We start from the raw sequence: 114,347 nt of genomic DNA, 5'->3' as shown, positions 1-114,347 counted from the left end.
TGACTTGATCGCCTTCACCGCCGAGGACGACGTCTGGCTCGCCCCACTCGACGGCGGCCGGGCGTGGCGGGTCAGCGCAGACAACCGTCCCGTCACCCAGCCGCGCATATCTCCCGACGGCACCCTCGTCGCCTGGACGTCCACCCGCGACGGCGCGCCCGAGGTGCACCTCGCCCCCGCCGACGGCGGGCCCTCCCGGCGGCTCACCCACTGGGGCGACGCCCGCACCACCGTGCGCGGCTGGACCCCCGAAGGCGACGTACTGGTCACCAGCACCCAGGGCCAGGTCTCGCTGCGCCGCAGCTGGGCCCGGGCCGTCCCGGTCGACGGCGGTCCCGCGCGGACCCTCCCGTACGGCCCCGTCGGCTCCCTCGCGTACGGGCCGGGCGGACGCGTCCTGCTGCTCTCGGCCACCATGGGCCGCGAGGCCGCCAGCTGGAAGCGCTACCGGGGCGGCACGGCCGGGAAGCTCTGGATCGCGGCGGAGGACGATCCGCTGGAGTTCGCCCGGATCCACGAGGACCTGGACGGCAACATCGAGTGCCCGATGTGGGTGGGGGAGCGCATCGCGTTCCTCTCCGACCACGAGGGCACCGGCGCCCTCTACTCCTCGCTGCCCGACGGCACCGACCTGCGGCGGCACACCCCCGTCGACGGCTTCTACGCCCGGCAGGCCACCACCGACGGCACCCGGGTCGCCTACGCCTCCGCCGGTGAACTCTGGCTCCTGGACGGCCTGGAGAGCGGCGAGCCCCGCCGCGTCGAGCTCCGGCTCGGCGGCCAGCGCGCCGACCTCCAGCCCTACCCGCTGCACGCCGACAGCCACCTGACCAGCGCCTCGCCCGACCGCACCGGCCGGGGCAGCGCCGTCCTGTCGCGGGGCGCCGTGCACTGGGTCACCCACCGTGAGGGCCCGGCCCGCGCGCTCGCCGCCGAGCCCGGCGTACGGGCCAGGCTGCCGCGCACCTTCCAGGCCGACGGCGACCAGCACGTCGTCTGGGTCACCGACGCCGAGGGTGACGACGCGCTGGAGATCGCCCCCGCCGCCGGCACCGCCCCCGGCGCCACGCCCCGCCGCCTCGCGGCCGGCCGGCTGGGCCGCGTCCTGGACCTCGCCCCCGCCCCCGACGGCAGCCGGTTCGCGGTCGCCGCGCACGACGGGCGCGTCCTGATCGTCGAACGGGAGAGCGGCGAGATCCACGAGGTGGACCGCAGCGAGAACGGCGACGCCTCCGGCCTCGCCTGGTCGCCCGACTCCGCCTGGCTCGCCTGGTCGCACCCCGGCCCCGAGCCGCTCAGCCAGCTCAAGCTGGCCCACATCGCCGACCTGTCGGTCTCCGAGGCGACGCCCCTGCGGTTCCGGGACTTCGCACCCGCCTTCACCGCCGACGGAAAGCACCTGGCCTTCCTCTCCGAGCGCGCCTTCGACCCGATCTACGACGCCCACGTCTTCGACATGGCGTTCATCGGCTCCTGCCGGCCGCACCTGCTCACCCTCGCGGCGACCACGCCCTCCCCGTTCGGACCGCAGCTGCACGGACGGCCCACGGAGAAGGAGAAGGGCGGCGACGGCGAGGACAACCCCACCGCGCTCCCCATCACCCGCATCGACCTGGACGGCCTCGCCGACCGGATCGTGCCCCTTCCCGTCGAGGCCGCCGTCTACTCCTCGCTCCGCACCGCGCGGGACGGGCTGCTCTGGCTGCGCCACCCGCTCACCGGGGTCCTCGGCACCAGCGGGGCCGGTCCGGACGCCCGCCGTCCGGACACCGTCCTGGAGCGCTACGACCTGGAGAAGCTGCGCTGCGAGGAGCTGTCCTCGGACGTCAGCCGTTTCGCGGTCAGCGGTGACGGGAAGCGGCTGGCGATCGTCCACCACGGCAAGCTGTCCGTGGTCCCCTCCGACACCCGGGTGCCCGCGGGCGACGACGACCACGACGACGCCGTGACCGTCGACCTCTCCCGCGTCCGCCGCACCCTCGACCCGGCCGCCGAGTGGCGCCAGATGTACGACGAGGCCGGGCGTGTCATGCGGGACAACTTCTGGCGCCCCGACATGGGCGGCGTCGACTGGGCCGGGGTCCTCGACCGCTACCGCCCGGTCCTGGAGCGCGTCGCGACCCACGACGACCTCATGGACCTGCTCTGGGAGGTCCAGGGCGAGCTGGGCACCTCGCACGCCTACGTCACCCCGCCCGGCGGGTGGCGCGACGACGCGGCCCGGCAGGGGCTGCTCGGGGCGGACCTCTCCAGGGCGGAGGACGGCAGCTGGCGCATCGACCGCGTGCTGCCCTCCGAGACCTCGGACCCGGCCGCCCGCTCGCCGCTCGCCGCGCCGGGCGTCGCGGTCCGGGCCGGGGACGCGATCGTGGCCGTCGACGGACACCCGGTCGATCCGCTGACCGGGCCCGCGCCGCTGCTCACCGGCTCGGCCGGCAAGCCCGTCGAGCTGACGGTCTCCCCGGCCGACGGGGGCGACCGGCGCCACGTCGTCGTCGTGCCCGTCGGCGACGAGGAGGCCCTGCGCTACCACGCGTGGGTCGCCGACCGGAGGGCGTACGTGCACGAGCGGTCCGGGGGGCGCCTCGGCTACCTGCACGTCCCGGACATGGTCGGCGGCGGCTGGGCCCAGATCCACCGCGACCTGCGCACCGAGATGGCGCGCGAGGGGCTGGTCGTGGACGTCCGGGAGAACCGGGGCGGCCACACCTCGCAGCTCGTGGTCGAGAAGCTCGCCCGCCGCATCGTCGGCTGGGACCTGCCGCGCGGCATGCGCCCCGCGAGCTACCCGGGCGACGCGCCGCGCGGGCCGGTGGTCGCCGTCGCGAACGAGTTCTCCGGGTCGGACGGCGACATCGTGAACGCGGCGATCAAGGCGCTGAAGATCGGGCCCGTGGTCGGGGTGCGCACCTGGGGCGGCGTGGTCGGCATCGACAGCCGGTACCGGCTGGTCGACGGGACACTGGTCACGCAGCCGAAGTACGCGTTCTGGCTGGAGGGGTACGGGTGGGGCGTCGAGAACCACGGCGTGGACCCGGACGTGGAGGTCGTGATGACGCCCCGGGACCACGCGGAGGGGCGTGACCCTCAGCTGGACGAGGCGATCCGGATCGGGCTGGAGTCGCTGGAGCGGGAGCCGGCGAAGGTGGCACCGGAGCTGCCGGGTCTCGCGGAGTGACCTCGGCGGGGTGGGGGGGCGGGTGCGCCTGCGGCGGGCCAGTTCCCCACCCCGCCCCTTCCCGAACCCGGGGCTCCGCCCCGGACCCCGCGCCTCAAACGCCGGCGAGGCTGGAAGTGGCCGCGCGGCCAGAATCAAGCCCCTCCGGCGATTGAGGAGCGGGGGTACGGGGGCAGAGCCCCCGATAGGCTGGCCGCAACGGATCACCCAGACCAAGGAGCGCGTAAGCGAATGGCAGGAGAACCGCAGCCCGACTGCCTGTTCTGCAAGATCGTCTCGGGGGAGATCCCGGCCACCATCGTCCGCGAGACCGACACCACCGTCGCGTTCCGCGACATCAACCCCCAGGCGCCCACGCACGTACTCGTCATCCCGCGCCTGCACTACCCGGACGCCGCATCCCTCGGCGCCGCCGAACCGCAGGTGCTCGCCGACGTGCTGTGCGAGGCGGGCAACGTCGCCGCCGACGACAAGATCGACGCGACCGGTTACCGGGTCGTGTTCAACACCGGCGCCGGCGCCGGCCAGACCGTGTTCCACGCCCACGCGCACGTCCTGGGCGGCCGGGGTCTGGAATGGCCGCCCGGATAATGTCCGCCCGTGAACTCGTCGTGCTCGGGACCGCCAGCCAGGTCCCGACACGGCACCGGAACCACAACGGCTATCTGCTGCGCTGGGACGGCGAGGGCATCCTCTTCGACCCCGGCGAGGGCACCCAGCGCCAGATGCTGCGGGCCGGGGTCGCCGCGCACGACATCAACCGGATCTGCGTCACGCACTTCCACGGCGACCACTCGCTCGGCCTGGCCGGGGTGATCCAGCGGATCAACCTCGACCAGGTCCCGCACCCGGTGACCGCCCACTACCCGGTGAGCGGGCAGCGCTTCTTCGACCGGCTGCGGTACGCCACCGCCTACCGCGAGACCGTGCAGCTGACCGAGGCCCCCGTCGCCGCCGACGGACCGCTGGCCACCACCGCCGCGTACACGCTTGACAGCCACCGGCTCTCGCACCCCGTCGAGTCGTACGGCTACCGGCTCATCGAGCCCGACGGGCGGCGGATGCTACCCGCGAAGCTCGCCGAGCACGGCATCGGGGGGCCGGACGTCGGGCGCCTCCAGCGCGAGGGCACCCTCGGCGGGATCACGCTCGCCGACGTGTCCGAGCACAGGCGCGGACAGCGATTCGCGTTCATCATGGACACCAGGCTCTGCGACGGGGTGTACGCCCTCGCCCAGGGCTGCGACCTGCTGGTCATCGAGTCGACGTTCCTCGACGCGGACCGGCAGCTGGCCGCCGACCACGGCCACTTGACCGCCGCCCAGGCGGCCCGGGTCGCCCGCGATTCGGACGTACGGCACCTCGTCCTGACGCACTTCTCCCAGCGCTATCCGGAACCGGAGGCGTTCGAGGCCGAGGCCCGAGCGGCCGGTTACGAGGGCGAGCTCACCGTCGCCCAGGACCTCATGCGCGTACCGGTTCCCAGCCGGCACGCGTAGCACCACCCCAGAAACGATTGAGATCACCGTGCACCTCCCCAAAGCAGAACTCCACCTCCACATCGAGGGAACCCTCGAACCGGAACTGGCCTTCGCGCTCGCCGCGCGCAACGGCGTGACCCTGCCGTACGCGGACACCGAAGCCCTGCGCACCGCGTACCTCTTCGAGGACCTCCAGAGCTTCCTGGACCTCTACTACGCCCTGATGGCCGTGCTGCGGACCGAGGACGACTTCGCCGAACTCGCCGACGCCTACCTCGCCCGCGCCGCCGCCCAGGGCGTCCGCCACGCCGAGATCTTCTTCGACCCGCAGGCCCACACCGCGCGCGGCGTGCCCCTCGGCACCGTCGTGGAGGGCCTGGGCCGGGCGCTGGAGCGCAGCGAGGAGAAGCACGGCATCTCCACCCAGCTGATCATGTGCTTCCTGCGCGACCAGTCCGCCGAATCGGCCCTGGAGACCCTGGAGGCGGCCCGGCCGCACCTGCACCGGATCAGCGCCGTCGGCCTGGACTCCGCCGAGGTCGGCCACCCGCCCGTGAAGTTCCGCGAGGTGTACGAACGGGCCGGGGAGCTCGGCCTGCGCAAGGTCGCCCACGCGGGCGAGGAGGGACCGCCCGCGTACATCCGCGAGGCACTCGACGTCCTGGGCGTGGAGCGCATCGACCACGGACTGCGCTGCATGGAGGACCCGGACCTGGTGAAGCGGCTCGTCGCGGAGCGCGTCCCGCTCACGCTCTGCCCGCTGTCCAACGTACGGCTGCGCGCGGTCGACACCCTGGAGCAGCACCCGCTGCCCGCGATGCTGGAGGCCGGGCTGCTCTGCACGGTGAACTCCGACGACCCCGCCTACTTCGGCGGGTACGTCGGAGACACCTTCCACGCCGTCCACGAGGCGCTCGGCCTGGACCGCGAGCAGCTGCGCACGCTGGCCCGCAACTCCTTCGAGGCGGCCTTCCTCGACCACGACGAGGAGCGCAGGGCGCGCTACCTGTCCGAGGTCGAGGCGTACGCGTTCGACTGACCGCCCTCCGGGCCGGCCGTCCGGAACGCGTTCCTGCCGAGGCGCCTGCGGGACAGGGCCGGGATGCTGATCTCCGTGACGGCCTGCTCGGGCGCGCCCAGCTTGGGCACCGCGCCGGGCACCGCACCCGTGGTGACGGCGAGCAGGGCCGCGGGCGCGCCGCCCCGGCGGCGTACCGAACCGGGCACCAGCGGACGGCCGCCGATGTGCAGGGCCACCGCGGTCACCGGGAGCGCTATCAGCAGGGTCGTCGCGCCCAGCACCAGGCCCATGCCCGGGTAGCCGGCCTCCTCCGACAGCACACTGCCGAGCACCGGCCCGCAGGCGACGCCCACGGACGAGGCGGACCCCGCGAGGACCGCCCAGCGGCCGCGTACGTCGAGCGACGCGGCCAGACCGATCAGGTAGGACAGCACCACCGGGTAGACGGTGTTCCACAGGATCTCGCCCGTCGCGAAGGAGCCGAGGCTCCCGGCGGACGAGCTGAGCACGATGCTCCCCGCGATGACGGCGGTGCCCACCCCGATCGGGACGGCGCGCCCCAGCTTCGAGCCCAGCACCCCGGCGCCCATCACGCCGAGCAGCCCGGCGCCGAGCGCGGCGGCGAAGACGGCGCCGATCGTCACCTCGGACAGCCCGACCTGGTCCACGCCGATCCGGCTGCTGACGCCCCACAGCGCGTTCTGCGCCATCGACCAGATCAGCATGCCGCCCGCGAGCACCAGTCCGGAGCGGCGGTGCGGCAGCCGGCCCTGCGCGGGGACGGCCGGACCGGCCGCGGCCGAGCCGCCGAGCCGGGAGGTGGCCGGCCAGACCAGGAGCGCGACCAGGGCGATCGAGGCGAACGGCAGCCGGTGGCCGCCGCCCAGGTGCGGGACCGTCAGATACAGGGCGCCCGCGGTCGCCGAGACGCTCAACAGGCCCAGGGACGAGGTGCGGTGCGGGTCGCTCTGGGCGGCGATGCCCGCCGCCGCGACGGCGGTCGCCGTACCGGAGCCGAAGCCGCCGACCACCGCGCCCGCGACCACCAGCGGCACGGTGCCGGCCAGCGCCGCACAGCCGTACCCCACCACGCACAGGACCAGCCCCACACGCGCAGGTCTGCACGGCCCGTACGTCTCCACGCGTCCCGCCAGGGAGAAGCCGGCGGAGGCCGAGCTCAGCAGCAGCGCGCTGCCGACGAGCCCGGCCTGAGCCGTGCTCAGGCCCAGATAGACGGAGAGCCGTCCCACGATGGTGGGGAGGAGATAGGCGGCGAGGTAACCGGCGGTGAACACGGCGACCAGGGGCCACGCGGCGCGAGGGCGCGAGGACATGGGCGTTCCTGAAGACATGCCGGGATACGGCAGAAGGCAGAGGGGGGTAAGGCAGAGGGTGAAGCAGAGGGGGAAATAGGAGAAGTACGAGAAATCAGGGAAATCGGCGCTTCCGTCGGGTACGTCTCCAACGGTGCTCGCGGGCCAATTTGTATCAAGTGCTCCCGGCCCACCGAAAGCCGGTGTTCTGTGATCTGGGCCACTTTTGTGTTTATGCAGTTCGTGGATGGGTAGCCGCGCATGTTTATGCAGGTCAGCGCCCGTGAACACACGCGCGGCGCGCACTCGTCCATCAGCGCCGCGTTTCGGGCACACTGGCCGCAACCGCCACGACCGGGGAGTGCAAGGTGAGCGCTGACATTCCGCAGATCGACCCGCTGGACGGGCTGCGCGCCCCGCAGGACCCCGACTGCGACGTCTTCCTCACCGGCACGGTCTTCCTGGACATCATCTTCACCGGCCTGGACAGCGCCCCCGTGCGGGGCACCGAGTCCTGGGCGCGCGGCATGGGCTCCAGCCCGGGCGGCGTCGCCAACATGGCCACCGCGCTGGCCCGCCTCGGTCTCCACACCTCCCTGGCCGCCGCGTTCGGGGACGACCACTACGGCGAGTACTGCTGGGACGCGCTCGAACAGGGCGAGGGCATCGACCTCTCCCGCTCGCACACGGTCCGCGGCTGGCACTCCCCGGTGACCGTCTCCATGGCGTACGAGGGCGAGCGGACGATGGTCTCGCATGGCCACGAGGCCCCGGCGCTCCCCACCACCGCCTCGCCCGAGGCCCCCGCCTTCCCCCGCTGCCCGCCCAGGGCCCGGGCCGCCGTCACCTCACTGGTACCCGGCCGCACCGAACCCTGGGTCGCCGAGGCCGCCCGCCGGGGGGCCCTGATCTTCGGGGACGTCGGCTGGGACGAGACCGGGCGCTGGGACCTGGACGCCCTCAGCGGCCTGGAGCACTGCCACGCCTTCCTGCCCAACGCCGAGGAGGCGATGCGCTACACCCGCACCGACTGCCCCCGGTCCGCCGCGCACGCCCTCGCCGAGCGCGTACCGCTCGCCGTCGTCACCCTGGGCTCCGAGGGCGCCTACGCGGTCGACGCCGCCACCGGTACCGCCGCCGAGGTCCCGGCCATCGAGGTCGAGGCGCTGGACCCGACCGGCGCCGGCGACGTCTTCGTGGCCGGCTTCGTCACCGGGACCCTGGCCGGCTGGCCCCTCGCCGACCGCCTCGCCTTCGCCGGGCTCACCGCGGCCCTCTCCGTCCAGGAGTTCGGCGGCTCGCTCTCGGCCCCCGGCTGGGCGGAGATCGCCGCCTGGTGGCAGCAGGTGCGCACCTGCGCGGGGCAGGACCCGGCCGCGCTCAGGCGCTACGCCTTCCTGGACGACCTGCTGCCGGCCGCCGCCCGGCCCTGGCCGCTGCGCCGGGCCGTGCCGACGATCGGTTTCCGCGCCTGACCCCACTGCCCCGTAAAACCTCTGGTGTTGTCAGTACGGAGTCGTAGGCTTGAGGCACACGAGGTTTTCGAGCAGCGAGAACCCTGCAACAGGAGGTATGCGCAGGCCCGAGGGCCGGCCCATGACTCAGTCACCCACACAGCCGCAGGCGCGTGCCCACATCAGCATCCCGGCCGCTCACCCGATGGTGATGCTCCTGGGAGCGGGCGACTCGCTGCTGCGCGTGATCGAAGCGGCGTTCCCGGCGGCCGACATCCACGTCCGGGGAAATGACATAAGCGCGACGGGCGATGCGGCGGACATCGCCCTGATCCAGCGCCTGTTCGACGAGATGGTGCTGGTGCTCCGCACCGGGCAGCCGATGACGGAGGACGCCGTGGAACGGTCGATCGCGATGCTCAAGGCCACCGACAACGGCCAGGCGGACGGCACGGAGACCCCGGCCGAGGTGCTGACGCAGAACATCCTCTCCAGCCGCGGCCGCACGATCCGCCCCAAGACGCTCAACCAGAAGCGGTACGTCGACGCGATCGACAAGCACACGATCGTCTTCGGCATCGGCCCCGCCGGTACCGGCAAGACCTATCTGGCCATGGCCAAGGCGGTCCAGGCCCTCCAGTCCAAGCAGGTCAGCCGGATCATCCTGACCCGTCCGGCGGTCGAGGCGGGCGAGCGCCTGGGCTTCCTCCCCGGCACGCTGTTCGACAAGATCGACCCGTATCTGCGCCCGCTCTACGACGCCCTGCACGACATGCTCGACCCCGACTCGATCCCGCGCCTGATGGCGGCGGGCACGATCGAGGTCGCGCCCTTGGCGTACATGAGGGGCCGGACCCTGAACGACGCCTTCATCATCCTGGACGAGGCGCAGAACACCAGCGCCGAGCAGATGAAGATGTTCCTGACCCGGCTCGGCTTCGATTCCAAGATCGTCGTCACCGGTGACATCACCCAGGTCGACCTGCCGACGGGGACCAAGAGCGGTCTGCGCCAGGTGCAGGACATCCTGGAGGGCATCGACGACGTGCACTTCTCCCGCCTCACCTCCCAGGATGTCGTCCGGCACAAGCTGGTCGGCCGTATTGTCGACGCGTACGAGAAGTACGACAGCAGCAAGGGCGAGCAGGACGGTGGGGGCCATCGGGGCCGCGGCCGTCACAACGGGAAGCAGTAGCAGCGCACCATGTCGATCGACGTCAACAACGAGTCCGGAACCGAGGTCGACGAGCAGGCGATCCTCGACATCGCCCGCTACGCGCTCGCGCGCATGCGGATCCACCCGCTCTCCGAGCTCTCGGTGATCGTGGTGGACGCCGCGGCCATGGAGCAGCTGCACATTCAGTGGATGGACCTCCCGGGCCCGACCGATGTCATGTCCTTCCCGATGGACGAGCTGCGTCCGCCGGCCAAGGACGACGAGGAGCCCCCGCAGGGGCTCCTCGGTGACATCGTGCTCTGCCCCGAGGTCGCCAAGCGGCAGGGCGAGGAGGCCGAGACCCAGCACTCCATGGACGAGGAGCTCCAGCTGCTCACCGTCCACGGGGTGCTGCACCTGCTGGGCTACGACCACGAGGAGCCGGACGAGAAGGCCGAGATGTTCGGCCTCCAGGCGGCCATCGTGGACGGCTGGCGCGGTGAGCGCGGGCTGACCGGGCCGTCCCCCGCCCCGACCGTCTCGTGAGCCTGCCCCTGATCTCCGGCGTCGTCCTGCTGGTCGTCGTCGGCTGGCTGGCCGCCTGCGCCGAGGCGGGCATCGCCCGTACGTCGAGCTTCCGGGCCGCCGAGGCGGTCCGCTCGGGCCGCCGCGGCAGCGCCAAGCTGGAACAGGTCGCGGCCGACCCGACGCGCTATCTCAACGTCGCCCTGCTGGTGCGGGTCGCCTGCGAGATGGCCGCCGGGGTGCTCGTCACGTACGCCTGCCTGAAGGAGTTCCCGGAGACCTGGGAGGCGCTGGCCGTCGCCATCGGCGTGATGGTCCTCGTCTCCTACGTCGCGATCGGCGTCTCCCCGCGCACCATCGGCCGCCAGCACCCGCTGAACACGGCGACCGCTTCGGCGTACGTGCTGCTGCCGCTGGCCCGGATCATGGGACCGATCCCGCAGCTGCTGATCCTCCTCGGCAACGCGCTGACCCCCGGCAAGGGATTCCGCAAGGGCCCGTTCGCCAGCGAGGCCGAGTTGCGGGCCATGGTGGACCTCGCCGAGCAGGAGTCGCTGATCGAGGACGAGGAGCGCCGCATGGTGCACTCCGTCTTCGAGCTCGGCGACACACTCGTGCGCGAGGTGATGGTCCCGCGCACCGACCTCGTCTGCATCGAGCGCTACAAGACGATCCGTCAGGCGCTCACCCTCGCCCTGCGCTCCGGCTTCTCCCGGATCCCGGTCACCGGCGAGAACGAGGACGACATCGTCGGGATCGTCTACCTCAAGGACCTGGTCCGCAAGACGCACATCAACCGGGAATCGGAGGCCGACCCGGTCTCCACCGCGATGCGCCCGGCGTCCTTCGTGCCCGACACGAAGAACGCCGGCGACCTGCTGCGCGAGATGCAGCAGGAACGCAGCCACGTCGCCGTCGTCATCGACGAGTACGGCGGCACGGCGGGCATCGTCACCATCGAGGACATCCTGGAAGAGATCGTCGGCGAGATCACCGACGAGTACGACCGCGAGCTGCCGCCCGTCCAGGAGCTGGAGAACGGCTGCTTCCGGGTCACCGCCCGGCTCGACATCGGCGACCTCGGCGAGCTGTTCGGCCTCGACGAGTACGACGACGAGGACGTGGAGACGGTCGGCGGGCTCCTCGCGAAGGCGCTGGGACGGGTCCCGATCGCCGGCGCGTCCTCGGAGGTCGGACTGCCCGACGGGCGGCGGCTGCGGTTGACCGCGGAGTCCCCGGCGGGCCGGCGCAACAAGATCGTCACGGTGCTGGTGGAGCCGGTGGCTCCCGAGGAGGAGGAGACGCCGGAATGACCCCGCAGCAGCTGAGGGCCTTCTGCCTGAGCTTCAACGCGAGTGCCGAGGAGTTCCCGTTCGGGCCCGAGGCGTCCGTCTTCAAGGTGCTCGGCAAGATGTTCGCCCTCAGCGCGCTGGACGGCCGGCCGCTCACGGTGAACCTCAAGTGCGACCCCGACGAGGCGGTGCGGCTGCGCGAGGAGTACGAGGCGGTGGTCCCCGGCTGGCACATGAACAAGCGCCACTGGAACACCGTCACCGTCGCCGGACTGCCCGACGCGAAGCTGCGCGAGCTCATCGAGGACAGCTACGACCTGGTGGTGGCCGGGCTGCCGAAGGCGGAGCGGCTGCGGCTCGACCGGCCCTGAGGCGCACCGGGCCGGGCTCCCGCGTGCCCGGCCCAGCGCCGGGCTTCGTATGCTCGGCACATGACTGAGAGCACCGGCACCACCGACCTCGGCGCCGAGGACCGCAAGATCGTCACCCTGGCGCGCAGCGCCCGCGCCCGCAACGGCGTCCCCGAGGGCGCGGCCGTCCGGGACGAGACCGGGCGCACCTATGTGGCCGGGACCGTGGAGCTGGAGTCGCTGAAGCTCAGCGCGCTGCGGACGGCCGTCGCGATGGCGGTGGCCAGCGGGGCGAAGTCCCTGGAGGCCGCCGCGATCGTCTCCGAGGCGGACGCCCCCTCCGACGAGGACCGGGCCGCCGTACGGGACCTGGGCGGGGCCGGCACGCCGGTACTGCTCGCCGGGCCGGACGGACAGCTGCGGCTCAGCGTCACCGCCGGCTGACCCCCGTACGGAGCGGGCCCGGGGCCGTCCGGACCGGGCCCGGAGGCCGTGGCGGGCGCCTCGGTGCCCCGCAGCCCCCGGGATCGGGGACAATGGGCGCCATGAGCGTTCGACCTAACCCTGAAGCCGCCGCGCGGCAGGCCGAGAATCCCGCCCCCCACCGGGCCGGCTTCGCCTGCTTCGTGGGCCGCCCCAACGCGGGCAAGTCCACCCTGACGAACGCTCTGGTCGGGCGGAAGGTGGCCATCACCTCCAACCGGCCGCAGACGACCCGGCACACCGTGCGCGGCATCGTGCACCGGCCGGACGCCCAGCTGATCCTGGTCGACACCCCCGGGCTCCACAAGCCGCGCACCCTGCTGGGCGAGCGGCTGAACGACATCGTGCGCACCACCTGGGCCGAGGTCGACGTGATCGGTTTCTGCCTGCCCGCCGACCAGAAGCTCGGCCCCGGCGACAAGTACATCGTCAAGGAGCTCGCGGGCATCCGGAAGACGCCCAAGATCGCGATCATCACCAAGACCGACCTGGTCGACTCCAAGCAGCTCGCCGAACAGCTGCTGGCCGTCTCGCAGCTCGGCGAGGAGCTGGGCTTCGAGTGGGCGGAGATCATCCCGGTCTCGGCCGTCAAGGACCAGCAGGTCGACCTGCTCTCCGACCTGATCGCCCCGCTCCTGCCCGAGAGCCCGCCGCTCTACCCCGAGGGCGACCTCACGGACGAGCCGGAGATGGTGATGGTCGCGGAGCTGATCCGCGAGGCCGCGCTCGAAGGCGTCCGCGACGAGCTGCCGCACTCCATCGCGGTCGTCGTGGAGGAGATGCTGCCGCGTGAGGACCGGCCGGCGGACAAGCCGCTGCTGGACATCCACGCCAACGTCTACATCGAGCGCCCCAGCCAGAAGGGCATCATCATCGGCCCGAAGGGCAAGCGCCTGAAGGACGTCGGCACCAAGTCCCGCAAGCACATCGAGGCCCTGCTCGGCACGCCCGTCTTCCTCGACCTGCACGTCAAGGTCGCCAAGGACTGGCAGCGCGACCCGAAGCAGCTGCGCAAGCTCGGGTTCTGAGCCGCGCCGCCCTTCTCTTGTCACCCTGATCTCACGCGCCCTCCTTCAGGACGCGTGAGATCAGGGCGCGCTGGGACGCGGTCAGGCGGGGGTCCGCGCAGTGCACGGTTTCGCCGTCGATCGTTATCCGGTAGCTGAAGCCGTCCGGGACGCCCCGGGGCGCGGTGGCCTCGCCGTCGGCGAGCGCCGAGCCGGCCAGGGTCTCCCACTCCCCGGCGTCGGCCCGTCCGGAGGTGTCGATCTCGCCCTGGCGCGCGATGCCGGCGAAGCCGCCGGTCCTGCTCACCTGGATCCGCATGCGGTGGTCCCTTCCTAATCGGTCGGAACGCCCACCTCCGACCACGCCTTGAGGACGGCCTCCACCTCGTCGCCCTCGCCGAAGCGGCTGCGCGCCGCCGCCACGGTCAGCCGGGCGAAGTCCGCGAAGTCCGCGTCCACCGCCAGTTCACCACCTGTGAGCACATCGAACCAGAGCTGGCCCGCCCGCTCCCAGGAGCTGCCGCCCAGCGCGGTCGCCAGCAGGTAGAACGCGCGGTTGGGGATACCGGAGTTGAGGTGGACCCCGCCGTTGTCGTCGCCGGTGTGGATGTAGTCGTCCATGGACGCCGGCTGCGGGTCCTTGCCGAGCACGTCGTCGTCGTACGCCGTGCCGGGCGCCTTCATCGAGCGCAGCGCCACGCCCTGGACCCGGGGCGCGAGCAGCCCCTCGCCGATCAGCCAGTCCGCCTGGTCGGCGGTCTGGCCCAGCGAGTACTGCTTCACGAGGGAGCCGAAGACGTCCGAGACCGACTCGTTGAGCGCGCCGGACTGGCCGTAGTAGCTCAGATTGGCCGTGTACTGCGTGAGCCCGTGGGCCAGCTCGTGGGCGATCACGTCGATGGCGACGGTGAAGTCGAGGAAGATCTCGCCGTCCCCGTCGCCGAAGACCATCTGCTCGCCGTCGAAGAAGGCGTTGTTGTACTTCTCGTCGTAGTGGACGGACCCGATGAGCGGCAGTCCGTTGCCGTCGATGGAGCGACGGCCGTAGGCGGTGAGCAGCAGGTCGAAGGTGGCGCCCAGGCCCGCGTACGCGCGGTTGACGCTGGCGTCCTTCGTGGGCTTCTCGCCCTCGCCGCGGACCTTGGTGCCGGGCAGGTCCGTGCCGTGGCGGCAGTCGTAGAGCGTGCGGTGGGGCTTGGCGGCGCCCTCGTCGTCCGGCTCGGCGGGGGTGGTGGGCCGGGCGACGGTCGTCACCTGGCGGCGGGTGCGGCGGGCCGCGTCGGACTCCAGGGTGCGGCGGGCCGGATCGGCGAGGGCGGGATCGTCGGACTGGGACAGCCTGTCGAGGACGTGGGGCGGGACGATGGTGCAGAAGACGGGGTGGAACCCCTGCTGTGAACTGGGCTGCATACACACGACTGTGGCACTCCGTAAGTGCAATGTCACTGGTTGCAATCGGGGTTGATGAAATGGAGTGATTGGTCACGGTTGGGCGTTTAGGTCGTCCCGTACGGGTAAGGGCGGCCGCCGATCCCGCATACTGGAACAGCACCCACGTCTCGGGCGCCCCTCGGCTAGTCTCGACGCATCATGCGTTTCGGGCTGCTTCTTCTTAGCTGCCGCGGCGAGGGCCTGTAGTCGAGGCCGACCCCCTCCCCGCGGAGTCTGGTGTTGCAGAAACACAGTCGGCCGTCCCGGAGAAGGACACCCGAGGAGCCCTGCGCCATGACCGAAGTGAACCCCGCCCAGACCCCCGCCTCGCACGCCGTCGGCCGCCCCACGCCGATCACCAACGCCACGGTGCTGCAGAAGCCGTCCGGGATGCCGGTCCACAAGTACGGCGGCTACGAGGCCGTCGGCATCCCCGACCGCACCTGGCCCGAGAAGCGGATCACCAAGGCGCCCCGCTGGCTCTCCACCGACCTGCGCGACGGCAACCAGGCCCTGATCGACCCGATGTCGCCGGCCCGCAAGCGCGAGATGTTCGACCTGCTCGTACGCATGGGCTACAAGGAGATCGAGGTCGGCTTCCCGTCCTCCGGCGAGACCGACTTCGCCTTCGTCCGCTCCATCATCGAAGAGGGCGCGATCCCCGAGGACGTGACGATCTCCGTCCTGACGCAGGCCCGCGAGGAACTGATCGAGCGGACCGTCGAATCCCTGCGCGGCGCGCACCGCGCCACCGTCCACCTGTACAACGCGACCGCCCCCACCTTCCGCCGCGTGGTCTTCCGCGGCTCCCGTGAGGAGGTCAAGCAGATCGCGGTGGACGGCACCCGGCTGGTCATGGAGTACGCCGACAAGATCCTGGGCGACGAGACGATCTTCGGCTACCAGTACAGCCCCGAGATCTTCACGGACACCGAGCTGGACTTCGCCCTGGAGGTCTGCGAGGCGGTCTGTGACGTCTGGCAGCCCGAGGAGGGCCGCGAGATCATCCTCAACCTGCCCGCCACCGTGGAGCGTTCGACTCCGTCCACGCACGCGGACCGGTTCGAGTGGATGTCGCGCAACCTGTCGCGCCGCGCGTTCGTCTGCCTGTCCGTCCACCCGCACAACGACCGCGGCACCGCCGTCGCCGCCGCCGAACTGGCTCTGATGGCCGGGGCGGACCGGATCGAGGGCTGCCTGTTCGGCCAGGGCGAGCGCACCGGCAACGTCGACCTGGTGACGCTGGGCATGAACCTGTTCTCGCAGGGCGTCGACCCGCAGATCGACTTCTCGCAGATCGACGAGATCCGCCGCACCAGCGAGTACTGCAACCAGATGGAGGTCCACCCGCGCCACCCCTACGCGGGCGACCTGGTCTACACCGCCTTCTCCGGCTCCCACCAGGACGCCATCAAGAAGGGCTTCGACGCCATGGAGGCCGACGCGGCCGCCCAGGGCAAGACGGTGGACGACATCGAGTGGGCCGTGCCGTACCTGCCGATCGACCCGAAGGACGTCGGCCGGTCCTACGAGGCGGTCATCCGCGTCAACTCGCAGTCCGGCAAGGGCGGCATCGCGTACGTCCTGAAGAACGACCACAAGCTGGACCTGCCCCGCCGGATGCAGATCGAGTTCTCCCGGATCATTCAGGCCAAGACCGACGCCGAGGGCGGCGAGGTCACGCCGACGCAGATCTGGAGCGTCTTCCAGGACGAGTACCTGCCCAACCCGGACAACGCCTGGGGCCGCGTCCAGATCCGCTCCGGCCAGAGCACGACCGGCACGGACGGCCGCGACACGATCACCGTCGAGGCGACCGTGGACGGCGTCGACACCGTGCTGACCGGTTCCGGCAACGGCCCGATCTCCGCGTTCTTCGAAGCGCTGCAGGCCATCGGCATCGACGCGCGGCTGCTGGACTACACCGAGCACACCATGAGCGAGGGCGCGAGCGCGCAGGCCGCCTCGTACATCGAGTGCGCCATCGAAGGAAAGGTGCTGTGGGGCATCGGCATCGACGCCAACACCACCCGCGCCTCCCTGAAGGCGGTCGTCTCGGCCGTCAACCGCGCCACCCGCTGACCCGGCGCCGAAAAGGCCCGGAGTCGTACGGTCCGCGAACCCCGCCCACCCGCTTCCGGGGGGCGGGGTTCGGCCATTCTCCGGGGGGTTGTGACGGGCAGGGTGCTGACGGCGCAACGGGGATGTGGTTAACATCACGTCGACACGGCAGTGTTGCCGGAGTGTTACGGAGGTGTGCGACGTGCGGTCAGCCCTGGGACAACGCGCCATGAAGCTGCGTATCTGCGGCATCCGTACGCTGTGGGACACCACCGGTGACGGGGAGTTCTTCTGCCCCGGCTGCGGCGGTGACCGCAACTACCGCCGCCTCACCGGCCGACGCCGCTTCGCCGTGCTGGGCGTGCCCCTGCTGCGGCGCGGCACCACGGGCCCGGTGGTCGAATGCGCCGCCTGCCACCAGCACTTCGACCCGGAAACGCTCGACCACCCCACCACCACCCGCTTCTCCGCGATGCTCAGGGACGCCGTACACACCGTGGCCCTCGGCGTCCTCGCGGCGGGCGGCAGCACCTCCCGTACGGTCCTGGAGAGCGCCGCCGAGACCGTGCGCGGCGCCGGGTTCGAGGACTGCACGCCCGAACAGCTCGCCACCGTGGTCGAGGTGCTGTCCGCCGACATCGGCCACGGCTCCGCGTTCGACCCGGCGGCCGAGGCGTGCGGCGCGGCCCTCGCCATCGAGCTGCACGAGGCGCTGGAACCGCTCGCCCCGCACCTCGCCCCCACCGGGCGCGAATCGATTCTGCTCCAGGGCGCCCGGATCGCCCTCGCCGACGGCGCCTACAGCATCGCCGAGCGCGAGGTGCTGACCACCGTCGGCGGGGCGCTGAGGCTGCGCGCCGAGGACACCGCCCGGCTGCTCGCCGAGGCGGCGCGTACGCCCTCCTGATCCCCCCCGCCCGGTACTCCCCAGGGAGTAACGGGCCCGCCGCGCCCACCCCGGCAGTAGCCGGGAAGTCGGCCCCTGGCGCGACGAAGTTCCCCCGCCCCGACGGGAGTCTGGACACGACCGGACACCCGTACGGAAGGGGGACCTCCCATGAGGACCGCGGAACAGGACAGCGGTACACGCACACGAACGGTGAGCCGATGGCGGCTGCTGCCCTGGGCGGTCCTCGCCCTCTGGGCCGCCGTCATGGCCGTCGCCGGTCCGTTCGCCGGGAAGCTCGGGGACGTGGAGGTCAACCGGGCGGTCGACTACCTCCCGGCGAGCGCCGACTCCACGCAGGCCGCCAAGATCCAGGACGCGCTGCCCGGCGGCGAGTCCACCGACCTCGTCCTCGTCTACCACCGCGACGGCGGCCTCACCGCTGCCGACCGGGCGCTCGCGGCCCGGCAGACCGCCGAGGTGGCGAGCGGCCACACCCTCACCGCGCCCCCGCGCGCCGTGCCCTCCGAGGACGGCACCACGCTGATGTACCCCGTCTCCACGACCGAGCCCGGCCAGGACGACGAGGCCCGCACCGCGTTCGTGGACGAGGTCCGCGAGACCGCGCGCGGCGGCGGGGGACTGGGCGTCGAGGTCGGCGGGCCCGGGGCGATGGACGTGGACGCGAAGAAGGTCTACGGCTCGCTCGGCGGACCGCTGCTCTACACGACCGTCGGCGTCGTCGCGGTCCTGCTGATCCTCATCTACCGCAGCCCGCTGCTCTGGCTGGTGCCGCTCGTCGTCGCGGGCGTCGCCGACGCCCTGTCCATGGGCGTCGTCTACGGACTCCACCGCGGCCTCGACGTCACCGTCACCGGCCAGAGCTCCGCCGTGACGACCATCCTCGTCTTCGGCGCCGGTACCGACTACGCCCTGCTGCTCGTCTCCCGCTACCGCGAGGAGCTGACCCGCGCCGAACGCCCCCGTGACGCCATGGCGGCGGCGCTGCGCGGCTGCGGACCGGCCGTCCTCGCTTCCTCCGGGACCGTCGCGGCGGGCCTCCTGTGCCTTCTGGCGGCCGACCTCACCAGCAGCCGGGGCATGGGCCCGATCGCCGCCGTGGGCGTCCTGTGCGCCCTCCTGGCCATGCTGACGCTGCTGCCGGCCGTCCTGGTCCTGCTGGGCCGCCGGGTCTTCTGGCCGCTCGTCCCCGTGTACGGCTCCGAGCCGCGCCGCCGCCGTTCCCTCTTCGCGGCCATGGGCGGCTCCGCCGGGCGCAGGCCCGTCGCGGTCCTCGTCACTGGCGGGGTGCTGCTGGGCGCGCTGTCGCTCGGGGTGTTCAGCCTGCCCGGCCACCTCAAGCTGGAGGACTCCTTCACCACGAAGCCGGACTCGGTCACCGCGATGAAGACCCTCGCCGACGCCTACCCCGGCCGCTCCAGCCAGGCCGTCATCGTGACCACGCCCACCGACGGGGCCCCCGGCGCGCTGGCTCGGGCCCGTACCACCGAGGGCGTCGCGGCCGCCGAGCGCGGCCGCAGCGGCGGCGGCTGGACCGAGCTGTCCGTCACCCCGGAGGCCGCCCCCGAGTCGGCCGGCGAGCGGGCCACCATCCTCGCCCTGCGCGATCGCCTCCCCGGCAGCCACGTCGGCGGGCCCAGCGCCCAGCAGATGGACCTGGAGAAGGCCGGTACCCGGGACCTGAGGACCGTCGTCCCGCTCGTCCTGCTCTCCGTCCTCCTCATCCTGATCGCCCTCCTGCGCAGCCTCGTCGCACCCCTGCTGCTCGTCGCCGCCGTCGTAGCGGTCTGGGGCGCGGCCCTCGGCATCGGCGGACTGCTCTTCGAACCGCTCCTCGGCCTCAAGGGCACCGACCCCGGGCTGCCCCTGCTCACCTTCGTCTTCCTGGTGGCCCTGGGCGTCGACTACGGCATCTTCCTGATGCACCGGGTCCGCGAGGAGGCCCGGGGCGGTGCGGAGCCCACCGAGGCGGCGCTCACCGCCCTGCGCACCACCGGCGGGGTCATCGCCTCGGCCGGGCTCGTGCTCGCCGCCACCTTCGCCGTGCTGACGAACATGCCCATGACGGGCCTGGTGGAGATGGGCTTCGTGATCGCCGTCGGCGTCCTCCTCGACACCTTCCTGGTCCGCACCTACCTGGTGACTTCGGCGAGCGTGGCCCTCCAGCGCAGGATCTGGTGGCCGGGCGGGCTCAGCCGCCCGGAGCCCGCCGCCGGGACCCGCGAACCGGAACTCGTCGGGACCCCGTGACGGCGCTGACAGCACCCCGCCCCGTACCGGAGGATGGCGGCGTGCCCCCAGCCAACGCCCCAGCCAACGCCCCCGCCGCCCCGGCCACGAGCCGCCGTGACCGCATCCTGGCCGTCGTCAACCGCGACCCGATGCGGGCGCCGCACCGGACGCGCAACGACGCCCTGATCGCCGTGGCCGCCGCGGTGCTCTCCACGGCCCTCGCGCTGGCCGCCGGGGGCGCCGGGAGGATGGGCGCGACGGGCTGGGCCCTGCTCCTGGGCAGCGCCGTACCGCTCGTCTGGCGGCGGCGCGCCCCGGTGCTGGTCCTGCTCGCCATGGTGCCGCTGCTGGCGGCCTACCACGGCGCCGACAACCTCCACACGGCGCCGATGCCGCAGACCTGGATCGCGCTCTACACGGTGGCCGTCACCGGCCGCCCGCTGCGCACCCTGGCCGTCGGCATCGGCGTCACCTCCGTGATGGTGACGGTGGTGCTCGCCCTCAGCACCCACGACGGGCTCGAACTGCTGCGGATCTCCGGGTGGATCGTCGCGGTGCTGTTCTGCGGGGTCGACGTGCGCATCTACCGCCAGTACGTCGCCTCGGTGCTGGAGCGTGCCGAACGCGCCGAGCGGACCCGGGAGGAGGAGGCCGCCCGCCGGGTCGCGGAGGAGCGGCTGCGGATCGCCCGCGATCTGCACGACCTCCTCGCGCACAGCATCACCGTCATCGGGGTGCGGACCTCGGTCGCCTCGCACATCCTGACCGTCGACCCGGAACGGCTCGACCGGCGGGCCGTCGCCGCCGCGCTGGACGACATCGCCGACACCTGCCGGGAGGCCAGGGCGGAGCTCCGGACCACCCTCCAGGTGCTGCGCGGCACCGGGCAGGACGGCGGGGGAGCGGACGCCGAGGGCCCGCTGCCCGGCCTGGCCGCGCTGCCCGGCCTCGTACGGGCCGCCGAGGCGGCCGGGGCGCGGGTCGAGCTCGACACCGGCGTCCCGGCCGGACGCCTCGCCCCGGCCATCGGGGCGGCCGCCTACCGGATCGTCCAGGAGTCCCTGACGAACGCGGTACGCCACGCGGGCGCCGGGGTCCGGGTGCGCGTCGTCGTCGCCCCGGCGGGCGGGGCGCTGCGGGTCACGGTCACCGACGACGGCACCGGTCCGGTGGAGGACGGCGCCGGGTCCGGGTTCGGCATCGTCGGGATGCGGGAACGCGCCCGGTCCACGGGCGGCACCCTCACGGCGGGCCCGCGCCCCGGAGGCGGCTTCGAGGTGTCGGCCCTGCTGCCTCTCCCGCCGGCGCCCCCGGGAAACCAGCCGGACGAGCCACGCACGGACGCGCGTGCACACATGTCGGAACGGGAAGCGGAGACGACCTCATGATCCGGGTACTGCTCGCGGACGACCAGACGCTCGTCCGGGCGGCCTTCGCGATGCTCGTCGGCTCCGACCCGGAGATGGAGGTGGTCGGCGAGGCCGCCACCGGCCTGGAAGCGGTCGCGCTCGCCCGCTCGGCCCGCGCCGACCTCGTCGTCATGGACATCCGGATGCCGGAGCTCGACGGCATCGAGGCCACCCGCCGGATCGCCGCCGACGAGGACCTGGCCGGGGTGAAGGTGCTGGTCCTCACCACCTACGACACCGACGACCACATCGTCGAGGCGCTGCGCGCGGGCGCCTCCGGCTTCCTGGTCAAGGACACCCGGCCCGCCGACCTGCTGGCCGCGATCAGGACCGTCGCGGCCGGGGACTCCCTGCTCTCGCCCGGCCCGACCGCCCGGCTCATCGCCCGGGTGCTCAGCGCCCCGAGCGCCCCCGCCGGGCCCGGCCCCGAGGGCCTCGGCGTGCTCTCCGAGCGGGAGTGCCAGGTCCTGTCCCTGGTCGCACGCGGCCTCAACAACACGGGGATCGCCGAGAGCCTGGGCCTCAGCCCGCTCACCGCCAAGACCCACGTCAGCCGGATCATGGGCAAGCTGGGCGCCCGCGACCGCGCCCAGCTGGTCATCGCCGCCTACGAGTCGGGGCTCGTGGTGCCCGCCGGGGGAGGCTGACCGGGCCGCCTCACGGGGGCGTGCCCCGGGTGTCGGTGGCGTACCGGACAATGGGACGCATGAGCTTGTTCCGGGACGACGGCGTGGTGCTGCGCACGCAGAAGCTGGGCGAGGCCGACCGGATCATCACGCTGCTGACCCGGGGCCACGGCCGGGTGCGCGCCGTCGCGCGCGGGGTGCGCCGCACCAAGTCGAAGTTCGGGGCCCGCCTGGAGCCGTTCTCCCATGTGGACGTGCAGTTCTTCGCACGGGGCAGCGAGCTGGTCGGGCGCGGTCTTCCGCTGTGCACCCAGAGCGAGACGATCGCCCCGTACGGCGGCGGGATCGTCACGGACTACGGGCGCTACACCGCCGGGACCGCGATGCTGGAGACCGCCGAGCGCTTCACCGACCACGAGGGCGAACCGGCGGTCCAGCAGTACCTGCTGCTGGTGGGCGGGCTGCGCACACTGGCCCGGGGCGAGCACGAGCCGCATCTGATCCTGGACGCCTTCCTGCTGCGCTCCCTCGCGGTCAACGGCTACGCCCCCAGCTTCGACGACTGCGCCCGCTGCGGTCTGCCCGGACCGAACCGTTTTTTCTCCGTGGCGGCGGGCGGCATCGTATGCGGCGACTGCCGGGTGCCCGGCAGCGTCGTACCCTCGGCTGAGGCCGTCGCCCTGCTGAGCGCGCTGCTCACCGGCGACTGGGAGACGGCGGACGCGTGCGAGGCGCGTCATGTCAGGGAGGGGAGCGGGCTGGTGTCCGCGTATCTGCACTGGCATCTGGAGCGCGGGCTGCGTTCACTGCGGTACGTAGAGAAGTGACACAGGGAGACTGAGAAGCTCATGGCAGTACGCGGGATGCTCGGCGGCCGTAACCGGCGCGACCACAAGACCCCGGAGCCGCACCCGTCCGGTGCCGTGCCCCCGAAGATCCCCGGTGAGCTGGTGCCCAAGCACGTCGCCATCGTGATGGACGGCAACGGCCGCTGGGCGAAGGAGCGCGGTCTGCCGCGCACCGAGGGGCACAAGGTCGGCGAGGCCGTCGTCATGGACGTGCTCAAGGGCTGCATCGAGATGGGCGTCAAGAACCTCTCGCTGTACGCCTTCTCGACGGAGAACTGGAAGCGGTCCCCGGAGGAGGTGAAGTTCCTGATGAACTTCAACCGGGACGTCATCCGCCGCCGCCGTGACGAGATGGACGAGCTGGGCATCCGGATCCGCTGGGTGGGCCGCATGCCCAAGCTGTGGAAGTCCGTCGTCCAGGAGCTCCAGGTCGCCCAGGAGCAGACCAAGGACAACGACAAGATGACGCTGTACTTCTGCGTCAACTACGGCGGCCGGGCGGAGATCGCGGACGCCGCGCAGCGGATCGCGCAGGACGTCGCCGCCGGGCGGCTCGACCCGTCGAAGGTCAACGAGAAGACGTTCGCGAAGTACATCTACTACCCGGACATGCCGGACGTGGACCTGTTCGTGCGCCCCAGCGGCGAGCAGCGCACCTCGAACTACCTGATCTGGCAGAGCGCGTACGCCGAGATGGTCTTCCAGGACGTGCTGTGGCCCGACTTCGACCGCCGTGACCTGTGGCGCGCCTGTCTGGAATTCGCCCAGCGCGACCGCCGCTTCGGCGGCGCCGAGGAGGTCGCGGCCTCGGGGAGCTGAGCGGAAGGGCCGGCAGGGGGTTCCCCGCCGGCCCTTCTCCTAGTTCTCGCCGCTCGCGCAGTCCGCGCAGGTGCCGAAGACCTCGACCGTGTGTGCCACGTTGACGAAGCCGTGCTGGCTGGCGATGGTCTCCGCCCACTGCTCGACCACGGGGCCCTCGACCTCGACCGCCTTGCCGCACATGCGGCAGACCAGGTGGTGGTGGTGCTCGCCGGTCGAGCAGCGCCGGTAGACGGACTCGCCCTCTGTGGTGCGCAGGACGTCCACCTCACCGGCGTCCGCGAGGGACTGGAGGGTGCGGTAGACCGTCGTCAGGCCGACCGAGTCCCCCCGGTGTTTGAGGACGTCGTGCAGCTCCTGGGCGCTGCGGAACTCGTCCACCTCGTCGAGCGCCGCCGCAACGGCTGCCCGCTGCCGGGTCGAGCGGCCGCGTACCGGAGCCGCGTTCGTACCACTGATCGGCGCCGTCGCCACAGGAGCCTCCTCGTGTCGCCCGTACATCTGTCGGGCCATTGTGCCAGCCCGCCCCATCCGGGGAGTCAGACTCGGACGTCGTCCGGTGCCGGGCGGGCCCCCGGTACTTCCAGGGTGCACCGCTCCGCCTCGGTCTCGCCGCGCCGGGCCCGGCGGCGGGCGAGCGGGGCGGCGAGCAGCGTCAGGACGACGAAGACGCCGATGGCCAGCAGCACGATCGTCGCGCCGGGCGGGACATCCTGGTAGTACGAGGTGATGGTGCCGGAAAGAGTGACACCGACGCCGATGACGACGGCGAGCACGAACGTCACCTTGAAGGACCGGGTGATCTGCTGCGCGGCGGCGACCGGGACCACCATCAGGGCGCTGACCAGCAGCAGCCCCACGACCCGCATGGCGACCGTGACGGTCACGGCGGCGGTGACCGCGATGAGCAGGTTCAGCATCCGCACCGGCAGGCCGGTCACCCGGGCGAACTCCTCGTCCTGGCTGACCGCGAACAGCTGCCGCCGCAGCCCCACCGTCACCAGCAGCACGAACGCGGCGAGCAGCGAGATCGCGGTGATGTCCTCGGAGGAGACCGTGGACAGCGAGCCGAAGAGGTACGAGGTCAGGTTGGCGTTCGAGCCGGTGTCGGAGAGGTTGATCAGCAGGACACCGCCCGCCATGCCCCCGTAGAAGAGCATGGCCAGCGCGATGTCGCCGCGGGTGCGGCCGTACCAGCGGATCAGCTCCATGACGACCGCGCCCACGACGGCGACGGCGGTGGCCATCCAGACCGGGCTGGTGGAGAGCAGGAAGCCGAGGCCGACACCGGTCATCGCGATGTGGCCGATGCCGTCGCCCATCAGGGCCTGCCGGCGCTGCACGAGGTAGATGCCGACGGCGGGCGCGATGACGCCGACCAGCACGGCGGCGAGCAGGGCCCGCTGCATGAAGGGAGGGTCGAGGAATTCCATGATCAGCTCAGCAGTCCCGTCCGGACGGGCTCGGAAGCCGCGTGGGGGTGTACGTGGTCGTGGCCGGGCAGGGCGTGCTGCCCGACGGCCTTCGGGGGCGGTCCGTCGTGCAGCACGCAGCCGTCGCGCAGGACGACCGCCCGGTCGATCAGGGGCTCCAGCGGGCCCAGCTCGTGCAGGACGAGGAGCACGGTGGTGCCCGCGGCGACCTGCTCGCGCAGGGTGGCGGCCAGGATCTCCTGGCTGGCCAGGTCCACGCCCGCCATCGGCTCGTCCATGATCAGGAGCTCCGGTTCGGCGGCGAGCGCGCGGGCGATCAGCACGCGCTGGTGCTGGCCGCCGGAGAGGGCGTTCACCGAGTCCTTCGCGCGGTCGGTGAGGCCGACGAGCTCGATGGCCCGGTCGACGGCGGCGCGGTCGGCCTTGCGGAGGAGGCCGAGCCGGGTGCGGGAGAGCCGCCCGGCGGAGACGACCTCGCGGATCGTGGCGGGCACGCCGCCGGCCGCGGTGGTGCGCTGCGGTACGTAGCCGACCCGGGCCCAGTCGCGGAAGCGGCGCAGCGGGGTGCCGAAGAGCTCGACGGTGCCGCCGGTCAGGGGGACCTGTCCGATGACGGAGCGGACGGCGGTGGACTTGCCGGAGCCGTTGGCGCCGAGCAGGGCGACGACCTCGCCCCGGCCCACGGTCAGGTCGACGCCGCGCAGCACGGGGCGCGCGCCCAGCGTGGCGGTCGCGTCGCGTACGGCGATCACGGGTTCGCGGGTGGGGTGCTGGGGCTCGGGCATGAGCGCCTCCGGTGCTGCTGCGCGGTTCGGGCCGACGGGTGCGGTGAGGTCGTCGGATGCGGTGGGGTCGTCGCTCACTTCGCGCCGAGCGCCGAGCGCAGGGCGGTGAGGTTGGACTTCATGACCTCGATGTAGTCATCGCCCTTGGACTTGTCCGTGATTCCCTCCAGCGGATCCAGGACGTCGGTCTTCAGTCCGGTGTCCCGGGCGACGGTCTTCGCGGTCTTGTCGCTGGCGAGCGTCTCGAAGAAGACGGTGGTGACCTTCTTCTTCTCGGCGATGGAGTGCAGGGCGCTGATGCGGGCGGGGCTGGGCTCGGCCTCGGGGTCGATGCCGGCGATGCCCTCCTGGGTCAGCCCGTAGCGCTCGGCGAGGTAGCCGAAGGCGGAGTGCGTGGTGATGAACGTCTTCGTCGCGGTGTTCTTCAGCCCGGTCCGGTACGCGGTGTCGAGCGCGCCCAGCTCCTTGACCAGCGCGTCGGTGTTCTTGCGGTAGTCCGCCGCGTGGTCCGGGTCGGTCTTCTCCAGGGACTTCCCGACGCCCTTGGCGACCTCGGTGTACTTCACCGGGTCCAGCCAGATGTGCGGGTCGGCACCGGCCTCGTCGCCCTCGTGCTCGTGGCCGTGCTCCTCGCCGCCGGTCTCGGTGCCGTGGTCCTCCAGCGAGGTCAGCGTCGCGGCGTCGAGGGTGTGGGAGGCGCCGGACTGCTTGATCGCCTCGTCGACGGCGGGCTGGAGGCCCTTGAGGTAGAGGATGAAGTCCGCGTCGCTGAGCCTGCCGGTCTGCCGGGGACTGAGCTCCAGGTCGTGGGGCTCCACGCCGGGCTTGGTGAGGCTGGTGACCGAGACGTGGTCGCCGCCTATGCGCTCGGCCAGGAACTGCATCGGATAGAAGGACGCCACCACGTCCAGCCGGCCGTCGCCCTTGTGGTCGGAGGTGTCGGACGACGAGCAGGCGGTGACGGCGGTGAGACCGAGCGCGACCGCGCCGGTGACGGCGGCGGCCGGTATGAGGCGGCGTATGTTCATGACACTCATTTTCAACAAAAGTGGAAACGATTGTCAACAAGCGAGGTTCGCGAACGGGACCGGTACCGATTTGATCGAAGGGCAGGCGCCGCCGGTAATCTGGGCTCTTCGCCCGCCCGTTCCGTCGTAATGAAGAGAGCACCGTGGCCGCCGACAAGATCGACACCATCGTCAGCCTGAGCAAGCGCCGTGGCTTCGTCTACCCCTGCAGCGAGATCTACGGTGGTCAGAAGGCCGCCTGGGACTACGGGCCGCTGGGCGTCGAGCTCAAGGAGAACCTGAAGCGCCAGTGGTGGCGCTACATGGTCACCTCCCGCGAGGACGTCGTCGGCATCGACTCGTCGGTCATCCTGGCCCCCGAGGTGTGGGTGGCGTCCGGCCACGTCGCCACGTTCTCGGACCCGCTGACCGAGTGCACCTCCTGCCACAAGCGCTACCGCGCGGACCACCTGGAGGAGGCGTACGAGGAGAAGCACGGCAAGGCGCCCGCCAACGGCCTCGCCGACCTCAACTGCCCCAACTGCGGCAACAAGGGCACCTTCACCGAGCCCAAGCAGTTCTCCGGCCTGCTCTCCACGCACCTCGGCCCGACCCAGGACTCCGGCTCGGTCGCCTACCTGCGCCCCGAGACCGCCCAGGGCATCTTCACCAACTTCTCCCAGGTGCTGACCACCGCGCGCAAGAAGCCCCCGTTCGGCATCGCGCAGATGGGCAAGTCCTTCCGCAACGAGATCACTCCGGGCAACTTCATCTTCCGCACGCGCGAGTTCGAGCAGATGGAGATGGAGTTCTTCGTCAAGCCGGGCGAGGACGAGCAGTGGCAGGAGTACTGGATGGAGCAGCGCTGGAACTGGTACACCGGTCTCGGCATGCGCGAGGAGAACATGCGGTGGTTCGAGCACCCGCAGGAGAAGCTCTCCCACTACTCCAAGCGCACCGCTGACATCGAGTACCGCTTCCGCTTCGGCGGCAGCGAGTGGGGCGAGCTGGAGGGCGTCGCCAACCGCACCGACTACGACCTCAACGCCCACTCCAAGGCGTCGGGCACGGACCTCTCCTTCTTCGACCAGGAGAAGAGCGAGCGCTACACCCCGTTCGTCATCGAGCCCGCAGCCGGTGTCGGCCGCGCGATGCTGGCCTTCCTCCTCGACGCGTACAGCGAGGACGAGGCGCCGAACGCCAAGGGCGTCATGGAGAAGCGCGCCGTGATGCGCCTCGACCCGCGCCTGGCGCCGGTCAAGGTCGCGGTCCTCCCGCTCTCCCGCAACCCGCAGCTCTCGCCGAAGGCCAAGGGCCTCGCCGCCGGCCTCCGGCAGAACTGGAACATCGAGTTCGACGACGCCGGTGCCATCGGCCGCCGCTACCGCCGCCAGGACGAGATCGGTACGCCGTTCTGCGTCACCGTCGACTTCGACACCCTGGACGACAACGCGGTCACCGTCCGCGAGCGCGACACGATGAAGCAGGAGCGCGTCTCCCTGGACCAGATCCAGGGCTACCTCGCCTCCCGCCTGCTCGGCTGCTGACGCCCGCACCCGCTGAACGAGACCCCCGCTTCCGCGCCCGCCGCGGAACCGGGGGCCTCGTGCGTCCGGCCGCGGAAAACCGGGTGAGGAGGGCGCCCGGTATGGGTACCGTCCTGCCCATGTACACGTTCTTCCAGATCTACGAGTGAGAGCGCGGCGGGCCCGACCACCCGCCGCCCCCCGGATCGATCCGAGGTCGTGAGAGACCTCACCGAGACCACACATTGGGAGAACCCCATGGCCAAGAGCCGCAACAACCTCCTCGGCGTCGGCGGACAGCGCAAGAAGCTGTCCCGCACCGGGGCGCAGGGGGCCGGCCCCGCCGGAGAGGCCGCCGACCGCAGGTCGGCCGCCGACCAGAAGCAGGAGCTGCTCCGCAAGATGCGGGAGCGGGCCGCAGGCACCGAGCAGCCGGAGGCCGCGGAGGCCGAGGCCGAGGCCCCGGAGGCCCCGGCGCAGAGCTGACCGCCCGCGCACACACCGAGGCCCCGGCGGGCGGACCACCAGGTCCGCCCGCCGGGGCCGTGCCGTGTCCGCCCCGTCCGGAGCCCGCCCCTCACCCCACCGTGCGCGGCAGCCGCAGGCTCAGCGCGGTCGTCAGGGCGACCGCCGCCAGCTGGACGAGCAGCGTCACGATCAGGGCGTCCCGCATCCCCCACCCCGGCACCAGGGCCAGGAACAGCGAGCCGAGCGTCGCCACGCCCAGGGTCAGCGTCGCCTGCTGGGTCGTCGTCATCACCCCGCCGCCCACCCCGGCCCGCTCCGGCGGTACGTCGGACAGGATGATGCGGAAGATGACCGGCAGCTGGAGGCCCTGGCCGAAACCGGCGACCGCCATCCCGGGCAGCAGCCCCGCCATGCCCAGGTCCGGCCAGCCCCGCCACACGGTGAACGCGAGCACCGCCACGCCCACCGCCTGGATCAGCCCGCCCGCCGTCACGACCCGGCTGCCGTACCGCCGCACCAGCCGGGGACCGGCCAGCGAGGCCGCGAAGAAGGCCACCGCCATCGGGGCCATCGACAGGCCGGACTGCGCCGGGCCCAGCTCCAGGCCCTGCTGGAGCGCGACCGCGATGACGAACATGAAGCCGCCGAAGCCCACCGAGAACGGCACCACCAGGGCGAGCCCGCGCCGCAGCGACTCCAGGCGCAGCAGGCTCGGCGGCACCAGCGGGATCAGCCCGCGCCGGTCCGCCCGCCGCTCCACCCGGTAGAACGCCGCCGCCGCGAACGGGAACAGCGCGAGGGACACCCAGGTCCACAGCGGCCAGCCCGCCGCCCGGCCCTCGGTGAGCGGGGCCAGCAGCGTCACCAGCGACACCGCGAGCAGCAGCGTGCCCGGTACGTCGACGGGCGCGGGCCGGTCCGCCCGCGTCTCCGGGACCGCGCGCGCCGCCAGCACCAGACCGAGCGCCGCGACGGGCACGTTGACCAGGAACACCGACCGCCAGCCCGCGCTCTCGCCGAACACCGAGGACAGCGGCGCGGCGGCGACCAGCGCCCCGCCCAGGATCTGGCCCGCGACCATGGAGAGCCCGGCCGTAGCCCCGTACAGGCTCATCGCCCGGGCCCTGCGGTGGCCGGAGGTGGCCGCCTGGATGGTCGCGAGGACCTGCGGCAGCATCAGCGCGGCCGCCGCGCCCTGGGCCACCCGCGCCCCGACCAGGGTCCAGGCGGTCGGGGCGAGCCCGCAGGCCAGCGAGGTGATCCCGAAGGCGGCGATCCCGGCCAGGAAGAGCCGGCGCCGCCCGGCCATGTCACCGAGCCGCCCGCCGAGGACCAGCAGCACGGCGTAGGCGAGGCCGTAGCCCGCGACGACCAGTTCCAGCAGGGCCGGGCCCGCCGCCAGGTCGTGGTCGATGGTGGGCAGGGCCACGTTGACGATGAAGAAGTCGATCAGGGGAAGGGCCGCGCCCAGCAGCACGGTGAACAGCCCCAGCGTGCCCAGGACCGGGGTGGGATGGTCGTGCCGCACCACCGGGGAGGTGGTGGCGCCTGCCGTTGACGTCCGTACAGAGGATTTACTCACGCCACCGACGATCGCCCCATCCGCAGCCTGGTACCAGAGTGTCCTTATCCTGGTACAAGGACCACCAGGCACCAGCCGACCGGTGCCCGTACCGGGCCCGCACCCTGGAGGAATGACGACGATGGCGACGCCCCTGACGCAGCCGGCCGCCCCCGGCGTGAGCGAGCCCGACATCCGGCGGCACGAGCTGGCGAACTTCCTGCGCAGCCGCCGCGAGCGGATCACCCCCGAGCAGGTCGGCCTCGTCCGGGGCCGCCGCCGGCGCACCCCGGGGCTGCGCCGCGAGGAGGTCGCCCAGCTCTCCGCCGTCGGCGTCACCTGGTACACCTGGCTCGAACAGGCCCGGGACATCCAGGTCTCGCCCCAGGTCCTCGACGCCCTCGCGCGCGCCCTGCTGCTGGACCGCAGCGAGCGCAGCCACCTCTTCTCGCTCGCCGCGGCCATCGACCCGGCACCCGGCACCGACTGCCCGCACGTCACCCCGGCGCTGCGGGCCATGCTGCGGCAGCTGGAGCCGATCCCCGCCTGCGTGCAGAACAGCCGGTACGACATCCTCGCCCACAACCGCACGTACGGGCGGCTCCTCTGCGACCTGGAGGAGGTCGCGCCCGGGGACCGCAACGTCATGCTGCTCGCCCACACCAACGAGCAGTGGCGGGCCTCGGTCATGGACACCGCCGAGGTGACCCGCTACATCACCGCCAAGTTCCGCGCGGCCATGGCGGAACACCTCGCGGAGCCCGCCTGGAAGGAGCTGCTGGGGCGCCTGGAGGCGGCCTCCGAGGAGTTCCGCGAGAACTGGGCCCGGCACGAGGTCGTCGGGGCGGGCAGCCGGTCCAAAGTCTTCCGCAACGCCTGGGTCGGGATGCTGCGCGTCGAGACCACCGACCTCTGGCTCGGCCCCTCGGCCGGACCGCGCCTGGTCAGCTACACGCCCCGGGACGACGAGACGTACGAGCGGCTGGCCCGCCTTCAGGAAATGGTGCGGGCCGCCGAGGACTGAGCGACCGGGCCCCCGGCCACTGGTTCCGCCGCCGGTTCCGCCAGCCGCTCCGCCGTCCGGCGGGCGGTGGACCGGGCCCAGCGGCCGCTGCTCAGGGCACCGATCAGCAGGACGGCGAGCCCGCAGCCGGTGACGATCCACCAGCCGGGCCGGCTCGCCGCCACGAAGCCCTCCGAGCCGCCCGGGTCCGCCAACCCCGCCGCCAGGACCGCGCCGATCACGGCGACCCCGAGGGTCTGCCCGATCTGTCGGCTGGTGGAGGCGACGGCGGCCGCCACGCCCGCCTGGGAGCGGGGCATGCCGGAGACGGCGGTGTTGGTGATGGGCGCGTTCACCGAGCCGAAGCCCAGGCCGAACAGCACATACGCGGCGAACATCGAGACCGTTCCGGTCTCCGCGTCGAACGCGGCCAGCATCAGCCCGCTCACCGCCATCGCACCGCCCGCGATCAGCAGCGGGATGCGCGGCCCGCGACTCGCCACGAGCCGCCCGGACAGCGGCGACAGCAGGCACACCACCGCCGCCATGGGCAGCGTGTAGAGCCCGGCGTCCAGCGCGCTCAGCCCCCGGACGTCCTGGAGGTAGAGCGTGTTGAGGAAGAGGAAGCCGCCGAGCGCGGCGAAGGCGCTGACCGCGATGACCGTGGCACCGCTGAACGGAACGCTGTGGAAGAACCGCAGATCGATCAGCGGATCGGCGCGCCGGGGCTCGTGCACCAGCAACCCCACCAGGGCCGCCGCCGCGAGTCCGGCGAAGAGCAGGATCTCGGCGGAGGCCCACCCCTTCTGCGGGGCCTCGATGATCGCGTACGTCAGCGAGCCCAGCAGCGTGATCACCAGGAGCTGGCCCAGCGGGTCCGGGCGGCGGGCCCGGTGGGCGCGCGACTCGGGGACGTAACGCCAGGTCAGCAGCAGGGCGGCGAGGCCCACCGGGAGGTTGACCCAGAAGATCGACCGCCAGCCGACCGAGTCGACCAGGCCGCCCCCGACCACCGGACCGGCCGCCATCGAGATGCCGACGACCCCGCCCCAGACCCCGATCGCACGGGCGCGCTCGCGGGGGTCGGTGAAGGTGTTGGTGATGATCGACATCGCGACCGGGTTGAGCATCGAGCCGCCCACGGCCTGCACCATCCGGAAGGCGATGAGCGCCTCCAGGTTCGGCGCCAGCGAGCAGAGCGCCGAACCCAGGGTGAACAGGACCAGCCCGGCCATGAAGACCTTCCGCCGGCCGATCCGGTCGGCGGTGGAACCGGCGAGCATCAGCAGGGATGCGAGGACGAGCGTGTACGCGTCGATCGTCCACTGCATCCCCGCGACGCTCGCGTCCAGCTCCCGGCGCATGGCGGGCAGGGCGACATTCAGTGCGGTGGTGTCGAGGCTGACGATCAGCAGGCTCATGCAGCAGATCGCCAGCACCAGCATCCGCCGTCGGTGGCTGAGCTCAGGCATCCATCGATAGTACGACTAACTAACGACCGCCGCTGCCAGGGCCTCCGCCGCGTCCCGCACCAGCGGGTGGTCGCCCGCCGCGTCGGAGGCGCCCGCCGGCTTCGTCGTCAGCACCGCCAGGACCACCGGCACGCCCTCCGGAGTCCACGCGACGCCCACGTCGTTGCACGAGGCGTACGAGCCGCCGCCCGTCTTGTCGGCGACCGTCCACTCCGGCGGCAGCCCGGCCCGGAACCGCGTACCGCTCGTCCGGCAGTTGAGCAGCCAGTACGTCAGCCGCTCGCGGTCCCGGGGCTCCAGCGCGTTCCCCAGGACCAGCCGGGCGTAGTCGCGGGCCAGCGCGGACGGGGTCGTGGTGTCCGTGACCCGGCCCGGCTCGGCGGAGTTCAGCACGGGCTCCCAGCGGTCCAGCCGGGTCACGCGGTCGCCCAGGGAACGGGCGAAGCGGGTGACGGCCTGCGGGCCGCCGAGCTCGCGGAGCAGCAGATTGCCCGCGGTGTTGTCGCTGTCGCCGATCGCGGCGTCGCAGAGCCGGGCGACGCTCAGCCCGCTCGCGATGTGCTCCGGGGTGTCGGTGACCGGGGAATCGGAGACGCAGTCCGCCTCCGTGTAGTGGATCACCTTCTCCAGGACCTCGCCGTCCCGGTCCAGATCCCGCAGGACGGCCGCCGCGGCGAGCGTCTTGAACGTGGACAGCATCGGGAAGCGCTCGTCCGCCCGGTGCCGCACCGCGACGCCCGTGGCCACGTTGTACGCGAAGGCGCCGACGCGGGCGCCGTGCGTCCGCTCCAGCTCGCGCAGCCGGGCGGTCGTGGAGCCGGACGCGGCCCGCGCGGGGCCCGCGCCGAGGATCAGCGCGCCGGCACCCGCACCGCCCAGCGCGAGCAGTCCGCGACGGCTGGGGGAGCCGGGGATTAAGCGGGAAGAGGTCGTCGTCATGAGCTTCGTCTCCTTGATTCACCGGCCTCGTGCCGGAAGCCCCACGCTACGGGCCGGGTCCGACAAGGCCCTAGCCTTTCCTGGGACCGGCGGGGCGCCACCGCCCCCGGAGCAGTCGCCGGGGTACGGGACAATGGGGCCATGACCACGCTCGCCCCCTCGCCCTCGCTGCTCCGCATCGGCCCGCACACCGTGCAGCCGCCGGTGGTCCTCGCGCCCATGGCCGGCATCACCAACGCCCCCTTCCGCACCCTGTGCCGGGAGTTCTCGGGCGGCAAGGGGCTGTTCGTCAGCGAGATGATCACGACGAGGGCCCTGGTCGAGCGCAACGAGAAGACCATGCAGCTCATCCACTTCGACGCGACCGAGACCCCGCGCTCGATCCAGCTGTACGGAGTGGACCCGGACACGGTCGGCAAGGCCGTCAGCATGATCGTGGACGAGAACCTCGCCGACCACATCGACCTCAACTTCGGCTGCCCGGTCCCCAAGGTCACCCGCAAGGGCGGCGGCTCGGCCCTCCCGTACAAGCGGCCGCTGCTGCGCGCGATCCTGCACGAGGCGGTCTCCCGGGCCGGGGACCTGCCCGTCACGATCAAGATGCGCAAGGGCATCGACGACGACCACCTGACCTACCTCGACGCGGGCCGGATCGCCGTCGAGGAGGGCGTCACGGCGGTCGCCCTGCACGGCAGGACCACCGCCCAGCACTACGGCGGCACCGCCGACTGGGACGCCATCGCCCGGCTCAAGGAGCACGTCCCGGAGATCCCGGTGCTCGGCAACGGCGACATCTGGTGCGCGGACGACGCCCTGCGCATGATGCGCGAGACCGGCTGCGACGGCGTGGTCGTGGGGCGCGGCTGCCTGGGCCGCCCCTGGCTCTTCGGCGACCTGGTCAGCGCGTTCGAGGGCACGGAGACCCGGCAGGCGCCCACGCTGCGCACCGTCGCCGACGTGATGCTGCGCCACGCGACGCTGCTGGGGGAGTGGATCGGCGACGAGGCGCGGGGCGTGATCGACTTCCGCAAGCACGTCGCCTGGTACCTCAAGGGCTTCGCGGTGGGCTCCGAGATGCGCAAGAAGCTGGCGATCACCTCCTCGCTGGAGGAGCTGGGCTCCCAGCTCCAGGAGCTGGACCTCGACCAGCCCTGGCCGGACGGCGCCGACGGCCCCCGCGGCCGCACCTCGGGCAACAACCGGGTGGCCCTCCCGGACGGCTGGCTGAAGGACCCGTACGACTGCGCGGGCATCAGCGCCGACGCGGAGCTGGACACCTCCGGGGGCTGAGAAAAACGAACGGCGAGTGGGGGCACTGAGTGCCCCCACTCGCCGTTTTCGCTCATCCGAGCGGCCCCTCCATCGAGTGATTCTCGCCACTGTGAGAAGAGGTGTGCTCAGGTGAGCGGTAAATGAGGGGCTGCACTTCTCAAAGGGTGGCACTGGGTGCCACCCAGCCATACTTTGATCGATCGACGCTTCGATCACTTTCAGCCACCGAACCAGGGGTTCCGGTGTGCGCTGCGTCATCCTGCGTACGACTCCTGAACGCGCCGTTCCGGATGGCTTTTGAGCGGCCGACTTTCGATCTGCTGGCGGACGGGTGGTTACGGCCGTACGACGCGCAAGTGGACGTACCCAGGCACCTTCGATCTGGGTATGTTCCTCGCCGTCAGGGCAGCCACCGCGTCTTCGAGGAGTCGAGACCGTGTCGGAAAACAAAGATGTGCAGAAGTTCGTCTACGACTTCACCGAAGGCAACAAGGATCTGAAGGACCTCCTCGGCGGGAAGGGGGCCAACCTCGCCGAGATGACCAACCTCGGGCTTCCCGTCCCGCCCGGCTTCACGATCACCACCGAGGCGTGCAAGGTCTACCTGGACAGCGGTGACGAGCCGGCCGCCCTCCGCGACGAGGTGAGTGCGCACCTCGACGCCCTGGAGACGCGGATGGGCAAGAAGCTCGGCCAGGCCGACGATCCGCTGCTGGTCTCCGTACGCTCCGGCGCCAAGTTCTCGATGCCCGGGATGATGGACACCGTCCTCAACATCGGCCTCTCCGACGCCTCCGTGGCGGGCCTCGCCGCCCAGGCCGGTGACGAGCGGTTCGCGTGGGACTCCTACCGCCGGCTGATCCAGATGTTCGGCAAGACCGTGCTCGGGGTGGACGGCGAGCTCTTCGAGGAGGCGCTGGAGGCCGCGAAGGAGGCCAAGGGCGTCAAGGTCGACGTGGACCTCGACGCGGGCGACCTGAAGAAGCTGGTCAAGGAGTTCAAGAAGATCGTCGCGCGGGACGCCGGACGCGACTTCCCGCAGGACGCGCGCGAGCAGATGGACCTGGCCATAAAGGCGGTCTTCGACTCGTGGAACACCGACCGGGCCAAGCTCTACCGCCGCCAGGAGCGCATCCCCGGCGACCTCGGCACCGCCGTCAACGTCTGCTCGATGGTCTTCGGCAACCTCGGCCCCGACTCCGGGACGGGCGTCGCCTTCACCCGCGACCCGGCCAGCGGCCACCAGGGCGTCTACGGCGACTACCTCCAGAACGCGCAGGGCGAGGACGTCGTCGCGGGCATCCGCAACACCGTCCCGCTCGCCGAACTGGAGTCGATCGACAAGCAGTCGTACGACCAGCTGCTGACGATCATGGAGACGCTGGAGACCCACTACAAGGACCTCTGCGACATCGAGTTCACCATCGAGCGCGGCCACCTGTGGATGCTCCAGACCCGGGTCGGCAAGCGCACGGCCGGTGCCGCCTTCCGCATCGCGACCCAGCTGGTGGACCAGGGGCTGATCGACGAGGCCGAGGCCCTTCAGCGGGTCAACGGCGCCCAGCTCGCCCAGCTGATGTTCCCGCGCTTCGACGACACCGCGAAGACCCAGCGGCTCGGCCGGGGCATCGCCGCCTCGCCCGGCGCGGCGGTCGGCAAGGCGGTCTTCGACTCGTACACCGCCGTCAAGTGGTCCCGGTCCGGCGAGAAGGTCATCCTGATCCGCCGCGAGACCAACCCGGACGACTTGGACGGCATGATCGCCGCCGAGGGCATCCTCACCTCGCGCGGCGGGAAGACCTCGCACGCCGCCGTCGTCGCCCGGGGCATGGGCAAGACCTGTGTCTGCGGTGCCGAGGAGATCGAGGTCGACACCAAGCGCCGCCGCCTGACGGTCGGGGACATCGTCGTGGAGGAGGGCGACATCGTCTCCGTCGACGGCTCCACCGGCAAGGTGTACCTCGGCGAGGTCCCCGTCGTGCCGTCCCCCGTGGTCGAGTACTTCGAGGGCCGGATGCACGCGGGCGCCGACGACGCCGACGAACTGGTCGCCGCCGTGCACCGGATCATGGCGTACGCGGACCGGGTGCGCCGGCTGCGGGTGCGGGCCAACGCGGACAGCGCGGAGGACGCCCTGCGCGCCCGCCGCTTCGGCGCCCAGGGCATCGGCCTCTGCCGCACCGAGCACATGTTCCTCGGCGAGCGCCGCGAGATGGTCGAGAAGCTGATCCTGGCCGACACCGACCAGGAGCGCGAGACGGCCCTGGAGCAGCTGCTGCCGCTCCAGAAGGCGGACTTCATCGAGCTGTTCGAGGCGATGGACGGGCTGCCGGTCACCGTGCGGCTCCTCGACCCGCCGCTGCACGAGTTCCTGCCGGACATCACGGAGCTCTCGGTACGCGTGGCCCTCGCCGAGGCCCGCAAGGACGCCAACGAGAACGACCTCAGGCTCCTCCAGGCCGTGCACAAGCTGCACGAGCAGAACCCGATGCTGGGGCTGCGCGGGGTGCGCCTCGGCCTGGTCATCCCCGGCCTGTTCGCCATGCAGGTGCGGGCCATCGCCGAGGCGGCCGCCGCCCGCAAGAACGCCAAGGGCGACCCGCGCGCCGAGATCATGATCCCGCTCGTCGGCACGGTCCAGGAGCTGGAGATCGTCCGCGAGGAGGCGGACCGGGTCATCGCCGAGGTCCAGGCCGCCACCGGTACCGACCTCAAGCTGAAGATCGGCACCATGATCGAGCTGCCGCGCGCCGCGCTGACCGCCGCTCAGATCGCGGAGGCGGCGGAGTTCTTCTCCTTCGGCACCAACGACCTGACCCAGACGGTCTGGGGCTTCTCCCGCGACGACGTGGAGGCCTCCTTCTTCACCGCCTACCTGGAGAAGGGCATCTTCGGGGTGTCGCCGTTCGAGACGATCGACAAGGACGGCGTCGGCTCGCTGGTGAAGAGCGCCGTCGCGGCCGGCCGGGCCACCCGCCCGGACCTGAAGCTGGGCATCTGCGGGGAGCACGGCGGCGACCCCGAGTCGGTGCACTTCTTCCACGAGGCCGGTCTCGACTACGTCTCCTGCTCGCCGTTCCGCATTCCGGTGGCGCGTCTGGAGGCGGGCCGGGCGGCGGCCGGGGCGCGGGCGAGCGACAGCCGCTGACGCGTCATCCCCTACCGATTCCGCTTCCGCCGCCGGTGATCCCACCCTCACCCGAACCGGCGGCGGACGCGGAATTCCGGAGGCGGCGGCACCCTGTGCGGGGGTGCCGCCGTCTTGGCGTACGCGGCCGGGCGATGCACAACGTTGTCATGTCCCAGTAAATAAGATGACCGCCATCCAACCGGCATCCATTGCTTCGTTTAATGCGCAAAGAAATCGAGTTGAACGGACCGGGGTGCGGCCCGTGGATCCCCATCCACGGGCCGCACCCGGCTTACCCCCATCGAGTGCGGAGCCGCACCTTTGCCAACCGCCGCCGAACGAGCAAAACCCCCCACGGCCTTCACTCGCTCTTCCGGTGGCTCCGGAATCGCACCCGACGCCGTACAGCTTTTCGTCCGGCGGGCGGTCCCGGCGAGGCGTTTCACCTCTGGCCGAAACCCCGTGGTGACGTGCTGTTACGATTCGCATACTCTTGCGAGGGGGGAAATTGCAGGTGCAAGGGGTGGGAGTTCGGTGCTGCGTATCCATGTCTCCGGATGGGACCTTTCCAGGGTGCGGATGGCCTCCGGGCCGGACGCGCTGTGGGAGACCATTCTCAGCTTTCACCGGCTGAGGGACCGGAGGGCTTCCGCGGTCTTCGGGAAATGGCGCACCGAAACCCGCCCACGGTTGAGCGGTGAAGTACGTCTGCTGTCCGCGGTGGTCCCGCAGCGCGGATATTTTCCCGACTTCCTGACGCCTTCTCAGGAAAGCGCCGAACCGCTCGGACTCGACGCCGGAATGGAAGCCGTGCGCGCGACTCCGCCCGAGCGCCTGAGCGCCGAGATCGCTCTCCTCGGGGACCCCGGCGCCCGGCGGGCCGCCCGCCTCGACCCCCTGCGCGAGGGCGGCGCCGAGCCCGTGGGCCGCCTCGTCGCCGCCTTACGGGACTACCACCGCGCCGCCGTCGAGCCGTACTGGCCGCACATCCGCTCCGCCGTCGAGGCCGACCGGGCGATCCGGGGCCGCGCCCTCCTGGACGGCGGCACCGACGAACTGCTCGCCTCGCTGCCCCCGGTCATCCGCTGGCGGGCGCCCGTCCTGGAGGCGGACTACCCCGTGGACCGCGATCTCCACCTGGACGGACGGGGACTGCTCCTCCAGCCGTCCTACTTCTGCCGGGGCGCCCCCGTCGTACTGCGCGACCCCCTGCTCCCGCCGGTCCTGGTCTACCCGGTCGCCCACCGGGCCGCCCCCGCCTTCGCCGACCCGGGCCCCTCGCTCGGCCGGCTCCTCGGGCAGACCCGCTCCACGGTCCTGCGGGCCATCGGCGACGGCTGCACCACCAGCGAACTGGCCCGGCGCGCGGGGGTCTCCCTCGCCTCGGCCAGCCAGCACGCCTGCGTCCTGCGCGAGGCGGGGCTCGTCCACACCCTGCGGCACGGCAGCTCCGTCCAGCACACCCTGACCCCGCTGGGCGGTTCGCTGCTGAGGGGCGGGGCGCCGGTCGCGGTTTCGTGAGGTGCCCCGTACGGAAAGGATCCGCGGCCCGCACCGATGAGTTCCGGGCGGCCCCGGCGTCTACCGGACGAGAAGACGCGCACGGAACCAGAGCACCGAGAGAGCGAGACGGCCATGCCTCAGATGATCTTCGTGAACCTGCCGGTCAAGGACCTGGAGACGTCGAAGAACTTCTTCGCGAAGCTGGGCTACTCCTTCAACCCGCAGTTCAGCGACGAGCGCACCGCCTGCCTCGTCATCAGCGACACGATCTTCGCGATGCTCCTCCAGGAGGAGCGCTTCAAGGACTTCACCAAGAAGGACATCGCCGACGCGTCCGCGTCCACCGAGGTGATCCTCGCGCTCAGCGCCGACAGCCGGGAGAAGGTGGACGAACTGACCGAGGCCGCCCTCGCCAACGGCGGATCGCCCGCCAACGAGACGCAGGACCTCGGCTTCATGTACGGCCGCTCCTTCCAGGACCCGGACCACCACATGTGGGAGGTCGTCTGGATGGACCCGTCCGCCGTCGAGGGCTGAGCCGCGGGGGCCGCTACAGCCCCGCGTACGTCACCCCGGTCAGCTGCTCCGAGGCCACCCACAGCCGTTCGCCCGCCACGTCGCCGCGCGTCCGGGCCGCCCGCCAGGACGGTCCGGGCGCGCCGCGCCAGCCCAGCACGCGGGGGCCGGTGAACGAGTCGGGGCGCACGCCCGGCGCGGTGGCCGCGTACAGCGTGGGCAGGGCCCCGGCCGACGCGGGCTGGGCGATGACGTTGGCGAGGTTCATGACGCGCTCCGCCGCCCGGCGCCGCTCCATCCGGGCCGCCGCCGTGTGCAGGTCGGTCGCGGCGAGGCCCGGGTGCGCGGCGGCGGCCACCAGTCCGCTGCCGGCCGCCGCGAGCCGCCGGGCCAGCTCGTGGACGAAGAGCAGGTTCGCGGTCTTCGAGCGGCCGTAGGCGGTCCAGCGGCGGTAGTTCCGCTCGCTGTTGAGGTCGCCCATGTCGATGTCGGCCAGGGCGTGCAGCCCGCTGGAGACGGTCACCACCCGGGCGCCCCCGGTGGCCGTCAGCCTCGGCAGCAGCAGCCCGGTGAGCGCGAAGTGCCCGAGGTGGTTGACGCCGAACTGGGTCTCGAAGCCGTCGGCGGTCCGCCCGTAGGGCAGGGCCATCACCCCGGCGTTGTTGACCAGCAGGTCGAGCCGGTCCGCCCGGAGGCCCTTGGCGAACGCGCGCACCGAGGCCAGATCGGCCAGATCGAGCGGGGCGAACTCCACGTCCGCGCCGCGCACCGCGTACCGGATGCGGGCCGCCGCCTCCTCGCCACGCCGTTCGTCGCGGCAGGCGAGCAGCACCCTGGCCCCGCAACGGGCCAGCTCACGGGCGGTGACGATCCCGATCCCGCTGTTGGCCCCCGTCACCACGGCGGTGCGGCCGCTCTGGTCGGGTATGTCGCGCGCGCTCCAGCCCTGGGTCATGGATCAAGCGTACGACCGGGCACGCGGATGGCCGGAAGCACCCGTTCGGGGGTACTTCCGGCCGCCGGTGCGCGTCAGTCCGCGCGTACCTCGAAGACCGGTACGGAGACCTCGTCGTCGTCCAGGCAGGCCCCCGTCGCCAGGTCGAAGCGCTGCTTGAGCAGGGGCGAGGCGACGAAGGGCTGCCCGCCGTCCGAGCCGACCAGGCCCCGCGAGAGGACGTAGGCCCCGGTGAACGGGTCGCGGTTGTCGATGGCGTACGTCCGCCCCGCCCGGTCCAGGAAGAGCGCGACCTGCCGGCCGTCCGGGAGGAGGGCGGCGACCCCGCGGCCCGGGGTCAGCAGCGAGCGGTCGCACACCGTGAGCCAGCCGTCCCCGGCGGCGAGCCGGACGGTCCGGGTGTCCTGCGCGGTGTCCAGCGTCTGCGTGGTCATCAGGAGGCGGTCCCTTCAAGAGTGCGGATGGCGAGAACCGGGCCCGCGAGGATGTCCAGGTCGGGCTTGACCTGGTCGCGTTCCGGGACGAACTTCACCGACGGGTCGGGCGCGTCGGGCGCGTTGACGAAGGTGACGAACCGGCGCAGCCGCTCCGGGTCGTTGATGGTCTCGGCCCACTCGTCGCGGTAGCCGCGCACATGGTCGGCCATCAGCCGCTCCAGCTCCTCGCAGAGCCCGAGGCTGTCGTGCACCACGACGTCCCGGACGTGCTCCAGGCCGCCCTCGATGCGCTCCAGCCAGGCCGAGGTGCGCTCCAGCCGGTCCGCGGTGCGGATGTAGAACATCAGGAACCGGTCGATCAGCCGGATCAGTTCGGCGTCGGACAGGTCCTGGGCGAGCAGGTCGGCGTGGCGCGGGGTGGCGCCGCCGTTGCCGCCCACGTAGAGGTTCCAGCCGCCCGCCGTGGCGATGATCCCGAAGTCCTTGCCCCGGGCCTCCGCGCACTCGCGGGCGCACCCCGAGACCGCCGACTTCAGCTTGTGCGGGGAGCGCAGACCCCGGTAGCGCAGCTCCAGGTCGATCGCCATCTTCACGGAGTCCTGCACGCCGTAGCGGCACCAGGTCTGCCCGACACAGGACTTGACCGTGCGCAGCGACTTCCCGTACGCGTGCCCGGACTCGAACCCCGCGTCGACGAGCCGGGTCCAGATCAGCGGCAGCTGGTCGACCCGGGCGCCGAAGAGGTCGATGCGCTGACCTCCGGTGATCTTGGTGTAGAGCCCGAAGTCGCGGGCCACCTCGCCGATCACGATCAGCTTCTCCGGGGTGATCTCGCCGCCGGGTATGCGCGGCACGATCGAGTACGAGCCGTTGCGCTGGAGGTTGGCCAGGAAGTGGTCGTTGGTGTCCTGGAGGGCCGCCTGCTCGCCGTCCAGGACATAGCCGCTGGCGCCGACCGTCGGGGCGAGCGAGGCGATGACCGAGCCGACCGTCGGCTTGCAGACCTCGCAGCCGTCGCCGCCCCGGGCCTCCTCCCGCCCGTGGGAGTCGAGGAGGTCCGCGTACGAGGTGATGCGCAGGGTGCGGACGATCTCGTACAGCTCGCTGCGGGTGTACGCGAAGCAGCCGCACAGGCCCGCGTCCTGGCTCTGCGGGAGCAGCTGGCCGATCACCTTGACGCAACTGCCGCAGCCGGTGCCCGCCTTGGTGCACTTCTTCACCTCGGGGAGCGTGGTGTGCTCGCAGATCGTGCCCTTGGTGACGTTGTGGCAGGAGCAGATCACCGCCTCGTCGGGCAGCGAGGAGGGGCCGAGCGCCACCGGGCCGCCCGCGCCCGCCGGGAGCACCAGCTGCTCGGGGGCGACCGGCAGCACGCTCCCGGTCATCGGGCGCAGCGTGCCGTACTGGTCGGCGTCGCCCACGAGGACCCCGCCCAGCAGGGTGCCGTCCGCCGCCATCACCAGCTTCTTGTAGACCCCGGAGCGGGCGTCCGAGTACACGACGTCGAGGCAGCCCTCGGCGGTGCCGTGCGCGTCGCCGAACGAGGCCACGTCCACGCCGAGCAGCTTCAGCTTGGTCGACAGGTCGGCGCCGGTGAACGCGGCCGCCCTGCCGGCGATCACCTCGGCGGCGGTCAGCGCCATCTCATAACCCGGCGCCACCAGCCCGTACACCCGGCCGTCCGAGGCGAGCGCGCACTCGCCGATGGCGAAGACCGCCGGGTCGGAGGTCCGGCACTCCTCGTCCACGACGATCCCGCCGCGCTCGCCGACCGCGAGCCCGCACTCCCGGGCCAGCTGGTCGCGCGGACGCACCCCGGCCGAGAACACCACCAGGTCCGTGGCCAGCGCGGACCCGTCGGAGAGCGCCATCCCGGTCACCGCGCCGTCCTCGCCCGCGGTCACCTCCTGCGTACCGACCCCGGTGTGCACGGTCAGGCCCATGTCCTCGATGGTGCGCAGCAGCGCCGCGCCCCCGCCCTCGTCCACCTGGACGGGCATCAGCCGGGGCGCGAACTCCACGACGTGCGTCTCCAGGCCGAGGCCCTTCAGCGCGCCGGCCGCCTCCAGGCCGAGCAGCCCGCCGCCGACCACCGCGCCGGTCGTCGCGTTCTTCGCGTACTCCTCGATGGCGAGCAGGTCCTCGATCGTCCGGTAGACGAAGCAGCCGGTGCTGTCCTTGCCGGGGACCGGCGGCACGAACGGATAGGACCCGGTCGCCAGGACCAGCGTGTCGTACGCGAAGACCTCGCCGGACCGCGCGGTGACCGTACGGGCGGCGCGGTCCACGGCCACCGCCGGGTCGCCGAGCCGCAGTTCGAAGCCGTGCCGCTCCATGAAGCCGTCCTCGACCATCGACAGGTCGTCCGGGGTCCTCCCGGCGAAGTACGAGGTCAGCTGGACCCGGTCGTAGGCGGCGCGGGGCTCCTCGCACAGGACGACGACCCGGGCGGTCCCGGCTGCGCCGGTCAGACCGCGCTCGGCCAGGGCCTCCAGGAAGCGCTGGCCGACCATCCCGTGTCCGACGACCACGAGCGTCGGCACGGCGGCAGGGCCTGAGGTGGGGGCGGTCGGGGGAGTGGACACCGGCATCTCGGGGCCTCCGTCGTCGGCGAGCAGATTCGGCAGGGCCACAGGCGCCGGGCCTGTGTGCTCATGACGACAAGCGTGTCCGGGCGGTGTTACCCGGCCGGTTCCCCGCTGTTTCCCGGGAGGAACCTTGCGCTCAGCACCCGCCCGAAAGGTCTGTGAGGCGGCCGGCTGAGGTCGGAAAAGGGGCCTTGCCCTGCGGAAACCTCAGAGTTGGCTCAACTTTCCCGGTGCGGCCCCGGAACGGTTGGACGGTGCTCGCATCCGCTTCATAGGGTCGTGCTCATGCCGGACATCACCCTGACCACCCTTGTCGTGCTGTGCCTCGCCGCCGCCGCGGCGGGCTGGGTCGACGCGGTGGTCGGGGGCGGCGGACTGCTTCTGCTGCCCGCGCTGCTGCTCGGTCTGCCGCACCTGCCGGCCGCGCAGATCCTCGGCACCAACAAGGCGGTCGCCATCGTCGGCACCTCGGGCGCCGCCGTCACCTACGCGCGCAAGGCTCCGGTGAAGGTGGGCACGGCGGTCCGGATCGGGTTCGCGGCCCTGGCCGGGTCGATGACCGGCGCGTTCTTCGCCGCCGGGATCAGCAGCGAGGTGCTGCGGCCGGTGATCATGGTGGTGCTGCTGGCGGTCGCCGGGTTCGTGATGCTGCGGCCCCAGTTCGGCCGGGCCGCCGGGGACGGCGTCCCGCCCCAGGTCACCCGGGCCCGCAGGATCACCGCGATCGCCCTGGTGGGCGGCGGCATCGGCCTGTACGACGGACTGTTCGGCCCCGGTACGGGCACCTTCCTGGTGCTCGCCCTGACCGCCGTGCTCCACCTCGACCTGGTGACCGCGTCGGCCACCGCGAAGATCGTCAACGTCTGCACCAACGCCGGGGCGCTCGCGATGTTCGCGTACCAGGGCAACGTGCTGTGGCAGCTGGCGGCGCTGATGGCGGTGTTCAACCTGGCGGGCGGGCTGCTGGGCGCGCGGATGGCGCTGCGCAAGGGCAGCGAGTTCGTGCGCGGGGTGCTGCTGTTGGTGGTGTTCTCGCTGGTGGCGAAGCTCGGGTTCGACCAGTGGCAGAGCTGACTCTTCGTGCGGTGGCAGAGCTGATCTTCCGTACGGCGGGGCTCAGCGCACGCTCGTGAGGTGGGCGTACGCCACCACGTTCCCCCGGTAGCCGGTCGCCTCGGAGTAGCCGCCGCCGCAGGTGATCAGGCGCAGCGAGGCGTGCTCGGAGGCGCCGTAGACCCGCTGGTCGGGGAAGTCGTCGCTCTCGTACACCTCGATCGCGTCGAGCGCGAAGACGGCGGTACGGCCGTCCTTCCGGTCCACCTCGACGGTGCTGCCCTTCTTCAGCGAGCCCAGGTCGTAGAAGACCGACGGGCCCTCCGCGTTGTCGACGTGGCCGGCGACGATCGCGGTGCCCTTGGCGCCCGGCGGCGTGCCGTCCTTCCACCAGCCGACGATGTCCGTGTTCCCGGCCGGCGGCACGTCCAGGCTGCCGTCCGCCCCGAGCCCGAGCCGCATCATCGGGGCGTCGACCCGGATGCTGGGAATCCGGATGCGGACGGGCGCGGAGGGGCGCAGCGGCTCGGCGACCGGGGAGCCGGGCAGCAGGGCGGGCCCGGCGGCGAACGCCTGGGCGGCGGCCGGTCCGGGCGGGGTGAGCCGGGTGCCCGCGCCGTTCTGGATCAGCCAGACACCGGCCAGCGCCACGACGACGAGCAGCCAGCCCTTGGCTTTCTGGGACACGGTGGTCCTCCGGGGTGCGGAAGCGGAAACGGTCCCGTCCCGGTGGCGCGGGGCCACCGGGACGGACACCGGGCGGTACGGAGGGGTGGATGCCTCCGTCAGCCGGCGTCCCGCGTGCCGCTCGCCCGGCGACGCAGGAGCCAGGCTCCGCCGACGGCGGCAGCGGCGAGGACGCCGGCTCCCGCCGCGATCTGGGTGGTGTCCGGGCCGACGCTTCCGCCGACTCCGGTCTTCACGTGCCCCGAGGGGGCGGTGGGCGCGGCCGAGGTCCGGTGCCCGGAGGGCGTCTCGCGGCCTGCCCCGGTCTCGTCGCGGCCGGAGCCCGTCTCGTCACGCCCGGGCCCGGTCGGGCGCTCGGTGGGCGTGGAGCGGCCCGCCTCGGCGGGGGCGTCCGGGATGCGGGCGGCTCCGGCGGACTCGGCGTCGAGACCGTCGAGGCCGCCGGGCTCGTCCAGCCCCTCCGTGTCCTCGTCGCCGCCCAGGCCGTCGAGGCCGGAGAAGTCGTACGTGGGCGAGTCGGTGGTCCCGGCGGGGGCGGCGGGGTCCTCGGCACCGGCCGCCCGGTCCGCGGGCTTCACCTCGATCTCGCCGGTGGCCTTCTTGCCGTTCGCGCAGTCCACGCCGATGCCGTAGGACCCGGGCGCGACGCCGCCGGGCACCCGGAAGGAGCCGGCCAGGGCCTCTTCGAGGGAGGCGGGCGCCAGCGGGAACTCCGGGGCGTCCAGCGCGCTCGCGTCGCCGGTGGCGGCGCTGTCACCCCCGCAGGCGGTGGTGTCCACGGTGACCGTGGCGCCCGGCGCCGCGCTGGCGGGGGTGATCCTCAGTGGCGCCGTCTCGTCCCCGTACGCGGACGGGGCGGCGGCGCTGAGGCCGAGCGCGGCGGCGGCCAGGGCCGCGGCGGCGGTGCCGGTCACGAGTCGGGCAGGACGGCGCATGGGGGTTTCCTCCGAGCAGGGGGCGCTGGCGGGTGTGTCCTGGCTCCGAGCCAACAGCCGGACCGGCCCCCATGCCTGCTGACACCAAGTCAGCTCTCACCCGTCCGGCCCGGCGTGGCCCCCTTGCCAAACGGTGTCGTCGCAGGTCACAGGGGTGACGGAGGGTGGGGTGCGCGCTCCGTCACCGCCTGGTGCCGTTCGGGTGACGGACCCGTCGGGCAATGTGGCGTACATCACATGCGTGAGACGTCGTTGAGCGGGAACACGCATCACAACCCCCCACGGGACGGTGCGCACAGCCGCCCCCGGCCGACGCCCCTTCCGGACCTCTCCCCCCTGGGTCCGGAGGGGGCGGACTGCGTCAGGGGCGCCCCGAGGCCGACCAGTCGATCACCGGCGGCCGGACGCGCGCGCAGAGCGGCCGCCCCTCGGCGTCCGAGAGCGGAAGCCGGGCGGTGAGATGTCCCGAGCGCACGGCCGCCGCCAGGACGGCCGGGTCGACGTCGGCGAACATCAGCTTGGCCCGCCGGAACATCGTGAACAGGCCCTCCGCGTCGACCGTGCCCCAGGACAGGTACACGAAGCGCCCGCCCAGCCGGTTCTGCACGTACGGCCCCCGGACCGCGACCCCTTCCTCGTCCTCGGCCGCCGTGCATTCCAGGGTCCAGCGGGCGCCCGGCGCGTCTCCCGGCGTCGGGCCGAGGAGTTCCCCGGGGCGGTCCTTGCGCTGGACGCCCACGTGGATGTTCTCGTAGCCGGGGAAGCCGGGTCCGGCCGGGCAGGAGCGCCCGGGCAGGCGTGATCCCTCGATGTGGAGCAGCAGGGGAGCCTCCATGGTCAGACCGCCTCGCCCGGTGCCGCCTCGTACGCCGCCGCCAGGCGCTTCATCAGCTCCGCGTCCACCGTGAACGCGGTGTCGTCGATCCGGGCGACCGGGGCCATGCCCAGCGAGTTGGTGAGGAACGCCGAGCGGAACGCCCCGAGCCCGTCCAGGGTCACCGGCCGGCGCAGCGACGTCAGGCCCGCGCCCGGAAGCTCGCGTTCCAGGACGCCCATGGCCACGCCGGACAGGGCCGGGGCCTGCGGCCAGGTGACCGCCGTGCCGTCCCAGAAGCCGATGTTGGTGACCGACCCCTCGGTCACCGAGCCGTCGGGCAGGGTCAGCAGCGCGTCGTCGTAACCGGCGCGGCGGGCCAGGTTCGCGTAGTAGGTCTGGCCGAACTCGCCGGGCCGCTTGAGGTGCGCGGCGGTCCGGGCGAACGGGACGGACTTCAGGCTCTTCGGGCCGGGGTCCATCCCGCCCGGTTCCCGCACCGCCACCATCACGGTCGTCGCGGTGTTCCCCGGCGGCAGATAAGCGTGCACCCGCACCGAGGCGTCCGCCGTGCCCGCGCTCTCCAGCGCGTGCCGGATCAGCCGGCGCACCAGCTCCCCGGCCAGGGGGAGTTCGAACAGCTCGCGGTTGGCCGCGTCCAGCCGGGCCAGGTGCAGATCAAGACCGCGCACCCGGCCCCCGCGTACCTGCATCGCCGTGAAGTGGCCGTAGTTGAAGAACAGTGCCCGGCCCAGATCCTCCTCGGTGGCGGGCCGGCCGTCGAACTCTGCGTACGGAAGGGCCGTCGCTGCTGGAGTCGTCATACGGCCACGGTATGCGGCCGCCGGCACCCGGCGGGAGGCCCGTTCCCGATCACGCTTGACCTCAACCATGGTTGATGGTCGAACGTCTTCGCCATGGACCTCAACACCGCGGAATCCACCGCCACCGCCCTGCCCGCGACCGCCCCCCTGAAGGTGGCCGTCATCCTCGCCAGCAACCGCGAGGGCCGGTTCGCCCCCGTCATCGCCGACTGGTTCCTCGCCCACGCCGACGCGCATCCCGCGATCGAAACGGACGTGGTCGACGTCGCCGGTCTCGATCTGCCCACCGCCCTCTCCTACCGCCTGGAGGGCGACGCCCGGGAGGTGCTGGCCGGGGTCTCGGCGCGGCTGGCCGAGGCGGACGCCTTCGTCGTCGTCACCCCCGAGTACAACCACTCCTACCCGGCGCCCCTGAAGAACCTCATCGACTGGCACCGCGACGAGTGGCAGGCCAAACCCGTCGCGTTCGTCTCCTACGGCGGGGTCTCCGGCGGACTGCGGGCGGTCGAGCACCTGCGCCAGGTCTTCGCCGAGCTGCACTCCGTCTCGATTCGCGACACCGTCTCCTTCCACAACGCCGGTGCCCAGTTCGACGACGCGGGCAGGCACCGCGACCCGGCCGGCCCGGACGCCGCCGTGAAGACGCTGCTCGACCAGCTCGTCTGGTGGGGCCGCGCGCTGCGGGACGCGAAGAGGGCCCACCCGTACGGCGGCTGATGGCGCGGCGGGAGGCGGCACCCCACAATCGGGGAGGAACCGCCGACCGCTGCGAGGAGACGCGAAGTGACGACGACGCCGGCATGGCTGACCGTACTGACCACGACGGACAGCGAGGAGAAGGCGAGGGAGCTGGCGCGGGGAGTGGTCGAGGCGCGGCTCGCCGCGTGCGTGCAGATCTCCGCGCCCGTCACCTCCGTCTACCGCTGGCAGAACGCCATCGAGGCCACCGAGGAGTGGCAGCTGTTCTGCAAGACGACGGCCGAGCGGTACGAGGAGCTGGAGGCCCACCTCCAGGAGGCGCACGACTACGAGACCCCGGAGATCATCGCCCTGCCGGTGCTCCGGGGCAGCGCCCGCTACCTCGGCTGGGTCTCGGCCGAGACGGCCCCGGTCACCTCGGTCTGACGCCGGGCGGGCCCGGCCCTCCGGTCAGCGGGAGGCCGCCGCCAGCGCGTCGTCCACGCCCCGTTCCCGGGGGCCCAGGAAGTGCGGGTCCGGCTCGAACAGGGCGTCGAGCGCCGCCTTCCCCGCCGCGAACACCTCCCGCGTCCCGCCGTAGTACCAGGTGACGTCGTGCCTGGCGTCCACCCCGACCCCGTACGCGTCGATCCCCGCCGCCCGGCACAGCGCGATGGCGCGGCGGATGTGGAAGCCCTGGCTCACCAGCACCGCCCGGTCGACGCCGAAGATCTTCTTCGCCCGCACGCACGAGTCCCAGGTGTCGAAGCCCGCGAAGTCGCTGACGATCCGGTCGTCCGGCACGCCCTTCCCGACCAGGAACGCCCGCATGGCGTCCGGCTCGTCGTACTCCACGCGGCTGTTGTCCCCGGTCACCAGGACGACCCTCACCTTGCCCTCCCGGTAGAGCGCGGCGGCCGTCCGCAGCCGGTTCGCCAGGTACGGGGACGGCTTCCCGTCCCACAGCCCGGCCCCGAACACCACCGCGACCTGCCGTGCGGGCACGTCCTCGACGGTCCTGATCCGGGCATCGGCCACCACATGCAGCCAGGTCGCCGGCGCGAGCGCCAGCACACACGCGGCCATCACCCCCTGCACCGCCCGCCGCCGCCCCCGACGAGTTTTCGGCAGCCGGGGCCGCAGGGCTCTCAGCAGCCGGACGCCCCGCGCCCGCTCGGCCCCCGGTGTCCGCCGCATCCGTACCCTCACTCGCCCGCCCCTGGTTCGCGGGGCGCAGCCGCCCCTGCCCTACTGGACGATCCGGCGGCCGAAAGGGTTCTCGGACCGGTCCGGGCGGTCCGCGTACCATCGGGCGATGTCGCTTCCACGGTTGATCGCCTCCGATCTCGACGGCACCCTTCTGCGCGGGGACGGCTCGCTCTCGCCCCGCACCCTGCGCGCCCTGCGCACCGCCGAGGAGGCCGGGGCGGAGATCGTCATCGTGACCGCCCGGCCGCCCCGCTTCGTGGACCGGCTGGCCGAGGCCACCGGCCTCGTGGGCACGGCGGTGTGCAGCAACGGGGCCCTCGTGTACGACATGGCGAGCCGCAGCGTCGTCGCCTCGCAGATGCTGTCCCTGACCGTGGCCCGGCAGGTCGCCACCGCGCTCGCCGCGGCCGTCCCCGGCGTCGGCTTCGCCCTGGAGACCGGCAACCAGGTCTTCTACGAACCGGCCTACCGGCTGCGCCTGTCCGAGGACGAGGGCGCCGAACTCCCCGTCGCCTCCCTCGCCGAGCTGTGGCTCACCGAGGCCCCCGTCACCAAGCTCCTCGCCTGGACGGAACAGCTCGACGCCGACACCCTGCTCGCCGCCGCCCGCCAGGGGGCCGGCGACACCGTCCAGCTCACCCACTCCGGCGGGCGCGGGCTGCTGGAGATCAGCGCCCCCGGCGTCACCAAGGCCGGCGCCCTCTCCCTGCTCTGCGCGGAGCGGGGCATCGAGGCGGCGGACGTCATCGCGTTCGGCGACATGCCCAACGACCTCACGGTCCTCGCCTGGGCCGGCACGGGCTACGCCATGGCCAACGCCCACCCGGCGGTCCTGGCCGCCGTGGAGACACACGCCCGGACCAACGAGGAGGACGGGGTGGCCCAGGTCATCGAGCACCTGTTCGCGGTGCGGGGGAGGGGCTGAGGGCCCTCCCGGCCGCCGCGCCTCCCCCGTGAGGCGGCGGAAAACCCGCGTGACCGCCATGCAACGCCCCGGCAACGTGCGTCCGCGACCATGGACTCCATGCACCGCATCCGGCACCTTCCCGCGCACCGCCCGGCGTCCGCCGCCCCCGCCCTGGTCGCCGTCGCCCACGGCAGCCGGGACCCGCGCACCCCCCAGGCCGTCGCCGCGCTCCTGGACCGGGTCCGCGAACTGCGCCCCGGGCTCGACGTCCGCCTCGGCCACATAGAGCTCAACGCGCCGCTCCTGCCGGACGCCCTGGACGCCCTCGGTGCAGGCGAGGCCGTCCTCGTACCGCTGCTGCTCGGGCGCGGGCACCACGTCAAGCACGACATCCCCGCGTCCGTCGCCGCCGCCCCCGCCCTGCGGGCCCGGGTCGCCGCGCCGCTCGGGCCGCACCCGCTGCTGGTGGAGGCGCTGCACGACCGGCTCACCGAGGCCGGCTGGCACGCCTCGGAGCGGGGGAGCGCCGTCGTCCTCGCCGCCGCCGGGTCGCGCGACCCCGAATCGGCCGCCGACGCCCGGCACACCGCACGGCTCCTCGGCGAACGGCTCGGCGGCGTGCCCGTCGTGCCCGCGTACGCCTCCGCCGCCTCGCCCACCGTGCCCGCCGCCGTGCGCGCGCTCGCCGCCCGGGGCCACCGGCGGATCGCCGTCGCCTCCTACTTCACCGCGCCCGGGCGGTTCGCCTCGGCCGCCGCCGCCCACGCGCCGTGGATCGCCGCCGCCCCGCTCGGCGCCCACCCCGCGCTGGCCCGGCTGCTCCTGCACCGCTACGACCAGGCGCGGGCGGCGGCCGGAGCGGCCCTGTGCGACATACCTATGAACACACGCTTCGCCGCCTCCGCCTGACCCGTCCTGTCGGTGCGGCCGAGGGCCTGTCCGACCATTCCCGTCTGCCGGGCGACGCCATGCACGCACTCTCGCCGCACCGGCCCCAGACCCCAGTACGTCCAGTACAGGGGTCTGGGGCCGGCACGCCGAGAGCACACGCCTGACGCCGCCCGGCCCGCCCTCCGGGCGGACGACGGGAATGGCCGGACAGGCCCTAATCTCGGACGCATGAACGGCACGGAAGGCACGGACGGCACACAGCACCCCGGTACGGCGCCCTACGGCGCGTTCGACGCCGAGCGCTGGGACCCCGAGCCGGACAAACGGCCCGGCCGCACCGCCTTCCAGCGCGACCGCGCCCGCGTGCTGCACTCCGCGGCGCTCCGCAGGCTCGCCGGGAAGACCCAGGTCGTCACGCCCGGCACCCGCGGCCCCGCCTGGGACGCCAGCCCGCGCACCCGGCTCACCCACTCCCTGGAGTGCGCCCAGGTCGGCCGCGAGCTGGGCGCCGCCCTCGGCTGCGACCCCGACCTCGTGGAGGCGGCCTGCCTCTCCCACGACATGGGACACCCGCCTTTCGGCCACAACGGCGAACAGGCGCTCAACGACTTCGCGTCCGACTGCGGCGGCTTCGAGGGCAACGCCCAGTCGCTGCGGCTGCTCACCCGCCTCGAACCCAAGCGCTTCGTCCCCGACACCCGCACCGGCGACCTGGTCAGCGTCGGCCTCAACCTCACCCGCGCCGCCCTCGACGCCGCCACCAAGTACCCCTGGCCCCGGGGCGCCCACCCCACCGACCCCGGCTCGCCCAAATTCGGGGTCTATGAGGACGACCTGCCGGTCTTCCGGTGGTTCCGCGAGGGCGCCCCCCGCGACCGCAAGTGCTTCGAGGCCCAGGTCATGGACTGGTCCGACGACGTGGCGTACTCCGTGCACGACTTCGAGGACGGGCTGCACGCGGGCCACATCGACCCCAACTGCCTGGAGGCCGAGCCGGAGCGCCGCGACATCTGGGACGTCGCCATCGGCCGCTACGTCCCCGCGGACACCGACCCGCAGGAGCTGGCCGACGCGCTCGACCGGCTCATCGCCCAGGAGTGGTGGCCGCACGGCTACGACGGGTCCGCCGTCGCCCAGGCCCGCCTCAAGGACGCCACCAGCCAGCTGATCGGCCGCTTCTGCCTCGCCGCCGAGACCGCCACCCGCCAGGCGTACGGCACCGGACGCCTCACCCGTTACGCCGCCGAGCTGGTCGTCCCGCGCGACGCGCGCAACGAGTGCGCGGTGCTCAAGGCCATCGCCGACCGCTACGTGATGCAGCGCGCCGAGCAGGAGGAGATCCGCGCCGACCAGCGCATCGTCATCGCCGAGCTGGCCGCCGCGCTCACCGCCCGCGCCCCCGAAGGGCTGGAACCGCAGCTGCGCGCGCTGTACGAGGCGGCGCCCGACGACCGCGCCCGCAAGCGGGTCCTCGTGGACCAGATCGCCGCCCTCACCGACGCCTCCGCCCGCACCCTGCACACCCACCTCACCCAAGGGGGCGTCCGCCACCCGGAGTGACCTGATCGGGCCACACCCCCTTCCCCCACTACGCTGCGTGCGGGACGCTCGCAGTTGGCGCCGCGCAGCAAGCACCGAGGAGGCATCACGTGGTCGACGCACATCGGACGTTCGTCATCGTCGGCGGAGGGCTGGCCGGGGCGAAGGCAGCCCAGACCCTCCGGTCGGAGGGATTCAGCGGCCGGGTCATCCTGATCGGCGACGAGCGCGACCATCCGTACGAACGCCCGCCGCTGTCCAAGGGGTACCTGACCGGGAAGGAGGACCGCGACAGCGTCTTCGTCCACGAGACCGCCTGGTACGCGGGCGTCGAGATCGAGCTCCACCTCGGCCAGTCCGTGACCGACCTGAACCGCGAGGCGCGCACCGTCGAGACGGGCGACGGCACCGTCATCCACTACGACAAGCTGCTCCTCGCCACCGGCGCCGAGCCCCGCCGCCTCGACGTCCCGGGCACCGACCTGGCCGGCGTCCACCACCTGCGCCGCCTCGCCCACGCCGACCGGCTGCGCAACGTCCTCGCCGCCCTCGGCCGCGACAACGGCCACCTGGTCATCGCCGGGGCCGGCTGGATCGGCCTGGAGGTCGCGGCCGCCGCCCGCGGGTACGGCGCCGAGGTCACCGTGGTCGAACCGGAGGCGACCCCGCTGCTCCGGGTCGTCGGACCGGAGGTCGGCCAGATCTTCACCGAGCTCCACAGCGACCACGGCGTCCGCTTCCACTTCGGCGGCCGGCTCACCGAGATCGTCGGCCAGGACGGCATGGTCCTCGCGGTGCGCACCGACGACGGCGAGGAGCACCTCGCCCACGACGTGCTCGCCGCCATCGGCGCCGCCCCCCGCACCGCGCTCGCCGAGGCGGCCGGTCTGGAGATCGCCCCGCGCGAGCAGGGCGGCGGCATCGCCGTCGACGCCTCGCTGCGCACCAGCGACCCCCACATCTACGCGGCCGGTGACGTGGCGAACGCCGCCCATCCGCTGCTCGGGACCCGGCTGCGGGTCGAGCACTGGGCCAACGCGCTGAACGGCGGCCCGGCCGCGGCCCGCGCCATGCTCGGCCAGGACGTCGCCTACGACCGGGTGCCGTACTTCTTCTCCGACCAGTACGACCTGGGCCTGGAGTACTCCGGCTGGGCCCCGCCCGGCTCCTACGACCAGGTCGTCATCCGGGGCGACGCGGGCAAGCGCCAGTTCATCGCGTTCTGGCTGAAGGACCGCACCGTACTGGCCGGGATGAACGTCAACGTGTGGGACGTCACGGAGCACATCCAGAAGCTGATCCGGGCCGGCCGCCCCGTCGACCCGGACGCCCTGGCCGACCCCTCGGTGCCCCTGGAAACCCTGGTCTGAGCGGTCCCGGGCCGGTGCGCGGGATCCCGCTCCCGCCTCCGCACCGGCCCGGGGCGGACCCCCGCCCCGGCCGTTCCTGTCCGAGCCCACCCGTAGACTTCAACGCGTGGCAGGCAGGATCAATGACGACGATGTGAAGGCGGTACGGGACGCGGTCCCGATCGACGCCGTCGTTTCCGAGTACCTCCAGCTGCGCAACGCGGGCGGAGGCAACCTCAAGGGCCTCTGCCCCTTCCACGACGAGAAGTCCCCCTCCTTCCAGGTCAGTCCGAGCAAGGGTCTCTTCCACTGCTTCGGCTGCCAGGAGGGCGGCGACACGATCGCCTTCATGCAGAAGATCGACCACCTGACCTTCGCGGAGGTGGTCGAGCGGCTCGCCGCCAAGGCCGGCATCACCCTGCGCTACGAGGAGGGCGGCTACAACCCCTCCCACCAGCGCGGCGAGCGGATCCGGCTGGTCGAGGCGCACAAGGCGGCCGCCGAGTTCTACGTGGACCAGCTGAACGGCCCCGAGGCCGAGATCGGCCGCAAGTTCCTCGCGGACCGGGGCTTCGACCAGGCCGCCGCCGCCCACTTCGGCGTCGGCTACAGCCCGGCCGGCTGGGACCACCTCACCCGCTTCCTGCGCGGCAAGGGCTTCAGCGACAAGGAGCTGATCACCTCCGGCCTCTCCCAGGACGGCAGGCGCGGCCCCATCGACCGCTTCCGGGGCCGCCTGATGTGGCCCATCCGCGACACCGCCGGGGACGTCGTCGGCTTCGGCGCCCGCAAGCTCCGCGACGACGACAACGGCCCGAAGTACCTCAACACCCCCGAGACCCCGATCTACAAGAAGTCCCAGGTGCTGTACGGCATCGACCTGGCCAAGAAGGAGATCGCCAAGTCCAGCCGGGCCGTCGTGGTCGAGGGCTACACGGACGTGATGGCCTGCCACCTCGCCGGGGTCACCACCGCCATCGCCACCTGCGGCACCGCCTTCGGCGGCGACCACATCAAGATCCTCCGCCGTCTCCTCATGGACAACGGCAGCGCCCGCGTGATCTTCACCTTCGACGGCGACGCGGCCGGTCAGAAGGCCGCCCTGCGCGCCTTCGAGGACGACCAGAAGTTCGCCGCCGAGACGTACATCGCCATCGCCCCGGACAACATGGACCCGTGCGACCTGCGCCTGGTCAAGGGTGACGACGCCGTCCGCGACCTGGTCGAACCCCGCACCCCGCTCTTCGAGTTCGCGCTGCGCCAGATCGTCGGTCGCTACGACCTGGAGACCCCGGCCGGCCGCGCCGCCGCACTGGACGAGGCCGCCCCCGTCGTCGCCAAGATCAAGACCGGCAGCGTCCAGCGCGAGGTCGCCGTCCAGCTGGCCGGCTTCATCGGCATCCTGGACCAGGAGTACGTCGTCCACCGGATCAACCAGCTCGCCCAGTGGGCCCGCGGCCGGGGCGGCGACCGGCGCGGACCCGGCCCCGCCGCCCGCGGTGGCGCCCGCCACCAGCAGGTCCAGGCCGCACCCGTCCCCTCGGGACCCGCGCTCAACCTCCGCAGCCCCGCCCATCGCACCGAGCGCGAACTGCTCAAGCTCGCCCTCCAGCGCCCCGAGCTGGTCGCGCCCGCCTTCGACGCCTACGGCTCCGACGAGTTCACCGCACCGCCCTACGCCGCCGTGCGCCAGTGCGTCGAGGAGGCGGGCGGCGCCGAACAGGGCCTCGCCGACAGCCGCGAATACCTCGTCCGGGTGCTCGACGCCACGCCCAACGAATCCGTCCGCAAGCTGATCACCGAGCTCGCGGTCGAGGTCTTCCACGGCAAGTCCATCGACGAGACCTACGCCGGGGAGCACCTGGTCAAGGTCCGCCTGCGCGCTGTCGACCGCCGGATCAACGATGTCCAGAGCAGCCTGGCCCGCCTCGGCAGCAACGTGGCCCCCGAGCACCTCGCCGCCGCGCAGAACGAGGTCTGGGTCCTCCAGCAGTACGCCCAGACCCTGCGGAACCACGGCGCCGACGCCCTCTGACGCAGGGCCTGTCGTCTGGGATCGGGCCGGGCTCGCGGGCTCCGGCACCGCACCTCGCGGCGTTGTCGTCAATCACCAACGCTCCTTCCCCAAGCTCTCGGCTTCGCTCGAGCAGGGGAGACCCCATCTGCCTCAATCCTCCGCCTTGCGATGCACGGCACCAGAGCCCGCTCCCTGATCCGGCCCGATCCAGACGACAGGCCCTACCCGGCCGTCACGTGACGACCTCAGAAAGTCACCGCACGCCCCTCGTGGCGGCTGTGTGTCGTACCCCACACTGATGGCGGTGCCCTGAGTCATCGGAGCGCGGCCCCGTCCCGCGGTCCGGCAGCGATCACCTGGAGGTCGCCCCCGTGCAGACCCGGACCGTCACCGAAGCCGAGCGCGCCCCGGCCGTCCCCGTACAGGCCCGGGCGGCGCACCACCCCGAGGGGGTCATGGAGGAGCCGGACGAGCCCCCGGAGCCGCGCGGGAGACCGGAGGCCGGGCCCACCTCGGACCTGTTCCGCCAGTACCTGCGCGAGATCGGGCGCATCCCGCTGCTCACCGCCGCCGACGAGGTGGAGCTCGCCCGGCGCATCGAGGCCGGCCTGTTCGCCGAGGAACGCCTCGCCCGCACCCCGGACCCCGACACCCGCCTAGCCGTCGACCTGGACCGGCTCGTCGTCATGGGCCGCATGGCCAAGCGCCGCCTCATCGAGGCCAACCTGCGCCTCGTCGTCTCCGTCGCCAAGCGCTATGTGGGCCGCGGCCTGACCATGCTCGACCTCGTCCAGGAGGGGAACCTCGGGCTGATCCGCGCCGTCGAGAAGTTCGACTACGCGCGCGGCTACAAGTTCTCGACGTACGCGACCTGGTGGATCCGGCAGGCCATGTCCCGCGCCCTCGCCGACCAGGCCCGGACCATAAGGGTCCCGGTCCACGTCGTGGAGCTGATCAACCGCGTCGTCCGGGTCCAGCGCCGCATGCTCCAGGAACGCGGCTACGAGCCCACCCCCGAGGAGGTCGCCGCCCACCTCGACCTGACGCCCGAACGGGTCGGCGAGATCCTGCGCCTGGCCCAGGAACCCGTCTCGCTGCACGCCCCGGTCGGCGAGGAGGAGGACGTCTCGCTCGGCGACCTCATCGAGGACGGGGACGCCGCGTCCCCCGTGGAGTCCGCCGCCTTCCTGCTGCTGCGCCAGCACCTGGAGGCGGTCCTCTCCACCCTGGGTGAGCGCGAACGCAAGGTGGTCCAGCTGCGCTACGGGCTGGTCGACGGACGGCCCCGCACCCTGGAGGAGATCGGCCGCATCTTCGGCGTGACGCGCGAACGCATACGCCAGATCGAGTCCAGGACCCTCACCCGGCTCCGCGACCACGCCTCCGCCGACCAGCTCCGCGGCTACCTCGACTAGGACTCGCGCCCGAGGCAGCCGCGGAGCGGCCGTACCGCTCAGTCGACCTCGGCGACCGCCTGGGCGAACTGCGCCGCGTACAGCCGGGCGTAGGCGCCCTTCGCGTCCAGCAGCTCGTCGTGCGTGCCCTGCTCCACGATCGAGCCGTTGTCCATGACCAGGATGACGTCGGCGTCCCGGATGGTGGAGAGCCGGTGCGCGATCACGAAGCTCGTACGGCCGTGCGCCAGGCCCGCCATCGCCTTCTGGATCAGCACCTCGGTCCGGGTGTCGACGGAGCTGGTCGCCTCGTCCAGCACGAGTATCACCGGGTCGGACAGGAACGCCCGGGCGATCGTGATCAGCTGCTTCTCGCCCGCGCTGACCCCGGAGCCCTCGTCGTCGATCACCGTGTCGTAACCGTCCGGCAGGGTCCGGATGAAGCGGTCGGCGTGGGCCGCCCGCGCCGCCTCCTCGATGCGCTCGCGGCTGACGTCCCCGGAGGCCCCGTAGGCGATGTTCTCCGCGATGGTCCCGCCGAACAGCCAGGTGTCCTGGAGGACCATGCCGATGCCCGCACGCAGGTCCGCCCGGGACATCTTCGCGATGTCCACGCCGTCCAGCGTGATCCGGCCGCCCGTCACCTCGTAGAACCGCATCAGCAGGTTGACCAGCGTCGTCTTGCCGGCGCCCGTCGGGCCGACGATCGCGACCGTGTGGCCCGGTTCGACGCTCAGCGACAGGTCCTCGATGAGCGGCTTCTCCGGGTCGTAGCGGAACGACACGTGCTCCAGCGCGACGCTGCCGCGCAGGATGCCGGGGTGCTCGCCCTCGCCCTTCGCCGGGTCGGCCTCCTGCTCCTCGGCGTCCAGCAGCTCGAAGATCCGCTCCGCCGAGGCGACACCGGACTGCACCAGGTTGGCCATCGAGGCGACCTGGGTCAGCGGCATCGAGAACTGCCGCGAGTACTGGATGAACGCCTGCACATCACCGATCGACAGCGAGCCGGACGCCACCCGGAGCCCGCCGACCACGGCGATCAGCACGTAGTTCAGGTTCGACACGAACATCATCAGGGGCTGCATGATCCCGCTGTTGAACTGCGCCTTGAACCCGGCCTCGTACAGCGCCTCGTTCTGCTCGGCGAAGTCCTTCGCGGACTCCTCCTGCCGGCCGAACACCTTCACCAGGGTGTGGCCGGTGTACATCTCCTCGATGTGGGCGTTGAGCTTGCCCGTCACCTTCCACTGCTGGACGAACTGCGGCTGCGAGCGCTTGCCGACCTTCGTCGCCACGACCACCGACAGCGGCACGGTCACCAGCGCGACCAGCGCAAGGAGTGGCGAGATCCAGAACATCATCACCAGCACGCCGATGATCGTCAGCAGGGAGTTGATGAGCTGGCCCATCGTCTGCTGCATCGTCTGCGAGATGTTGTCGATGTCGTTCGTCGCCCGGCTCAGCACCTCGCCGCGCTTGGCGCGGTCGAAGTACGAGAGCGGCAGCCGCGACAGCTTCGTCTGGATGTCCTCGCGCAGCTGGAACACGACCCGGTTGATGATCCGGATCGACAGCCGCGTCGACACCAGCATCAGCAGCCCCGCGCCGACGTACACCGCGAGCGCCGTCAGCAGGATGTCGCCGACCGCGCCGAAGTCGATGCCCTGCCCCGGCGTGAAGTCCACCCCGGCCAGCATGTCGGCCAGGCCGCTGTTGCTCCTGCGCAGGCCCTCCACGGCCTGTTCCTTGGTCGTCCCCGCGTCCATGGACCGGCCGACGACCCCGGCGAAGACCAGGTCCGTCGCCTTGCCGAGGATCTTCGGGCCGACCACGGAGAGCCCGACGCTGCACGCGACCGCGACCAGCATCACGTACAGGGTGTTCTTCTCGACGGCGAAGCGCTTCAGCAGCCGCTTCGAGGACCCCTTGAAGTCCATGGACCGCTCGGTCGGCGCCCCGCCCGCCATCATGCGTCCGCTAGGCCCGGCCATTACGCGGCCTCCGCTTCCGTCAGCTGGGAGAGCACGATCTCCCGGTATGTGTCATTGCCGTCCATCAGCTCGTGATGGGTGCCGGTCCCGACGACCCGCCCCTCGTCCAGCACGATGATCCGGTCGGCCTCCCGGATGGTCGAGACCCGCTGCGCCACGATCACCACGGTCGCCTCGGCGGTCTCCTGCCCGAGCGCCGCCCGCAGCGCCGCGTCGGTCGCGTAGTCCAGCGCCGAGAACGAGTCGTCGAAGAGGTAGATCTCCGGGCGCTGCACCAGCGTCCGCGCGATCGAGAGCCGCTGGCGCTGACCGCCGGAGACATTGGTGCCGCCCTGCGCGATCGGCGCGTCGAGCCCGTGCTCCAGGGCCTGGACGAACTCCTTCGCCTGGGCCACCTCCAGCGCGTGCCACAGCTCCTCGTCGGTCGCGTCCGGATTCCCGTACCGCAGGTTCGTCGCGACCGTCCCCGAGAAGAGGTACGGCTTCTGCGGGACCAGGCTCACCGTCTTCGCCAGCAGCACCGGGTCCAGCGTCCGCACATCGGTCCCGTCGACCAGGACCTGGCCGTCCGTCACGTCGAACAGCCGGGGTACGAGCCCGAGCAGCGTCGACTTTCCGCTGCCCGTCGACCCGATGATCGCGGTCGTCTCGCCCGGCCGCGCCACCAGCTCCACCGCCCGCAGCACCGGCTCCTCGGCGCCCGGGTAGCGGAAGTCCGCGCCGCGCACCTCCAGGTGCCCGTGGGCCCGCAGCTCGCGCACCGGCTCGACCGGCGGGACGACGCTGGACTCCGTCTCCAGGACCTCCTGGATGCGCTCGGCGCACACCTCGGCGCGCGGCACCATCATGAACATGAAGGTCGCCATCATCACCGACATGACGATCTGCATCAGATAGGCGAGGAACGCGGTCAGCGCGCCGATCTCCATCCCGCCGCTGTCGATGCGGTGCGCGCCGAACCAGACCACCGCGATGGACGACACGTTCACCACGGTCATCACCGTCGGGAACATCAGGGCCATCAGCCGGCCCGTGGACAGCGCCACGTCCGTCAGCTCGGTGTTGGCACCCCGGAAGCGCCCCTCCTCGTAGCCGTCGCGCACGAAGGCGCGGATGACGCGGTTGCCGGTGATCTGCTCGCGCAGCACCCGGTTCACCGTGTCGAGCCGCTTCTGCATCTGCCGGAACAGCGGACGCATCTTCCGCACGATCAGGCTGACCGAGATCCCGAGGACCGGCACCACCGCGAGCAGCACGGCCGAGAGCGGCACGTCCTGGCCCAGCGCCATGATGATGCCGCCGACACACATGATCGGCGCCGACACCATCAGCGTGAACGTCATCAGGACCAGCATCTGTATCTGCTGGACGTCATTGGTCGTACGGGTGATCAGCGACGGGGCGCCGAACCGGCCGACCTCGCGCGAGGAGAAGGACTGCACCCGGTCGAAGACCGACGCCCGCACGTCCCGTCCGAGCGCGGACGCGGTGCGGGCGCCGATGTAGACGGCCCCGATGTTGCAGACCACCTGGGCGATGCTGACGACGATCATCACGCCGCCGTACTGGAGGATGTAGCCCGTGTCCCCCTTCACGACACCGTTGTCAATGATGTCGGCGTTGAGGGTCGGCAGGTACAGCGTGGCGCAGGTCTGCAACAGCTGGAAGACGACCAGCACCGCGATCGGTTTCTTGTACGGACCGAGATAGGCCCGCAGGAGTTTTATGAGCACGCGTGTCTCTCGGAGTCGGCGTAGGTCGGGGGAGCCGACCCATCTTCCGGCACCGCTCACCGGGACCGCGAACGTTTTTATTCAAGTCCAGGTCAAAAAACGGACCCGGTCCATAATTTCGCGGTCCCTCCGCACTCACCGTGCCGGGTCGAACGCTCCCGGGTGAATCTGGTCCCGCGTCGCGATGTACTGCTGGCGCACCGCCTGCCCCACGGGCAACTCCTCGCCGGGCTCCAGCACCTGCGCCGCCGCGCCCTGCCAGGCCGGGGGAGTGCGCCCGTCGAGCGCCCCCTGCGAGACCCCGAGCGCCCACGCCGCCTGCCGGGCCGCGCCCAGCGCCGCGTACTGGGCGGGCTGCGGTACGACCACCTGCGTCCCGAGCAGCGCGGGCGCCAGCTGCTGCACCGCGGGCAGCTCGGCCGCCGCGCCCAGCAGGAACACCCGCCGCACCTCCACGCCCCGGCCGCGCAGCACGTCGAGCGCGTCCGCGAGCGAGCAGAGCATCCCCTCGAACGAGGCCCGCGCCAGGTGCTCCGGCTTCATCGACTCCCGCCGCAGCCCGCACAGGGTCCCGGCGGTGTGCGGCAGCTGCGGGGTGCGCTCACCCTCCAGATACGGCAGGAGTACGAGCCCCGAGGAGCCGGGCGTCGACTTCAGCGCCAGCGCGGACAGGGCATCGAGGCCCTCCACGTCCAGCATCTCGGCGGTCCCGCGCAGCGCGCGTACGGCGTTCGACGTGTGGACCACCGGCAGGTGCATGCCCGTCGCGTCGGCGAACGACGTGATCATCCCGGTCGGATCGGCCAGCGCCTCGTGGTGCACGGCCATCACGGAGCCCGAGGCCCCCAGCGACACGACCGCGTCCCCGACCCCGACGCCCAGCCCGAAGGCCGCCGCCATCGTCTCGCCGGTCCCCGCGGAGATCAGCAGCCCCTCCGGCGTCATCCCGGCGGCGTCGGACGGACCGAGCACCTCCGGCAGCGCGGCCTCGTGCCCGAGCGCCAGTTCCACCAGATCCGGCCGGTAGGACTCCGTCCCCGCCGACCAGTAGCCCGTGCCGGACGCGGCACCCCGGTCGGTGGTCCGCCGGGCCGGCCGCCCGAGCAGCTGCCACACCAGCCAGTCGTGCGGCTGGAGCACCGCCGCCACCCGCTGCGCCTGCTCCGGCTCGGACCGCGCCAGCCAGCGCAGCTTCGCCACCGGCTGCGCGGACTGCGGCACCGCGCCGACCGCCTCGGCCCACGCCTGCCGCCCGCCCAGCCCGTCGATCAGATCGGCCGCGGCGGCCTGCGCCCGCTTGTCGTTGCCGAGCAGCGCCGGGCGTACGAGGTTGCCCTGGTGGTCCAGGGGGACGAGCCCGTGCTGCTGCGCGGACACGCCGATGGCCTGCACCCCTTCGAGCAGCCCGCCGGTGGCGGCCTCCCCGAGGGAGAGCAGCCACGCCTGCGGATCGGCCTCGGTGGCCTTGGCCTCGACGGGGTGCGGGGCGTACCCCTCGCGCAGTACGGCGCCCGTGTCCGTATCGCAGACCACGATGTGTGTGAACGCGGAAGAACTGTCCAAGCCGGCGACTATGCCCATACACAGATTCTGCCGCACCCCCGGAGGTTTCCCGTACCGGTGGTGCGGCAGAGCCGACGGCGGGGCCGGCTAGGGCCTGTCGTCAAACTGCCGTCTGCCGGGCGACGCCATGCACGCACTCTCGCCGCACCGGCCCCAGACCCCAGTACATCCAGTACAGGGGTCTGGGGCCGGCACGCCGAGAGCACGCACCTGACGCCGCCCGGCCCGCCCTCCGGGCGGACGACGGCAGTTTGACGACAGGCCCTAGGTGTTGGTGGTCCCCCAGTCGTCCTCCACGCCGTTCCCGTTCCCGCGCCCCCGGAAGGACCGCACCCGGTCCGTCACGGACGCCAGCACCTTGTCGCCGACCTTCTCGCCCACGGCGTGGTACGCCTTGCCCGCGAACTCCCGGCCGCTCTGGGCCGCGGTCTCGCAGGTATTGCGCACGGCCGGGTTCTGGGCGAACTGGCGCGCGGACTTCTTCAGCTGCTCGTAACGCTCGCGCCCGGCCCGCGTGCCGAGCACGTATCCGAGGGCCACTCCGGCGATGAACGTGAGCCGGTACCGCATGGCTGCCACCCTTCCTTCGCTCCGTGCGACGTGTGCTGCCCGCCTACCCGCAGACGCCCGAGATCACCCCGGCCGATACCGATTGGCAAAGCACCCCCCTGCTTGCGCTAATGTATGTGTCGCAGCGAGCGCGCGCCGCCCGGCATCCGCCAGGCAGGTACGTTCGAGGCACCGCAGCAATCCCCTGTAGCTCAATTGGCAGAGCAGCCGGCTGTTAACCGGCAGGTTACTGGTTCGAGTCCAGTCGGGGGAGCGCGATCCCCTGTAGCTCAATTGGCAGAGCATTCGGCTGTTAACCGGAGGGTTACTGGTTCGAGTCCAGTCGGGGGAGCGATCGGAAGAGGACCCCCTTCGGGGTCCTTTTTCGTGTGCCCGGAACCGGTCGGCGAGCGGCGCCGTCTTCATGGTCATCAGCAGCCGGGCAGCCGCAGCGGGAGATCGTATGACCGGCTATGCTGCGGCAGACGGTGCGCACACTTGTACGCGCCACGCCGAGACGGGGCGGTAGCTCAGCCGGTTAGAGCAGCGGACTCATAATCCGTCGGCCGTGGGTTCGAGTCCCACCCGCCCCACCTATTTCCCCAGGCAGAATCGTTCTGACCTGGGGAAACGTGTATGTGTGCGGCGGTCTTCCGCACGCGCGCAGTATTGCAGGGTTGCTTGCGGGTGGATAGGAGGGGCAAGAGCGGTCGATACCATTCCGCGTGACCGAATCCCTGACCGAATCCGCCGAGAGCGCCGATGAGCCGGCGTCCCGTGGGCGAATATTCGCCGATCTGACCCCTTTGCGGACCTCGCCCGACTACCGGCGGCTCTGGTTCGGGAACACCGTGTCCTGGATCGGGCAGGGGATGACGGCGCTCGCGGTCTCGTTGCAGGTGTACGACCTGACCGGGTCGGCGTTCTCCGTGGGGCTCATCGGGGCGTGTTCGCTGGTGCCGCTCGTGGTGTTCGGGCTGTACGGCGGGGCCATCGCGGACACCGTGGACCGGCGGAAGCTGGGGCTGGTCAGTGCGTTCGGCTCGTTCCTGCTGTCGGTGGCGCTCGTCGGGGTGACCGTCGCCGGGGTCGAGCAGGTGGGGGTGTTGTACGGGGTCGTCGCGCTCCAGGCCGTCTGCTTCGCGCTCAACTCGCCCGCCCGCTCCTCGATGATCGCCCGGCTGCTGCCGGCCGAGCAGTTGCCCGCCGCCAACGCGCTGAACTCGATGACCAGCACCACCGGCACGCTCGTCGGGCCCATGCTCGGCGGCCTCATCGTCGGCTGGTGGGGCTACCGTGCCGCGTACGGGGTCGACGCCGTCACCTTCACGGCCTCCCTCTACGCGATGTGGCGGCTGCCCTCCATGCTGCCCGAGCGGGACGGCGCGGCGGACCGGAAGCGGGCCTCCGTCCTCGACGGGCTGCGGTTCCTCGGGACCCGGCCCAATCTGCGGATGACGTTCCTCAGCGACCTGTGCGCCATGGTGCTCGCCCAGCCCCGCGCGCTCTTCCCCGTCGTCGCCGTCCTCTGGTACGGGGGCGACGCGAAGACCACCGGGCTGCTCGTCGCCGCACCGGCGCTGGGGGCGCTCCTCGGCGGGGTGTTCTCCGGGTGGCTCGGCAGCGTCCGGCGGCACGGGCTCGCGGTCCTGGTCGCCGTCGCCTGCTGGGGCGCAGCCGTCGCCGTCTTCGGGCTCACCCGGCAGCTCTGGCTGGGGATCCTGTTCCTCGCGCTCGCCGGGGCCGCCGACACCACGTCCATGGTCTTCCGCAACACCATGCTCCAGGCGGCCGTGCCGGACGAGCTGCGCGGCCGGCTCCAGGGCGTCTTCATCGTGGTCGTGGCCGGCGGGCCCCGGCTGGGGGACTTCCTCGCCGGGTCCGCCGCCGACCTGACGTCCCCCGGTCTCGCCGTGACCGGGGGCGGGATCGCGTGTGCCGTCGCCGTGGGGCTGCTCGCGCTGCGGTGGCCCGCGTTCGCCCGCTACGACGCGCGCCACCCCGAGGCGTGAGAAGACCTACGCCTCCCGCTCCAGCTTCGGCATCTCGCCGGCCGTCGTACCGCTGTCGAACACCGAGAACGGCGCGCCCTGCGGGTCCGTGAGCGCGGCGAACCTGCCGAACGGGATGGTCATCGGGCCGAACCGCAGCGTCGCGCCCAGCGACTTCGCCTTCTCCACCGCCGCGTCGCAGTCGTCCACCGCGAAGTACACGTTGATGTACGCCGGGACCTCCGGCGGGAAGTCCTCCGTCATCCTCATGCGGCCCAGGACCGGGTCGGCGCCCAGGTCGTAGAGCGTGAAGTCGGCCCCGTCGTCCACCATGCGCTGCACGCCGTACCCGAAGACCGCCGGGAAGAAGGAGTCCGCCTTCTCCGGGGCGCGGGTGAAGACCTCGGCCCAGGTGAAGGCGCCGGTGACCATGCCGGCCTCGAAGCCCCGGTGGCTGCCGGGCTGCCAGACGCCGAAGGTCACCCCGCCCGGGTCGGTGGCCAGCACCATCGTGCCGAACTCGCCCACCCGCATCGGCTCCACCAGGACGGTGCCGCCGTTCTCACGGATCTTCGACGCGGTGGCGGCCGCGTCCGGCGAGGCCAGGTACAGGCACCAGCCGGTCGGCATCCCGCCCGGTCCCGGCGGCATCAGCGCGGCGACCGCCTTGCCGTCCACATGGGCCTGCGTGTAGTTGCCGTACTCCGGCAGCGAGTCGCCGAACGTCCAGCCCAGCAGCTCACCGTAAAAGCGCTTCGCGCCCTCCAGATCGGCGAACGTCGCATCGGCCCAGCACGGTGTGCCCTCGCTCATTTCTGCGGGCATCGTGGTCATCTCCTCGTACGAGTGAATGCCCCCTTGTTCACGCTAGCCAGCCTTCACGTCCCCTGCCCGTCGGCTCGCGGGCCCACGACCGAGCGGGCCACGCCCAGCTCCACCAGGTCCTGCGGGCGCAGCCGCAGTTGGCCGGCGGTTTCCCGGACCCGGTCCGGGGAGCGCTTCAGGATCGCGGCGGCGAGCTCGGGCGCGATGACCGAGAAGTAGCTGTCCGGGGTGACGTGGGTGTTGTCCGGCGCGGCCAGGGCCAGCGCCCCGCCCGAGCCGCCCTCGCCGATCACCAGCGTCGTGACCGGGACCCGGGCCGCCGCCACCGCCGCGAAGGCGTCCGCGATGGCCGCCCCCGCGCCCGCCCGCTCCGCCTCCGCGTCGTTGGCCGCGCCCGGAGTGTCGACCAGCGTGAGGACCGGGACGCCGAGGCGGTCGGCGAGCCGGACCACCCGGGCCGCCGTGCGGTAACCGGCCGGGCGCGTCGCCGTACCGCACTGCGCCACGTACGCCACCGCACGCCCCTCGCGCACCCCGAATCCGCACAGCAGCCCCGGGTCCGTGCCGCCGCAGCGGTCGCCGCTCAGCGGCAGGCGCGCGTCGAAGTAGGCGTCCAGATAGGCCCCGGCGCGCGGCCGGTCCGCCGCCCGTGCGCGGAGCACCGCGTCCCAGCCCGTCTCCGGCGGATCCGTCGCCGCGAGCGCCGCCGGGACCGGGGCGGGGGATGGGACGTCCCCGGCGGCGAGCAGGCCGAGCCAGCGGCCGACCGTGCCCGGCAGCTCCTCGGGCGCCACGACGGCGTCGACCGAACCGGCCGCGAGCTGGCCCTCGGCGGTGTACGCGGCGGGGTCGGCGTCCGCCGGACGCACCCGCGACCCGGCGAACCCGATCTGCGCCCCGGGCACCGCCAGGATCACGTCCGCGCCCGCGCCCAGCGTGGCCCAGCCGCCGCCGGTCGTCGGGTCGCGCAGGACCGCGAGCTGCGCCGGGCCCGCCGCCCGCAGCCGGGCCGAGGCACGGGCCACCCGCTGGAGCTGGGTCAGCGCGATCATGCCCTCCTGCATCCGGCTGCCGCCCGTGGCGACGAGCGAGACGAGCGGCAGCCGCCGGGTGATCGCCTCCTCGTACGCCGCTTCGAGCCGGTCCCCGGTGCGCTGCCCGAGCGACCCGCCCAGGAACCCGAACTCGAAGGAGAGCAGCACGCAGGGGTGTCCGCCGACCGTCGCGGTGCCGTGCACGACGGACTCCTGCTCGCCGGTACGCGCGGTGGCCCGGGCCCGTGATTCCGCGTAGCCGGTCCAGCCGAGCGGGCCGTCGCCGTCGGTGTCCCCGGCGGGGGCGGGCAGCTCCGTGAAGCCGTCGGTGAGCGCGGCGACGGCCTCGCGTGCCGTCAGCCGCTCAGCCATGGAGCGCCCGCTTCATGATCTTGCCCAGGTCGTTGCGCGGCAGCGCGTCCAGGTAGCGGACGGTGCGCGGCCGCTTGTGCGGGGCCAGCTGGGCGGCGACATGGTCCGCCAGCTCACCGGCGGTCGGTGGGGCGGCCGGGTCGGCGGGCACCACCCAGGCCACGATCCGCTCGCCCAGGTCCGCGTCGGGCTCGCCGGTGACCGCCGCCTCCCGCACACCGGGGTGGTCGAGCAGCGCGTTCTCGATCTCACCGGCGCCGATCTTGTAGCCGCCGCTCTTGATCAGGTCCGTGGCCTTGCGGCCGACGATGCGCACATAGCCGTCCGGGTCGAGCGTGGCCATGTCGCCCGTGCGGAACCAGCCGTCGGCGGTGAGCGCGGCGGCCGTCGCGTCGGGCCGGTTCAGATAGCCGGTGAACAGGTTCGGGCCGCGCACCTGGATCTCGCCGATCGCGTCCGCGCCGGTGAGCGGGGTGCCGTCCTCCTCGACCAGGCGCAGCTCCACCCCGCGCAGGGGCGGGCCGACGGTGCCGGGGCGCGGGGCCCCGTCGGCCCGTACGCCCGTGTTCATCAGGGTCTCCGTCATGCCGTACCGCTCGATGACCCGGCGCCCGGTCGCCGCCGCGATGCGCTCGTGGTCGTGGACCGGCAGCGCGGCCGACCCGGAGACCAGCAGCCGGGCGCCCGCGAGGGCCTTCGCGAGCCCGGCCGACGCGTCCGGGTCCGCCAGGGCTTCGGCGAGCCGGTGGTACATGGTCGGTACGCCGAACAGCATCGTGGCGCCCGCGCCCAGCTCCCGGGCCACGCCCTCCGGCGAGAACCGGCCCAGATGGCGCACCGAGCCGCCCCGGCGCAGGGGGCCCAGGACGCCGAGGATCAGCCCGTGCACATGGAACAGGGGGAGCGCGTGCACCAGGACGTCATCAGCGGTCCACCCCCAGGCGTCCTCCAGCGCGTCCAGCGACGCGGCGAGCGCCCGGCGGGGGAGGACGGCGCCCTTCGGCGGGCCGGTCGTCCCGGAGGTGTACACGACGAGCGCGGGGGACTCCGGGTCCGGTTCCGGGAGGGCGGCGGCGGGCGCGGGGTCCGGGGGCGCGGTGGTGACGTCCAGGCGCGCCAGTCCGGCCAGGGCGGGCGGGAGCACGTCGTCGGGCGCGGCGAGGACCAGGGAGGGCGCGCTGTCGGCCACGATGTGCGCCAGCTCCCGTTCCCCGGTCTTCGGGTTCAGCGGGACGGCCGGTACCCCGGCCCGGAGCGCGGCGACCACCGCGACGACGGTGTGCGCGGTCGGGGTGGCCCAGACGGCGACCCGGTCCGCGCCGGTGAGGCGGGCCGCCAGGGCGTCGGTGACCCGGGCCAGCTCGGAGTGGGTGAGGGTGACGTCGTCGAACCGGACGGCCTCGCGGGCGGCTGCCGGACCGGACACGTCCTGGAGTGCGGGCAGAAGTGGCATCACCCTGCGCACCCTAGATCGGCACGCCCACCCCGGCCCCCGGACCGTCACGAATGAGGCCCGCCTCACGCCCCGGCGCGCACCGCCCGCCTCACGCCCCGGCGCGCGCCCGCGCCCCTCACCCGTCCCGCTGCACGTTCCGCATGCGCCCGTACGCGTACACACAGCCCGCCAGCGCCAGATCGGACAGGAGCATGAAGCCGATCGAGTACGAGTCCTTCGCGCTGTAGATCGCGCCCATCACCAGCGGCGGCACGAACCCGCCGAGCCCGCCCATCGCGCCGACGATGCCGGTCACGCTGCCCACCTTCGCCTGCGGGGTGACCTGCGAGACCAGCGCGAAGACACTGCCGCTCGCCGTGCCCAGACCCGCCGCCATGACCAGCAGCGCGATCGTGCCGGTCGGGTCGAGCCGAGGGTCGAACGCCTGGACGATCGCCATCAGGGCGGCCACCCCGAGCGCCACGGAGGTGACCAGCGCCGGGTGGATCCGGTCCGAGAGCCAGCCGCCGATCGGCCGGAAGATGACCGTGACCAGGGCGAACCCGGCCGCCTTCGTGCCCGCGTCGGTCGGCGTCAGCTCGTACCACGTCTTGAGGTACGTCGGCAGGTACACGCCGAACGCCACGATGCCGCCGAAGCCGATCGCGTACAGCGCGGACAGCTCCCAGGTGACCCGCAGCCGGCCCGCCGAGCCCAGCCGGTGCGCCAGCGAGTCCGTAGGGACCTTGCGGCCCGGGTGGTCGTTGATGAGCAGCCCGGCGAGCGCCGCGTACACCACGAGGGCGCCGGCGACCACGAGGAACGGCAGGTTGTCGCCGTGCTTGGCGATGCGCGGTGTGAAGTAGCCGGACAGCGCGACGCCGCCCATGCCCATGCCGAAGACGCCGAGCGCGAGACCGCGTTTGGCGGGCGGGAACCACGAGTTGACCAGCGGAATGCCGATCGCGAACGTCGTGCCGCCGATCCCCAGCAGGAACCCCACGGCGAGCATGGCGCCGTACGAGTTCTTCGCCGGGATCAGCAGCAGCACCGGCAGGATGGTCAGCGCCGAGGTCAGCGGGAACAGGAGCCGCGCCCCGAACTTGTCGGTCAGCGCGCCCACCGGGATCCGGCCCAGCGAGCCGACCAGCACGGGCACCGCCACCAGCAGCGACTGCTGGAACGAGCTCAGGCCGAGGCGGTCCTTGTAGTCCCCCGACATCGGCGCGATCAGGTTCCACGCCCAGAAGGTGAGCGTGAAGCCGATCGTGGCCATGATCAGATTCCGGTACGCGGCCGGGCCCGGCGCGTCCACGGGTACGGGTGACTGCTTCGCGGCTGTGTCCACACCGTCAGTCAAGGACGGCCACGGGCCGTGGGCCCGTCGGCCTGCTCCGTACGGGGGACGCCTCCCCGTTCTTCGCATATGCGCCGAAACTGCCACAATGGGGACCATGGATCGTCTGGACAGGGAAATCCTCGGTGTCCTCCAGGAGGACGCCCGGATCTCGTACCGCGACCTGGGCGTACGGGTCGGACTCAGCGCCAACGCGGCGGCCGACCGGGTCCGGCGGCTGCGCAAGGACGGCGTCATCCGCGGCTTCACGGTGATCGTGGACCCGGCCGCCGACACCCGCACCGGGCTCGTCGTCTTCATCGACGTCACCCTGCGGATGGACACCACCAACGAGACGTTCGAACGGGCCGTGCTGACCCTGCCCGGCATCACCGAGGTCGTGCACGTGACGGGCGGCCACGACTATCTCGTACGCGCCACCGCCGCCGACACCGCGGCGCTCGACACCCTCCTGCGCCGCCTCAAGCGCGAGGCGGGCGTCGCGCACTCGAACACCAGGGTCGCCCTGCGGGCCGCGCCGGGCCCGTGACGTCCGGCGCCCTCACAGCGGCGCCTCCCAGGTCACCGTCTCCGCCCGCGCACCGTCCGGCTCGTGCCCGTCGTCCGCCACCGTGAGGCGGACCGCGCCCCGCCCGTCCGGCAGGGTGGCCGTCGCGTCCACCTCCACCTCGATCGCCGAGACCCCGGCCCGCCGGTGCGCCGCCGCCAGCGCGCCCCGCAGCGCCGCGAGCAGCCGCCCGGCGACCGGCTCCGCCACCAGCGCGTCGACCGTCCCGGCGAACCGCACCGACGGCTGGAAGCCGAGCACCGCCGCCGCGCCCCCGGTCTCCCGGAGCACCTGGCCCCGGAAGGTGGTGGGGGCCTCGGCGGGCGGCTGCTGGAGCGCGAAGATGGCCGTCCGCACCTCCTGGATCGTGGAGTCCAGCTCGTCCACGGCCGTCCCGAGCAGCTCGCCCGTCTCCCCGGCACCGGCCCTGCGGCGCGTCGACTCCAGCATCATCTCGGTGGCGAACAGCCGCTGGACGACCAGATCGTGCAGGTCCCGCGCGATCCGGTCGCGGTCCTCGTACACCGCCAGCCGCTCCCGGTCCTGCTGCGAGTCCGCCAGCACCAGCGCCAGCGCGGCCTGCGAGGCGAACTGGGCGGCCAGCAGCCGGTCCACGCCGGTGTACGGGCGGGCTCCGCGCCGCCGGGGCAGGGCGAGCGTCCCGATGAGCCGGCCCCCGCTCTGCAGCGGCAGCATCATGCTCGGCCCGAACCGCGACCGTACCGGCGTCGTCATCCGGGGATCGGTCGCCGAGTCCTCGATGAACACGGGCTCGCCCCCGAGCAGCTGCTCCAGGACGGGGGAGCCGGGGGCGATCGCCGTGCCCACGAGACCGGCCGGGTCCTCGTGCGTCGAGGCGACCACGATCTCCATCCCGCCCGCGTCGGTGGGCTGGAGGATCACCCCGGCCGAGGCGTCGCTGAGCAGCCGCGCCCGCTCCGCCACCGTCGTCAGCGCGTCGGCCGGGTTCGCTCCGGTGAGCAGGGTGTTGGTGACGGCCGCCGCGCCCTCGATCCAGCGTTCCCGCTGACGGGCGCTCTCGTACAGCCGGGCGTTGCCGATCGCGATGCCCGCCTGCGCGGAGAGGACCTTCAGCAGTCCCGAGTCGGTCTCCGTGAAGTGCCCGGTGTGCTTCTCGGCGAGATAGATGTTGCCGAAGACCTCGTGGTGGACCCGGATCGGGGCGCCGAGGAACGAGCGCATCGGGGGATGCCCGGGCGGGATGCCGGTGGCGCGCGGATCGGCCGGCAGGTCGTCGGAGCGCAGCGGGCCCGGCGCGTCCACGAGCGCGCCGAGCAGGCCCGTGTGCCCGTCCGGGAAGTCACCGATCGCCGCCTGCTCGGCCTCGGTCATCCCGCACACGTATAGCTCGCGGATGGTGCCGCGCGCGGGGTCCAGTACGCCCAGCGCCCCGTACCGGGCGTCGGTCAGGGCGGTCGCGGTGTCGATGATCTGCTGGAGCGTCGCCCGGAGTTCGAGGTCCGAGCCGACGCTCAGCACGGCTTCGAGGAGCCGGGGCAGCAGCGGCGACCTGGGCAGGCCTCGGTCCGTCATCCCGCCGCTCCCGCCCGGGTCAGCTCGCCAGCGGGTCGAGCACCAGGGGGCTGATCTCGCCCTCCATCATGGCGCCCAGACCGAGGATCGAGCAGGTGTCGGGCCGCTCCGCGATGTGCACCGGCACGCCGGTCGCGTCGCGCAGCATCTGGTCGAGGCCGGGCAGCAGGGCGCTCCCGCCGACCATCGTGATCCCGCAGTCGGCGAGGTCGGCGACCAGGTCGGGCGGGCAGTCCCGCAGCACCTTGCCGACGCCGTCCAGGACGGCGGTGAGCGGGCGGTGGATCGCCTGCCGGATCGCGGCGGTGTCGACCTGGACGGACCGGGCGAGGCCGGTGGCGACGTCGCGGCCGTGGATCTCGGTGACCGAGGGGCCCTGCGTGGTCAGCCCGTTGCCGTGCAGGGCGAGCTGGAGGGGGCGCACGGACTGGCTCGGCAGCATCAGTTCGTGGTGCTGGCGCAGGTGCTGGATGACCGCGTGGTCGATGGCGTCGCCGCCGACCGGGAGGCGGACCGCCGTCACGATCGAGCCGAGCGAGAGCACCGCGATCTGCGTCGTCGCGGCGCCGCACACCATGATCATGGTCGCGGTCGGCTGCTCGACCGGCAGCCCGCAGCCGACGGCCGCCGCGATCAGGGTGTCGACGAGCTCCACCCGGCGGGCGCCGAGGCCGACCAGGGTCTCCACGGAGGCCCGGCGTGCCAGCGGGTCGCTGTCGTGCGGGGTGCAGGCGGCGGCGCGCAGCCAGGGCTTGCGGCGCAGCTGGCGCCGGAGCTTCTCGCCGAGCAGGTGGCGCAGCATGCGCTGGGCCATCTCGATGTCCACGACGGTCCCGCCGGACACGGGCCGGGCCACCCGGATGTAGTCCGGGGTGCGGCCCGTCATCTGCTCGGCGAGCGCGCCCACGGCGATCAGTGAGCCGGTACGGGTGTTGACGGCGGCGACACTCGGCTCGTCCACGACGAGGCCGGGCCCCTTGACGTACACCCGGGTGCGGGCGGCCCCCAGGTCGACGGCGACATGGCAACGGCGCAACTGCTCAAGGCTGACGGTCACGGCGGGTTCCTCCCGAGAGCGTTGAGGGCGACCGACGAACAGCCGGCTCACCTGAAAGCCTGCGCCGTTCGGGGACGCGCCGCCCGCTGGGCTGGTCCGGAGGAGGGACAACCTGACGGCGTGTCGAGCGCGCCACGCGCACGAAGCGCGCGGCACCGTACGAACCCGCCGCCCGGCGGACGCCCGCGGCTCCGCTGCCCACCGGGCAGGACTCGGCCCGCCCGCCCGTTCCCAGCCCGCGCGGCAAACCCGGCCCGTCCGGCGCTTGAGGACGCCCGGACGGCAAGGCCAACGAGCCCGCCGGCGATTGAGGCGCCCTCAGCCCCCCGGAACCACCCGCTGCAACAACCCCCACGTGAACTCCACGACACACGCCCCCGCCCCGGACCCCACCCCCAGCGCGAACCGTGTCGGCGCGCTCCCCTCCATCGGCCGGGCCGGGGCGAAGGCCCGGGCGACCTCGTCCACCGTGCACGACCACGGCACCAGGTCGTCCACCGTGCGGAGCACCGGCGCGGCGGCGCCCCGCGCCCGTACCAGCCACTCGTTCCACACCGCCCCGCCCGGCGCCACCATCACCTCGAACCGCAGGTCGGGCCAGAGCGGCACCGGCCACAGCAGCACGTCGCACTCCAGGTCACCGATGACCCGGCGCCCCGTCGACTCCGGCTCGCCGAGCACCGACCGGTAGCGCCGCAGCGAGCCCCGCCCGCGTGGCGCCCGGACCATGGCCTGCCAGCGCCGGTTCGCCTCCCGCATCTCCGCGAGCGTCGCGCTCAACTCGTGCCGGGCGTCCTCCACCAGATCCGGCTGGTGGTCCGCCATCCGGCGCAACAGGACGAGCTGGAACTCACGGGGCCCGAAGGGGGCGGAAGCGCTCATGACCCCCATCGTGCCCGCCGCCGCTCAGGCGCTCAGCATCCGCCGCAGCAGATCCCGCAGCACCGTCCGGTCCGCCGCGGGCAGCCCCGCCAGCGGCTCCCGCGCGAAGTCCAGCGCGTCCCGCAGTTGCGCGGCCGTCGCCGCGCCCCGCTCGGTCGGCGCGGCCAGCTTCACCCGGCGGTCGGCCGGGTCGGGCCGCCGTTCCACCAGGCCACGCGCCTCCAGCCGGTCCACGATCCCGGTCACGTTGGACGGCTCGCACTTCAGCTTCTGGGCGATCCGGCGCATGGGCAGCGGCTCGACGGACAGCAGTCCCAGGACCCGGGCCTGCGCGCCGGTGAGGCTGTGCGCGGCGGCGGCCTGGTCGTACTCCTCGTAATAACGCGCGACGACGCTGCCGATGAGCTCGATGACTTCGAGAGTCAGGGGATCTGTGCGCGAGGTGGCCATGACACCCAGGATACCCAGTTGCTTGACAACATGAAATATCCAGGAGCATGGTTGTTTCAGGTGGTGAAGCTTTTCGCCGCCCAGCCACCGAGACACACAGACACCGAAACACCTAGACACCCGCACCCCCACACCGAGGAGACCCCGAGCCCATGTCTGCAGCTCTTCCCGCGTCCGGCCGCGAATGGCACCTCACGGCCCGCCCGCACGGCTGGCCGAAGGCCGAGGACTTCGCGCTGCGTGAGGCCCCGGTCGCCGCCCCCGCCGAGGGCCGGGTCCTCGTGCGCAACCTGCACTTCTCCGTCGACCCGTACATGCGCGGCCGGATGAACGACGTGAAGTCGTACACCCCGCCGTTCAAGCTCGACCACCCCATGGACGGCGGCGCCGTCGGCGAGGTCGTCGCCTCGAACGCCGAGGGCTTCCAGGTCGGCGACCACGTCCTGCACGGCCTCGGCTGGCGCGAGTACGCGAGCGTCCCGGCCCAGCACGCCGTGAAGGTCGACGGCTCGCTCGCCCCGCTCTCCGCCTATCTCGGCGTGCTCGGCATGCCCGGGCTCACCGCCTACGCCGGCCTGTTCGACGTGGCGTCCTTCAAGGAGGGCGACGCGGTCTTCGTCTCCGGCGCGGCCGGTGCGGTCGGCAGCCAGGTCGGCCAGATGGCGAAGATCAAGGGCGCGTCCCGGGTCATCGGCTCCGCCGGCTCCGACGAGAAGGTCAAGCTCCTCACCGAGGAGTACGGCTTCGACGCCGCGTTCAACTACAAGAACGGCCCGGTCAAGGAGCAGCTCGCGGCGGCCGCCCCCGACGGCATCGACGTCTACTTCGACAACGTCGGCGGCGAGCACCTGGAGGCCGCGCTCTCCTCGTTCAACGTGCACGGCCGCGCCACCATCTGCGGCATGATCGCCCAGTACAACGCCACCGAGCCCACCCCCGCCCCGCGCAACCTCGCGCTGGTCATCGGCAAGCGGCTGCGCCTCCAGGGCATGCTGGTCGGCGACCACGCCGACCTCCAGCAGCAGTTCGTCCAGGACGTGGCCGGCTGGCTGGCCTCGGGCGAGCTGAAGTACCGCGAGACAGTCGTCGAGGGCATCGAGAACGGCGTCGACGCCTTCCTCGGTCTGCTCCGCGGCGAGAACACCGGGAAGATGATCGTCTCCCTCGGCTGAACCGCCGTTCCCCGTACCCGTTAGGCTCAACCCCAGGCCGTCGCGATCGTGGGCGCGAGTCGCGGCGCATCAGCAGGAGGAATGCTCAGCATGACCATTCAGGACATCGCCGTCGCGTACACCGCCGTCGCCACCGCCGAGAACGGCCGTGACGGCCGCGTGGCCTCGGACGACGGCAAGCTCGACGTCGTCGTCAACCCGCCGAAGGAGATGGGCGGCAGCGGCGCCGGCACCAACCCGGAGCAGCTCTTCGCCGCCGGTTACAGCGCGTGCTTCCAGGGCGCGCTGGGCGTCGTGGCCCGCCAGGAGAAGGCCGACATCTCCGGCTCCACGGTGACCGCGGCGGTCTCCATCGGCAAGACCGAGGCCGGCGGCTTCGGCCTGGAGGTCGCCATCACCGCGACCATCCCGAACGTCGACAAGGCGACCGCGCAGGCGCTCATCGAGAAGGCCCACCAGGTCTGCCCGTACTCGAACGCCACGCGCGGCAACATCAAGGTGGAGCTCGCGGTCGCCTGACCCCCCCGCACCACTGAACCGAGCCCCGTCCCGGGTCCCGCTAGGCTGACGCCATGCGTGATCTCGGGGCGGGGCTCGGTTTTCTGATCAAGGGCCAGCGCTGGGTCCTCGGCCACGGCAAGTGGTTCGGCATAGGACTGCTGCCCGGTCTGATCACCCTCGTGCTGTACGCGGGCGCCCTCGTCGGCCTCGGCTACGGCGCCGACGACCTGGTGGCCTGGTCGACGCCGTTCGCCGACGACTGGTCCTCGCCCTGGCTGGGCCTGCTGCGCAACACCCTGACCGTGCTGGTCTTCGTCCTCGGCCTGTTCCTGGCCGTGATCACCTTCACCGCCGTGACCCTGCTGGTCGGGCAGCCCTTCTACGAGTCGCTGTCCGAGGAGGTCGAGCGCACCGAGGGCGGCACGGTCCCCGAATCCGGACTGCCGCTCTGGCGGGAGCTGTGGATCTCCGCCCGCGACAGCGTGCGCATCCTGGTGCGGGTCGGGCTGTACGCGATCCTGCTCTTCGCCCTCGGATTCGTGCCCGTGGCCGGGCAGACCGTCGTCCCCGTCCTCGGCTTCTGCGTCACCGGATACTTCCTGGCCGAGGAGCTGACCGCCGTCGCGCTCCAGCGCCGGGGCATGGTGCTGAAGGACCGCCTCGCCCTGCTGCGCGGCCACCGCCTGCGCACCCTCGGCTTCGGCGTACCGCTGGGGCTGGCCTTCATGCTGCCGTTCGTCGCCGTGTTCCTCATGCCCGGGGCCGTCGCGGGGGCGACCCTGCTGGCGCGGAGCCTGGTGGACGACGAGGACACGGACGAGGACCCGGACGGCGCGGGCAAGGGCGAGACGGCCGCCGAGGGCTGAGCCGCCCCCGCTCAGCGCACCGAGAACCCGTACACCGTCGTGGACGTGAACTCCTCGCCCGGCCGCAGCACCGTGCTCGGGAACTCCGGGCGGTTCGGCGAGTCCGGGAAGTGCTGGGTCTCCAGGGCGATCCCGGCGCGCGGGCCGAACGGCCGCCCGTCGAAGTGGTCCGCCGTGTACAGCTGGAGCCCGGGCTCCGTCGTCGTCACCGTCAGCACGCGCCCGGACCCCTCGTCGTACAGCTCCGCCGCCGGGGCCGTGCCGTCGAGCACGAAGTTGTGGTCGTACTCCTTGGACACCGGCCGGGGCTCGCGGAAGTCGAAGCGCGTGCCCTCCACCGGCAGGATCTCACCGGTCGGCAGCGACTCCGCGTCCACCGGGGTGACCGCCCCGGCCGCGATCCGCAGCCGCTGACCGAGGGCGCTGCCGCTGTCGGCGCCCGCGAGGTTCCAGTAGGTGTGGTTCGTCAGGTTCAGCACGGTCGGCGCGTCCGTCACCGCCCGGTACGCGATGCGCAGCGCCCCGTCCTCGTCCAGCGTGTACGCCGCCTTCAGCTCGACGCGGCCCGGGAAGCCCTCCTCGCCGTCCGGCGAGACGAGGGACAGCTCCACCCCGTCCGGGACCGCCCGCGCGTCCCACACCCGCTTGCCGAAGCCGCACGCCCCGCCGTGCAGATGATTGCGGCCCTCGTTGCGCGTGAGGTGGTGCGTACGGCCGTCCAGCTCGAAGGACGCCCCGCCGATCCGGTTCGCGTACCGGCCGACGAGCGCGCCGAAGTACGGCCCGGCGTACTCCTGGTACGAGGCCAGGTCCGGCAGCCCGAGCGCGATCCCGTCCCGTACGCCGTCCCGGTCCGGCACCTCGGCCGACTGCACGATCCCGCCGTACGTCAGGACGCGCACCCGCGTGCCGCCCCGCTCCAGCGTCCAGCGGTGCACCGCGGTGCCGTCCGCCAGGGTGCCGAAGTGCTCCGTACCGATCACCGTGCCCGAACCCGTCTGCATGATCAGCGACTCTACGCGGGCGGCCGGACCGCCGTGACGTTGCGGTAGGCGATCTCGGCGAGCCTGGCCTGTCCGTTGCGGCCGGGGTGGAACCAGTCCCACTGGCTGAGCTGCTTGCCGGTGAACCGGTAGTCGAACACCGCCCCGCCGTCGTACCGGCAGCGCCGGTCCTTCGCGCACACCTCGCGCAGCACCTCGTTGTACGCCACGACCCGCTCCTGGACCGCGGTGCGCCGGGCCACCGCCGCCGCGCCCATGTCGTCCGCGTCGGACAGCATCGACTTGCAGATGCCCAGCTTCCAGATCTGCTTGCCCAGCGGATTGCCGCGCCCCTGCGACCACAGCCGCTTCAGGTCCGGCACGCTCGACACGTACACCTGCGCCTTCGGCGCCCCGGCCCGCAGCTCGCGCAACGACGTGTCGAACGACCTCCGGAAGTCCGCCACCGGGGTCATCGACCGCACCGAGTCCCGGCAGGCGTCGTTGGCGCCGATCATCACGGTCACCAGATCCGGGTCCTCGTCCGCCGCCAGCGCCATCTGCTCCGGCAGTTGCGCCATCCGGGCGCCCGTCACCGCGTGGTTCCAGCTGTGGTCCACCGCGCCGGACGCGCCCAGGAGCCGCACCGCCAGGCTGCGGACCGAGCTGTCCGTGCCGGTCGACCAGGAGACCTCCGGGCAGTCGGCCAGCACCGAACAAGCGTCGAAGCCGCGCGTGATGGAGTCCCCGACCGCCGCGATCGACTTCGGGCGCGGGTCCCAGACCGGGCCCGCCGCCGGGGACGGACGGCGCTCGGCCGCCGAGCCCTTCGTCGTCCCGTCGGACCCCGAGCCGCAGCCGGCCAGCGCCGCCGAGCCGAGGCAGGCCAGAGCGGCCAGCCCCGCCAGTGCGGTGCGCGAGCGGTGCCGTACGGACCGATCCGGCATTGCCTGGTCTCCTCCTGTTCGTGCCCCGCCGCTCCGCCGGGTGAAGACTGAGCGAAGAAGGGCCCCGGGACCGACGGTACGTCACACCTCCGGTACCGGGGCGCGGTAGCTTTTCCCCGTCGAACCAGTGGCTTTCGCGGCTCCCGGCTCCACTCGGGTGGCATCCGAACATCACACCGCGTCACATACTGTCGCTTTTCCGGAGAATAACTCCCGATGCTGTTTACTGATGACAGGCCGCTGGGGAAGGCGAACCTCGTCCCACACTGGAGGTCCCGGTGACGACACGTGGAGTCCTGTACGTTCACTCCGCACCGCGCGCGCTCTGCCCACACGTCGAATGGGCGGTGGCGGGAGTCCTCGGCGGGCGGGTGCAGCTCGACTGGATCAGACAGCCGGCCGCGCCGGGCACCTGGCGCTCCGAATTCTCCTGGCAGGCACGGCCCGGCACGGCGTCCAAGCTGGCGTCCGCGCTGCGCGGCTGGGACCTGCTGCGCTTCGAGGTGACGGCGGAGCCGTCGCCCACGGCGGAGGGCGAGCGCTACAGCTCGACGCCCGCACTGGGCATCTTCCACGCCGTCACCGGCATGCACGGCGACATCCTGGTCCCCGAGGACCGCCTCCGCGCCGCGCTGGCCCGCTCCGCGGGCGGTGAGACCGACCTCGCGGCGGAGGTCGCCAAGCTCCTGGGCAAGCCCTGGGACGACGAACTGGAGTCCTTCCGCCACGCGGGCGAAGGCGCGCCCGTCCGCTGGCTCCACCAGGTCGTATAACCGGGGCAAATCAAGCCCCTCCGGCGATTGAGGAGCGGGGAACCGGGGGCAGAGCCCCCGACACCACGACGAAGCCCGCACCCCCACACGAGGGGCACGGGCTTCACGCTCAAGCGACGCGCTTCGCGCGTCAGACGCTGCGGAACGCCAGCACCACGTTGTGGCCGCCGAAGCCGAACGAGTTGTTGATCGCCGCGATCGGCCCCTCCGGCAGCGCCCGCGGCGCGTCCCGGACGATGTCCGCGTCGATCGACTCGTCCAGGTTGTCCACGTTGATCGTCGGCGGAGCCATCCGGTGGTGCAGCGCCAGGACCGTCGCCACGGTCTCGATGCCGCCCGCACCGCCGAGCAGGTGCCCCGTCATCGACTTCGTCGCGGAGATCGCGACGTGGTCCAGGTCCTCGCCCAGCACCGCGCGCAGCGCCTTGACCTCCGCGAGGTCACCCTGCGGGGTGGACGTCGCGTGGGCGTTCAGGTGGGCGATCTCCGACGGCTTGAGGTCCGTCTGGTCCAGCAGATTCTGCATCGCCGCGGCGATACCGCGACCGGTCGGCTCCGGCTGCGCGATGTGGTGGGCGTCGGCCGAGAGACCCTGGCCCAGCACCTCGCAGTAGACCCGGGCGCCACGCTTCGCGGCGTGCTCCGCGGACTCCAGGACGACGACACCGGCACCCTCGCCGAGGACGAAGCCGTCGCGGGCCACGTCGTACGGGCGGGAAGCCTTCTCCGGCTCGTCGTTGCTCTTCGACATCGCCATCATGTTGGCGAACGCGGCGATCGGCAGTGGGTGGATCGCCGCCTCGGTGCCGCCGGCGAGGACCACGTCGGCGCGGCCGGTGCGGATCATCTCGACGGCGTACCCGATCGCCTCGGCACCCGAGGCGCAGGCGGAGACCGGGGTGTGGACGCCCGCCTGGGCGTTCACCTCGATGCCCACGTTCGCGGCCGGGCCGTTGGGCATGAGCATGGGCACGGTGTGCGGGGAGACGCGGCGTACGCCCTTCTCCTTCAGCACGTCGTACTGGTCGAGCAGGGTGATCACGCCGCCGATGCCGGAGGCGATCACCGAACCCAGCCGCTCGGGCTGGATCGTTTCGTCCTCACCGGCCTTGCCGGTGAAGCCCGCGTCCGCCCACGCCTCACGCGCCGCGATCAGCGCGAACTGCGCCGAGCGGTCGAGCCGGCGGGCGAGCGGACGGGGCAGGACATCAGCGGGATCGACGGCCGCCAGGGCCGCGATCCGGACAGGCAGTTCGGCGAAACGTTCGCCCTCGAGAGGCTTGACGCCGGAACGCCCGGCCATCAGACCTTCCCAGGTCGATGCGGAATCGCCACCCAGCGGAGTGGTTGCGCCGATACCGGTGACGACCACGGTGCGATTGGTCGAGTTCACTGGAAAATCTTCTCCACGTGTAGGGGGTCGTGAATCAGCGGCGCCACCGCCGGGTGGCGACACACGAACCGGCTGGATCAGTCCTGGTGCTTGAGGATGTAGTCCGCGGCGTCGCCGACGGTCTTGAGGTTCTTGACGTCCTCGTCGGGGATCTTCACGTCGAAGCGCTCCTCGGCGGCGACGACGACCTCGACCATGGACAGCGAGTCGACGTCCAGGTCGTCCGTGAAGGACTTGTCCAGCTGGACGTCCTCGGTCGGGATCCCGGCGATCTCGTTGACGATCTCGGCGAGACCTTCGACGATCTCTTCCTGCGTGGCGGCCATTTCGGCGCTCCTTCGATGTATTTCTGCTGGGTTCGGGCGTCCGGGCGAAAAGCCCGGTGTGCCTAGGGGAGAGTAACGACCGTCGCGGCGTAGACGAGACCCGCCCCGAAGCCGATGACGAGCGCGGTGTCGCCGCTCTTGGCCTGACCGGTCGCCAGGAGCCGCTCCATGGCGAGCGGGATCGAGGCGGCGGAGGTGTTGCCGGTGGTCTCCACGTCACGGGCGACCATGACGCTCTCCGGCAGCTTCAGCGTCTTCACCATCGAATCGATGATCCGCATGTTGGCCTGGTGCGGAATGAAGACGTCCAGGTCTTCCGGGGCGATCCCGGCCGCGTCCAGCGCCTGCTGGGCGACCTTCGCCATCTCGAAGACGGCCCAGCGGAAGACCGCCTGGCCTTCCTGCGTGATGGCGGGGAACTTGATCTCGCCGCGGTCGTTGAGGGGCAGGTTCGTGACGTCGCCGACCTGGAAGTCGTTCCACGCCACGGTCTGCTTGATCGTCTCGGACTTGTCGCCCTCGGAGCCCCAGACGGTCGGGCCTATGGCGGGCACCTTGGAGGGGCCGACGATGACCGCTCCGGCGCCGTCGCCGAACAGGAAGGCCGTGGCCCGGTCCGTCAGGTCGGTGAGGTCGCTCAGCCGCTCGACGCCGATGACGAGCACGTACTCCGCGGAGCCCTCGACGATCATGCCCTTGGCCAGGGTCAGCCCGTAGCCGAAGCCCGCGCAGCCGGCCGAGATGTCGAAGGCGGCGGGCTTGCCGGCGCCGACCTTGTGGGCGATCTCGGTCGCGATGGCCGGGGTCTGCTTGAAGTGCGAGACGGTGGAGACGATGACCGCGCCGATCTGCTCCGGGGCGATCCCGGCGTCGGCGATGGCCTTGCCGGACGCCTCGACCGACATCGCGGCCACGGTCTCCTCCTCGGAGGCCCAGTGGCGGGTCGCGATGCCGGAGCGGGAGCGGATCCACTCGTCGGAGGAGTCGATCGTCTCCAGGATGACCTCGTTGGGCACCACCCGGGTCGGGCGGTAGCCGCCGACGCCCATGATCCGCGCGTACGGAGCGCCCTGGCTGGGCTTGATCTTCGACATGCTCTCGGGCTCCTTAGGCGCCCGCGTGCTCAGCGATGAGCGCGCGGGCCGCGTCGAGGTCGTCGGGGGTCTTGAGCGCGAGGGTCGGGACGCCGGGCAGCGCCCGCTTGGCCAGGCCCGTGAGCGTGCCGCCGGGGCAGACCTCGATGAGGGCGGTGACGCCCATCGCCTTGAAGGTCTCCATGCACAGGTCCCAGCGGACCGGGTTGGCGACCTGGCCGACGAGCCGGGTGATGACCTCGTGGCCGGTGGCGACGGTCTTGCCGTCGGCGTTCGAGACGTACGTCACCGAGGGGTCGGAGACGTCCAGGTCCCCGGCCGCCGCGCGCAGCCGCTCGACGGCGGGCGCCATGTGGTGCGTGTGGAAGGCGCCGGCCACCTTCAGGGGCACCACGCGGCGCACACCCTCCGGCTTGTCCTCGGTGAGCGCGGCGATCTGCGCGGCGGTGCCCGCGGCGACGATCTGGCCGGCCCCGTTGACGTTCGCCGGGGTCAGCCCGAGCTTCTCCAGGTGGACCACCGTGACCTCGGGGTCGCCGCCGAGCAGCGCCGCCATCCCGGTCTCGGTGACCGCGGCGGCGTCGGCCATGGCGAGCCCACGCGTACGGACGAAGCGGAGCGCGGCCTCCTCGCCGATGACACCGGCGAACGAGGCGGCGGTGATCTCACCGACGCTGTGGCCGGCGACGGCGTCCGGGGAGGCGTCGAGCGCGGCGGCCGACAGCAGACCGGCGGCGACCAGCAGCGGCTGGGCCACCGCGGTGTCGCGGATCTCCTCCGCGTCCGCCTCGGTGCCGTAGCGCAGGAGGTCGAGCCCGATGGCGTCGGACCAGGCCGCGATGCGGTCGGTGGCACCGGGGAGGTCGAGCCAGGGAGTCAGGAAGCCGGGCGTCTGAGCGCCTTGGCCGGGAGCGACGAGTACGAGCACCCTCACACTCTCTCTTGTGAACGGTCCGGAACACCCGTGGGGACAGGGACGAAGAACCGTAGGGGGAATTGTTGATGTCCGACAAAAGTCTAGGACTGCGTATCCCGGTCGGCCAGACGCCCCAGGATCAGGGCGATTCGCAGAGTGAACGCCGAGCGCACATCGGAAGGTGACCAGCCGGTGACGTCTGTCACACGTCGAAGCCGGTAGCGCACGGTGTTGGGATGCACGAAGAGCATCCGGGCCGCGCCCTCCAGGCTGCTCGCCTGTTCCAGATACACACTCAGCGTTTCCAGGAGCGCGGAGCCCGCCTCTTCCAGCGGTCTGTAGATCTCCTCCACCAACTGCTCGCGCGCGGCGGGGTCGCCCGCCATCGCGCGCTCCGGCAGCAGATCGTCCGCGAGCACCGGCCTCGGCGCGTCCTGCCAGGCGCCGCACGCCTTCAGTCCGGCGGCCGCGGCCTGCGCGGACCGGGTCGCGGCCAGCAGGTCCGCCACCACGGGCCCGGCCACAACGGGGCCCGCCGCGTACGGCCCGATCAGGGCCTTCGCGACCTGGAGCGGGTTGTCGCTGCCGCCCGCGATCACGACGAGGCGGTTGCCGAGCACCCCCGTGAGGACCTGGAGCTTGGCGTGCCGGGCGGCGCGCCGGATCGCCTCCACGGTCAGCTCGCTGTCCCCGTCCGGGGCGGTGCCGAGCAGCACGCAGACGTGCTCGGGGGAGTTCCAGCCGAGGGCGGCGGCCCGGGAGACGGCGCCCTCGTCGGCCTCGCCGGACAGCACCGCGTTCACCACGAGCGATTCGAGCCGGGCGTCCCAGGCACCCCGGGCCTCGGCCGCCTGCGCGTACACCTGGGCGGTCGCGAACGCGATCTCGCGGGCGTAGACGAGCAGCGCCTCCCGCAGCACCGATTCGTCGCCGGGGGCGGCGACCTCGTCGATCGCGGCCTCCATGACCTCGATTGTGGTCCGCACCATCTCGACGGTCTGCCGCAGCGTGATCGCCCGGGTCAGCTCGCGCGGGGCGGTCCCGAAGACATCGGTCGAGATCGCCTGCGGGGTCTCCGGATGCCGGAACCACTCGGTGAACGCGGCGATACCGGCCTGGGCGACCAGGCCGATCCAGGACCGGTTCTCCGGGGGCATCGCCCGGTACCACGGCAGCGACTCGTCCATGCGGGCGATCGCGTTCGCGGCCAGCCGGCCGGAGGACTGCTCGAGCCGCTTCAGGGTCGCGGCATGGAGATGGGCGTCGTTCGCAGCGGGCTGCTCAGGATCGGGTCGGGGCACGGACACAAGACTGCCTTATCGGGACGGACGGGCGGAGGGCCGGGGCCGGTGGCGGGCCGGTTCGGTGTCCGGCGGGGGCTCCGCGGGGGGAGGCGGGCTACCGTGGACGGGTGATTTCCGTACACCGCGCGGGCGACCGGTTCGAGGGCGGGGACGCGGCGGCCGGCATCGCCTCCCGGCACGCGTTCTCCTTCGGCACCTTCTACGACCCCGACAACCTCCGCTTCGGGCCGGTCCTGGCCTGCAACGAGGAGCGGCTCGCGCCCGGCGCGGGCTTCGAGGAGCACCCGCACAGCCATACGGAGATCGTCACCTGGGTCGTCGAGGGCGAGCTGACGCACCGCGACTCGGCCGGTCACGCCACGGTGGTCAGGCCCGGCGACGTCCAGCACCTCAGCGCCGCCTCCGGCGTCCGCCACGTCGAACGCAACGACGGCGAGAGTCCGCTGACGTTCCTTCAGATGTGGCTGGCGCCCCTGGAGCCCGGCGGCGAGCCCTCGTACACGACCGTCCCGGGCATCGCCGACTCCACCCCGTACGCCCTCCCCGAGGCGGGCGCCATGCTGCACGTGCGGCGCCTCGCGGAGGGCGAGCGCGCGGCGGTCCCCGACGCCCCCCGGGCGTACGCGCATGTGGTGCGCGGCACGGTGCGCGTCGGCGGCGAGGAGCTGACGGCGGGCGACGCGGCCCGGATCACCGGGGAGACGGGGCTCGAACTGGTCGCCGCGGACACGGCCGAGGTGCTGGTCTGGGAGTTGGGCGCCTGACCGGCACCCCGGCCACCGGCTCCGCGTCAGCGGGCGTGGTGCCGGTCGAACTGCTGCCGCGGGATCTCACTCAGCCGCACCGCCGACGGACGCCGACGGCTCCGGCCGCTGCTCCGGCCGGGAAACGCGTTGCGCCGCGCGGGCACCTTCGGGGCCAGGGCCACGAAGGCGAGCGGGGCGAGGACTGCGACGAGGATCAGCACGATGACGACGTTCATGTTCCTGCCTTTCGTCCGGCACTGATGGTCTGTCACTACATGTCGTAACCGGAAATCGGCCCCGTAAACACGAGGGGTGACGGAGATCGCGGCTGCGGGGCCCGCTACCGCCGCCACATCGACCACATCGGCGGCCCCGACCGGAACGTCATCTCCTCGCGGACCTCGAAGCCGTGGCGGCGGTAGAACGTGAGGTTGCGGCTGTTGCTCGACTCCAGGAAGACCGGGCGGCCGTCCGCGTCCGCCCGTTCCAGCAGGCCGCCGAGGACCACCGAGCCGCGTCCCGTACCGCGTGCGTCGGCGTGGGTGCCGATGTACTCGACGTACCAGTGCGCGGGGCGGGCCGGATGCCGGTGCTCCAGGGCGAGCAACCGGCCTGCGGTACGGGGGAGTTGCGCCCGGCTCGCCCGCAGCAGCGTGCCCGCGTTGCGCAGCAGGTAGCTCGCCGGGAGCTTCCAGGCGCCGGGCTCCGCCCAGACCGCTGCCACCGTGCGTTCGCCGTCCGTCCACACCCGCCCCGCCGGGACCTGCTGCGCCAGGTGCGCGGCGAACAACAGCCGCAGCCGCCGGTCCCGGTCCCGGGGCATCAGCCAGGACCAGACCGGGTCCTCGGCGTACGCGCTGGCCAGGACGCCCGCGAGCGCGGGGACGTCGGACGCGGTGGCGCGGACTATGTCGTCGGTCATGGGCGGGGAGCGTAGCGGCCGTCCGTGACCGGCGGCCAGGGTCGCGGCAAGACCGGCGGACCGGCCATCGGGGCGCGATTTTCGGCTATCACCGTGCGGGATCTCGACTGCATGTCGGGGCCATGTAAATCTGCCGGTGCCTCAGGAATACGTCCACGGTTCGCCCGCCGTTCGTACCGGCGGCCTAGTTTTCGCAGGCGCGCAGACGTCCCTCCCCCCTTGTGAACCACTCTCCCCCCAGAGGTGCCCCGATGACCCTTCAGACCAGCGAGATCCCGTGCTCGGACAGCGAAGCCGACGACACCGGCGAGTTCACCGGTGAGATGCGTATCAGCCGCCGCCGGATGCTGCAGACGGCCGCCGTGTCGCTCGGCGCCCTCGCCGCGGGGCCGGTGGCCGAGGCGGTCGGCGGGGCGCAGGCGGAGGCGGCCGAATACCGCCTGCCCAGAGGCTTCAAGGGCGATATCTCCGACCTGAGGCACGTGGTGATCCTGATGCAGGAGAACCGTTCCTTCGACCACTACCTCGGCCAGTTGAAGGGGGTGCGCGGCCACGACGACAAGCAGGTCCTGACCTTCCAGGACGGCACCAGCGTCTTCCAGCAGCGCGACGCCACCGGCGCCATCGTGACCCCCGCCGTCTCGACCGCCACCTGGAGCGACAAGCACAACTTCTACGGCGCCAACGGCGGGCGCTGGGACACCTGGGTGCAGGACAAGGGCGACCACTGCATGTGGTACTACACGCCCGACTACATGCCGTGGATGTACTCGCTCGCCTCGCAGTACACCGTCTGCGACATGAACTTCTGCTCGCTGCACGGGCCCACCATCCCCAACCGCTACTACCTGATGAGCGGCACGGCGGGCGGCGAGACCACCAACGCGGGCCAGAACGACTACACCCGCCGCTGGACCACCGTCCCCGAGCAGCTCCAGCAGGCGGGCATCAACTGGCGGGTCTACTCCGACAACAGCGGCAACGGCGTCGGCAAGAGCCTGCAGAGCGGCTACGTCGGCGAGTACGGCTGCAACGTCACCAACAGCTTCGCCGCCTTCGACCCCCGCACCACCGACCCGGCCGAGCTCGAACCGGGCACCGGCAGGGTCTGGAAGGCCAACTCCTTCGTCTACGCGGGCGCCACCACGCCCAACGACGACTCCGACGCCAATCTGGACGCCGTCCTGCGCGACCTGATCGCCGCCTGCGAGCCGGGCGCCGAGCACCCCCTGCCCGAGGTGTCCTGGGTGGTCATGCCCGCCGCCTGGAGCGAGCACCCGGGCTTCGACACGGTGCACGGCGAGCGGTACATGAACAAGGTGCTGCAGACCCTCCAGAGCAACGAGGACATCTGGAACCACACCCTGGTGATCATCACGTACGACGAGAACGACGGAAAGTTCGACCACGTCCTGCCGCCGCGCCCGGAGGCGGGCACCCCCGGCGAGTTCTCCGGCACCACCCCGTACGGCTTCGGGCCCCGCGTCCCGATGCTGCTGGTCTCCCCGTGGACGCGCGGCGGCTACGTCGCCTCGGAGGTCTTCGACCACACCTCGACCGTGAAGTTCCTGGAGACCTGGGCCGCGCACCTGGGCAAGCCGTTCACCTGCCCGAACATCACCCCGTGGCGCCGCTCCATCGCCGGGGACCTGACCAGCGCCATCGACTTCGCGCACCCGCGCCCCGGCCCGGTCGTCATCGCCGACCCGGTCACCGGCACCCCGCCGAGGCCGCCCCGCGACCGGCTGGAGCCGCGCGGGCTCTCCTACCACCCGCACGCCGTGCTCACCGAGGACCGGGCCGCCGGAACGGTGACCGCCGCCATGACGCTCACCGGCGGTCCGGAGGGCAAGGCGGTGAGCCTCCAGGTCTTCCCGGACCGGTACCTCCCGTTCGAGAACATCCCGCACACGGTGAGCGAGGCGGCCCCGCGCACGTACACCTGGGACACGAGCGCCACCGACGGCAGGTACGCCTTCTCGGTGTACGGCCCCGACGGGTTCCTGCGCTCCTTCGCCGGGCGGCTGCTCCCCGAGGACGCGAGCACACGCCACATCGGCCTGCCCCGCGTCGAGCCGCGGCTGGTCCGGGGATGGCGGCCGGTGGTCCGCCTGGGGCTGCACAACGACGGCCGCCACCCGGTCCGCTACACCCTGAAGGCCAACGACTACGCGGGCGGCACCCGCAAGGTCACCGTCCCCGGCGGCCACTCCGCGGTCGTGGACTGGCCCACCGAGCACGGCTACTACGACGTGGTCCTCACCGCCGACACCGGCACCGGCTGGACCCAGCGGTACGCGGGCCGGGTGGCGACGGTGAACGACCACTGACCGCCGGGGCGGGTCCGGTCAGCCCGCCAGCTCCGCCAGGACCGCGTCCGTGAACGCGGGCCACACCTCGACCGCCCACGGGCCGAAGGCCCGGTCGGTGAGCGCGACGCAGGCCGCGCCCGCCGCCGGGTCGACCCAGAGGAAGGTGCCCGACTGCCCGAAGTGCCCGAAGGTCGCGGGCGAGGAGGAGGCCCCCGTCCAGTGCGGGGACTTGGAGTCGCGGATCTCGAAGCCGAGGCCCCAGTCGTTGGGGTTCTGGTGGCCGTAGCCGGGAAGGACGCCCTTCAGGCCCGGGTGGACCACGGTCTGCGCGGCGGCGACCGTGCGCGGGTCGAGGAGGCGGGGGGCCTGCACCTCGGCGGCGAAGCGCGCGAGGTCGGCGACCGTGGAGACGCCGTCCTTGGCGGGGGAGCCGTCCAGGGTGGTCGCGGTCATCCCGAGCGGTTCCAGGACCGCCTGTCGAACGTATTCCGGGAACGGGATCTCGGTGGCCTTCGCGATGTGGTCGCCCAGCACCTCGAAACCCGCGTTGGAGTAGAGGCGCCGGTTGCCGGCCGGGGCCATCACCCGGTGCTCGTCGAAGGCGAGGCCGCTGGTGTGGGCGAGGAGGTGGCGCACGGTCGAGCCCTCGGGGCCCGCCGGTTCGTCCAGCTCCACGGCGCCCTCCTCGTACGCCACCAGCGCCGCGTAGGCCGCGAGCGGTTTGGTGACGGAGGCGAGCGGGAAGCGGTGCGCGGTCGGGCCGTGCGTACCGGCGACCGTGCCGTCCGCTCGTACGACGGCCGCCGCGGCGGTGGGGACGGGCCAGTTCTCGATCATCGCCAGGCTCTGCATGCGTACGAGAGTAGATTCCAGGTCCCGCCTGTTGGAAACCGCACCCGGTCACGCTTGCTTCGAGTGCACTCCAAGGTCTTAGCGTGGAGGCATGACGGTGATGGAGAGCACTTCGACCCGGGCCGATATCTGCGCCTCCGCCCCCTCGGCGCACCCGCGCCCCGACGGGCAGGACCGCTACACGATCAGCGAGGTCGCCGCGTTCACCGGCCTGACCGCCCACACCCTGCGCTGGTACGAGCGGATCGGGCTCATGCCGCACGTCGACCGGTCGCACACCGGCCAGCGCCGCTTCAGCAACCGGGACCTCGACTGGCTCGCCTTCGTCACCAAGCTGCGGCTGACCGGGATGCCGGTCGCCCACATGGTCCGGTACGCCGAGCTCATACGCGAGGGCGACCACACCTTCGAGGAACGGCAGGAACTGCTGGAGGCGACCCGCCGCGACGTGAGGACGCGGATCGCGGAGCTCCAGGACACCCTGGCCGTACTGGACTACAAGATCGACTTCTATGCGGGCGCCCGTGGGGCGCCGGAAGGGCCCAGTGCCTGATGACCGACAACAAGATCACCACCGTCGAACTCGGCCGGGGCGGCCCCCGGGTCGGGGTCCAGGGCCTCGGCTGCATGGGCATCAGCGAGTTCTACGGCGACACCGACGAGGCTTCGGCCCGCGAGACGCTGGAAACGGCGCTGACGGCGGGCGTCACCCTCTTCGACACCGCCGACATCTACGGCAGCGGCGCCAACGAGACCTTCCTCGCGCCGTTCGTCGGGGCGCACCGCGACGAGATCACCCTCGCCACGAAGTTCGGCATCGAGCGGCGCGAGGACGATCCCGACTACCGGGGCATCAACAACAGCCCCGCCTACATCCGCAAGGCCGTCGAGGCGAGTCTGCGCCGCCTGAACACCGACGTCATCGACCTGTACTACATGCACCGCCACGACACCGCCGTGCCGTTCGCGGAGTCCGTCGGCGCCATGGCCGAGCTGGTCCGGGAGGGCAAGGTCAAGCAGCTCGGACTCAGCGAGGTCACCGGCGCCGAACTGCGCGAGGCGCACGCCGTGCACCCGATCGCCGCCCTCCAGTCCGAGTGGTCCCTCTTCAGCCGGGACGTGGAGCGCAGCGCGGTGGCCGCCGCCGCCGAGCTGGGCGTCACGGTCGTGCCGTACTCGCCGCTGGGCCGGGGCTTCCTCACCGGGTCCTTCGCGGACGCGGGCAAGGAGCTGTCCCAGGGCGACTTCCGCGCCTCGCAGCCCCGCATGACCGGCGAGAACGCGAAGACCAACGCGGCGCTCCTGGAGCCCGTCCACAAGATCGCCGCCGCCCACGGGGCGACCGCCGGGCAGGTCGCGCTCGCCTGGGTCCAGCAGCGCGCCCAGGTCCACGGCATCACCGTCGTCCCGATCCCGGGCACCCGCAAGAGCCACCGCCTCCTGGAGAACACGGCCGCCACCCGCCTCACGCTCACCGACGACGAGCTGGCCCTCCTCGAACCGATCGCCGGGCAGGTCGCGGGCGACCGTTACCAGGACATGAGCCTGACCTCCCTCGTGCGCGAGTAGCGCGGAGTAGCGTCCGTACGAGGAAGCGACAGAGGAGGCAACCGCATGGCGATCAAGCGGATGGACAACGTCGGCATCGTGGTCGAGGACCTGGACGCGGCCGTCGCGTTCTTCCAGGAACTCGGCATGGAGCTGGAGGGCAAGGGCGAGGTCCAGGGCGGCTTCGCCGACCAGTGCACCGGCCTCGACGGCACCCACTGCGAGATCGCCATGCTCCGGACCCCGGACGGGCACAGCCGCCTGGAGCTGGCGAAGTACCTCAGCCCCGCGCTGATCGACGCCCCGCGCGACCGGCCGCACAACGTGCTCGGCACGCACCGCGTCATGTTCGCCGTGGACGACATCGAGGACACCGTGGCCCGGCTGCGCCCGCTCGGCGGCGAAGTCGTCGGCTCCATCGCCCGGTTCGAGGACACCTACCTGCTCTGCTACCTGCGCGGCCCCGACGGCGTCATCGTCGGGTTGGCGGAGGAACTGGGCGGGAAGGGCTAGGTCTTCCCGCTGGATCAGCCCTGGGCGTACGCGCCTTCGGCGATCGAGGCGAACGCGCTCAGCGACTCGGTGCCGGGGGCGAAGTAGCCCGTGTGGCCCTCCGCGTCGTCGGCGGGCACCCGGCGGGCGCCGAACCCCGGCGACGCGGGGTCCGCGCCGTGGCCGAGCCCGGCGAACTCGACGTGCGGGACCTTGCCGATCCAGTCGCCGGGGTCCTTCGCCGCCCACACCCGCGCCCCGGTGCGCAGACCGGCCACGCTGTCCGCGCGCATCCCGGGCGAGCCGAGGACCACCAGGTCGGCGACGCGCAGCCGGTGCGCGGCCAGGCCGCAGACGACCGAGCCGTAGCTGTGGCAGAACACCGTGGTGACGGGCACCCCGGCCGCCTCCAGCCCGTCCGTGAACCGGGTCAGCCGCGCGGAACCGGCCTCCGCCAGCGTCCCGCGCGCCGCGTCGAGCCCGAGGCCCACCGGGGTGGTGTACCCGGCCCAGGCGATCACGGCGGTGCCCGGACCCGTACGGGCGTACAGCGACCTGGCCATACCGGCGGGGGTGCCGTACACGTCGGTCGTACGGTCGAAGGTTCCGGCGTCGATGTCGGAACCGGGGACCACCACGGACACCCGCCGGGCGGTCGCCAGGTCGCCGAAGACCTCCGCGACCTGGCCCCGGCCGCGCGGGTCGAACGCCAGGAAGCGGCGGGCCGGGTCCTCGGCGAGGTGGGCGTAGCGGGGGTCGTGCGCGGCGTGCAGGGCAAGGGCGTTGGCCCGGTAGCGCAGTTCCACGGGGGCGCCGTCGAGGTTGCCGACGACGAGCGGGTGCCGTGCGGCCAGGGCCTGTTGCTCGCTGTCCGTGAGGCTCGCGAAGAACCGGGCCGTCTCGGCGGGCGAGTCCCGCTCCGGGTCGGGTAGTTCGCGGCCCAGCGTGTGGTCGGCCCGCCAGGACGCCGTGCCCGGGGGCGGGCCCGTGACCGCCTGCTGGGCGTTGCCCGTCACCCAGCCCGCCGTCCCCGACACCACGGTGACCGCCAGCGCGGCCGCGACCAGGGTCCTCGCGTAACGTCGCATCCGCCCCGCCCTCCCTCTCCGGCCCAACCGGCCGCTCCCCGCACGCCGTTCGGCGTGACGGGAGGAAGGTAGGAACGCGGTGGGTGCGCGGGCGTCACACCGGGGAGCCAACTGCCGTGTGATACCCGGGTAGGGGGTGGGGCGGGTGCGTCAGGCGGAGCCGGGGACGACGAGCCCCGCCTCGTACGCGAAGATCACCGCCTGCGCCCGGTCCCGCAGGGAGAGCTTGGCCAGGACGCGCCCGATGTGCGTCTTCACCGTCTGCTCGGCGAGCACCAGCTTCCCGGCGATCTCCTGGTTCGACAGGCCGCGCGCGATGAGTTCCAGGACCTCCGTCTCGCGCGGCGTCAGCCCGTTGAGCCGCAGCGTCGCGCCGCCCCGGGCCGCCGCCGAAGGACCCTGCTTCGCGAAGTCGGCGATCAGACGGCGCGTCACGGACGGCGCGAGCAGCGCGTCGCCCGCCGCCACCACCCGGACCGCCGCGATGAGGTCGGCGGGCGGGGCGTCCTTCAGCAGGAAGCCGGACGCCCCGGCCCGCAGCGCCTCGTACACGTAGTCGTCCACGTCGAACGTGGTCAGCATCAGCACCCGGGGCACATGGACCACGCCCGGCGGCGGTTCCAGCAGTGCGCGGGCCGCCGCGAGGCCGTCCATCTCGGGCATCCGCACGTCCATCAGGACCACGTCCGGGTGGACCCGGCGGCTGACCTCGACGCCCTGGCGCCCGTCCGGCGCCTCACCGACCACGTCGATGTCCGCCTGCGCCGCCAGCAGGGCCGCGAAACCCGCCCGCACCATGGCCTGGTCGTCGACGATGATCACACGGATGGGCACGGTTCCTCCGGACTCAGGGGGCGTCGTCGGGCCCGGCCGGGGACAGCGGCAGCCGCGCGGCGACCCGGAACCCCCCGTCCGGCAGCGGCCCGGCGTCCAGTGAGCCGCCCGTCAACCGTACGCGCTCCCGCATCCCGACCAGACCGTGGCCCGTTCCCGCCGACTCCAGCGGCGAAACCGGCTGCTCCGGCGGGCTGTTGACGACCAGCACCGTCAACTGGCCCCCGTCCGAGGTGACCGAGACCCGCGTCGGTGCCCCCGGAGCGTGCCGGACCACGTTCGCCAGCGCCTCTTGAACGATCCGGTACGCAGACAAGTCAACAGCCGGCGGTACGTCACCCAGTTGAGCGGCCAGCGACAGTTCGGCGGGAAGCCCGGCCCGTACCGTCGCCTCCACCAGCTGCTGCAAGCGGTCGATCCCGGGCTGCGGGGCCCGCTCGCCCTCCGCGCCGTCCCCGCGCAGCACCACGAGCAGCCGCCGCATCTCGGTCAGCGACTCCCGGGCGCTCGCCGCGATCGTCCCGAACTCCTCGCGCGCCTCGTCCGACAGCTCCGGCAGCCGGTAGGGCGCGGAGTCCGCCTGGACGGTGATCACGGACATGTGGTGGGCGACCACGTCGTGCAGCTCCCGGGCGATCCTGGCCCGCTCCTCCAGCAGCGTCCGCCGGGCGCGCTCGGCCTCGCTGACGGTCTCCTGCTCGGCGAGCCGGCGCTGTGCGACGCGCCGTTCCCGTACCGCGGCGCCGATCACCAGCACCACGGCCGCGAACAGGGGCAGCAGCAGCGCGCTGCCGTTGCTGCGGTCGGCGCGGACCAGATGGAGGATGAGGCTCGCCGCCGCGGTCGCCAGCCAGACGGCGACGAGCACCCGCCGGGACCGGCGCAGGGCCAGCGCGAGGAGCAGGAAGAGGCAGGCGATCAGCGGCGCGGGCGGCCACGGCCACACGTCGTACTCGCGGGCCGGCTTCCCGAGGAGCACCAGCGCGCCCGCGATGTCCGCCGGGAAGACGATCCACCAGGCCCACAGCGGCGACCGCGCCAGCATCAGCAGGGGTCCGCACTGGGTGACGGCGAGGGTGAGGGCGACCCCGATGTCGAGTCCGTACTGATCGCGGAGGTTGGCCAGGGTGACGGGGAGGAAGAGCACCGTCAGCGCGACGGCGGCCGCCTGCGGCAGGAACCTCGTCCACCCGGTGGTGTGCGCGGAAGCGGGCGCGGGTATCGGCTCGGTCATCTCGGGCGGCGGCCGGTTACAGCTCGGCCAGGAGCTGCGCCTTCTTGGCGCTGAACTCCTCGTCGGTCACCAGGCCCGCCCGGTGCAGCTCCCCGAGGTGGTGGATGCGCTCCGCGATGTCGGCCGGATCGCGCCGGGCGGCGGCGGTGAGGGGAGCGGCGGCCGGGGGCGCGGACTGCTTCCTGCGTACGGATTCGAGGACGGCCGCCGCGAAGGGCAGCGACTCGTGGACCGGGCCGTAGCCGAGCCCGAAGATCACCGCCGCGGGGTCCTGGTCGGCCCGGGCGGGCCGGGGTATCACCGGCTGGACGCCGGTGGCGGTCCCGCCCGTCGCGGGGCCGGTGAGCCCTCCGGACGCGTGGACCACCGCGTCCGAGCCCCTGGGCAGCAGCCGCAGGTAGCCCTCCAGGCCCTCCGGCGAGCGCCACTCGACCCCGCACAGATCCGTGACCGGGAACGTCTGGTCGCCGGCCTTCCACTTCTCCGAGGAGGCGCCCGTCCAGAACCAGCGGAACGAGATCCGCTCACCGTCGAAGCCGGCCCGCCCGTCGTACGCCTTGAACTGCATCGGGGCCTCCGGGGCCGCGACCAGGAAACGGTCCGCGGGCTCGCCCGCGTCCGCGCCGAGGCAGGCCCGCAGCTCGTCCGCGTAGTACTCGGCCAGGGTCTCGCGCGCGGCGGGGAGCACCAGCCGGTACGGGTCGCAGCCGTCCTTGAGCTGCCCGGCGGCGGCTTCGAGGAGCGGATCGGCCCCGGGGCGCGGGACGGCGCGCAGCACCACCGTGCCCCGCTTGCCCGGGGTCAGCGTCACCGACGACAGCGCCGCGTGCGGGACGCGGCGCTCGCGGAGGCTCTGGAGGAGTCTCGGCGTGCGGATACCCCGTTCGTAGCGGATGAGCACGGAGTCGGCGTCGAACTCCCAGGTGGCATGAATTCCGGCCAGCACATCACCCATGCGCCTCATCGTATGCGGCACTTGCCCGCCCCGTCCCCTCTCGGAGTCGACCGCTTCCGGAGGCCGGACGCGGTGTCTCTACGCGCGTCAGGCTGTCGAGTTGGCGTACACCCCGTCGTTGCAGGTGCTGTCGGCCGTCGCGCAGGTCACCGACGTGTACGCGCCAACTCCGATCGCGGCGAAGTTGTCCAGGCTCTCGGTGCCCGGCTCGAAGTAACCGCTGTGACCGACCGCCCCGTCCGCCGAGACGACCCGGGCGCCGAAGCCGTGGTCCACCGGATCCGCCCCGTGTCCGAGGCCCCCGAACTCCAGGTTCGGCACGTCCTCGATCCAGTCGCCGCTGTCCCGCATCGCCCACACGTGCGCCCGGGTGCGCAGCTGACCTGCGTTGTCCGCCCGCATGCCGGGGCTGCCGGCCACCGCGATGTCCTCGACCCGGCCGGGCAGCCTGCTCGCGGCGACCCCGCACAGGACGGAGCCGTAGCTGTGGCAGAACAGCGAGACCGGCGCCGGTCCCGGGAGGGCCCGGACGAGCGCGTCGAGCCGGACCGCCCCGCGCTCGGCGAGGTTGCCGAGGGCGGCGTCCATGCCGATGCCGACGGGCGTCGTGTAGTCGGCCCAGGCGATGACGGCGGTGCGCACTTCGGGGCTCGCGGCGCGCTCGGCGGCGTACAGCGACTTGGCCATGCCGACGGGCGCGGCGTTGGTCTTCGGCCCGGTGCGTTCCAGGGTCAGCAGATTCGTGTCGACGCCGGGCACGACGAGCGAGATGCGCCGGGCCCGGTCCAGGTCGCCGAACACCTCGGCGGCGAGCCCGCGCCCCGACGGGTCGAACGCCAGGAAGTGGCGGTCCCGGGCGAGCATCGACCGGAAGCGGTCCAGGCGGTGCTGGGCCTCGGCGCGGCCGGACGCGGAGAGTCTGGTGTCGTGGACGCGTTTGCGCTCGACCGCGGTTGCCTGTCCGATCGCCCGCCGGTTCGCGCGGTAACGGGTGGTGACCGGGGCGCCGTTGAGGTTCCCCACGACGAGCGGATACCGGTCGGCGAGGTGGGCGCGCTGCGCCGGGGTCAGCGTGGCGAAGAAGTGCGCCAGCTTGTACGGCGGGGTGTCGGCGTCCGGCAGCGGCTGTCCCGCTATCGACCCCTTGGCCCAGGCGGCCAGCGCGAGCGCGCGGGAGTCGCCGGAACGCTGATGGTGCACGGCGGTCCAGCCGGTCGTCGCGAGCATCACGAAGACGACCGCGACGGCGAGCAGTGCGCGCCAAGCGGTGAGCGTGGGGGAGGAGTCGAAGGAAGTCACTCCGGACCACCCTAGGAGACGGGTGGAGCCGGTTCGGGAGCAGGGTGACGTACATCACCCGACTGTGCGGAAGGACACGGTGATTGCCTCACCCTGCGTACGGCCCTCCGGCACGCTCCGCGCCTTTCGCGTCAACTCTGTGCGGACAGTCACCTTTCGGAGTGGACCTGGCCGCCAACCCTTCCGATTACTCTCCGTAACGGCGCAGGGTGGGTGCAGGGAGATCCACACCGGTGGACGACCCGCATCAGCCGGACCCGCCTCATCGGCGGTTCCCTCACGGCAGTTTCATCATCACGGGGGTTCAACTCGCATGCGTACGACCGTTGCCGCGGCCTTCCTGGCCGTCACCGCCCTGTTCCTGTCCGCGCCCGTCGCGTCCACCACGCCCGCGAAGGCCGCCGCGCCGGTCTCCCTCGGGAACTGCGCGAGCGGGCAGCTCTGCCTCTGGTCGAAGCCCGACTTCACCGGCGCCCGGCAGACCCATGAGCTGTCCACCATCGACATCGAGAGCTGCGTCCCGCTGAAACCCGGCACCACCGCCCAGGCCCTCGCCAACCGCACCGGCCGGCCCGTCACCACCTACCAGTCCGCCGAGTGCCAGGAGACCGGCGAGTTCGAGACGTACCCGGGCGGCGGCACCTGGCTGCCCCGCTCGCCGTACCAGGTGCGTGCCTTCAAGGTGTGGGAGAACTGAACGGGCCCGGACGCGCCGCGGGGCGGCGGCACCCTTCCCGGGTCCCACCGCCCCGCACCGGGCCGGTCTTCGTGCCCGCGTTACGCGTCGCCGCCCGCGGCCCCCGGATCGGCCGAGGCCACGTCCAGCAGTTCGTAGCGGTCGACCGCCGTCTTCAGCGCCGAGCGGTCGATCTTCCCCTCCTTCGCCAGCTCCGTGAGCACCCCGAGCACGATCGACTGCGCGTCGATGTGGAAGTACCGCCGCGCCGCGCCCCGCGTGTCCGCGAACCCGAACCCGTCCGCGCCCAGCGACTGGTACGCGCCGGGCACCCAGCGGGCGATCTGGTCCGGCACGGACCGCATCCAGTCCGACACCGCCACGAACGGCCCCTGCGCCCCGGACAGCTTGCGCGTCACGTACGGCACGCGCTGCTCCTCCTCCGGGTGCAGCAGGTTGTACCGCTCCACGTCCACGGCCTCGCGCCGCAGCTCGTTCCAGGAGGTCGCCGACCAGACGTCCGCCTTCACGTTCCACTCGTCGGCGAGGATGCGCTGCGCCTCCACCGCCCACGGCACCGCCACACCGGACGCCAGGATCTGGGCCGGGATCTCGCCCTTCTCCCCGCTGCTGTAGCGGTAGACGCCCTTCAGAATGCCCTCGACGTCGACATCAGCGGGCTCCGCCGGGTGCTGGATCGGCTCGTTGTAGACGGTGAGGTAGTAGAAGACGTCCTCGTTCTCCTCGGGCGTCCCGCCGTACATCCGGCGCAGACCGTCCTGCACGATGTGCGCGATCTCGTACCCGAACGCCGGGTCGTAGGCCACGCAGGCCGGGTTGGTCGACGCAAGGAGCTGCGAGTGCCCGTCGGCGTGCTGGAGCCCCTCGCCGGTCAGCGTCGTCCGGCCGGCGGTCGCGCCCAGCACGAAGCCGCGCGCCAGCTGGTCCGCCATCTGCCAGAACTGGTCACCGGTGCGCTGGAAGCCGAACATCGAGTAGAAGACGTACACCGGGATCAGCGGCTCGCCGTGCGTGGCGTAGGCCGAACCCGCGGCGATCAGCGAGGCCGTGCAGCCCGCCTCCGAGATGCCGTCGTGCAGCATCTGCCCGGTCGGCGACTCCTTGTACGCGAGCAGCAGATCGCGGTCCACCGACTCGTACTGCTGCCCGAGCGGGTTGTAGATCTTCGCGCTCGGGAAGAAGGCGTCCATGCCGAACGTGCGGTACTCGTCGGGGGCGATCAGCACGAAGCGCTTGCCGATCTCCTTGTCCCTCATGAGGTCCTTCAGAATGCGGACGAACGCCATGGTGGTGGCGATCGACTGCTGACCCGAGCCCTTCTTCGCGGCCGCGTACGTCTTGTCCTCCGGCAGCGGCAGCGGCTTCGCGCGCACCACCCGGGTCGGGACGTAACCGCCCAGGCCCTTGCGGCGGTCGTGCATGTACTGGATCTCCTCCGAGTCGCGGCCCGGGTGGTAGTACGGCGGGTTGCCGTCCTCCAGCTCCTTGTCCGCGATCGGGATGTGCAGCCGGTCCCGGAACCGCTTCAGGTCCTCGGCGGTGAGCTTCTTCATCTGGTGGGTCGCGTTGCGGCCCTCGAAGTTCGGCCCGAGGGTCCAGCCCTTGACCGTCTGCGCCAGGATCACCGTCGGCTGGCCCTTGTGGGCCTTGGCCGCCGCATAGGCCGCGTACACCTTGCGGTGGTCGTGACCGCCGCGCCCCAGGTGCAGGATCTGCTGGTCGGACATGTCCTTGACCATCTCGCGCAGCCTCGGGTCGTCCCCGAAGAAGTGCTCCCGGATGTACGCGCCGGTCTCCGTGGCGTACGTCTGGAACTGCCCGTCCGGCGTCGTGTTCAGCTTGTTGACCAGGATTCCCGTGCGGTCCTGCGCCAGCAGCGGGTCCCAGGACCGGTCCCAGACCAGCTTGATCACGTTCCACCCGGCGCCCCGGAACTGGGACTCCAGCTCCTGGATGACCTTGCCGTTGCCGCGCACCGGGCCGTCGAGGCGCTGGAGGTTGCAGTTGACGACGAAGGTCAGGTTGTCCAGGCCCTCGCGGGCGGCGATGGACAGCTGCCCCAGCGACTCCGGCTCGTCCATCTCGCCGTCGCCGAGATACGCCCACACATGCGAGTCCGAGGTGTCGGCGAGGCCGCGCGCCTCCATGTAGCGGTTCATCCGCGCCTGGTAGATCGCGCCGAGCGGGCCGAGGCCCATCGACACCGTCGGGAACTCCCAGAAGTCCGGCATCAGCCGCGGGTGCGGATAGCTGGACAGCCCGTTCGGCGCCTTCGACTTCTCCTGGCGGAACGCGTCCAGCTGCGCCTCGCTCAGCCGGTCCAGCAGGAAGGCGCGGGCGTAGATCCCGGGCGAGGCGTGTCCCTGGAAGAAGATCTGGTCGCCGCCGAGGCCGTCGTCCTTGCCGCGGAAGAAGTGGTTGAAGCCGACGTCGTACAACGAGGCCGAGGAGGCGAACGTGGCGATGTGACCGCCCACGCCGATCCCCGGACGCTGGGCGCGCGAGACCATCACGGCCGCGTTCCAGCGGGTCGCGTTGAGGATCTTGCGTTCGATCTCTTCGTCGCCGGGGAAGAACGGCTCGTCCTTCGTGGCGATCGTGTTGACGTAGTCCGTGCTGCGCATCTCCGGCACGGCGACGCGCTTCTCGCGCGCTCGCTCGATGAGCCGGAGCATGAGATAGCGGGCCCGCTCACGGCCTCGCTCGTCGACGGCGGCGTCGAGGGAGTCGAGCCATTCCTGGGTCTCTTCGGGATCAAAATCCGGGACCTGGCTCGGAAGGCCGCCAATGATGATCGGGTTGCGATCGGATCCGGAAGCCACGCTGTTCCTTCGCTGTTCGGTGCTGCGCTTCGGGGCCTGTTGCGGGAGTCCTGCCCCCGGGCATGAGGATGTGTACGCCATCCCCATCGTGTACCGCTGAAACGCGTACGTCATCTCTACCGAGAGGTAACCGCGAACGCGTCCCCGGCCGGGCTCCGCCGGGGCGGATGGACGGCCGCCGAGTGGGTATCGGTGCAGGCAGAAGGTGTCGGACAGGACGGGGCAGGCAGGATGGGAGGGGACGGAACGCCACCATACGCCCAAGGCGTGCAAGTGTTCCCAAAAGGCTGCTCGGCTCCGAATGCCGGACCGAAACGGCATAAGCTGTCCAAGGACGTAGGACACGACAGGAAGTGGAGGAGGACGCGGGCCCTCGCAGGGAGGCTGCCTGAAGGACGGCGACGTGACAGGAAACGTCACCGTTTAGGCGGTCTCGTACGCTGGGTACTTGCGCGATCCGCCGCTCCCGTGTGGACTACGGCCAACGCCCCGCGCACGCGCGTGGCTGAAGCATTTTCCGAACATGATCAGGAGGCAACCCGTGAGCGCGACCGCGGACCACGCGGAGGAGCGGACCAACCCGGCGGCACGCCTGGGGTTCGAGCCCGGACAGGTGGTCCAGGAGATCGGCTACGACGACGACGTCGAGCTGGAGCTCCGTGAGGGCATTGAGGCCATTACCGGCCAGGATCTCGTCGACGAGGACTACGACGACATCGCTGACGTCGTCCTGCTGTGGTTCCGCGACGAGGACGGCGACCTTACGGACGCGCTGGTGGATGCCATTGGTCTGCTCGAGGACGGCGGCGTGGTCTGGCTGATGACGCCGAAGACCGGCCGCGACGGATACGTCGAGCCGAGCGACATCAACGAGGCCGCCCAGACCGCAGGGCTCGCCCAGACCAAGAGCGTCAACGCGGGCAAGGACTGGTCGGGAAGCCGTCTCGTCACGCCCAAAGCGGCCAAGGCCAAGCGCTGACCCCACCAACCCCTGAAGGCCCCCGACGGCATCGCGCCGGCCGGGGGCCTTCGTACATCCGCTTCGTACATCCGCCGCCTCGCACACGCGTGTCCCGGATACCCGGTGGCTTGATCCGCTCGTGGGCGGGAAGCTTTCCCGGGTGCCGTACGGGCGCCCGGGGGGTCTGCGTAGGGTGGGGGTCACCCGGACAGCCCAGCCCGGTGACGTAGTGAAGGGACGCGTTTCATGGCGATCGAGGTCGGCACCCAGGCCCCGGATTTCGAGCTGAAGGACAACCACGGCCGGACCGTGAAGCTCTCCGACTTCCGTGGCGAGAAAAACGTGGTGCTGCTGTTCTACCCGTTCGCCTTCACCGGCGTCTGCACGGGCGAGCTGTGCGCGCTCCGCGACGAGCTGCCCACGTTCGAGAACGACGACACGCAGCTGCTGGCCGTGTCCAACGACTCGATCCACACCCTGCGCGTCTTCGCCGAGCAGGAGGGCCTGGAGTACCCGCTCCTCTCCGACTTCTGGCCGCACGGCGAGACCTCGCGGGCCTACGGCGTCTTCGACGAGGAGAAGGGCTGCGCGGTGCGCGGCACCTTCATCATCGACAAGGAGGGCGTGGTGCGCTGGACGGTCGTCAACGGCCTGCCCGACGCGCGCGACCTCAACGAGTACATCAAGGCGCTCGGCGCCCTCTGATCCGGCTCCGGGCGGATCGCGGGCCGAACCGGGGCGGAAAGCCTGTTTCGGCCGGGAACCGGTCACTAGGATCCACTCGTTGATCGGATGTCAACACGACGTGGAGGCGCCGGCACCGGCCGGCCCCCAAGAAACCAATGGGAGGACTCGTGGGAGTCAGCCTCAGCAAGGGCGGCAACGTCTCGCTGACCAAGGCCGCGCCCAACCTGACCGCGGTCATCGTGGGTCTCGGCTGGGACGCCCGTACCACCACCGGCGGGGACTTCGACCTCGACGCCAGTGCTCTGCTCACGAACGCCGAGGGCAAGGTCGCCAACGACGGCAACTTCGTCTTCTTCAACAACCTCAAGAGCCCCGACGGCTCCGTCGAGCACACCGGTGACAACCTCACCGGTGAGGGCGAGGGCGACGACGAGGTCATCAACGTCAACCTGGCCACGGTGCCGGCCGACGTCGACAAGATCGTCTTCCCGGTCTCGATCTACGAGGCCGAGACCCGCCAGCAGAGCTTCGGCCAGGTCCGCAACGCGTACATCCGCGTCGTCAACCAGGCCGACAACAGCGAGCTCGCGCGCTACGACCTGTCCGAGGACGCCTCGACCGAGACCGCCATGGTCTTCGGCGAGCTGTACCGCAACGGCGCGGAGTGGAAGTTCCGCGCCATCGGCCAGGGGTACGCCTCCGGCCTGCGCGGCATCGCGCAGGACTTCGGCGTCAACGTCTGACCTGCCCGGGGCCCCGGCCCCGGCACCAGCATGTCCGTCCGGCGCCGCACCACGTGCGGCGCCGGACGCGCTCGACGGACAGTTCTGCCGGCCCGCACGGGTCCGGCCGGCGGCTCCGTCCGGTACAAAGACGGTTCATAGACTCGGGGAGGACACACCATGGGCGTCACGCTCGCCAAGGGAGGCAACGTCTCCCTCTCCAAGGCCGCACCCAATCTCACCCAGGTGCTGGTCGGGCTCGGCTGGGACGCACGATCCACGACGGGGGCCGACTTCGACCTGGACGCCAGCGCGCTGCTGTGCCAGTCGGGCCGGGTCCTCGGCGACGAGTGGTTCGTGTTCTACAACAACCTCACGAGCCCCGACGGTTCCGTGGAGCACACCGGTGACAACCTCACGGGTGAGGGTGAGGGCGACGACGAGTCGATCATCGTGAACCTCACGCAGGTGCCGGCCCATTGCGACAAGATCGTCTTTCCGGTCTCGATTCACGAGGCCGACAATCGCGGCCAGACATTCGGCCAGGTCAGCAACGCATTCATCCGCGTCGTCAATCAGGCGGACGGCCAGGAACTCGCGCGCTACGACCTCACCGAGGACGCCTCCACGGAGACCGCGATGATCTTCGGCGAGCTCTACCGCTACAACGGCGAGTGGAAGTTCCGTGCAGTTGGTCAGGGGTACGCATCGGGGCTGCGGGGCATCGCTCTAGACTTCGGGGTCAACGTTTCGTAAAGCCGCGCACGGCGCGGGGGAGCCCCGTGCACATCGGGGGAGACCCGTTACATACATGATGGGGTAGCCAGTGCTTCTGAAAACCTTCGGATGGTCGTTCGCGATCACCGTGATCGGCCTTGTGGCCGCGTGGTTCTACGGGGGGTGGGAAGCCTTCGGTGTGGTGGCGATCCTTTCCGTCCTGGAGATCTCGCTGTCCTTCGACAACGCCGTGGTCAACGCGGGAATCCTGAAGAAGATGTCCGCCTTCTGGCAGAAGATCTTCCTCACCATCGGCGTGATCATCGCGGTCTTCGGTATGCGGCTGGTCTTCCCCGTCGTGATCGTGGCCATTACCGCCAGCCTGAACCCGATCGACGCCATCGATCTCTCGTTCAACGACCCGGACCGCTACAAGGAACTGGTCACGGACGCCCACCCGGCGATCGCCGCGTTCGGTGGCATGTTCCTGCTCATGATCTTCCTCGACTTCATCTTCGAGGACCGTGACATCCAGTGGCTCCGCTGGATCGAGCGCCCGCTGGCCAAGCTCGGCAAGGTCGACATGCTGTCGGTCTGCATCGCGCTCATCGTCCTGCTGATCTCCGCGATGACCGTCGCCACCCACGCCCACCAGCACGGCGGCGGACATGTGGACAAGGCGGAGACCGTCCTGCTCGCCGGTATCGCCGGTCTGATCACGTATCTCATCGTCGGCGGGCTCTCCGGCTACTTCGAGGACAAACTCGAAGAGGAGGAGGAGCGCGAGCACGAAGAGGAGGAAGAGGCCAAGCGGAGCGGCAAGAAGATCTCCGCGGTCGCCCTTTCCGGCAAGGCCGCCTTCTTCATGTTCCTCTACCTGGAAGTCCTCGACGCGTCCTTCTCGTTCGACGGCGTGATCGGCGCCTTCGCCATCACCAACGAGATCGTGCTCATGGCGCTCGGCCTCGGCATCGGCGCCATGTACGTCCGTTCGCTCACGGTCTACCTGGTCCGCCAGGGCACCCTGGACGACTACGTCTACCTGGAGCACGGCGCGCACTACGCGATCGGCGCGCTCGCCGCCATCCTGCTCATCACGATCCAGTACGAGATCAACGAGATCATCACCGGTCTCGTCGGCGTCGTCCTGATCGCCTGGTCCTTCTGGTCCTCCGTCCGCCGCAACAAGGCGCTGGAGGCGGAAGAGGGCAAGAGCGAAGTGACCGCCGGGGTGTGACCCGGTAGGAATTGAGGGAACGCTCTCTGCGGGGCGGCTCGTACGGCAACGGTTCCGGGACACACCCGGAGGCGGCCCGGAGCCGCCCCGCAGTGGTGCGTGCGTCGTATGCGCCGCGTGCGACGGGTGAGTGACCGAGAGGGCGGGGTCGGGGATGGCTTTCTGGAACAACCTGTGGCCGGGGCGGGAGTCGCAGTTCGAGTCGGGCAGCGCGGCCACCAACTCCATCGTGCTCACCCGGCGGCACTCCACGGTCTCGCTGACCAAGCAGGGAGCGCTGAGCGGGAACCTCCGCGTCAACCTCTCCTGGCGCATGCGCACCTCGGACATCGGGGGCCGCTCCCAGCAGAGCGGACGGCTGCTGCGCCCCTTCAAGCTCTTCCAGCCGGAGGCCGTCCAGGCGCACACCCAGGGGATGGTCAACGTCGACCTGGACCTCGGCTGCATGTACGAGCTGGCGGACGGCACCCGGGGCGTGGTGCAGCCCCTGGGCAATCTGCTCGGCGATCTGAACGGGCCGCCCTACATCAGGCTCAGCGGCGACGACCGCTTCGGCGCCCCCTCCGGCGAGACGCTCTACGTCAACCTCGATCAGCGCGAGCACATCAAGCGGCTGCTGTGCTTCGTCTACATCTACGACCAGACGCCCGCCTTCGACCGTACACACGCGAAGGTGACGCTCTACCCGGGCAACGGGCCGCGCATCGAGATCGAACTGGACGAGCGCGCCCCGCAGGCCCGCTCCTGCGCGGTGTTCACGGTGGAGAACATCAAGGACGAGCTGATCGTGCGCCGCGAGGTGAAGTTCGTCTACGGCTTCCAGTCCGAGCTGGACCGGATGTACGGCTACGGCATGCAGTGGGGGCGCGGCTACAAGAGCCGCACCTAGGCGTCCTCAGGACCGTATGAACTGCGGACCCTGCGGGGGCAGCACGAAATTCGGGTCCGGAGCGGGCGCCGCCGCCGCTGCGGGCTGCGGGTAGCCGTAGGCGGGCTGTGCGGAGGCCGGCTGGGGATAGCCGTACGCGGGCTGCGGCGCCGGGGCGGCGGGCTGCGGATAGCCGTACGAGGGCTGCTGGTGCAGCACGGTCGCCTGCGAGTCCGGTACGGGGGCCGGGGCGGGCGGGACCGAGGGCGGCGCCGGGGTCGGCGGTTCGGGCTCCGCCTCGTCGACCGAGATGCCGAACGCGGTCGCGAGGCCGATGAGCCCCGTCGGGTAGCCCTGCCCGACCGCCCGGAACTTCCAGCCGTCGCCGCGCCGGTACAGCTCGCCGCAGATGATCGCGGTCTCCTCGCCGGTCTCCGCGCGCACGTCGAACACGGCGAGCGGTTCGCCGCCGGCCGCAGCGGCGTCGTAGACCAGGATGCGCAGATCGCGTACGGCTCCGAAGGCGGCCCCGTCCGAGGACGCGGCGATGACCACCTGGTCGACCGAGGGGTCGAGCGCGTTCAGGTCGGCCTCGATGGTGTCCGTCAGGCCCTCGGGCAGGCTGCGCTTGGGCAGCCGGCGTACCAGGCCCGACGGGTGGCGCGGCTGGTTGTAGAAGACGAAGTCCTCGTCCGAGCGCACGCGCCCGCCGGCGCCGAGCAGCAGGGCCGAGGCGTCCACATCGGGCACCCCGGCGCCCGGCGTCCAGCGCAGCACGGCCCTTACGGCCATGGCGTCGAGGGGGACGTTCGAGCCTTTCACCATCGCGTGCGTCATGCCGGTCATCCTGCCTGCTGGCCGCCCGTGCGGACAACGCGGGGGGCGAGGTCCGTGTCCCGGGCGCCGGGCGGATTCACCCACTCCGCCACTTTTGAAATTCGTGCGAAACGGTCATGACACCCGGAATTCACCCAGTCCGGGAACCGTCGACACCCGTTCGTACGTACTATTACCGGCCACACGTTGTCCGGTCGGTCAGAGAGTACGGGGGGAATTGCATGCGTCATTTCGGGCATATTGCAGCTGCTGCGAAGGACGGGCTGTTCTTCCAGGAACCCTGTGCATTCGACGCCGATTCGCCGGCCCCCCTTCTCTCCGCCGCCCTCGGCGCCACGCTCTACAGCCCCGCCACCCGCCCCCGGCTCGCCGACGACATCGTCAAGCTGGCCGGGCGCGGAGTCGTCTCGATGGTGCTGTGCCTGGAGGACTCGATCGACGACTCCGAGGTCGCCGGGGCCGAGGAGAACCTGGTCAGGCAGTTCGCCGAGCTGGACGCGCGCTCCATCGAGCTGCCGCTGCTCTTCATCCGGGTCCGCGAACCGGAACAGATCACCGACCTGGTGCGCCGCCTCGGCGCGACCGTCCGGCTGCTGAGCGGCTTCGTGCTCCCCAAGTTCACGCGCGCCCGCGGCGTCCCCTTCATGGAGGCCCTGACCAAGGCCGAGGCCGCCGCGGGACGCCGCCTCTTCGCCATGCCCGTGCTCGAATCGCCCGAGCTCCTCCATCTGGAGACCCGCCGCGAAACCCTCCGGGGCATCGCCGAGACCGTCACCGCGCACCGTGACCGGGTCCTCGCGCTCCGCCTCGGCGTCACCGACTTCTGCTCCGCCTACGGGCTGCGGCGCTCGCCCGACATGACGGCGTACGACGTCGGCATCGTCGCCCACGTCATCGCGGACGTCGTCAATGTGCTCGGCCGGGCCGACGGGACGGGCTTCACGGTCACCGGCCCCGTCTGGGAGTACTTCCCCCGCCAGGAGCGCATGTTCAAGCCTCAGCTGCGCAACAGCCCCTTCCAGGAGAACCGGGCCGAGGCGCTGCGCACCGCGCTCATCGCGCACGACCTGGACGGACTGCTGCGCGAGATCGACCTGGACCGGGCCAACGGGCTGCTCGGCAAGACCTGCATCCACCCCTCGCACGTCGCCCCCGTGCACGCGCTGTCCGTGGTCAGCCACGAAGAGTTCAGCGACGCCCAGGACATCCTGCGGCCCGAGAGCAACGGCGGCGGGGTGCTGCGCTCCGCGTACACGAACAAGATGAACGAGGTGAAGCCCCACCGGGCCTGGGCCGAGCGCACCCTGCTGCGCGCCGAGGTCTTCGGCGTGGCCCGGGAGGACGTCGGTTTCGTGGACCTGCTGGAGGCCTGCCTCGCGGAGTGAGCGGTACCGGCGGGACGATCGGAGAGGGACACCGGCGCCGAGCAGGCACCGGGTCCGGCAGTCGAGTGGAAAGAGGGACGACGGACGTGGTGTGGTCGGGTAGCTGGGTGGCGGAGCGACTGGGCGTCGGGCTGGTGGGCGACGGGGAGCTGCGCGAGCTGCTGGGCCTCGCCCTGCGGCGCAACCCCAAGCGGGCACACCTGCTCGTCTCCAACGTGCTCGGCAAGCACGTGCCGCAGCGCCCCTCCGTGGTGTACGGAGCCGGCGTCGAGCTGGGCCGCCGGGTGCGGGCGCTCCTCGGCGAGGACGGCGTGCGGCGCGCGGTCGTCGTCGGCTACGCGGAGACGGCCACCGGCCTCGGCCACTCGGTCGCCGACGGCCTCGGCGGGGCGCCCTACCTCCACTCGACCCGCAGGCCGGTGCCCGGCGTGGCCCGGGCGGGCGGCTTCGAGGAGGCCCACTCGCACGCCACCTCGCACCTGCTGCTCCCCGAGGACCCGGACCTGCTCGCGGCGGACGGGCCCGGTTCGGCGCTCGTCCTGGTGGACGACGAGTTCTCCACCGGCAACACCGTCCTCAACACGATCCGCGCCCTCCACGAGCGCTACCCCCGCGACCACTACGTCATCGTCGCCCTGGTCGACATGCGCTCACCGGCCGACCGGGGCCGCCTCACCGAGTTCGCGGCCGAGATCGGCGCCCGCGTCGACCTGGTGGCCCGCAACACCGGCACGGTCACCCTCCCGGACGGCGTCCTGGAGAAGGGCCAGGCCCTGGTCGCCCAGCAGGAGGCCGCCGGTGACGCCCCCCAGGACGGCCCCCCGCACCCGCGCCCCCACACCCGCCTCGACCTCCCCTGGCCGGCCGGTGTCCCCGACGGCGGGCGGCACGGCTTCACCGAGGCCCACCGCGCCCTCCTGGAGCCCGCGCTCCCCGCCCTCGCGGACCGCATCGCCCAGGCCCTCGGCGACGGCCCCTGCCGCGTCCTCGTCCTCGGCTTCGAAGAGCTGATGTACGCGCCGCTGCGCCTGGCCACCGCCCTGGAGGACCGCACCGGCGCCGAGGTCCGCTACTCCACGACCACCCGCTCCCCGGTCCTCGCCGTGGACGACCCGGGCTACGCGATACGCACCCGGCTGGTCTTCCCGGCCCACGACGACCCGGCCGACGGCCCCGGCGAGCGCTACGCCTACAACGTGGCCGGTGCCGGCTTCGACGCCGTCGTCCTCGTGGTCGACTCCGCCGCCGACACCCCGGCCCTGCACGCCCCCGGCGGCCTGCTGGACCGCCTCGCCCCGCACACCGAGCAGGTCCTGCTCGCGGTGATCCCCTCGTACGTACCGGGGGCCCCCGCCCCCGAACGGCAGGAAGAAGTCCCCATGCAGCTGCCCGAGCCCCTGCGCGGCCCCGCGTTCTCCTCGTACGCGCCGGACGAGGTCGGCTGGCTGCTCCAGGACCTCTCGGACACCCGCCTCGAAGCGCCCACGGAGGAGCGCGAGGAGGCGATACAGAGCGGGGGCGCGCACTACGCGGAATCGCTCCCCGTCGAGTACCAGCCCTCCGCCGCGTACCAGGAACTGTTCAAGAGCGCCCTCGCGCTCTCGGCCGCCCGGATCGCCCGCGCCGTGGGTACCGTCACCGAGACCGTCCTCGCCGAGCGCGGCCCCCGCCCGGTCCTCGTCTCGCTCGCCCGCGCCGGTACGCCGGTCGGCGTGCTGATGCGGCGCTGGGCCCAGGCACGGCACGGCCTCGACCTGCCGCACTACGCCGTCTCCATCGTGCGCGGACGCGGCATCGACGCCAACGCGCTGCGCTGGCTGGCCGAGCACCACGACCCGGCCGACGTCGTCTTCGTGGACGGCTGGACCGGCAAGGGCGCGATCACCCGCGAACTGGCCGCCGCCGTCGCCGAGTTCGAGAAGGCCGGGGGAGTGGCGGGCTTCAACCCGGAGATCGCGGTGCTGGCGGACCCGGGCGGCTGCGTGCGGACGTACGGCACCCGCGAGGACTTCCTCATCCCCTCCGCCTGCCTCAACTCCACGGTGTCCGGACTCATTTCCCGTACGGTCCTGCGCGCCGACCTGGTCGGTCCCGACGACTTCCACGGCGCGAAGTTCTACCGCGAGCTGGCCGGCGCCGATGTCTCCGGCCTCTTCCTCGACACGGTCGCCGCCCGCTTCGACGAGGTCGCGGACGCCGTGGACACCGAGGTGAAGGAGCTCCTGGCCGCCGACCGGGCCCCCACCTGGGAGGGCTGGGCGGCCGTGGAGCGCATCAGCGAGGAGTACGGCATCCACGACGTCAACCTCGTGAAGCCCGGCGTCGGCGAGACCACCCGGGTCCTGCTGCGCCGCGTCCCCTGGAAGATCCTCGCCCGGCGCGGCGCCGGTCCGGACCTCGACCACATCAGGCTCCTGGCCGAGCAGCGCGGCGTACCCGTCGAGGAGGTCGACTCGCTCCCGTACACCTGTGTCGGACTCATCCACCCCAAGTACACGCGCGGGGCGACCGGCGCCGACGGCAAGGCGGTGGAGTCCGCGTGACGGCCTCCCCGGTCACCCTCGTCGCCAGCGACCTCGACCGCACCCTGATCTACTCCTCGGCCGCGCTCCAGCTCACCATGGAGGACGAACGGGCGCCCCGGCTGCTGTGCGTCGAGGTCTACAACCACAAGCCCCTGTCGTACGTCACCGAGACCGCGGCCGGGCTGCTCACCGACCTGACCTCCGCCGCCTCCACGGTGTTCGTCCCGACGACCACCCGCACCCGCGAGCAGTACCACCGCATCCGGCTCCCGGGCGCCCCGGCCGAGTTCGCGATCTGCGCCAACGGCGGCCACATCCTGGTGAAGGGCGAGTCCGACCCGGACTGGCAGCGGACCGTGGCCCGCCGCCTCGCCGACGAGTGCGCCCCGCTCGCCGAGGTCCGCGCCCACCTCGTCGCCACCGCCGACCCCGGATGGCTGCTCAAGGAGCGCGTCGCCGAGGACCTGTTCGCGTACCTCGTGGTCGACCGCGCCGAACTGCCCCCGGAGTGGACGAAGGAGCTCGCCGCCTGGGCGGAGCCGCGCGGCTGGACCGTCTCGCTCCAGGGCCGCAAGATCTACGCCGTGCCGCGCCCGCTCACGAAGAGCGCGGCCATGCGCGAGGTGGCCCGGCGCACCGGCGCCACGCACACCCTCGCCGCCGGTGACTCCCTCCTGGACGCGGACCTCCTGCTCGCCGCCGACCGGGGCTGGCGCCCCGGCCACGGCGAACTCGCCGACGCGGGCTGGAACGCCGCCCATGTCGAGGCCACCGCCGAACGGGGCGTGGCGGCGGGCGAGGAGATCCTGCGCCGTTTCCTGCGCGCCTCGGGAGTCGGGTAATTCCTGCGGGCGACCGTAGAGTTGTGCGATGACCAAGGGGAATTCCACCAAGATCACCGATGAGCTGTACGCGTACATGCTGGCGCACAACCCGCCACTGGACGCCGTACAGCGCGAACTGGTCGAGACGACCTACGCGCGGCTGCCCGACCACGCGGGCATGCAGTCGGCCGAGGAGCAGGGCCCGCTGCTCGCCTTCCTCGTCCGGCTGACCGGCGCCCGGCACATCGTGGAGGTCGGCACGTTCACCGGCTTCTCCGCCCTGGCGATGGCCCAGGCGCTCCCGGCGGACGGGCGGCTGATCGCCTGCGACGTCTCGGAGGAGTGGACGGCGTACGGCCGCGAGGCGTGGGAGAAGGCGGGCGTCGCCGACCGTATCGACCTGCGCATCGCCCCCGCGCTCGACACCCTGCGCGCGATGCCGGAGGAGCCCCACATCGACTTCGCCTACCTGGACGCGGACAAGGGCAACTACATCGCGTACTGGGAGGAACTGGTGCCGAGGCTGCGCCCGGGCGGGGTCATCACCACGGACAACGTGCTGTTCCACGGCCGCGTGACGGACCCGGACGCGACGGGCGCGGCGAAGGCCATCCAGGAGTTCAACGACCACGTCTCGGCGGACGCGCGGATGGACAGCGTGCTGCTCACGGTGTCGGACGGGCTGACGCTGTCGCGCAAGCGGTAGCCGCCCGGGGGCGGCGGTTGTGGGTGCGGTGGTCCGGGGTGCCGGGGCCGCGGTGCCGCCGGCGTCCCGGGTGCCGCGGGGGGTTCAGCCGCAGCAGCCCCCGCCGCAGCAGCCGCCCCCGCCACCGCCGCCGCCTGCGGAGGGCGCGGGCCGGGAGCCGCCGACGGCGACGGCGGACAGCAGCTTCACGGTGTCCTCGTGCCCGGCGGGGCAGGAGGCGGGAGCGGACGACTCGGCCATGGGACGGCTGAGCTCGAAGGTGTCTCCGCAGGAGCGGCAACGGTACTCGTAACGAGGCATGACGCCAGGTTATCGGCGCCGGGCCCCGGGCTGTCCACAGTGCGGGGCCCGGGACCGTCCGAGGCGGACGGTGTCAGTGGGTGCCCGCGCCGCGTTCCTCGCGGATGTCGGCGACGACGTCCGCGACGGTCTGGCGCAGGCCCTCCGTCACGGTGAGGAAGTGCCAGTAGTCGGGGTGGCGGTTCTCCAGGGCCGTGACCGCCTGGTCCAGGCGGGCCACCGCGTCGTCCAGCGGCCGGGCGTGCCGCGGCTCGGGCGTGTGGCGCCCGGCCATGGCGAGGCGCTGGGCGTCGCGGATGGCGAACCGGGTGCGCTGGATCTCCTGCTGCGGGTCCTTGGCGACGTCATCGAGCCGACGGAGGCGGTCACCGGCGGCGGACACCGCCTCGTCGGTGGCGTTGAGCAGGGCGCGCACGGTGCTGAGCCGGGACGTGGCATCCGCCCAGCGCTGTTCGTCACGGGCCTGGGCCGCCTCCTTCAGCTTCTCCTCGGCCCGGCGCACATTGACCGCGGCCTGCTCCGGCACCGGCTGGAGGTCCTGCCAGCAGGCGGCGGAGAACCGGCGCCGCAGCTCGCTGAGGACGGGCTCGACGGACGCGGACCGGGTGGTCAGCGCCTGGGCGCGGGTGCGCAGGGACACCAGCCGGCGGTCGATCTCGGCGGCGCGCTCGGGCAGC

105 protein-coding genes and 3 tRNA genes (2 of these 108 only partly in view) are annotated in these 114,347 nt (G+C 72.2%); 59 read left to right on the top strand and 49 right to left on the bottom strand.

Translation table 11 applies throughout. The features are described 5' to 3' along the window. The 4 genes from OHS17_RS10570 to OHS17_RS10555 form a co-directional block, all read left to right on the top strand. Positions 1-3,178, top strand: partial view of a S41 family peptidase gene (locus OHS17_RS10570; protein WP_330311957.1) — the 3' portion only. The gene continues 41 nt to the left of window position 1, outside the view; only the last 3,178 of its 3,219 coding nucleotides appear in the window; its start codon lies beyond the left edge, outside the window; it ends in the stop codon at positions 3,176-3,178. A gap of 231 nt (positions 3,179-3,409) precedes the next feature. Further along, complete coding sequence (locus OHS17_RS10565) at positions 3,410-3,769, top strand: histidine triad nucleotide-binding protein (protein WP_073965257.1); 360 nt, start codon at positions 3,410-3,412, stop codon at positions 3,767-3,769. Next, the gene (locus OHS17_RS10560; RefSeq protein ID WP_330315215.1) at positions 3,769-4,677 is read left to right on the top strand and encodes a ribonuclease Z; all 909 of its coding nucleotides are present in this window, start codon (positions 3,769-3,771) and stop codon (positions 4,675-4,677) included. Before OHS17_RS10565 ends, OHS17_RS10560 begins: the two co-directional genes overlap by 1 nt. 28 nt (positions 4,678-4,705) lie before the next feature. Beyond that, positions 4,706-5,698 carry an adenosine deaminase gene (locus OHS17_RS10555; RefSeq protein WP_018103255.1) on the top strand — a complete coding sequence of 331 codons (993 nt, stop codon included), beginning with the start codon at positions 4,706-4,708 and terminating at the stop codon, positions 5,696-5,698. Here the strand turns inward: OHS17_RS10555 and OHS17_RS10550 are convergent. Beyond that, positions 5,662-7,014, bottom strand: coding sequence for an MFS transporter (locus OHS17_RS10550; protein ID WP_330311956.1), 1,353 nt, complete (start codon positions 7,012-7,014; stop codon positions 5,662-5,664). The two genes, OHS17_RS10555 and OHS17_RS10550, sit on opposite strands and share 37 nt — an antisense overlap. Before the next feature lie 347 nt (positions 7,015-7,361). Here OHS17_RS10550 and OHS17_RS10545 point away from each other — a divergent pair, with 347 nt between their 5' ends. From OHS17_RS10545 to era, 7 genes are all read left to right on the top strand, one after another. After that, positions 7,362-8,468 carry a PfkB family carbohydrate kinase gene (locus OHS17_RS10545; protein ID WP_330311955.1) on the top strand — a complete coding sequence of 369 codons (1,107 nt, stop codon included), beginning with the start codon at positions 7,362-7,364 and terminating at the stop codon, positions 8,466-8,468. A 121-nt stretch (positions 8,469-8,589) separates the two neighbouring features. Then, the gene (locus OHS17_RS10540; protein ID WP_073863486.1) at positions 8,590-9,642 is read left to right on the top strand and encodes a PhoH family protein; all 1,053 of its coding nucleotides are present in this window, start codon (positions 8,590-8,592) and stop codon (positions 9,640-9,642) included. Between the two features lie 9 nt (positions 9,643-9,651). Then, positions 9,652-10,149, top strand: coding sequence for an rRNA maturation RNase YbeY (ybeY, locus tag OHS17_RS10535; RefSeq protein ID WP_018103259.1), 498 nt, complete (start codon positions 9,652-9,654; stop codon positions 10,147-10,149). Then, positions 10,146-11,441, top strand: coding sequence for a hemolysin family protein (locus tag OHS17_RS10530; RefSeq protein WP_330311954.1), 1,296 nt, complete (start codon positions 10,146-10,148; stop codon positions 11,439-11,441). Before ybeY ends, OHS17_RS10530 begins: the two co-directional genes overlap by 4 nt. Then, positions 11,438-11,791: an MmcQ/YjbR family DNA-binding protein gene (locus OHS17_RS10525; protein WP_330311953.1), complete on the top strand. Its 354-nt coding sequence runs from the start codon at positions 11,438-11,440 to the stop codon at positions 11,789-11,791. Before OHS17_RS10530 ends, OHS17_RS10525 begins: the two co-directional genes overlap by 4 nt. Positions 11,792-11,851: 60 nt before the next feature. Further along, positions 11,852-12,214 carry a cytidine deaminase gene (locus tag OHS17_RS10520; RefSeq protein ID WP_018103262.1) on the top strand — a complete coding sequence of 121 codons (363 nt, stop codon included), beginning with the start codon at positions 11,852-11,854 and terminating at the stop codon, positions 12,212-12,214. A gap of 92 nt (positions 12,215-12,306) precedes the next feature. Then, positions 12,307-13,281, top strand: coding sequence for a GTPase Era (gene era / locus OHS17_RS10515; RefSeq protein ID WP_198957024.1), 975 nt, complete (start codon positions 12,307-12,309; stop codon positions 13,279-13,281). A gap of 31 nt (positions 13,282-13,312) precedes the next feature. Here era and OHS17_RS10510 read toward each other — a convergent pair whose 3' ends face one another. Both OHS17_RS10510 and OHS17_RS10505 read right to left on the bottom strand, forming a co-directional pair. Further along, positions 13,313-13,579 (bottom strand): protealysin inhibitor emfourin, encoded by a 267-nt coding sequence (locus tag OHS17_RS10510; protein WP_330311952.1) that lies wholly within the window; start codon positions 13,577-13,579, stop codon positions 13,313-13,315. A gap of 14 nt (positions 13,580-13,593) precedes the next feature. Beyond that, positions 13,594-14,670 carry a M4 family metallopeptidase gene (locus OHS17_RS10505; RefSeq protein WP_330311951.1) on the bottom strand — a complete coding sequence of 359 codons (1,077 nt, stop codon included), beginning with the start codon at positions 14,668-14,670 and terminating at the stop codon, positions 13,594-13,596. 315 nt (positions 14,671-14,985) lie between these two features. On the opposite strand from OHS17_RS10505, the gene leuA reads away from it, so the two are divergent. The 7 genes from leuA to OHS17_RS10470 all read left to right on the top strand — a co-directional run bounded on the left by leuA (position 14,986) and on the right by OHS17_RS10470 (position 23,593). Further along, the gene (gene leuA / locus OHS17_RS10500) at positions 14,986-16,773 is read left to right on the top strand and encodes a 2-isopropylmalate synthase (protein WP_330311950.1); all 1,788 of its coding nucleotides are present in this window, start codon (positions 14,986-14,988) and stop codon (positions 16,771-16,773) included. 208 nt (positions 16,774-16,981) lie between these two features. Further along, the gene (locus OHS17_RS10495) at positions 16,982-17,659 is read left to right on the top strand and encodes a TerB family tellurite resistance protein (RefSeq protein WP_018103267.1); all 678 of its coding nucleotides are present in this window, start codon (positions 16,982-16,984) and stop codon (positions 17,657-17,659) included. Positions 17,660-17,809: 150 nt separating this feature from the next. Then, positions 17,810-19,909, top strand: a complete 2,100-nt coding sequence (locus OHS17_RS10490) for an MMPL family transporter (protein WP_330311949.1) — start codon at positions 17,810-17,812, stop codon at positions 19,907-19,909. Between the two features lie 131 nt (positions 19,910-20,040). Continuing rightward, positions 20,041-21,279, top strand: coding sequence for a sensor histidine kinase (locus OHS17_RS10485; RefSeq protein WP_383168669.1), 1,239 nt, complete (start codon positions 20,041-20,043; stop codon positions 21,277-21,279). After that, positions 21,276-21,947, top strand: coding sequence for a response regulator transcription factor (locus OHS17_RS10480; protein ID WP_330311947.1), 672 nt, complete (start codon positions 21,276-21,278; stop codon positions 21,945-21,947). The genes OHS17_RS10485 and OHS17_RS10480 overlap by 4 nt, the downstream gene beginning before the upstream one ends. A 59-nt stretch (positions 21,948-22,006) precedes the next feature. Then, positions 22,007-22,753, top strand: a complete 747-nt coding sequence (recO, locus tag OHS17_RS10475) for a DNA repair protein RecO (RefSeq protein ID WP_161212397.1) — start codon at positions 22,007-22,009, stop codon at positions 22,751-22,753. Between the two features lie 21 nt (positions 22,754-22,774). Then, positions 22,775-23,593 carry an isoprenyl transferase gene (locus OHS17_RS10470; RefSeq protein ID WP_330311946.1) on the top strand — a complete coding sequence of 273 codons (819 nt, stop codon included), beginning with the start codon at positions 22,775-22,777 and terminating at the stop codon, positions 23,591-23,593. A 39-nt stretch (positions 23,594-23,632) separates the two neighbouring features. Here the strand turns inward: OHS17_RS10470 and OHS17_RS10465 are convergent, their stop codons facing one another. The 4 genes from OHS17_RS10465 to OHS17_RS10450 form a co-directional block, all read right to left on the bottom strand. Next, positions 23,633-24,067: a Fur family transcriptional regulator gene (locus OHS17_RS10465; protein WP_018103273.1), complete on the bottom strand. Its 435-nt coding sequence runs from the start codon at positions 24,065-24,067 to the stop codon at positions 23,633-23,635. 65 nt (positions 24,068-24,132) lie between these two features. Beyond that, positions 24,133-25,026 carry a metal ABC transporter permease gene (locus OHS17_RS10460; RefSeq protein ID WP_330311945.1) on the bottom strand — a complete coding sequence of 298 codons (894 nt, stop codon included), beginning with the start codon at positions 25,024-25,026 and terminating at the stop codon, positions 24,133-24,135. 2 nt (positions 25,027-25,028) lie between these two features. Further along, a complete protein-coding gene (locus OHS17_RS10455) occupies positions 25,029-25,811 on the bottom strand; it encodes a metal ABC transporter ATP-binding protein (RefSeq protein ID WP_018103275.1) in 783 nt (260 codons plus the stop codon). A 74-nt stretch (positions 25,812-25,885) separates the two neighbouring features. Continuing rightward, positions 25,886-26,839 carry a metal ABC transporter substrate-binding protein gene (locus OHS17_RS10450; RefSeq protein WP_330311944.1) on the bottom strand — a complete coding sequence of 318 codons (954 nt, stop codon included), beginning with the start codon at positions 26,837-26,839 and terminating at the stop codon, positions 25,886-25,888. Between the two features lie 143 nt (positions 26,840-26,982). Between OHS17_RS10450 and OHS17_RS10445 the strand changes: the two genes are divergently transcribed. Beyond that, positions 26,983-28,365, top strand: a complete 1,383-nt coding sequence (locus OHS17_RS10445) for a glycine--tRNA ligase (protein WP_330311943.1) — start codon at positions 26,983-26,985, stop codon at positions 28,363-28,365. Positions 28,366-28,602: 237 nt separating this feature from the next. After that, positions 28,603-28,830, top strand: a complete 228-nt coding sequence (locus OHS17_RS10440) for a DUF6243 family protein (protein ID WP_330311942.1) — start codon at positions 28,603-28,605, stop codon at positions 28,828-28,830. 91 nt (positions 28,831-28,921) lie between these two features. Here OHS17_RS10440 and OHS17_RS10435 read toward each other — a convergent pair whose 3' ends face one another. After that, positions 28,922-30,343: an MFS transporter gene (locus OHS17_RS10435; protein WP_330315214.1), complete on the bottom strand. Its 1,422-nt coding sequence runs from the start codon at positions 30,341-30,343 to the stop codon at positions 28,922-28,924. Positions 30,344-30,506: 163 nt separating this feature from the next. Here OHS17_RS10435 and OHS17_RS10430 point away from each other — a divergent pair, with 163 nt between their 5' ends. Beyond that, complete coding sequence (locus OHS17_RS10430) at positions 30,507-31,397, top strand: MmyB family transcriptional regulator (protein WP_443053364.1); 891 nt, start codon at positions 30,507-30,509, stop codon at positions 31,395-31,397. On the opposite strand, the gene OHS17_RS10425 is transcribed toward OHS17_RS10430, so the two are convergent. Both OHS17_RS10425 and bla read right to left on the bottom strand, forming a co-directional pair. After that, positions 31,367-32,848, bottom strand: coding sequence for an MFS transporter (locus OHS17_RS10425; RefSeq protein WP_330311940.1), 1,482 nt, complete (start codon positions 32,846-32,848; stop codon positions 31,367-31,369). The two genes, OHS17_RS10430 and OHS17_RS10425, sit on opposite strands and share 31 nt — an antisense overlap. Before the next feature lie 15 nt (positions 32,849-32,863). After that, positions 32,864-33,787, bottom strand: coding sequence for a class A beta-lactamase (gene bla, locus OHS17_RS10420; RefSeq protein ID WP_330311939.1), 924 nt, complete (start codon positions 33,785-33,787; stop codon positions 32,864-32,866). Positions 33,788-33,928: 141 nt separating this feature from the next. Between bla and dusB the strand changes: the two genes are divergently transcribed. The 4 genes from dusB (at position 33,929) to OHS17_RS10400 (ending at position 40,229) form a co-directional block, all read left to right on the top strand. Then, positions 33,929-35,077: a tRNA dihydrouridine synthase DusB gene (gene dusB, locus OHS17_RS10415; protein WP_330311938.1), complete on the top strand. Its 1,149-nt coding sequence runs from the start codon at positions 33,929-33,931 to the stop codon at positions 35,075-35,077. A 418-nt stretch (positions 35,078-35,495) separates the two neighbouring features. Beyond that, positions 35,496-38,207 carry a pyruvate, phosphate dikinase gene (gene ppdK / locus OHS17_RS10410; protein WP_073863466.1) on the top strand — a complete coding sequence of 904 codons (2,712 nt, stop codon included), beginning with the start codon at positions 35,496-35,498 and terminating at the stop codon, positions 38,205-38,207. Positions 38,208-38,723: 516 nt separating this feature from the next. Next, on the top strand, positions 38,724-39,710 hold the full coding sequence (locus OHS17_RS10405; RefSeq protein WP_198957022.1) for an ArsR/SmtB family transcription factor: 987 nt from the start codon (positions 38,724-38,726) through the stop codon (positions 39,708-39,710). Between the two features lie 114 nt (positions 39,711-39,824). After that, the gene (locus OHS17_RS10400) at positions 39,825-40,229 is read left to right on the top strand and encodes a VOC family protein (RefSeq protein ID WP_161206525.1); all 405 of its coding nucleotides are present in this window, start codon (positions 39,825-39,827) and stop codon (positions 40,227-40,229) included. A gap of 13 nt (positions 40,230-40,242) precedes the next feature. Here OHS17_RS10400 and OHS17_RS10395 read toward each other — a convergent pair whose 3' ends face one another. From OHS17_RS10395 to nirB, 3 genes are all read right to left on the bottom strand, one after another. After that, positions 40,243-41,163, bottom strand: a complete 921-nt coding sequence (locus OHS17_RS10395; protein WP_330311937.1) for an oxidoreductase — start codon at positions 41,161-41,163, stop codon at positions 40,243-40,245. Between the two features lie 74 nt (positions 41,164-41,237). Then, entirely contained in the window at positions 41,238-41,597 is a 360-nt protein-coding gene (nirD, locus tag OHS17_RS10390; protein ID WP_330311936.1) for a nitrite reductase small subunit NirD, read from the bottom strand. Continuing rightward, entirely contained in the window at positions 41,597-44,191 is a 2,595-nt protein-coding gene (gene nirB, locus OHS17_RS10385; RefSeq protein WP_330315213.1) for a nitrite reductase large subunit NirB, read from the bottom strand. Before nirB ends, nirD begins: the two co-directional genes overlap by 1 nt. A 282-nt stretch (positions 44,192-44,473) precedes the next feature. Between nirB and OHS17_RS10380 the strand changes: the two genes are divergently transcribed. Then, positions 44,474-45,262: a sulfite exporter TauE/SafE family protein gene (locus OHS17_RS10380; protein WP_330311935.1), complete on the top strand. Its 789-nt coding sequence runs from the start codon at positions 44,474-44,476 to the stop codon at positions 45,260-45,262. Between the two features lie 42 nt (positions 45,263-45,304). On the opposite strand, the gene OHS17_RS10375 is transcribed toward OHS17_RS10380, so the two are convergent. From OHS17_RS10375 to OHS17_RS10360, 4 genes are all read right to left on the bottom strand, one after another. Next, positions 45,305-45,928, bottom strand: a complete 624-nt coding sequence (locus OHS17_RS10375) for a class F sortase (RefSeq protein WP_330311934.1) — start codon at positions 45,926-45,928, stop codon at positions 45,305-45,307. A gap of 98 nt (positions 45,929-46,026) precedes the next feature. Further along, positions 46,027-46,863 (bottom strand): hypothetical protein, encoded by an 837-nt coding sequence (locus OHS17_RS10370; protein ID WP_330315423.1) that lies wholly within the window; start codon positions 46,861-46,863, stop codon positions 46,027-46,029. Positions 46,864-47,224: 361 nt separating this feature from the next. After that, positions 47,225-47,698, bottom strand: coding sequence for a DUF5990 family protein (locus OHS17_RS10365; RefSeq protein WP_330311933.1), 474 nt, complete (start codon positions 47,696-47,698; stop codon positions 47,225-47,227). Positions 47,699-47,700: 2 nt separating this feature from the next. Beyond that, a complete protein-coding gene (locus tag OHS17_RS10360; RefSeq protein WP_330311932.1) occupies positions 47,701-48,501 on the bottom strand; it encodes an aminotransferase class IV in 801 nt (266 codons plus the stop codon). Between the two features lie 93 nt (positions 48,502-48,594). On the opposite strand from OHS17_RS10360, the gene OHS17_RS10355 reads away from it, so the two are divergent. Both OHS17_RS10355 and cutA read left to right on the top strand, forming a co-directional pair. Beyond that, positions 48,595-49,218: an NADPH-dependent FMN reductase gene (locus tag OHS17_RS10355; protein ID WP_330311931.1), complete on the top strand. Its 624-nt coding sequence runs from the start codon at positions 48,595-48,597 to the stop codon at positions 49,216-49,218. Between the two features lie 66 nt (positions 49,219-49,284). Further along, a complete protein-coding gene (gene cutA, locus OHS17_RS10350; RefSeq protein WP_328900080.1) occupies positions 49,285-49,626 on the top strand; it encodes a divalent-cation tolerance protein CutA in 342 nt (113 codons plus the stop codon). Between the two features lie 24 nt (positions 49,627-49,650). Here cutA and OHS17_RS10345 read toward each other — a convergent pair whose 3' ends face one another. Beyond that, complete coding sequence (locus OHS17_RS10345) at positions 49,651-50,376, bottom strand: SanA/YdcF family protein (protein WP_330311930.1); 726 nt, start codon at positions 50,374-50,376, stop codon at positions 49,651-49,653. 133 nt (positions 50,377-50,509) lie between these two features. Here OHS17_RS10345 and OHS17_RS10340 point away from each other — a divergent pair, with 133 nt between their 5' ends. The 6 genes from OHS17_RS10340 to OHS17_RS10315 all read left to right on the top strand — a co-directional run bounded on the left by OHS17_RS10340 (position 50,510) and on the right by OHS17_RS10315 (position 58,506). Then, positions 50,510-51,313, top strand: coding sequence for a Cof-type HAD-IIB family hydrolase (locus tag OHS17_RS10340; RefSeq protein WP_330315212.1), 804 nt, complete (start codon positions 50,510-50,512; stop codon positions 51,311-51,313). Between the two features lie 99 nt (positions 51,314-51,412). Continuing rightward, positions 51,413-52,204: a sirohydrochlorin chelatase gene (locus tag OHS17_RS10335; protein ID WP_330311929.1), complete on the top strand. Its 792-nt coding sequence runs from the start codon at positions 51,413-51,415 to the stop codon at positions 52,202-52,204. A 210-nt stretch (positions 52,205-52,414) separates the two neighbouring features. Next, the gene (locus OHS17_RS10330) at positions 52,415-53,746 is read left to right on the top strand and encodes a deoxyguanosinetriphosphate triphosphohydrolase (RefSeq protein WP_330311928.1); all 1,332 of its coding nucleotides are present in this window, start codon (positions 52,415-52,417) and stop codon (positions 53,744-53,746) included. Between the two features lie 89 nt (positions 53,747-53,835). Next, complete coding sequence (locus tag OHS17_RS10325; RefSeq protein WP_330311927.1) at positions 53,836-55,095, top strand: NAD(P)/FAD-dependent oxidoreductase; 1,260 nt, start codon at positions 53,836-53,838, stop codon at positions 55,093-55,095. 106 nt (positions 55,096-55,201) lie between these two features. Beyond that, on the top strand, positions 55,202-57,109 hold the full coding sequence (gene dnaG / locus OHS17_RS10320; protein ID WP_330311926.1) for a DNA primase: 1,908 nt from the start codon (positions 55,202-55,204) through the stop codon (positions 57,107-57,109). 353 nt (positions 57,110-57,462) lie between these two features. Then, positions 57,463-58,506: an RNA polymerase sigma factor gene (locus tag OHS17_RS10315; protein WP_330311925.1), complete on the top strand. Its 1,044-nt coding sequence runs from the start codon at positions 57,463-57,465 to the stop codon at positions 58,504-58,506. A gap of 38 nt (positions 58,507-58,544) precedes the next feature. Here the strand turns inward: OHS17_RS10315 and OHS17_RS10310 are convergent, their stop codons facing one another. From OHS17_RS10310 to OHS17_RS10295, 4 genes are all read right to left on the bottom strand, one after another. Next, positions 58,545-60,476 carry an ABC transporter ATP-binding protein gene (locus OHS17_RS10310; protein WP_330311924.1) on the bottom strand — a complete coding sequence of 644 codons (1,932 nt, stop codon included), beginning with the start codon at positions 60,474-60,476 and terminating at the stop codon, positions 58,545-58,547. Beyond that, the gene (locus tag OHS17_RS10305; protein WP_330311923.1) at positions 60,476-62,209 is read right to left on the bottom strand and encodes an ABC transporter ATP-binding protein; all 1,734 of its coding nucleotides are present in this window, start codon (positions 62,207-62,209) and stop codon (positions 60,476-60,478) included. Before OHS17_RS10305 ends, OHS17_RS10310 begins: the two co-directional genes overlap by 1 nt. Positions 62,210-62,344: 135 nt before the next feature. Further along, positions 62,345-63,790 carry an FGGY family carbohydrate kinase gene (locus OHS17_RS10300; protein ID WP_330311922.1) on the bottom strand — a complete coding sequence of 482 codons (1,446 nt, stop codon included), beginning with the start codon at positions 63,788-63,790 and terminating at the stop codon, positions 62,345-62,347. 246 nt (positions 63,791-64,036) lie between these two features. Further along, on the bottom strand, positions 64,037-64,342 hold the full coding sequence (locus tag OHS17_RS10295) for a YtxH domain-containing protein (RefSeq protein WP_330315211.1): 306 nt from the start codon (positions 64,340-64,342) through the stop codon (positions 64,037-64,039). 180 nt (positions 64,343-64,522) lie between these two features. Here OHS17_RS10295 and OHS17_RS10290 point away from each other — a divergent pair. From OHS17_RS10290 to OHS17_RS10275, 4 genes are all read left to right on the top strand, one after another. Beyond that, positions 64,523-64,595 (top strand) — tRNA-Asn (locus tag OHS17_RS10290). Positions 64,596-64,600: 5 nt separating this feature from the next. Then, positions 64,601-64,673: transfer RNA gene (locus OHS17_RS10285), tRNA-Asn, on the top strand. Between the two features lie 167 nt (positions 64,674-64,840). Beyond that, positions 64,841-64,914: transfer RNA gene (locus OHS17_RS10280), tRNA-Ile, on the top strand. Positions 64,915-65,046: 132 nt separating this feature from the next. Next, entirely contained in the window at positions 65,047-66,333 is a 1,287-nt protein-coding gene (locus OHS17_RS10275; protein WP_383166026.1) for an MFS transporter, read from the top strand. A gap of 6 nt (positions 66,334-66,339) precedes the next feature. Here the strand turns inward: OHS17_RS10275 and OHS17_RS10270 are convergent, their stop codons facing one another. The 4 genes from OHS17_RS10270 to OHS17_RS10255 all read right to left on the bottom strand — a co-directional run bounded on the left by OHS17_RS10270 (position 66,340) and on the right by OHS17_RS10255 (position 71,326). Further along, positions 66,340-67,146, bottom strand: a complete 807-nt coding sequence (locus tag OHS17_RS10270; protein WP_330311921.1) for a VOC family protein — start codon at positions 67,144-67,146, stop codon at positions 66,340-66,342. 44 nt (positions 67,147-67,190) lie between these two features. Continuing rightward, a complete protein-coding gene (locus OHS17_RS10265) occupies positions 67,191-68,543 on the bottom strand; it encodes a carboxyl transferase domain-containing protein (protein WP_330311920.1) in 1,353 nt (450 codons plus the stop codon). Next, positions 68,536-69,996 (bottom strand): acyl-CoA synthetase, encoded by a 1,461-nt coding sequence (locus OHS17_RS10260; RefSeq protein ID WP_330315209.1) that lies wholly within the window; start codon positions 69,994-69,996, stop codon positions 68,536-68,538. Before OHS17_RS10260 ends, OHS17_RS10265 begins: the two co-directional genes overlap by 8 nt. Positions 69,997-70,114: 118 nt before the next feature. Beyond that, complete coding sequence (locus OHS17_RS10255) at positions 70,115-71,326, bottom strand: nitrate/nitrite transporter (RefSeq protein WP_330311919.1); 1,212 nt, start codon at positions 71,324-71,326, stop codon at positions 70,115-70,117. 106 nt (positions 71,327-71,432) lie between these two features. On the opposite strand from OHS17_RS10255, the gene OHS17_RS10250 reads away from it, so the two are divergent. Continuing rightward, entirely contained in the window at positions 71,433-71,864 is a 432-nt protein-coding gene (locus OHS17_RS10250) for an Lrp/AsnC family transcriptional regulator (RefSeq protein ID WP_026171549.1), read from the top strand. A gap of 12 nt (positions 71,865-71,876) precedes the next feature. Here the strand turns inward: OHS17_RS10250 and OHS17_RS10245 are convergent, their stop codons facing one another. From OHS17_RS10245 to OHS17_RS10230, 4 genes are all read right to left on the bottom strand, one after another. Next, positions 71,877-73,436, bottom strand: a complete 1,560-nt coding sequence (locus tag OHS17_RS10245; protein WP_330311918.1) for a GAF domain-containing sensor histidine kinase — start codon at positions 73,434-73,436, stop codon at positions 71,877-71,879. Between the two features lie 19 nt (positions 73,437-73,455). Then, the gene (locus OHS17_RS10240) at positions 73,456-74,493 is read right to left on the bottom strand and encodes a rod shape-determining protein (protein WP_330311917.1); all 1,038 of its coding nucleotides are present in this window, start codon (positions 74,491-74,493) and stop codon (positions 73,456-73,458) included. A gap of 318 nt (positions 74,494-74,811) precedes the next feature. Continuing rightward, complete coding sequence (locus OHS17_RS10235; RefSeq protein WP_383166014.1) at positions 74,812-75,375, bottom strand: hypothetical protein; 564 nt, start codon at positions 75,373-75,375, stop codon at positions 74,812-74,814. Between the two features lie 24 nt (positions 75,376-75,399). Next, complete coding sequence (locus tag OHS17_RS10230; protein WP_018103317.1) at positions 75,400-75,825, bottom strand: MarR family winged helix-turn-helix transcriptional regulator; 426 nt, start codon at positions 75,823-75,825, stop codon at positions 75,400-75,402. Between the two features lie 152 nt (positions 75,826-75,977). Between OHS17_RS10230 and OHS17_RS10225 the strand changes: the two genes are divergently transcribed. From OHS17_RS10225 to OHS17_RS10215, 3 genes are all read left to right on the top strand, one after another. Further along, complete coding sequence (locus tag OHS17_RS10225) at positions 75,978-76,997, top strand: NADP-dependent oxidoreductase (protein ID WP_330311915.1); 1,020 nt, start codon at positions 75,978-75,980, stop codon at positions 76,995-76,997. Between the two features lie 90 nt (positions 76,998-77,087). Then, entirely contained in the window at positions 77,088-77,516 is a 429-nt protein-coding gene (locus OHS17_RS10220) for an organic hydroperoxide resistance protein (RefSeq protein WP_143615782.1), read from the top strand. Between the two features lie 53 nt (positions 77,517-77,569). Then, positions 77,570-78,364 carry an EI24 domain-containing protein gene (locus OHS17_RS10215; protein ID WP_330311914.1) on the top strand — a complete coding sequence of 265 codons (795 nt, stop codon included), beginning with the start codon at positions 77,570-77,572 and terminating at the stop codon, positions 78,362-78,364. 11 nt (positions 78,365-78,375) lie between these two features. Here the strand turns inward: OHS17_RS10215 and OHS17_RS10210 are convergent, their stop codons facing one another. Both OHS17_RS10210 and OHS17_RS10205 read right to left on the bottom strand, forming a co-directional pair. Continuing rightward, on the bottom strand, positions 78,376-79,368 hold the full coding sequence (locus OHS17_RS10210; protein WP_330311913.1) for an aldose epimerase family protein: 993 nt from the start codon (positions 79,366-79,368) through the stop codon (positions 78,376-78,378). Positions 79,369-79,379: 11 nt separating this feature from the next. Continuing rightward, positions 79,380-80,294: an SGNH/GDSL hydrolase family protein gene (locus OHS17_RS10205; protein WP_330311912.1), complete on the bottom strand. Its 915-nt coding sequence runs from the start codon at positions 80,292-80,294 to the stop codon at positions 79,380-79,382. 278 nt (positions 80,295-80,572) lie between these two features. On the opposite strand from OHS17_RS10205, the gene OHS17_RS10200 reads away from it, so the two are divergent. Continuing rightward, positions 80,573-81,067: a DUF3145 domain-containing protein gene (locus OHS17_RS10200; protein WP_026171550.1), complete on the top strand. Its 495-nt coding sequence runs from the start codon at positions 80,573-80,575 to the stop codon at positions 81,065-81,067. A gap of 130 nt (positions 81,068-81,197) precedes the next feature. Here OHS17_RS10200 and fabF read toward each other — a convergent pair whose 3' ends face one another. From fabF to OHS17_RS10175, 5 genes are all read right to left on the bottom strand, one after another. Further along, entirely contained in the window at positions 81,198-82,460 is a 1,263-nt protein-coding gene (gene fabF / locus OHS17_RS10195; protein ID WP_026171551.1) for a beta-ketoacyl-ACP synthase II, read from the bottom strand. Positions 82,461-82,537: 77 nt separating this feature from the next. Continuing rightward, positions 82,538-82,786 carry an acyl carrier protein gene (locus OHS17_RS10190; protein ID WP_018103325.1) on the bottom strand — a complete coding sequence of 83 codons (249 nt, stop codon included), beginning with the start codon at positions 82,784-82,786 and terminating at the stop codon, positions 82,538-82,540. A gap of 62 nt (positions 82,787-82,848) precedes the next feature. Then, the gene (locus tag OHS17_RS10185; protein ID WP_330311911.1) at positions 82,849-83,880 is read right to left on the bottom strand and encodes a ketoacyl-ACP synthase III; all 1,032 of its coding nucleotides are present in this window, start codon (positions 83,878-83,880) and stop codon (positions 82,849-82,851) included. Between the two features lie 13 nt (positions 83,881-83,893). Next, entirely contained in the window at positions 83,894-84,808 is a 915-nt protein-coding gene (locus OHS17_RS10180) for an ACP S-malonyltransferase (protein ID WP_330311910.1), read from the bottom strand. Between the two features lie 89 nt (positions 84,809-84,897). Next, positions 84,898-86,097: a PucR family transcriptional regulator gene (locus OHS17_RS10175; protein WP_026171552.1), complete on the bottom strand. Its 1,200-nt coding sequence runs from the start codon at positions 86,095-86,097 to the stop codon at positions 84,898-84,900. Between the two features lie 110 nt (positions 86,098-86,207). On the opposite strand from OHS17_RS10175, the gene OHS17_RS10170 reads away from it, so the two are divergent. Further along, the gene (locus OHS17_RS10170) at positions 86,208-86,864 is read left to right on the top strand and encodes a pirin family protein (protein ID WP_330311909.1); all 657 of its coding nucleotides are present in this window, start codon (positions 86,208-86,210) and stop codon (positions 86,862-86,864) included. A 26-nt stretch (positions 86,865-86,890) separates the two neighbouring features. Here OHS17_RS10170 and OHS17_RS10165 read toward each other — a convergent pair whose 3' ends face one another. Continuing rightward, the gene (locus tag OHS17_RS10165; protein ID WP_161208140.1) at positions 86,891-87,082 is read right to left on the bottom strand and encodes a hypothetical protein; all 192 of its coding nucleotides are present in this window, start codon (positions 87,080-87,082) and stop codon (positions 86,891-86,893) included. Positions 87,083-87,186: 104 nt separating this feature from the next. After that, positions 87,187-87,768 carry a GNAT family N-acetyltransferase gene (locus OHS17_RS10160; protein ID WP_330311908.1) on the bottom strand — a complete coding sequence of 194 codons (582 nt, stop codon included), beginning with the start codon at positions 87,766-87,768 and terminating at the stop codon, positions 87,187-87,189. Between the two features lie 251 nt (positions 87,769-88,019). Here OHS17_RS10160 and OHS17_RS10155 point away from each other — a divergent pair, with 251 nt between their 5' ends. Next, positions 88,020-90,098 carry an alkaline phosphatase family protein gene (locus OHS17_RS10155; protein ID WP_330311907.1) on the top strand — a complete coding sequence of 693 codons (2,079 nt, stop codon included), beginning with the start codon at positions 88,020-88,022 and terminating at the stop codon, positions 90,096-90,098. A gap of 18 nt (positions 90,099-90,116) precedes the next feature. On the opposite strand, the gene OHS17_RS10150 is transcribed toward OHS17_RS10155, so the two are convergent. Beyond that, positions 90,117-90,932 (bottom strand): serine hydrolase domain-containing protein, encoded by an 816-nt coding sequence (locus tag OHS17_RS10150; protein ID WP_330311906.1) that lies wholly within the window; start codon positions 90,930-90,932, stop codon positions 90,117-90,119. A gap of 91 nt (positions 90,933-91,023) precedes the next feature. Here OHS17_RS10150 and OHS17_RS10145 point away from each other — a divergent pair, with 91 nt between their 5' ends. Genes OHS17_RS10145 through OHS17_RS10135 form a run of 3 tightly spaced genes read left to right on the top strand, consistent with a single transcriptional unit; the run spans position 91,024 to position 92,993 of the window. Beyond that, complete coding sequence (locus OHS17_RS10145; protein WP_330311905.1) at positions 91,024-91,485, top strand: MerR family transcriptional regulator; 462 nt, start codon at positions 91,024-91,026, stop codon at positions 91,483-91,485. Continuing rightward, positions 91,485-92,501: an aldo/keto reductase gene (locus OHS17_RS10140; protein ID WP_330311904.1), complete on the top strand. Its 1,017-nt coding sequence runs from the start codon at positions 91,485-91,487 to the stop codon at positions 92,499-92,501. Before OHS17_RS10145 ends, OHS17_RS10140 begins: the two co-directional genes overlap by 1 nt. A 45-nt stretch (positions 92,502-92,546) precedes the next feature. Then, a complete protein-coding gene (locus tag OHS17_RS10135) occupies positions 92,547-92,993 on the top strand; it encodes a VOC family protein (protein WP_330311903.1) in 447 nt (148 codons plus the stop codon). Between the two features lie 14 nt (positions 92,994-93,007). Here OHS17_RS10135 and OHS17_RS10130 read toward each other — a convergent pair whose 3' ends face one another. The 5 genes from OHS17_RS10130 to OHS17_RS10110 all read right to left on the bottom strand — a co-directional run bounded on the left by OHS17_RS10130 (position 93,008) and on the right by OHS17_RS10110 (position 98,382). Continuing rightward, positions 93,008-94,060 carry an alpha/beta hydrolase gene (locus OHS17_RS10130; protein WP_330311902.1) on the bottom strand — a complete coding sequence of 351 codons (1,053 nt, stop codon included), beginning with the start codon at positions 94,058-94,060 and terminating at the stop codon, positions 93,008-93,010. A 150-nt stretch (positions 94,061-94,210) separates the two neighbouring features. Further along, positions 94,211-94,894 carry a response regulator gene (locus tag OHS17_RS10125; RefSeq protein ID WP_018103338.1) on the bottom strand — a complete coding sequence of 228 codons (684 nt, stop codon included), beginning with the start codon at positions 94,892-94,894 and terminating at the stop codon, positions 94,211-94,213. Positions 94,895-94,907: 13 nt separating this feature from the next. Then, positions 94,908-96,128 (bottom strand): sensor histidine kinase, encoded by a 1,221-nt coding sequence (locus tag OHS17_RS10120; RefSeq protein ID WP_330311901.1) that lies wholly within the window; start codon positions 96,126-96,128, stop codon positions 94,908-94,910. Positions 96,129-96,144: 16 nt separating this feature from the next. Further along, positions 96,145-97,083, bottom strand: a complete 939-nt coding sequence (locus OHS17_RS10115; protein ID WP_330311900.1) for a DUF4429 domain-containing protein — start codon at positions 97,081-97,083, stop codon at positions 96,145-96,147. Positions 97,084-97,170: 87 nt separating this feature from the next. After that, positions 97,171-98,382, bottom strand: coding sequence for an alpha/beta hydrolase (locus tag OHS17_RS10110; RefSeq protein ID WP_330311899.1), 1,212 nt, complete (start codon positions 98,380-98,382; stop codon positions 97,171-97,173). Positions 98,383-98,695: 313 nt separating this feature from the next. On the opposite strand from OHS17_RS10110, the gene OHS17_RS10105 reads away from it, so the two are divergent. Then, a complete protein-coding gene (locus tag OHS17_RS10105) occupies positions 98,696-99,079 on the top strand; it encodes a peptidase inhibitor family I36 protein (RefSeq protein ID WP_018103342.1) in 384 nt (127 codons plus the stop codon). Positions 99,080-99,159: 80 nt separating this feature from the next. On the opposite strand, the gene aceE is transcribed toward OHS17_RS10105, so the two are convergent. Further along, on the bottom strand, positions 99,160-101,901 hold the full coding sequence (gene aceE, locus OHS17_RS10100; RefSeq protein ID WP_330311898.1) for a pyruvate dehydrogenase (acetyl-transferring), homodimeric type: 2,742 nt from the start codon (positions 101,899-101,901) through the stop codon (positions 99,160-99,162). Positions 101,902-102,442: 541 nt separating this feature from the next. Between aceE and OHS17_RS10095 the strand changes: the two genes are divergently transcribed. The 6 genes from OHS17_RS10095 (at position 102,443) to OHS17_RS10070 (ending at position 107,114) form a co-directional block, all read left to right on the top strand. Then, positions 102,443-102,880: a DUF3052 domain-containing protein gene (locus OHS17_RS10095; RefSeq protein WP_018103344.1), complete on the top strand. Its 438-nt coding sequence runs from the start codon at positions 102,443-102,445 to the stop codon at positions 102,878-102,880. A 228-nt stretch (positions 102,881-103,108) separates the two neighbouring features. Continuing rightward, entirely contained in the window at positions 103,109-103,567 is a 459-nt protein-coding gene (locus tag OHS17_RS10090; RefSeq protein ID WP_018103345.1) for a peroxiredoxin, read from the top strand. 149 nt (positions 103,568-103,716) lie between these two features. Further along, the gene (locus OHS17_RS10085) at positions 103,717-104,292 is read left to right on the top strand and encodes a TerD family protein (RefSeq protein ID WP_026171553.1); all 576 of its coding nucleotides are present in this window, start codon (positions 103,717-103,719) and stop codon (positions 104,290-104,292) included. Positions 104,293-104,451: 159 nt separating this feature from the next. Then, a complete protein-coding gene (locus OHS17_RS10080; protein WP_018103347.1) occupies positions 104,452-105,027 on the top strand; it encodes a TerD family protein in 576 nt (191 codons plus the stop codon). A 70-nt stretch (positions 105,028-105,097) separates the two neighbouring features. Continuing rightward, on the top strand, positions 105,098-106,225 hold the full coding sequence (locus tag OHS17_RS10075) for a DUF475 domain-containing protein (protein ID WP_018103348.1): 1,128 nt from the start codon (positions 105,098-105,100) through the stop codon (positions 106,223-106,225). Positions 106,226-106,379: 154 nt separating this feature from the next. Next, positions 106,380-107,114 carry a TerD family protein gene (locus OHS17_RS10070; protein ID WP_164630247.1) on the top strand — a complete coding sequence of 245 codons (735 nt, stop codon included), beginning with the start codon at positions 106,380-106,382 and terminating at the stop codon, positions 107,112-107,114. 6 nt (positions 107,115-107,120) lie between these two features. On the opposite strand, the gene OHS17_RS10065 is transcribed toward OHS17_RS10070, so the two are convergent. Next, the gene (locus OHS17_RS10065) at positions 107,121-107,930 is read right to left on the bottom strand and encodes a TerD family protein (RefSeq protein ID WP_330311897.1); all 810 of its coding nucleotides are present in this window, start codon (positions 107,928-107,930) and stop codon (positions 107,121-107,123) included. 221 nt (positions 107,931-108,151) lie between these two features. Here OHS17_RS10065 and OHS17_RS10060 point away from each other — a divergent pair, with 221 nt between their 5' ends. From OHS17_RS10060 to OHS17_RS10045, 4 genes are all read left to right on the top strand, one after another. Continuing rightward, positions 108,152-109,315: an HpcH/HpaI aldolase/citrate lyase family protein gene (locus tag OHS17_RS10060; protein ID WP_330311896.1), complete on the top strand. Its 1,164-nt coding sequence runs from the start codon at positions 108,152-108,154 to the stop codon at positions 109,313-109,315. 65 nt (positions 109,316-109,380) lie between these two features. Next, a complete protein-coding gene (locus OHS17_RS10055) occupies positions 109,381-111,858 on the top strand; it encodes a phosphoribosyltransferase (RefSeq protein ID WP_383166005.1) in 2,478 nt (825 codons plus the stop codon). After that, positions 111,855-112,682 carry an HAD family hydrolase gene (locus OHS17_RS10050; RefSeq protein WP_330311894.1) on the top strand — a complete coding sequence of 276 codons (828 nt, stop codon included), beginning with the start codon at positions 111,855-111,857 and terminating at the stop codon, positions 112,680-112,682. Before OHS17_RS10055 ends, OHS17_RS10050 begins: the two co-directional genes overlap by 4 nt. 28 nt (positions 112,683-112,710) lie before the next feature. After that, positions 112,711-113,370 carry an O-methyltransferase gene (locus tag OHS17_RS10045; protein ID WP_018103354.1) on the top strand — a complete coding sequence of 220 codons (660 nt, stop codon included), beginning with the start codon at positions 112,711-112,713 and terminating at the stop codon, positions 113,368-113,370. Between the two features lie 84 nt (positions 113,371-113,454). On the opposite strand, the gene OHS17_RS10040 is transcribed toward OHS17_RS10045, so the two are convergent. Beyond that, a complete protein-coding gene (locus OHS17_RS10040) occupies positions 113,455-113,670 on the bottom strand; it encodes an FmdB family zinc ribbon protein (RefSeq protein ID WP_026171556.1) in 216 nt (71 codons plus the stop codon). Positions 113,671-113,743: 73 nt separating this feature from the next. Further along, positions 113,744-114,347, bottom strand: partial view of a hypothetical protein gene (locus tag OHS17_RS10035; RefSeq protein WP_330311893.1) — the 3' portion only. 890 nt of this gene lie beyond the right edge of the window; 604 of the gene's 1,494 nt are visible here — the last part of the coding sequence; the start codon falls outside the window, past its right edge; the stop codon is at positions 113,744-113,746.

It is taken from the genome of Streptomyces sp. NBC_00523 (assembly GCF_036346615.1).
Classification (GTDB): Bacteria; Actinomycetota; Actinomycetes; order Streptomycetales; family Streptomycetaceae; genus Streptomyces.
Note: the sequence above shows the minus strand (reverse complement) of the source record. Positions and strands in the feature narration are given on the sequence as shown.

Coding starts and splice junctions, on each gene's coding strand:
- recO (WP_161212397.1), top strand. CDS start 22,007: ATGAGCTTGTTCCGGGACGACGGCGTGGTGCTGCGCACGCAGAAGCTG.
- OHS17_RS10090 (WP_018103345.1), top strand. CDS start 103,109: ATGGCGATCGAGGTCGGCACCCAGGCCCCGGATTTCGAGCTGAAGGAC.
- OHS17_RS10505 (WP_330311951.1), bottom strand. CDS start 14,670: ATGCAGCCCAGTTCACAGCAGGGGTTCCACCCCGTCTTCTGCACCATC.
- OHS17_RS10205 (WP_330311912.1), bottom strand. CDS start 80,294: ATGCCGGATCGGTCCGTACGGCACCGCTCGCGCACCGCACTGGCGGGG.
- OHS17_RS10360 (WP_330311932.1), bottom strand. CDS start 48,501: ATGACGACTCCAGCAGCGACGGCCCTTCCGTACGCAGAGTTCGACGGC.
- ybeY (WP_018103259.1), top strand. CDS start 9,652: ATGTCGATCGACGTCAACAACGAGTCCGGAACCGAGGTCGACGAGCAG.
- OHS17_RS10450 (WP_330311944.1), bottom strand. CDS start 26,839: ATGAACATACGCCGCCTCATACCGGCCGCCGCCGTCACCGGCGCGGTC.
- OHS17_RS10060 (WP_330311896.1), top strand. CDS start 108,152: ATGCGTCATTTCGGGCATATTGCAGCTGCTGCGAAGGACGGGCTGTTC.
- nirD (WP_330311936.1), bottom strand. CDS start 41,597: ATGACCACGCAGACGCTGGACACCGCGCAGGACACCCGGACCGTCCGG.
- OHS17_RS10150 (WP_330311906.1), bottom strand. CDS start 90,932: ATGCAGAGCCTGGCGATGATCGAGAACTGGCCCGTCCCCACCGCCGCG.
- OHS17_RS10080 (WP_018103347.1), top strand. CDS start 104,452: ATGGGCGTCACGCTCGCCAAGGGAGGCAACGTCTCCCTCTCCAAGGCC.
- OHS17_RS10065 (WP_330311897.1), bottom strand. CDS start 107,930: ATGACGCACGCGATGGTGAAAGGCTCGAACGTCCCCCTCGACGCCATG.
- OHS17_RS10225 (WP_330311915.1), top strand. CDS start 75,978: ATGTCTGCAGCTCTTCCCGCGTCCGGCCGCGAATGGCACCTCACGGCC.
- OHS17_RS10045 (WP_018103354.1), top strand. CDS start 112,711: ATGACCAAGGGGAATTCCACCAAGATCACCGATGAGCTGTACGCGTAC.
- era (WP_198957024.1), top strand. CDS start 12,307: ATGGGCGCCATGAGCGTTCGACCTAACCCTGAAGCCGCCGCGCGGCAG.
- OHS17_RS10540 (WP_073863486.1), top strand. CDS start 8,590: ATGACTCAGTCACCCACACAGCCGCAGGCGCGTGCCCACATCAGCATC.
- OHS17_RS10365 (WP_330311933.1), bottom strand. CDS start 47,698: ATGGAGGCTCCCCTGCTGCTCCACATCGAGGGATCACGCCTGCCCGGG.
- OHS17_RS10485 (WP_383168669.1), top strand. CDS start 20,041: ATGCGGGCGCCGCACCGGACGCGCAACGACGCCCTGATCGCCGTGGCC.
- OHS17_RS10120 (WP_330311901.1), bottom strand. CDS start 96,128: ATGACCGAGCCGATACCCGCGCCCGCTTCCGCGCACACCACCGGGTGG.
- OHS17_RS10495 (WP_018103267.1), top strand. CDS start 16,982: ATGAAGCTGCGTATCTGCGGCATCCGTACGCTGTGGGACACCACCGGT.
- OHS17_RS10235 (WP_383166014.1), bottom strand. CDS start 75,375: ATGAGCGCTTCCGCCCCCTTCGGGCCCCGTGAGTTCCAGCTCGTCCTG.
- OHS17_RS10070 (WP_164630247.1), top strand. CDS start 106,380: ATGGCTTTCTGGAACAACCTGTGGCCGGGGCGGGAGTCGCAGTTCGAG.
- OHS17_RS10480 (WP_330311947.1), top strand. CDS start 21,276: ATGATCCGGGTACTGCTCGCGGACGACCAGACGCTCGTCCGGGCGGCC.
- OHS17_RS10140 (WP_330311904.1), top strand. CDS start 91,485: ATGACCGACAACAAGATCACCACCGTCGAACTCGGCCGGGGCGGCCCC.
- OHS17_RS10400 (WP_161206525.1), top strand. CDS start 39,825: ATGCCTCAGATGATCTTCGTGAACCTGCCGGTCAAGGACCTGGAGACG.
- OHS17_RS10220 (WP_143615782.1), top strand. CDS start 77,088: ATGACCATTCAGGACATCGCCGTCGCGTACACCGCCGTCGCCACCGCC.
- OHS17_RS10560 (WP_330315215.1), top strand. CDS start 3,769: ATGTCCGCCCGTGAACTCGTCGTGCTCGGGACCGCCAGCCAGGTCCCG.
- OHS17_RS10550 (WP_330311956.1), bottom strand. CDS start 7,014: ATGTCCTCGCGCCCTCGCGCCGCGTGGCCCCTGGTCGCCGTGTTCACC.
- OHS17_RS10455 (WP_018103275.1), bottom strand. CDS start 25,811: ATGCCCGAGCCCCAGCACCCCACCCGCGAACCCGTGATCGCCGTACGC.
- OHS17_RS10330 (WP_330311928.1), top strand. CDS start 52,415: ATGAACGGCACGGAAGGCACGGACGGCACACAGCACCCCGGTACGGCG.
- nirB (WP_330315213.1), bottom strand. CDS start 44,191: ATGCCGGTGTCCACTCCCCCGACCGCCCCCACCTCAGGCCCTGCCGCC.
- OHS17_RS10190 (WP_018103325.1), bottom strand. CDS start 82,786: ATGGCCGCCACGCAGGAAGAGATCGTCGAAGGTCTCGCCGAGATCGTC.
- OHS17_RS10145 (WP_330311905.1), top strand. CDS start 91,024: ATGACGGTGATGGAGAGCACTTCGACCCGGGCCGATATCTGCGCCTCC.
- OHS17_RS10040 (WP_026171556.1), bottom strand. CDS start 113,670: ATGCCTCGTTACGAGTACCGTTGCCGCTCCTGCGGAGACACCTTCGAG.
- OHS17_RS10160 (WP_330311908.1), bottom strand. CDS start 87,768: ATGACCGACGACATAGTCCGCGCCACCGCGTCCGACGTCCCCGCGCTC.
- OHS17_RS10185 (WP_330311911.1), bottom strand. CDS start 83,880: ATGTCGAAGATCAAGCCCAGCCAGGGCGCTCCGTACGCGCGGATCATG.
- OHS17_RS10355 (WP_330311931.1), top strand. CDS start 48,595: ATGGACCTCAACACCGCGGAATCCACCGCCACCGCCCTGCCCGCGACC.
- dusB (WP_330311938.1), top strand. CDS start 33,929: ATGACCACGCTCGCCCCCTCGCCCTCGCTGCTCCGCATCGGCCCGCAC.
- OHS17_RS10370 (WP_330315423.1), bottom strand. CDS start 46,863: ATGCGCCGTCCTGCCCGACTCGTGACCGGCACCGCCGCCGCGGCCCTG.
- OHS17_RS10265 (WP_330311920.1), bottom strand. CDS start 68,543: ATGGCTGAGCGGCTGACGGCACGCGAGGCCGTCGCCGCGCTCACCGAC.
- OHS17_RS10380 (WP_330311935.1), top strand. CDS start 44,474: ATGCCGGACATCACCCTGACCACCCTTGTCGTGCTGTGCCTCGCCGCC.
- OHS17_RS10130 (WP_330311902.1), bottom strand. CDS start 94,060: ATGCGACGTTACGCGAGGACCCTGGTCGCGGCCGCGCTGGCGGTCACC.
- OHS17_RS10395 (WP_330311937.1), bottom strand. CDS start 41,163: ATGACCCAGGGCTGGAGCGCGCGCGACATACCCGACCAGAGCGGCCGC.
- OHS17_RS10115 (WP_330311900.1), bottom strand. CDS start 97,083: ATGGGTGATGTGCTGGCCGGAATTCATGCCACCTGGGAGTTCGACGCC.
- OHS17_RS10460 (WP_330311945.1), bottom strand. CDS start 25,026: ATGGAATTCCTCGACCCTCCCTTCATGCAGCGGGCCCTGCTCGCCGCC.
- leuA (WP_330311950.1), top strand. CDS start 14,986: ATGACCGAAGTGAACCCCGCCCAGACCCCCGCCTCGCACGCCGTCGGC.
- OHS17_RS10210 (WP_330311913.1), bottom strand. CDS start 79,368: ATGCAGACGGGTTCGGGCACGGTGATCGGTACGGAGCACTTCGGCACC.
- OHS17_RS10300 (WP_330311922.1), bottom strand. CDS start 63,790: ATGGGCATAGTCGCCGGCTTGGACAGTTCTTCCGCGTTCACACACATC.
- OHS17_RS10270 (WP_330311921.1), bottom strand. CDS start 67,146: ATGACCACGATGCCCGCAGAAATGAGCGAGGGCACACCGTGCTGGGCC.
- OHS17_RS10215 (WP_330311914.1), top strand. CDS start 77,570: ATGCGTGATCTCGGGGCGGGGCTCGGTTTTCTGATCAAGGGCCAGCGC.
- OHS17_RS10335 (WP_330311929.1), top strand. CDS start 51,413: ATGCACCGCATCCGGCACCTTCCCGCGCACCGCCCGGCGTCCGCCGCC.
- OHS17_RS10565 (WP_073965257.1), top strand. CDS start 3,410: ATGGCAGGAGAACCGCAGCCCGACTGCCTGTTCTGCAAGATCGTCTCG.
- OHS17_RS10135 (WP_330311903.1), top strand. CDS start 92,547: ATGGCGATCAAGCGGATGGACAACGTCGGCATCGTGGTCGAGGACCTG.
- OHS17_RS10165 (WP_161208140.1), bottom strand. CDS start 87,082: ATGAACGTCGTCATCGTGCTGATCCTCGTCGCAGTCCTCGCCCCGCTC.
- OHS17_RS10520 (WP_018103262.1), top strand. CDS start 11,852: ATGACTGAGAGCACCGGCACCACCGACCTCGGCGCCGAGGACCGCAAG.
- OHS17_RS10430 (WP_443053364.1), top strand. CDS start 30,507: ATGACGACGATGGCGACGCCCCTGACGCAGCCGGCCGCCCCCGGCGTG.
- OHS17_RS10525 (WP_330311953.1), top strand. CDS start 11,438: ATGACCCCGCAGCAGCTGAGGGCCTTCTGCCTGAGCTTCAACGCGAGT.
- OHS17_RS10510 (WP_330311952.1), bottom strand. CDS start 13,579: ATGCGGATCCAGGTGAGCAGGACCGGCGGCTTCGCCGGCATCGCGCGC.
- bla (WP_330311939.1), bottom strand. CDS start 33,787: ATGACGACGACCTCTTCCCGCTTAATCCCCGGCTCCCCCAGCCGTCGC.
- OHS17_RS10470 (WP_330311946.1), top strand. CDS start 22,775: ATGGCAGTACGCGGGATGCTCGGCGGCCGTAACCGGCGCGACCACAAG.
- OHS17_RS10260 (WP_330315209.1), bottom strand. CDS start 69,996: ATGCCACTTCTGCCCGCACTCCAGGACGTGTCCGGTCCGGCAGCCGCC.
- OHS17_RS10490 (WP_330311949.1), top strand. CDS start 17,810: ATGAGGACCGCGGAACAGGACAGCGGTACACGCACACGAACGGTGAGC.
- OHS17_RS10295 (WP_330315211.1), bottom strand. CDS start 64,342: ATGCGGTACCGGCTCACGTTCATCGCCGGAGTGGCCCTCGGATACGTG.
- OHS17_RS10245 (WP_330311918.1), bottom strand. CDS start 73,436: ATGACGGACCGAGGCCTGCCCAGGTCGCCGCTGCTGCCCCGGCTCCTC.
- OHS17_RS10310 (WP_330311924.1), bottom strand. CDS start 60,476: ATGGCCGGGCCTAGCGGACGCATGATGGCGGGCGGGGCGCCGACCGAG.
- OHS17_RS10105 (WP_018103342.1), top strand. CDS start 98,696: ATGCGTACGACCGTTGCCGCGGCCTTCCTGGCCGTCACCGCCCTGTTC.
- OHS17_RS10345 (WP_330311930.1), bottom strand. CDS start 50,376: ATGCGGCGGACACCGGGGGCCGAGCGGGCGCGGGGCGTCCGGCTGCTG.
- OHS17_RS10425 (WP_330311940.1), bottom strand. CDS start 32,848: ATGCCTGAGCTCAGCCACCGACGGCGGATGCTGGTGCTGGCGATCTGC.
- OHS17_RS10250 (WP_026171549.1), top strand. CDS start 71,433: ATGGATCGTCTGGACAGGGAAATCCTCGGTGTCCTCCAGGAGGACGCC.
- OHS17_RS10155 (WP_330311907.1), top strand. CDS start 88,020: ATGACCCTTCAGACCAGCGAGATCCCGTGCTCGGACAGCGAAGCCGAC.
- OHS17_RS10230 (WP_018103317.1), bottom strand. CDS start 75,825: ATGGCCACCTCGCGCACAGATCCCCTGACTCTCGAAGTCATCGAGCTC.
- OHS17_RS10440 (WP_330311942.1), top strand. CDS start 28,603: ATGGCCAAGAGCCGCAACAACCTCCTCGGCGTCGGCGGACAGCGCAAG.